At 42.3% G+C, this 115,343-nt stretch carries 114 protein-coding genes, 1 other RNA gene and 3 pseudogenes (1 of these 118 running past the window's edge); 54 read left to right on the top strand and 64 right to left on the bottom strand.

Going from position 1 to position 115,343, the window contains the following annotated elements:
• The 7 genes and pseudogenes from AAC155_RS02230 to AAC155_RS02200 all read left to right on the top strand — a co-directional run.
• Positions 1–200, top strand: the 3' end of a protein-coding gene (locus tag AAC155_RS02230) for a YopR family T3SS polymerization control protein (RefSeq protein WP_113040874.1). 367 nt of this gene lie to the left of the window's left edge; 200 of the gene's 567 nt are visible here — the last part of the coding sequence; its start codon lies off the left edge, out of view; it ends in the stop codon at positions 198–200.
• Between the two features lie 75 nt (positions 201–275).
• Positions 276–614, top strand: coding sequence for a type III secretion system inner rod subunit SctI (gene sctI / locus AAC155_RS02225; protein WP_113040873.1), 339 nt, complete (start codon positions 276–278; stop codon positions 612–614).
• 6 nt (positions 615–620) lie between these two features.
• Positions 621–1,358, top strand: coding sequence for a type III secretion system inner membrane ring lipoprotein SctJ (sctJ, locus tag AAC155_RS02220; RefSeq protein ID WP_271859315.1), 738 nt, complete (start codon positions 621–623; stop codon positions 1,356–1,358).
• Positions 1,359–1,985 (top strand): Yop proteins translocation protein K, encoded by a 627-nt coding sequence (locus tag AAC155_RS02215; protein WP_113040871.1) that lies wholly within the window; start codon positions 1,359–1,361, stop codon positions 1,983–1,985.
• A complete protein-coding gene (locus tag AAC155_RS02210; RefSeq protein WP_113040870.1) occupies positions 1,964–2,581 on the top strand; it encodes an HrpE/YscL family type III secretion apparatus protein in 618 nt (205 codons plus the stop codon). The genes AAC155_RS02215 and AAC155_RS02210 overlap by 22 nt, the downstream gene beginning before the upstream one ends.
• 335 nt (positions 2,582–2,916) lie before the next feature.
• A pseudogene (locus tag AAC155_RS02205) lies at positions 2,917–3,672 on the top strand (YopT-type cysteine protease domain-containing protein).
• On the top strand, positions 3,669–4,061 hold the full coding sequence (locus tag AAC155_RS02200) for a CesT family type III secretion system chaperone (RefSeq protein WP_113040869.1): 393 nt from the start codon (positions 3,669–3,671) through the stop codon (positions 4,059–4,061). The pseudogene AAC155_RS02205 and the gene AAC155_RS02200 overlap by 4 nt, the downstream one beginning before the upstream one ends.
• Positions 4,062–4,294: 233 nt before the next feature.
• Here AAC155_RS02200 and cspE read toward each other — a convergent pair whose 3' ends face one another.
• Positions 4,295–4,510, bottom strand: coding sequence for a transcription antiterminator/RNA stability regulator CspE (gene cspE / locus AAC155_RS02195; protein ID WP_112879015.1), 216 nt, complete (start codon positions 4,508–4,510; stop codon positions 4,295–4,297).
• 1,016 nt (positions 4,511–5,526) lie between these two features.
• Here cspE and atoD point away from each other — a divergent pair.
• A complete protein-coding gene (gene atoD, locus AAC155_RS02190; protein ID WP_113040868.1) occupies positions 5,527–6,186 on the top strand; it encodes an acetate CoA-transferase subunit alpha in 660 nt (219 codons plus the stop codon).
• A gap of 2 nt (positions 6,187–6,188) precedes the next feature.
• On the top strand, positions 6,189–6,839 hold the full coding sequence (locus AAC155_RS02185) for a 3-oxoacid CoA-transferase subunit B (protein ID WP_113040867.1): 651 nt from the start codon (positions 6,189–6,191) through the stop codon (positions 6,837–6,839).
• Between the two features lie 124 nt (positions 6,840–6,963).
• Here the strand turns inward: AAC155_RS02185 and AAC155_RS02180 are convergent, their stop codons facing one another.
• Complete coding sequence (locus AAC155_RS02180) at positions 6,964–7,188, bottom strand: hypothetical protein (protein ID WP_146748038.1); 225 nt, start codon at positions 7,186–7,188, stop codon at positions 6,964–6,966.
• A 491-nt stretch (positions 7,189–7,679) separates the two neighbouring features.
• Between AAC155_RS02180 and AAC155_RS02175 the strand changes: the two genes are divergently transcribed.
• The 3 genes from AAC155_RS02175 to AAC155_RS02165 all read left to right on the top strand — a co-directional run bounded on the left by AAC155_RS02175 (position 7,680) and on the right by AAC155_RS02165 (position 11,896).
• Positions 7,680–8,684 carry a TauD/TfdA family dioxygenase gene (locus tag AAC155_RS02175; RefSeq protein ID WP_011147942.1) on the top strand — a complete coding sequence of 335 codons (1,005 nt, stop codon included), beginning with the start codon at positions 7,680–7,682 and terminating at the stop codon, positions 8,682–8,684.
• Positions 8,685–8,696: 12 nt separating this feature from the next.
• On the top strand, positions 8,697–9,614 hold the full coding sequence (locus AAC155_RS02170; RefSeq protein ID WP_113024599.1) for an AEC family transporter: 918 nt from the start codon (positions 8,697–8,699) through the stop codon (positions 9,612–9,614).
• A gap of 428 nt (positions 9,615–10,042) precedes the next feature.
• Positions 10,043–11,896 (top strand): phage tail protein, encoded by a 1,854-nt coding sequence (locus tag AAC155_RS02165; RefSeq protein WP_113040865.1) that lies wholly within the window; start codon positions 10,043–10,045, stop codon positions 11,894–11,896.
• 86 nt (positions 11,897–11,982) lie between these two features.
• Here the strand turns inward: AAC155_RS02165 and AAC155_RS02160 are convergent, their stop codons facing one another.
• The 4 genes from AAC155_RS02160 to cysS all read right to left on the bottom strand — a co-directional run bounded on the left by AAC155_RS02160 (position 11,983) and on the right by cysS (position 14,433).
• A complete protein-coding gene (locus tag AAC155_RS02160; protein ID WP_158536467.1) occupies positions 11,983–12,144 on the bottom strand; it encodes a hypothetical protein in 162 nt (53 codons plus the stop codon).
• A gap of 80 nt (positions 12,145–12,224) precedes the next feature.
• Positions 12,225–12,572, bottom strand: a complete 348-nt coding sequence (locus tag AAC155_RS02155; RefSeq protein ID WP_113040864.1) for a type II toxin-antitoxin system HicB family antitoxin — start codon at positions 12,570–12,572, stop codon at positions 12,225–12,227.
• Positions 12,569–12,817: a type II toxin-antitoxin system HicA family toxin gene (locus tag AAC155_RS02150; RefSeq protein WP_036777623.1), complete on the bottom strand. Its 249-nt coding sequence runs from the start codon at positions 12,815–12,817 to the stop codon at positions 12,569–12,571. The genes AAC155_RS02155 and AAC155_RS02150 overlap by 4 nt, the downstream gene beginning before the upstream one ends.
• 230 nt (positions 12,818–13,047) lie before the next feature.
• Entirely contained in the window at positions 13,048–14,433 is a 1,386-nt protein-coding gene (gene cysS, locus AAC155_RS02145; protein ID WP_113040863.1) for a cysteine--tRNA ligase, read from the bottom strand.
• Between the two features lie 267 nt (positions 14,434–14,700).
• On the opposite strand from cysS, the gene ppiB reads away from it, so the two are divergent.
• From ppiB to AAC155_RS02120, 5 genes are all read left to right on the top strand, one after another.
• A complete protein-coding gene (gene ppiB, locus AAC155_RS02140; RefSeq protein ID WP_113040862.1) occupies positions 14,701–15,195 on the top strand; it encodes a peptidylprolyl isomerase B in 495 nt (164 codons plus the stop codon).
• A 10-nt stretch (positions 15,196–15,205) separates the two neighbouring features.
• Positions 15,206–15,928, top strand: a complete 723-nt coding sequence (lpxH, locus tag AAC155_RS02135; protein ID WP_113040861.1) for a UDP-2,3-diacylglucosamine diphosphatase — start codon at positions 15,206–15,208, stop codon at positions 15,926–15,928.
• A 148-nt stretch (positions 15,929–16,076) separates the two neighbouring features.
• On the top strand, positions 16,077–16,607 hold the full coding sequence (gene purE, locus AAC155_RS02130; RefSeq protein WP_113040860.1) for a 5-(carboxyamino)imidazole ribonucleotide mutase: 531 nt from the start codon (positions 16,077–16,079) through the stop codon (positions 16,605–16,607).
• Positions 16,604–17,689 carry a 5-(carboxyamino)imidazole ribonucleotide synthase gene (gene purK, locus AAC155_RS02125; RefSeq protein ID WP_113040859.1) on the top strand — a complete coding sequence of 362 codons (1,086 nt, stop codon included), beginning with the start codon at positions 16,604–16,606 and terminating at the stop codon, positions 17,687–17,689. Before purE ends, purK begins: the two co-directional genes overlap by 4 nt.
• Positions 17,690–17,864: 175 nt before the next feature.
• Positions 17,865–18,035 carry a hypothetical protein gene (locus AAC155_RS02120; protein ID WP_158536466.1) on the top strand — a complete coding sequence of 57 codons (171 nt, stop codon included), beginning with the start codon at positions 17,865–17,867 and terminating at the stop codon, positions 18,033–18,035.
• A 108-nt stretch (positions 18,036–18,143) separates the two neighbouring features.
• Here AAC155_RS02120 and AAC155_RS02115 read toward each other — a convergent pair whose 3' ends face one another.
• Entirely contained in the window at positions 18,144–18,764 is a 621-nt protein-coding gene (locus tag AAC155_RS02115; protein ID WP_113040858.1) for a riboflavin synthase subunit alpha, read from the bottom strand.
• A 55-nt stretch (positions 18,765–18,819) separates the two neighbouring features.
• Entirely contained in the window at positions 18,820–18,996 is a 177-nt protein-coding gene (locus tag AAC155_RS02110; protein ID WP_158536465.1) for a hypothetical protein, read from the bottom strand.
• An 807-nt stretch (positions 18,997–19,803) separates the two neighbouring features.
• Here AAC155_RS02110 and AAC155_RS02105 point away from each other — a divergent pair.
• Together AAC155_RS02105 and AAC155_RS02100 are read left to right on the top strand one after the other, a co-directional pair.
• Positions 19,804–20,691: an outer membrane protein OmpK gene (locus AAC155_RS02105; RefSeq protein ID WP_191214703.1), complete on the top strand. Its 888-nt coding sequence runs from the start codon at positions 19,804–19,806 to the stop codon at positions 20,689–20,691.
• 55 nt (positions 20,692–20,746) lie between these two features.
• Positions 20,747–22,021: an MFS transporter gene (locus tag AAC155_RS02100; RefSeq protein WP_113040857.1), complete on the top strand. Its 1,275-nt coding sequence runs from the start codon at positions 20,747–20,749 to the stop codon at positions 22,019–22,021.
• Between the two features lie 94 nt (positions 22,022–22,115).
• Here AAC155_RS02100 and ybbP read toward each other — a convergent pair whose 3' ends face one another.
• Both ybbP and ybbA read right to left on the bottom strand, forming a co-directional pair.
• Positions 22,116–24,548, bottom strand: a complete 2,433-nt coding sequence (ybbP, locus tag AAC155_RS02095; protein WP_113040856.1) for a putative ABC transporter permease subunit YbbP — start codon at positions 24,546–24,548, stop codon at positions 22,116–22,118.
• Positions 24,545–25,231: a putative ABC transporter ATP-binding protein YbbA gene (ybbA, locus tag AAC155_RS02090; protein ID WP_113040855.1), complete on the bottom strand. Its 687-nt coding sequence runs from the start codon at positions 25,229–25,231 to the stop codon at positions 24,545–24,547. Before ybbA ends, ybbP begins: the two co-directional genes overlap by 4 nt.
• On the opposite strand from ybbA, the gene tesA reads away from it, so the two are divergent.
• The 5 genes from tesA to AAC155_RS02065 all read left to right on the top strand — a co-directional run bounded on the left by tesA (position 25,202) and on the right by AAC155_RS02065 (position 29,000).
• The gene (gene tesA / locus AAC155_RS02085; protein ID WP_191214713.1) at positions 25,202–25,834 is read left to right on the top strand and encodes a multifunctional acyl-CoA thioesterase I/protease I/lysophospholipase L1; all 633 of its coding nucleotides are present in this window, start codon (positions 25,202–25,204) and stop codon (positions 25,832–25,834) included. The genes ybbA and tesA overlap by 30 nt on opposite strands.
• 51 nt (positions 25,835–25,885) lie before the next feature.
• Positions 25,886–26,671: an SDR family oxidoreductase gene (locus AAC155_RS02080; RefSeq protein WP_113040853.1), complete on the top strand. Its 786-nt coding sequence runs from the start codon at positions 25,886–25,888 to the stop codon at positions 26,669–26,671.
• 68 nt (positions 26,672–26,739) lie between these two features.
• Complete coding sequence (locus AAC155_RS02075; protein ID WP_113040852.1) at positions 26,740–27,597, top strand: co-chaperone YbbN; 858 nt, start codon at positions 26,740–26,742, stop codon at positions 27,595–27,597.
• Between the two features lie 24 nt (positions 27,598–27,621).
• Positions 27,622–28,542: an SPFH domain-containing protein gene (locus AAC155_RS02070; RefSeq protein ID WP_112894526.1), complete on the top strand. Its 921-nt coding sequence runs from the start codon at positions 27,622–27,624 to the stop codon at positions 28,540–28,542.
• A gap of 2 nt (positions 28,543–28,544) precedes the next feature.
• Positions 28,545–29,000, top strand: a complete 456-nt coding sequence (locus AAC155_RS02065; RefSeq protein WP_113040851.1) for an NfeD family protein — start codon at positions 28,545–28,547, stop codon at positions 28,998–29,000.
• On the opposite strand, the gene cueR is transcribed toward AAC155_RS02065, so the two are convergent.
• Positions 28,994–29,395, bottom strand: coding sequence for a Cu(I)-responsive transcriptional regulator (gene cueR / locus AAC155_RS02060; RefSeq protein ID WP_112877971.1), 402 nt, complete (start codon positions 29,393–29,395; stop codon positions 28,994–28,996). The genes AAC155_RS02065 and cueR overlap by 7 nt on opposite strands.
• A gap of 138 nt (positions 29,396–29,533) precedes the next feature.
• On the opposite strand from cueR, the gene copA reads away from it, so the two are divergent.
• Positions 29,534–32,281 carry a copper-exporting P-type ATPase CopA gene (gene copA / locus AAC155_RS02055; RefSeq protein WP_113040850.1) on the top strand — a complete coding sequence of 916 codons (2,748 nt, stop codon included), beginning with the start codon at positions 29,534–29,536 and terminating at the stop codon, positions 32,279–32,281.
• 100 nt (positions 32,282–32,381) lie between these two features.
• On the opposite strand, the gene AAC155_RS02050 is transcribed toward copA, so the two are convergent.
• Positions 32,382–32,831 (bottom strand): type II toxin-antitoxin system YhaV family toxin, encoded by a 450-nt coding sequence (locus tag AAC155_RS02050; RefSeq protein WP_113040849.1) that lies wholly within the window; start codon positions 32,829–32,831, stop codon positions 32,382–32,384.
• Positions 32,831–33,148 (bottom strand): type II toxin-antitoxin system PrlF family antitoxin, encoded by a 318-nt coding sequence (locus AAC155_RS02045; protein WP_113040848.1) that lies wholly within the window; start codon positions 33,146–33,148, stop codon positions 32,831–32,833. Before AAC155_RS02045 ends, AAC155_RS02050 begins: the two co-directional genes overlap by 1 nt.
• A 408-nt stretch (positions 33,149–33,556) precedes the next feature.
• Here AAC155_RS02045 and AAC155_RS02040 point away from each other — a divergent pair, with 408 nt between their 5' ends.
• Positions 33,557–34,369 (top strand): TraB/GumN family protein, encoded by an 813-nt coding sequence (locus AAC155_RS02040; protein ID WP_113040847.1) that lies wholly within the window; start codon positions 33,557–33,559, stop codon positions 34,367–34,369.
• Between the two features lie 197 nt (positions 34,370–34,566).
• Positions 34,567–35,043 (top strand): Cys-tRNA(Pro)/Cys-tRNA(Cys) deacylase YbaK, encoded by a 477-nt coding sequence (gene ybaK, locus AAC155_RS02035; protein WP_113040846.1) that lies wholly within the window; start codon positions 34,567–34,569, stop codon positions 35,041–35,043.
• A gap of 61 nt (positions 35,044–35,104) precedes the next feature.
• On the opposite strand, the gene ushA is transcribed toward ybaK, so the two are convergent.
• Positions 35,105–36,763, bottom strand: coding sequence for a bifunctional UDP-sugar hydrolase/5'-nucleotidase UshA (gene ushA / locus AAC155_RS02030; RefSeq protein ID WP_113040845.1), 1,659 nt, complete (start codon positions 36,761–36,763; stop codon positions 35,105–35,107).
• A 371-nt stretch (positions 36,764–37,134) separates the two neighbouring features.
• On the opposite strand from ushA, the gene AAC155_RS02025 reads away from it, so the two are divergent.
• Positions 37,135–38,352 carry an MFS transporter gene (locus AAC155_RS02025; RefSeq protein ID WP_113040844.1) on the top strand — a complete coding sequence of 406 codons (1,218 nt, stop codon included), beginning with the start codon at positions 37,135–37,137 and terminating at the stop codon, positions 38,350–38,352.
• Between the two features lie 241 nt (positions 38,353–38,593).
• Entirely contained in the window at positions 38,594–40,300 is a 1,707-nt protein-coding gene (gene ybaL, locus AAC155_RS02020; RefSeq protein WP_113040843.1) for a YbaL family putative K(+) efflux transporter, read from the top strand.
• A 535-nt stretch (positions 40,301–40,835) separates the two neighbouring features.
• Here ybaL and AAC155_RS02015 read toward each other — a convergent pair.
• The 10 genes from AAC155_RS02015 to apt all read right to left on the bottom strand — a co-directional run bounded on the left by AAC155_RS02015 (position 40,836) and on the right by apt (position 52,898).
• Positions 40,836–41,447: a LysE family translocator gene (locus tag AAC155_RS02015; protein WP_113040842.1), complete on the bottom strand. Its 612-nt coding sequence runs from the start codon at positions 41,445–41,447 to the stop codon at positions 40,836–40,838.
• Positions 41,448–42,467: 1,020 nt separating this feature from the next.
• Positions 42,468–43,778 (bottom strand): inosine/guanosine kinase, encoded by a 1,311-nt coding sequence (locus AAC155_RS02010; RefSeq protein WP_113040840.1) that lies wholly within the window; start codon positions 43,776–43,778, stop codon positions 42,468–42,470.
• 98 nt (positions 43,779–43,876) lie between these two features.
• Positions 43,877–44,980: an LPS O-antigen length regulator Wzz(fepE) gene (wzz(fepE), locus tag AAC155_RS02005; RefSeq protein WP_113040839.1), complete on the bottom strand. Its 1,104-nt coding sequence runs from the start codon at positions 44,978–44,980 to the stop codon at positions 43,877–43,879.
• 179 nt (positions 44,981–45,159) lie between these two features.
• The gene (gene hemH, locus AAC155_RS02000) at positions 45,160–46,137 is read right to left on the bottom strand and encodes a ferrochelatase (RefSeq protein ID WP_113040838.1); all 978 of its coding nucleotides are present in this window, start codon (positions 46,135–46,137) and stop codon (positions 45,160–45,162) included.
• A gap of 176 nt (positions 46,138–46,313) precedes the next feature.
• On the bottom strand, positions 46,314–46,958 hold the full coding sequence (gene adk / locus AAC155_RS01995; protein ID WP_113040837.1) for an adenylate kinase: 645 nt from the start codon (positions 46,956–46,958) through the stop codon (positions 46,314–46,316).
• Between the two features lie 175 nt (positions 46,959–47,133).
• Positions 47,134–49,026, bottom strand: coding sequence for a molecular chaperone HtpG (htpG, locus tag AAC155_RS01990; protein ID WP_191214715.1), 1,893 nt, complete (start codon positions 49,024–49,026; stop codon positions 47,134–47,136).
• Positions 49,027–49,282: 256 nt separating this feature from the next.
• Positions 49,283–49,888, bottom strand: a complete 606-nt coding sequence (gene recR, locus AAC155_RS01985) for a recombination mediator RecR (RefSeq protein WP_113040835.1) — start codon at positions 49,886–49,888, stop codon at positions 49,283–49,285.
• The gene (locus tag AAC155_RS01980; protein ID WP_049582543.1) at positions 49,888–50,217 is read right to left on the bottom strand and encodes a YbaB/EbfC family nucleoid-associated protein; all 330 of its coding nucleotides are present in this window, start codon (positions 50,215–50,217) and stop codon (positions 49,888–49,890) included. The genes recR and AAC155_RS01980 overlap by 1 nt, the downstream gene beginning before the upstream one ends.
• A gap of 56 nt (positions 50,218–50,273) precedes the next feature.
• On the bottom strand, positions 50,274–52,250 hold the full coding sequence (dnaX, locus tag AAC155_RS01975; RefSeq protein WP_113040834.1) for a DNA polymerase III subunit gamma/tau: 1,977 nt from the start codon (positions 52,248–52,250) through the stop codon (positions 50,274–50,276).
• Positions 52,251–52,346: 96 nt separating this feature from the next.
• Positions 52,347–52,898, bottom strand: coding sequence for an adenine phosphoribosyltransferase (apt, locus tag AAC155_RS01970; protein WP_113040833.1), 552 nt, complete (start codon positions 52,896–52,898; stop codon positions 52,347–52,349).
• 143 nt (positions 52,899–53,041) lie between these two features.
• On the opposite strand from apt, the gene priC reads away from it, so the two are divergent.
• Entirely contained in the window at positions 53,042–53,584 is a 543-nt protein-coding gene (gene priC / locus AAC155_RS01965) for a primosomal replication protein PriC (RefSeq protein ID WP_113040832.1), read from the top strand.
• A gap of 22 nt (positions 53,585–53,606) precedes the next feature.
• Positions 53,607–53,774, top strand: coding sequence for a pleiotropic regulatory protein RsmS (rsmS, locus tag AAC155_RS01960; protein ID WP_074524823.1), 168 nt, complete (start codon positions 53,607–53,609; stop codon positions 53,772–53,774).
• A 129-nt stretch (positions 53,775–53,903) separates the two neighbouring features.
• Here rsmS and AAC155_RS01955 read toward each other — a convergent pair whose 3' ends face one another.
• Positions 53,904–54,341, bottom strand: coding sequence for a DUF1284 domain-containing protein (locus AAC155_RS01955; RefSeq protein WP_113040831.1), 438 nt, complete (start codon positions 54,339–54,341; stop codon positions 53,904–53,906).
• 123 nt (positions 54,342–54,464) lie between these two features.
• Between AAC155_RS01955 and AAC155_RS01950 the strand changes: the two genes are divergently transcribed.
• Positions 54,465–55,229, top strand: a complete 765-nt coding sequence (locus AAC155_RS01950) for a 2OG-Fe(II)-dependent halogenase WelO5 family protein (protein WP_113040830.1) — start codon at positions 54,465–54,467, stop codon at positions 55,227–55,229.
• A gap of 31 nt (positions 55,230–55,260) precedes the next feature.
• Complete coding sequence (locus tag AAC155_RS01945) at positions 55,261–56,166, top strand: DMT family transporter (protein WP_113040829.1); 906 nt, start codon at positions 55,261–55,263, stop codon at positions 56,164–56,166.
• Here the strand turns inward: AAC155_RS01945 and AAC155_RS01940 are convergent.
• The 4 genes from AAC155_RS01940 to acrR form a co-directional block, all read right to left on the bottom strand.
• Positions 56,163–56,711 carry a biotin transporter BioY gene (locus AAC155_RS01940; protein WP_113040828.1) on the bottom strand — a complete coding sequence of 183 codons (549 nt, stop codon included), beginning with the start codon at positions 56,709–56,711 and terminating at the stop codon, positions 56,163–56,165. The two genes, AAC155_RS01945 and AAC155_RS01940, sit on opposite strands and share 4 nt — an antisense overlap.
• Positions 56,712–56,752: 41 nt before the next feature.
• Positions 56,753–57,382: an energy-coupling factor transporter transmembrane component T family protein gene (locus AAC155_RS01935; RefSeq protein WP_113040827.1), complete on the bottom strand. Its 630-nt coding sequence runs from the start codon at positions 57,380–57,382 to the stop codon at positions 56,753–56,755.
• A complete protein-coding gene (locus tag AAC155_RS01930) occupies positions 57,379–58,053 on the bottom strand; it encodes an energy-coupling factor ABC transporter ATP-binding protein (RefSeq protein WP_113040826.1) in 675 nt (224 codons plus the stop codon). Before AAC155_RS01930 ends, AAC155_RS01935 begins: the two co-directional genes overlap by 4 nt.
• Before the next feature lie 138 nt (positions 58,054–58,191).
• Complete coding sequence (acrR, locus tag AAC155_RS01925) at positions 58,192–58,833, bottom strand: multidrug efflux transporter transcriptional repressor AcrR (protein ID WP_113040825.1); 642 nt, start codon at positions 58,831–58,833, stop codon at positions 58,192–58,194.
• A gap of 129 nt (positions 58,834–58,962) precedes the next feature.
• On the opposite strand from acrR, the gene AAC155_RS01920 reads away from it, so the two are divergent.
• From AAC155_RS01920 to AAC155_RS01910, 3 genes are all read left to right on the top strand, one after another.
• Positions 58,963–60,156 (top strand): efflux RND transporter periplasmic adaptor subunit, encoded by a 1,194-nt coding sequence (locus tag AAC155_RS01920; RefSeq protein ID WP_113040824.1) that lies wholly within the window; start codon positions 58,963–58,965, stop codon positions 60,154–60,156.
• Positions 60,157–60,183: 27 nt separating this feature from the next.
• Positions 60,184–63,333: an efflux RND transporter permease subunit gene (locus AAC155_RS01915; RefSeq protein ID WP_113040823.1), complete on the top strand. Its 3,150-nt coding sequence runs from the start codon at positions 60,184–60,186 to the stop codon at positions 63,331–63,333.
• 1,176 nt (positions 63,334–64,509) lie between these two features.
• Complete coding sequence (locus AAC155_RS01910; RefSeq protein ID WP_011147992.1) at positions 64,510–64,713, top strand: HHA domain-containing protein; 204 nt, start codon at positions 64,510–64,512, stop codon at positions 64,711–64,713.
• Positions 64,714–64,794: 81 nt separating this feature from the next.
• Here the strand turns inward: AAC155_RS01910 and ffs are convergent.
• Together ffs and AAC155_RS01900 are read right to left on the bottom strand one after the other, a co-directional pair.
• An RNA gene (gene ffs / locus AAC155_RS01905) (signal recognition particle sRNA small type) lies at positions 64,795–64,891 on the bottom strand.
• A gap of 133 nt (positions 64,892–65,024) precedes the next feature.
• Positions 65,025–65,471, bottom strand: a complete 447-nt coding sequence (locus tag AAC155_RS01900) for a YbaY family lipoprotein (RefSeq protein WP_113040821.1) — start codon at positions 65,469–65,471, stop codon at positions 65,025–65,027.
• Between the two features lie 250 nt (positions 65,472–65,721).
• On the opposite strand from AAC155_RS01900, the gene tesB reads away from it, so the two are divergent.
• On the top strand, positions 65,722–66,585 hold the full coding sequence (tesB, locus tag AAC155_RS01895) for an acyl-CoA thioesterase II (protein ID WP_113040820.1): 864 nt from the start codon (positions 65,722–65,724) through the stop codon (positions 66,583–66,585).
• A gap of 72 nt (positions 66,586–66,657) precedes the next feature.
• Here tesB and amtB read toward each other — a convergent pair whose 3' ends face one another.
• The 5 genes from amtB to AAC155_RS01870 all read right to left on the bottom strand — a co-directional run bounded on the left by amtB (position 66,658) and on the right by AAC155_RS01870 (position 72,574).
• Positions 66,658–67,941: an ammonium transporter AmtB gene (amtB, locus tag AAC155_RS01890; RefSeq protein WP_113040952.1), complete on the bottom strand. Its 1,284-nt coding sequence runs from the start codon at positions 67,939–67,941 to the stop codon at positions 66,658–66,660.
• A 22-nt stretch (positions 67,942–67,963) separates the two neighbouring features.
• Positions 67,964–68,302: a P-II family nitrogen regulator gene (gene glnK / locus AAC155_RS01885; RefSeq protein WP_113040819.1), complete on the bottom strand. Its 339-nt coding sequence runs from the start codon at positions 68,300–68,302 to the stop codon at positions 67,964–67,966.
• Between the two features lie 177 nt (positions 68,303–68,479).
• The gene (locus tag AAC155_RS01880) at positions 68,480–70,264 is read right to left on the bottom strand and encodes a SmdB family multidrug efflux ABC transporter permease/ATP-binding protein (protein WP_113040818.1); all 1,785 of its coding nucleotides are present in this window, start codon (positions 70,262–70,264) and stop codon (positions 68,480–68,482) included.
• The gene (locus AAC155_RS01875; protein ID WP_113040817.1) at positions 70,257–72,026 is read right to left on the bottom strand and encodes a SmdA family multidrug ABC transporter permease/ATP-binding protein; all 1,770 of its coding nucleotides are present in this window, start codon (positions 72,024–72,026) and stop codon (positions 70,257–70,259) included. The genes AAC155_RS01880 and AAC155_RS01875 overlap by 8 nt, the downstream gene beginning before the upstream one ends.
• 86 nt (positions 72,027–72,112) lie before the next feature.
• Positions 72,113–72,574: an Lrp/AsnC family transcriptional regulator gene (locus AAC155_RS01870; RefSeq protein WP_113024566.1), complete on the bottom strand. Its 462-nt coding sequence runs from the start codon at positions 72,572–72,574 to the stop codon at positions 72,113–72,115.
• A gap of 127 nt (positions 72,575–72,701) precedes the next feature.
• Here AAC155_RS01870 and AAC155_RS01865 point away from each other — a divergent pair, with 127 nt between their 5' ends.
• Both AAC155_RS01865 and queC read left to right on the top strand, forming a co-directional pair.
• On the top strand, positions 72,702–73,754 hold the full coding sequence (locus AAC155_RS01865; RefSeq protein WP_113040816.1) for a PLP-dependent cysteine synthase family protein: 1,053 nt from the start codon (positions 72,702–72,704) through the stop codon (positions 73,752–73,754).
• Between the two features lie 32 nt (positions 73,755–73,786).
• The gene (gene queC, locus AAC155_RS01860) at positions 73,787–74,485 is read left to right on the top strand and encodes a 7-cyano-7-deazaguanine synthase QueC (protein WP_113040815.1); all 699 of its coding nucleotides are present in this window, start codon (positions 73,787–73,789) and stop codon (positions 74,483–74,485) included.
• 28 nt (positions 74,486–74,513) lie between these two features.
• On the opposite strand, the gene AAC155_RS01855 is transcribed toward queC, so the two are convergent.
• From AAC155_RS01855 to bolA, 10 genes are all read right to left on the bottom strand, one after another.
• On the bottom strand, positions 74,514–74,921 hold the full coding sequence (locus tag AAC155_RS01855; protein ID WP_112894567.1) for an acyl-CoA thioesterase: 408 nt from the start codon (positions 74,919–74,921) through the stop codon (positions 74,514–74,516).
• A 156-nt stretch (positions 74,922–75,077) separates the two neighbouring features.
• Positions 75,078–75,452, bottom strand: coding sequence for a ComEA family DNA-binding protein (locus AAC155_RS01850; protein WP_112877935.1), 375 nt, complete (start codon positions 75,450–75,452; stop codon positions 75,078–75,080).
• A gap of 152 nt (positions 75,453–75,604) precedes the next feature.
• Complete coding sequence (gene ppiD, locus AAC155_RS01845; RefSeq protein ID WP_113040814.1) at positions 75,605–77,476, bottom strand: peptidylprolyl isomerase; 1,872 nt, start codon at positions 77,474–77,476, stop codon at positions 75,605–75,607.
• A gap of 177 nt (positions 77,477–77,653) precedes the next feature.
• Complete coding sequence (gene hupB / locus AAC155_RS01840; RefSeq protein ID WP_011148005.1) at positions 77,654–77,929, bottom strand: nucleoid-associated protein HU-beta; 276 nt, start codon at positions 77,927–77,929, stop codon at positions 77,654–77,656.
• A gap of 228 nt (positions 77,930–78,157) precedes the next feature.
• On the bottom strand, positions 78,158–80,512 hold the full coding sequence (lon, locus tag AAC155_RS01835) for an endopeptidase La (RefSeq protein WP_011148006.1): 2,355 nt from the start codon (positions 80,510–80,512) through the stop codon (positions 78,158–78,160).
• A gap of 208 nt (positions 80,513–80,720) precedes the next feature.
• On the bottom strand, positions 80,721–81,992 hold the full coding sequence (gene clpX, locus AAC155_RS01830; RefSeq protein WP_011148007.1) for an ATP-dependent protease ATP-binding subunit ClpX: 1,272 nt from the start codon (positions 81,990–81,992) through the stop codon (positions 80,721–80,723).
• Positions 81,993–82,078: 86 nt separating this feature from the next.
• Positions 82,079–82,210, bottom strand: coding sequence for a hypothetical protein (locus AAC155_RS01825; RefSeq protein WP_262405099.1), 132 nt, complete (start codon positions 82,208–82,210; stop codon positions 82,079–82,081).
• A gap of 43 nt (positions 82,211–82,253) precedes the next feature.
• Positions 82,254–82,877 carry an ATP-dependent Clp endopeptidase proteolytic subunit ClpP gene (clpP, locus tag AAC155_RS01820; protein WP_058588443.1) on the bottom strand — a complete coding sequence of 208 codons (624 nt, stop codon included), beginning with the start codon at positions 82,875–82,877 and terminating at the stop codon, positions 82,254–82,256.
• A 273-nt stretch (positions 82,878–83,150) separates the two neighbouring features.
• A complete protein-coding gene (gene tig / locus AAC155_RS01815; protein WP_113040813.1) occupies positions 83,151–84,455 on the bottom strand; it encodes a trigger factor in 1,305 nt (434 codons plus the stop codon).
• Positions 84,456–84,833: 378 nt separating this feature from the next.
• Positions 84,834–85,148, bottom strand: coding sequence for a transcriptional regulator BolA (gene bolA / locus AAC155_RS01810; protein WP_112877929.1), 315 nt, complete (start codon positions 85,146–85,148; stop codon positions 84,834–84,836).
• A gap of 243 nt (positions 85,149–85,391) precedes the next feature.
• Here bolA and AAC155_RS01805 point away from each other — a divergent pair, with 243 nt between their 5' ends.
• The 9 genes from AAC155_RS01805 to AAC155_RS01765 all read left to right on the top strand — a co-directional run bounded on the left by AAC155_RS01805 (position 85,392) and on the right by AAC155_RS01765 (position 95,161).
• Positions 85,392–85,970: a lipoprotein gene (locus AAC155_RS01805; protein WP_112894573.1), complete on the top strand. Its 579-nt coding sequence runs from the start codon at positions 85,392–85,394 to the stop codon at positions 85,968–85,970.
• Between the two features lie 53 nt (positions 85,971–86,023).
• On the top strand, positions 86,024–87,502 hold the full coding sequence (gene ampG, locus AAC155_RS01800) for a muropeptide MFS transporter AmpG (protein WP_113040812.1): 1,479 nt from the start codon (positions 86,024–86,026) through the stop codon (positions 87,500–87,502).
• A 250-nt stretch (positions 87,503–87,752) separates the two neighbouring features.
• Positions 87,753–88,514, top strand: a complete 762-nt coding sequence (locus AAC155_RS01795) for a nucleoside-specific channel-forming Tsx family protein (protein ID WP_113040811.1) — start codon at positions 87,753–87,755, stop codon at positions 88,512–88,514.
• Positions 88,515–88,863: 349 nt separating this feature from the next.
• Entirely contained in the window at positions 88,864–89,799 is a 936-nt protein-coding gene (gene cyoA / locus AAC155_RS01790) for a cytochrome o ubiquinol oxidase subunit II (RefSeq protein ID WP_113040810.1), read from the top strand.
• Between the two features lie 4 nt (positions 89,800–89,803).
• Entirely contained in the window at positions 89,804–91,795 is a 1,992-nt protein-coding gene (gene cyoB, locus AAC155_RS01785; protein WP_113040809.1) for a cytochrome o ubiquinol oxidase subunit I, read from the top strand.
• Positions 91,785–92,399 carry a cytochrome o ubiquinol oxidase subunit III gene (locus AAC155_RS01780; RefSeq protein ID WP_112877923.1) on the top strand — a complete coding sequence of 205 codons (615 nt, stop codon included), beginning with the start codon at positions 91,785–91,787 and terminating at the stop codon, positions 92,397–92,399. The genes cyoB and AAC155_RS01780 overlap by 11 nt, the downstream gene beginning before the upstream one ends.
• Complete coding sequence (locus AAC155_RS01775) at positions 92,399–92,731, top strand: cytochrome o ubiquinol oxidase subunit IV (protein WP_113040808.1); 333 nt, start codon at positions 92,399–92,401, stop codon at positions 92,729–92,731. Before AAC155_RS01780 ends, AAC155_RS01775 begins: the two co-directional genes overlap by 1 nt.
• A gap of 12 nt (positions 92,732–92,743) precedes the next feature.
• Positions 92,744–93,628 carry a heme o synthase gene (cyoE, locus tag AAC155_RS01770; protein WP_113040807.1) on the top strand — a complete coding sequence of 295 codons (885 nt, stop codon included), beginning with the start codon at positions 92,744–92,746 and terminating at the stop codon, positions 93,626–93,628.
• A 156-nt stretch (positions 93,629–93,784) separates the two neighbouring features.
• Positions 93,785–95,161: an MFS transporter gene (locus AAC155_RS01765; RefSeq protein ID WP_113040806.1), complete on the top strand. Its 1,377-nt coding sequence runs from the start codon at positions 93,785–93,787 to the stop codon at positions 95,159–95,161.
• A 123-nt stretch (positions 95,162–95,284) separates the two neighbouring features.
• On the opposite strand, the gene AAC155_RS01760 is transcribed toward AAC155_RS01765, so the two are convergent.
• Positions 95,285–95,776, bottom strand: a complete 492-nt coding sequence (locus AAC155_RS01760) for a YajQ family cyclic di-GMP-binding protein (protein WP_112879731.1) — start codon at positions 95,774–95,776, stop codon at positions 95,285–95,287.
• A gap of 134 nt (positions 95,777–95,910) precedes the next feature.
• On the opposite strand from AAC155_RS01760, the pseudogene panE reads away from it, so the two are divergent.
• Together panE and yajL are read left to right on the top strand one after the other, a co-directional pair.
• Positions 95,911–96,823, top strand: a pseudogene (gene panE / locus AAC155_RS01755) (2-dehydropantoate 2-reductase).
• Positions 96,786–97,376 carry a protein deglycase YajL gene (gene yajL, locus AAC155_RS01750; RefSeq protein ID WP_113040804.1) on the top strand — a complete coding sequence of 197 codons (591 nt, stop codon included), beginning with the start codon at positions 96,786–96,788 and terminating at the stop codon, positions 97,374–97,376. Before panE ends, yajL begins: the two are co-directional and overlap by 38 nt.
• A gap of 78 nt (positions 97,377–97,454) precedes the next feature.
• Here yajL and thiI read toward each other — a convergent pair whose 3' ends face one another.
• Entirely contained in the window at positions 97,455–98,903 is a 1,449-nt protein-coding gene (gene thiI, locus AAC155_RS01745) for a tRNA uracil 4-sulfurtransferase ThiI (protein WP_113040803.1), read from the bottom strand.
• Between the two features lie 197 nt (positions 98,904–99,100).
• Between thiI and xseB the strand changes: the two genes are divergently transcribed.
• From xseB to dxs, 3 genes are all read left to right on the top strand, one after another.
• Positions 99,101–99,379 carry an exodeoxyribonuclease VII small subunit gene (xseB, locus tag AAC155_RS01740; protein WP_113040802.1) on the top strand — a complete coding sequence of 93 codons (279 nt, stop codon included), beginning with the start codon at positions 99,101–99,103 and terminating at the stop codon, positions 99,377–99,379.
• A gap of 4 nt (positions 99,380–99,383) precedes the next feature.
• Positions 99,384–100,301, top strand: a complete 918-nt coding sequence (gene ispA / locus AAC155_RS01735) for a (2E,6E)-farnesyl diphosphate synthase (protein ID WP_113040801.1) — start codon at positions 99,384–99,386, stop codon at positions 100,299–100,301.
• 62 nt (positions 100,302–100,363) lie between these two features.
• Positions 100,364–102,229 (top strand): 1-deoxy-D-xylulose-5-phosphate synthase, encoded by a 1,866-nt coding sequence (gene dxs, locus AAC155_RS01730; RefSeq protein ID WP_113040800.1) that lies wholly within the window; start codon positions 100,364–100,366, stop codon positions 102,227–102,229.
• A gap of 166 nt (positions 102,230–102,395) precedes the next feature.
• On the opposite strand, the gene AAC155_RS01725 is transcribed toward dxs, so the two are convergent.
• The 14 genes from AAC155_RS01725 to AAC155_RS01660 all read right to left on the bottom strand — a co-directional run bounded on the left by AAC155_RS01725 (position 102,396) and on the right by AAC155_RS01660 (position 113,305).
• On the bottom strand, positions 102,396–102,719 hold the full coding sequence (locus AAC155_RS01725) for a type II toxin-antitoxin system YafQ family toxin (RefSeq protein WP_113040799.1): 324 nt from the start codon (positions 102,717–102,719) through the stop codon (positions 102,396–102,398).
• Positions 102,691–102,963, bottom strand: a complete 273-nt coding sequence (locus AAC155_RS01720; RefSeq protein ID WP_113040798.1) for a type II toxin-antitoxin system RelB/DinJ family antitoxin — start codon at positions 102,961–102,963, stop codon at positions 102,691–102,693. Before AAC155_RS01720 ends, AAC155_RS01725 begins: the two co-directional genes overlap by 29 nt.
• Before the next feature lie 189 nt (positions 102,964–103,152).
• Positions 103,153–103,644, bottom strand: a complete 492-nt coding sequence (pgpA, locus tag AAC155_RS01715) for a phosphatidylglycerophosphatase A (RefSeq protein WP_113040797.1) — start codon at positions 103,642–103,644, stop codon at positions 103,153–103,155.
• Positions 103,637–104,626 carry a thiamine-phosphate kinase gene (gene thiL, locus AAC155_RS01710; RefSeq protein ID WP_113040796.1) on the bottom strand — a complete coding sequence of 330 codons (990 nt, stop codon included), beginning with the start codon at positions 104,624–104,626 and terminating at the stop codon, positions 103,637–103,639. Before thiL ends, pgpA begins: the two co-directional genes overlap by 8 nt.
• Positions 104,627–104,726: 100 nt before the next feature.
• Complete coding sequence (gene nusB, locus AAC155_RS01705) at positions 104,727–105,143, bottom strand: transcription antitermination factor NusB (protein WP_112879366.1); 417 nt, start codon at positions 105,141–105,143, stop codon at positions 104,727–104,729.
• Between the two features lie 26 nt (positions 105,144–105,169).
• Positions 105,170–105,640 carry a 6,7-dimethyl-8-ribityllumazine synthase gene (gene ribH, locus AAC155_RS01700; protein ID WP_113040795.1) on the bottom strand — a complete coding sequence of 157 codons (471 nt, stop codon included), beginning with the start codon at positions 105,638–105,640 and terminating at the stop codon, positions 105,170–105,172.
• 126 nt (positions 105,641–105,766) lie between these two features.
• Entirely contained in the window at positions 105,767–106,876 is a 1,110-nt protein-coding gene (ribD, locus tag AAC155_RS01695; protein ID WP_191214705.1) for a bifunctional diaminohydroxyphosphoribosylaminopyrimidine deaminase/5-amino-6-(5-phosphoribosylamino)uracil reductase RibD, read from the bottom strand.
• Between the two features lie 4 nt (positions 106,877–106,880).
• Positions 106,881–107,330 carry a transcriptional regulator NrdR gene (nrdR, locus tag AAC155_RS01690; protein WP_113040794.1) on the bottom strand — a complete coding sequence of 150 codons (450 nt, stop codon included), beginning with the start codon at positions 107,328–107,330 and terminating at the stop codon, positions 106,881–106,883.
• 115 nt (positions 107,331–107,445) lie between these two features.
• Positions 107,446–108,414 (bottom strand): protein translocase subunit SecF, encoded by a 969-nt coding sequence (gene secF / locus AAC155_RS01685; protein WP_112879368.1) that lies wholly within the window; start codon positions 108,412–108,414, stop codon positions 107,446–107,448.
• A gap of 10 nt (positions 108,415–108,424) precedes the next feature.
• Positions 108,425–110,272 (bottom strand): protein translocase subunit SecD, encoded by a 1,848-nt coding sequence (secD, locus tag AAC155_RS01680; protein WP_112879369.1) that lies wholly within the window; start codon positions 110,270–110,272, stop codon positions 108,425–108,427.
• A gap of 27 nt (positions 110,273–110,299) precedes the next feature.
• A complete protein-coding gene (yajC, locus tag AAC155_RS01675) occupies positions 110,300–110,629 on the bottom strand; it encodes a preprotein translocase subunit YajC (protein ID WP_011148038.1) in 330 nt (109 codons plus the stop codon).
• Between the two features lie 91 nt (positions 110,630–110,720).
• Positions 110,721–111,845 carry a tRNA guanosine(34) transglycosylase Tgt gene (gene tgt, locus AAC155_RS01670; protein WP_113040793.1) on the bottom strand — a complete coding sequence of 375 codons (1,125 nt, stop codon included), beginning with the start codon at positions 111,843–111,845 and terminating at the stop codon, positions 110,721–110,723.
• A gap of 145 nt (positions 111,846–111,990) precedes the next feature.
• Positions 111,991–113,058 (bottom strand): tRNA preQ1(34) S-adenosylmethionine ribosyltransferase-isomerase QueA, encoded by a 1,068-nt coding sequence (queA, locus tag AAC155_RS01665; RefSeq protein WP_113040792.1) that lies wholly within the window; start codon positions 113,056–113,058, stop codon positions 111,991–111,993.
• A 49-nt stretch (positions 113,059–113,107) separates the two neighbouring features.
• Positions 113,108–113,305, bottom strand: coding sequence for a hypothetical protein (locus tag AAC155_RS01660; protein ID WP_191214717.1), 198 nt, complete (start codon positions 113,303–113,305; stop codon positions 113,108–113,110).
• On the opposite strand from AAC155_RS01660, the gene AAC155_RS01655 reads away from it, so the two are divergent.
• Positions 113,288–113,884 carry an acyl carrier protein phosphodiesterase gene (locus tag AAC155_RS01655; RefSeq protein ID WP_113040791.1) on the top strand — a complete coding sequence of 199 codons (597 nt, stop codon included), beginning with the start codon at positions 113,288–113,290 and terminating at the stop codon, positions 113,882–113,884. The two genes, AAC155_RS01660 and AAC155_RS01655, sit on opposite strands and share 18 nt — an antisense overlap.
• A 203-nt stretch (positions 113,885–114,087) precedes the next feature.
• Here the strand turns inward: AAC155_RS01655 and AAC155_RS01650 are convergent, their stop codons facing one another.
• Positions 114,088–115,056 (bottom strand): hypothetical protein, encoded by a 969-nt coding sequence (locus tag AAC155_RS01650; protein WP_113040790.1) that lies wholly within the window; start codon positions 115,054–115,056, stop codon positions 114,088–114,090.
• 178 nt (positions 115,057–115,234) lie between these two features.
• A pseudogene (locus tag AAC155_RS01645) lies at positions 115,235–115,343 on the bottom strand (IS5/IS1182 family transposase); the annotation flags it as partial.

Here is a 115,343-nt window from a genome sequence, read left to right as displayed (position 1 = left end):
GAAAGATTGTTCGTGAATTCGCCCCCACGGGTCGACAACAGGAGACGGTTCTTCTTGAGGTACTCGGCGAAATTAAGCCTATTCCTGGCAATGAGTACCTGAGTGACCTTATCCGACAAGAGTTAAAAACGCTGATCCCCCGTAACGGTATGGTGGATAACCTGATACGAAACTCACACAAACCCGATTTGGAAGAATAATGGAGCAGCCACAACACCATGAAACAGGGATAGACAACCTAAATAAACCGCACATACCTCAAATTTGGAGGAACTATGGATCTACCACAGATAAGCGAGACACTGATCACCAGCCTGGATGAACTTAACACACATCAGGCCAGTGCCGAAAATATTGCGAGTTTTGAACACGCTATGTCCAATCAAGATCAGGGGATTGAAAACAATCTGATCAATGAATTGGGTCAGCTCAGACAGCAACTTACTCAGGCAAAACAAGATTTGGAAACACAGCTAGCAGTCCCTAGTAGTGATCCTAACAGCCTGATGCAAATGCAGTGGTCTCTAATGCGGATCACCCTGCAAGAAGAGCTGATTGCCAAAACGGTAGGACGGCTCAATCAAAACATTGAAACCCTAATGAAAGCCCAGTGAGGAGCTGTGAAGAAACACTATATAATCTGCGTTATGCTCGCTGTCCTGATGCTAACTGGCTGTAAAATCGAACTCTACACCGGAGTTAGCCAAAAAGAAGGCAACGAAATGTTAGCCTTGCTCAGGGAAGCGGGCATTTCCTCTGATAAGCAGCCAGACAAAGATGGCAATATCAAGCTGTTAGTCGAAGAGTCTGATATCGCCCAAGCTGTTGAGGTGCTCAAGCGTAAAGGATATCCACGGGAAAACTTTTCCTCGTTACAAGATGTCTTCCCTAAAGACGGCCTTATCTCTTCACCAATAGAGGAGCGAGCACGGCTTAATTTCGCCAAAGCACAGGAGATTGCTCGAACACTTTCTGAGATCGATGGTGTGCTGGTAGCACGGGTACATGTTGTTTTACCCGAAGAGCAAGACAGACTAGGTAAAAAACTATCGCCAGCCTCTTCCTCAGTGTTTATCAAGCACGCAGCGGACGTGCAACTCGACACTTACATTCCTCAGATCAAGCAACTGGTTAATAACAGCATTGAAGGGTTGAGTTATGATCGGATCAGTGTCGTATTAGTGCCCGCAGCGGGCGTGCGTCAGGTACCGCTGGCACCACGCTACTCCACGCTGTTCTCTATCCAAGTGACTGAAGAGTCACAGGGACGTCTGATTGGGCTGTTGGTACTCTTGTTGGCCTTGTTATTTGTCAGTAATCTGGCGCAATTCCTGTGGCACCGAAGCAGGATGCAATAAATGGTAACCGCATTAACGCCTTATCAATTTCGGTTTTGCCCTGCCAGCTATATTCATTCTGACCATCTATTACCGGAATGGCTTGCAGTCTTATCTTCCCTACCTGAGTGGCGAAACTCTCCCAGGCTAAATGGGCTACTGCTGACCCAATTTGATCTAAATGTGGATTATGAATTACCAACTGGATTGGGAAATATCGCCCTGTTAGAGCAATCGTGCTTAGAACAACTTCTTACCTGGCTAGGAGCTTTACTTCATGGGCAAGCTATCCGCCATTGTCTGATGGCGACAGAACTTCGCCACTTACATGACTCACTAGGAAAAGAGGGACATCGCTTCTGCTTAAAGTATCTCGACATCATTATCGGCAACTGGCCGACTGGCTGGCAGCGCTCATTACCACCAGAAATCAATGCAAACTATTTTCGTACCAGTGCCTTACAGTTCTGGCTAACGGCGATGGAGTCTCCTCCTATTGATTTCGCTAATCGCCTGAGCCTGCGGCTTCCCTCTTATGAAAACCTCGCGGCCTGGCCTGTCAGCCAGGCAGAACGACCGTTGGCACAAGCATTGTGTCTCAAATTGGCTAAGCAAGTGAATACAGAATGTTACCATTTATTAAAATAACGACAGAGCATCTTCAACTGTCTCCTGAGCTCCAGATACTGCGTAAAGCGGACTATCAGACCTGCCTCAGTGCCAAATCTCTGCTTGAGGCTGCCCGGCTCCAGGCACAAGAAATTGAACGTGACGCGCAGGCAGTGTATGAGCAACAAAAAGAGTTAGGTTGGCAAGCAGGCATTGATGCTGCCCGCGCAGAACAAGCTAACCTAATTCATCAAACCCAGTTGCAATGCCAACAATATTACCGGCAGGTGGAGCAACAGATGAGCAATGTAGTATTGCAGGCTGTACGTAAAATCCTAAAGAATTATGACCAAGTTTCCCTCACCTTACAGGTAGTTCGTGAGGCCCTGTCATTAGTCAGTAACCAAAAACAGGTTATCCTGCGCGTTAATCCTGAACAGGCCGCAACAGTTCGCGAACAAATATCACGGGTACACAAAGATTTCCCTGAAATCGGCTACTTAGAGATCACTGCTGATGAGCGTCTCGATCAAGGGGGCTGTATTTTAGAAACAGAAGTCGGGATCATTGATGCCAGTTTGGATAGCCAATTAGAAGCACTGATGTCAGCCATCAATAACCAATGGCAAAGTTGACGACACCATCACGCCTCAAAGAGATAACCGGTTTTCGACGGAAAGTGAAAATTTCTTCTGCCGTTATTAATATTCTCTATTTCGACAAAACATTATGATTCACTTTACCTAATATCCAAGCGTATATCTCAAAAAAACCACTTAAGGAGTGACCATTGTCTCCCATTTCAGGTATTAATCACCAAAGAATATTTCCTACCCAACAGCTCGATACCACAGCCGTTAATCAACCACAGGGTGAACTGTCGGGTAAATCCTTGAAAGTCTCTTCACCCAGACCAGGGTTGTTAGAGCGCCTCTCAGCGGCGATTCAACGCAATCTACCGGGCCACTCTATGCTTGATCGCCAACTGACCACCGATGGCAAAAAGAATCAAGAGAGCCGCTTCTCGTTCAGCATGATAAAGGACCGAATTGTCCACTTTGCGGTGAGCACTAAACTAGGGAGCGTTCGGGATTCTGCGAGTAAGCATGGCGGCGAAGTCACCTTCAAGTTTGCCCAGACCAAAGGTGCCTTTCTGGACCAAATCATGAAACATCAAGACACCTCCGGCGGGGTTTGTGAATCCATATCAGCCCATTGGATAAGTGCCCATGCCAAAGGTGAAAGTGTCTTCGATCAGCTCTACGTAGGCGGCCAGAAAGGTCAATTCCATATCGACTCTCTGGTTTCCATTAAGCAATTACAGATGGATGGCCTGGACCCCTATGCCGAACAAAGTCAAATAACCGAATCCTAGCTTAGTGAGAACGGCGTCCAACCACGAAGCCAACTTGATACAAACGGCGAAACTGGCAGCAAAGGCACAAAAGATCTATTAAACGCTATCCTGGATACAGGTAATAAGGGATCAGGCTACAAGAAGATCAGTTTTGAAGGGCAGATGGCCGGGCACACCGTAGCCGCCTATGTCGATGACCAGAAAGGTGTTACCTTCTTCGATCCTAACTTCGGCGAGTTCAACTTCCCGGATAAAACCTCATTCTCCAACTGGTTCTCTCAAGATTTCTGGTCCAAATCCATGTACAACAAGGAAATTGGGCTGGGACAAAATTTCTACGTTTCCAACTTCGAGTCTAAAACACGATGACACACGACTATCACCAGCTTATAGAAGCGCTGTTTTCTAAACTCGGAGTGCCCGCATCCCCTACCGACGATGGTATCTACACTTTAGAAGTCGATGGACGTTTTCAGGTATTGATTGGTTGTTATCACGACAACTGGCTACAGTTGTTCTGCGAATTAGGGCCCGAAGTCAGTCATGCCAACAATCTTTTTGGGCAACATTGGCCGGCTCACGTCCAAAGTGATTTGGATGGACAAGCCATTTTGTGGTCACAACGCCCCTTGGCCGGAGTAGATGTAGCGGAACTACAAGCTTGGTTAGAGCGCTTTATTGATGATATTGAGCAGCGCCTGACACCTAACACAACCCAACAGCCTAAAAATCTGCCGCCTTCCTTGATGCGGGTTTGATCGCTAAATACAAACCACCACCGGAATATAAGTTCAATGGGAGCTTCAATATTTGCTCCCCTTTAAACTGCCAAGGCGAAATAATCAAACAAAGAGTTAAACAAAATACTGTTACCGCCATGCAAAAAAACCGCAATTAAGCGGTTTTTTACTGATTAACAACTTTAACTACTCAGGATATTACCTTCATCGCTATCGTAAAGTTGCGAATAGATTTAAGCAGTCAAGTTAAATTAAGATAATACGATAACATTTGCTGCGGATGGGCCTTTAGCACCACTCTCAACAGAGAATGAAACTTCCTGACCTTCTTCCAGTGTTTTGAAATTATTACTCTGAATTGCAGAATAATGAACAAAAACATCTTTACTTCCATCTTTTGGGGAAATAAAGCCAAAACCTTTATCGTTGTTAAACCATTTTACTGAACCAGTCATTGCATTAGACATAGAATTTTCCTTTAATTTTATTAAGTTGCCATAAGGCGTTATTAGGTCTGTTTTTCAGTTTTACTTATGGATACTAATTATAAGGAATTCGCAATGAAGTGGTATCGGGGATAACGCTAAATGGTGAACTGCTTTAACTTTCTTTTCATAAATAGGTCTGTACTTCCAAACCAGTGACGCTATTAAATCACATTGATTGGTCATTAGCAACTTTTAATTTCATTTATTTTTTCCTATGTGGTGTTTACCTTTTCCTAAAATTGCTGCTTTGCTCATATTGCATAGCTTTATCATAGCCATAACTAACTGAATTATAAAAATACAATACCCCGTAAAAATTTCATCGCTAATTAATGGAACGGTAGTAGAAACCGGAGATCAGATGAAATATTTTGATTTTAATTATGGAAAAGATACCCGCAACGGTAATCCGATTGGCACTATCACTATCTCTCTCAGAAATCCTAATTTACGCTTATCTTAAAAAATAGATTAAAGGTGCGGTATTAATATACAATGCCGTATCTCTCGGAATTAACCAGATCATCCCTACACCTATAAGGCTAAAGTGAATCAAACCCATTAGAAGCCCCTCACACTTACCCATTTTCCCCCTTGCTCCATTCGGCAACGCTTTCTATACTCCCAATCACCTCCTTTCCTCCTCATCCTGAACGGCGAGGTTTCTCGGAGGCTAATTGATGAAGCAGGAAGTCAATCAACGACACCGTGCCTCATCCGACAATTATTACTGACGAGATTCTCATTCATCGGGTAATCACCTGTTTGTCATTCGAGAAATAGCGAAACAAAACGTGCACACCTGTGCAAGATTTTGCACGCCGCTTATTTATTGTTCGTATAAACCTGAACACACTTTTCTCAACCCGATAAGTAGAATTAATTAAATTTCAGTTAATTATAAAATATTCTTATTTAAATCCTGTGGTTGGCATACTTATTGCTAAACTTAAAGATAAGCGCTTATATCCATATATCATATATAGGGAATTAATATGAAAAATAAACTCATTAGCACACAACAAGCTATGGAGCATTTTTATGACGGCATGACCATTATGGCTGGCGGTTTTATGGGCGTAGGTACACCTCCTCACTTAATCACCGCATTGCTGAACTCCGGTGTCAAAGATCTGACCATCATTGCTAACGATACTGGCCGTCTCGACACCGGCATAGGCCCCCTTGTGGTTAATGGCAGAGTGAAAAAAGTTATCACCTCACATATTGGCACTAACCCGGAAACCGGACGCAAAATGCTTGCTGGAGAAATAGAAGTAGAACTGGTTCCTTTGGGTACGTTGATCGAACGTATTCGCTGCGGCGGAGCCGGTCTGGGCGGATTCCTAACCCCAACCGGGGTAGGTACTGTTGTAGAAGAGGGAAAACAAAAAATCACCGTCAATGGAACAGACTATTTGTTGGAACTCCCGCTACGCGCTGATCTGGCACTAATTCAAGCTCATCTTGCCGATCATCATGGCAACCTCACCTACCAACTCAGTGCCCGAAATTTTAACCCAGTAATCGCCCTGGCAGCGGACATCACGCTTGCCGAACCCGATAGGCTGGTTGAAGTAGGTGAAATCGCACCGGACTGCGTGATAACACCTGGCGCATTGATCGACTACATCGTTTATCCAGGAGAAAATTAATAATGAATGCTCAACAAGTTATTGCCCACCGTGCTGTTCTCAAACTACAAGACGGCGATGTTGTTAATCTTGGCATCGGTATTCCCACGCAAGTCCCGAACTATCTGCCTGATCACATTCATATTACTCTCCAATCAGAAAACGGCATATTGGGCCTTGGACCTATTACAGAAGTAGATCCCAATCTGGTCAATGCTGGCGGAAACCCCTGTGGCATCTTGCCCGGCTCTGCCATATTTGACAGCGCCCTCTCTTTTGCCCTTATTCGAGGCGGTCACGTAAGTACCTGTATTCTGGGAGGTCTGCAAGTTGACCAGCATGCCAACCTAGCCAGTTGGATGATACCGGGGAAAATGGTCCTTGGTATGGGAGGAGCAATGGATCTTGTCACTGGCGCACGTAAAGTCATCATTGCAATGAAACATTGCACCAAAGACGGTTCAGCAAAAATCCTCAAGCAGTGTACTCTGCCACTTACCGCCATCAATAAAGTCAGCATGATTGTCACTGAATTAGGTGTCTTCTGCTTTGAACAGGGTCAGTTAATCCTGAAAGAATATGCCCAAAATGTCACATTAGAGACTCTACGAGAAAAAACTGAAGCAGAATTTAGCATCGCACATGACCTCAAAGTCATGCCTGTACCGGTATAGGAGAAATGAGCATAATTAGCAGAATCATTAGCTGGTTTTATCAATACTATCCTACCGTCCCACCAACCTAGACGGTTCAGATGTGAGGCAATGGCTGCTGGAATCTGCTCATTATTATCACTGCTCATAAACCCGATAACTCATCATCATTATCAATAATCACATCAAGAAATTTGAAGATATTGGAATGACTGTAATTAAAACAAATAACCACTAAAATATTAATAAAATGAAGTAATAATCCTTCAAGAGCGGTCTCTTTATTCCAGATGAAGCATAGAATAATTATAATATATCCGTCATCTTTCAAGTTGCCTCTTTGTTGGCTGCACTCTCTCACCCCGGTCACATCGTTATCTATGCTCCCGGGGATTCGCTCCCTTGCCGTTGCGATGCATCCTGAAATCTATTGGGTATAAATACTTATTGAATTCTCATAAAATTGTATAGGTGTTTTTATAAGAAGAGTCTTAGCATTCTTATTTAATGAAACAATTAACATATAATTGTAGTCATGTCAGCCCATTTAATATAGAGGCATTAATTCAAGCACATGATTTTTATAGTTTTTGTCAATTATAGTTATAGAGATAAATTAATTTATTTTTCCATTAATACATTGCACTTAATCTTTAGACTATCTAGCTACAGTGATCATCACCTATTAAAAAGGTGATTTTTATCACATCTTAAGATTTAAAAAAATCAGATATAATCATTTTATTTTGGGTGATTAAAATCACACTATCCGTTAATTTTGGTTTTAAAGAAGAATAATATATGTAATATACTCCTACTTTTAGGGTTAACTAACATTATTATTTTTCAAAGAGAATATAAATGGATTACCAAAATATATTTAAATTAACCATGCAAGAAAAACAGGATCTCTTTTTAGCATTAAATAAAATTGATTACGATCCTACCGGTAGTGATTTATATATTCATTTAGTTAAATCCGCCATGATGTCTTTTTTACCTACAAGAGTAATATCAGCCCTAAATAAACAACGAACATCTATAAACCCTAGACCATATATTATATTAAAGAATGTTCCAACCGATTGTGAAATCTTTTTCTCTCCATCGCCAAACCAATACACCCCCTCAGCAAAATCAGGGAATATTAGTGAAAATCTTTTAACGGGCATAGCCTCACTCATTGGTGAACCCTATTCAATGCTTTTTGAAGGTAAGGAACTCATCAACAATCTCATTCCAACTCATGAGTCGAAAAATGAATATACCGGTCTAGGATTTGATGTCGAACTTGACTTTCATATTGAAAACGCAGCCCTAAAACATTTAGAACAATATAATATTTCACCATTGGGTTTATTACTTACAGGTGTCAGGCATGATCCTGGCGGCCCTTTAACACGCATCTCTGATTCACGCTTATCTATTGCTCAATTAAAGAAAGATGATATAGAAACATTATCTTCACCATTATACAGCATAAAATTACCTTATCGCTGGCGACAATCCACATTAGTTGGAAAAGAAGAAACGCATCCTGTCCCTCTCATAGCAGAAAACCACATATTACCCAACATCAGTGCTGTATTTTATCCCGGTATGATAACAGCAAGTACAGCTAAAGCTGAAATTGCTCTAGAAAAATTCTACGCTTCAGTTAAAAGAAATGCAGTAGGAATATGTATTATCCCAGGGGATTTAGTCTATATAGACAACCGGCTAACTTTGCATTCAAGAGATAAATTTACCCCAACATTTGATAATATAGGAACACCATTACGGTGGTTACAACGCGTATTTATCTCACCTAACCTTTGGAATCATCGATATTTAAATCAAATAGAGCATAGAGTTTTTTCTATCTAAAAGGACCACCAGATGTTAAATGTTTTCTTTTCAATTCTACCTATATTCTTGCTAATTACTCTTGGCTTCCTATCTAAAATATATATAAAGGACGTTTCTAGTTTCTGGAATTTTTCAGATAAGTTTGTTTACTATCTTTTTTTTCCTTGCTTATTAATATTAGATATTAGTGAGGCTAATTTCTCTGGTTCTGACAACTTCTATCCAATCGTATCAACCATAAGTTCAACAATAATAATCGCTATTATTATTTTCATCGGTAGATTTTTATTTAACACTACACCAGATCTATTTACATCCATTTTCCAAGGAGGAGTTAGATATAATTCATATGTTTTTATAGCACTTTCACAATCACTATTCGGCAGTGAGGGAGTTGCATTATCCGGATTTTTTGTGGCCTATATGATAATTATTACCAATATTATGAGCGTACTCGTAATGAATCATTATGGTCACGGAAGTAAGAAAAATCTGGGTGGTGCTATCCTTGCTTTAGCTAAAAACCCGCTAATTATTGGTGCAATTATTGGAGTATTGCTAAACTACTTTAACATTCATATTACCGGCCCAATCAGACAACTTTTTATTTACTTATCGAACGCAGCTACACCATTAAGCTTAATGTCCGTAGGAGCTGGATTGATCATCAGCATGCATATAAAAAAGATACTTTCGATTTCTTATGCGACTATACTTAAGTTGGTTTTAATGCCACTCATCACCATATTGATAATAAAATATTTAGGTGTATCAGGCGCTCCCGCAAACATCGCTATTCTATATTCCGCAGTGCCTTGTGCCGGCAATGCTTATATATTAGCTAAACAAATGGGTGGTGATCATGAGGCAATGGCATCTATTATTACATGGACAACGTTATTATCCATTATTACTGTAACTTTAATTCTTGGCAATATGAAGTTATAGAAATAGGCATAAAACAGAGCGTCATGATATAGAAAACATATTATTCAGAACAAATGTAATATGTTTTCTATTACTAAATAACCACGTCACATAGTAGGACGCTTAATATAAGTCAATCCGTTTTGAATAATCTGGTCAATCGCTAAAAACAAAAAATATACCGTACGTCTGGCAAACACCGCAGGAAGAAATATAAGTATGAATTTCATATATTAAATACAAATAGCTTTAATATGTTTTTGGTTAAAAAATTTCTAGTTATTTACTGCCATCAACCATACAAAAATAATTAATCTTATAAGATATAAGAATATTCCATTATTCTCATTCCTAACTAGACTATGATCGGCATGAGTTGGCGGGAGTTATTTTTACAATAATTCAATATGTTAATTATAAAATAGTATTATTTAATTTGAGGAAAGTATATGAGTCCCAAGAATGATTTTAAAGCTTTTTCTATTAGTAATAATGCTAACGTAGTCAGCCAAGAAGGGTATGAAACAAGCTCGGCTTTAAAGACTGGATTTCCACCAGAGAATATTACCACTCATTTACTCAATAAGGTATTACGTCAATCTTCAGCAATATCGTCTACAATAGCTAATTTTATCGCGACACAATATGGCGATGATGTTCTGGATGATGGGGATATAGTCAAACTCACTACTCAGTTAAATAAAGCCTTAGAAAAAAAGATCGCGACAGAAATTCCAAGTGCTTCACTAACTCAGAAAGGAATTGTTCAACTCACAGATAAAACAGGCAACAGTAATTCACTTGCGATCACTCAAAAACTTGTTTCTGATGTAAATGATAATGCTAACAACAGATTAGCAAAAAACCAAAATGGCGCAGACATTCCTGATAAAAATGCGTTTGTGAAAAATCTCGGCTTAGCAGAAACCGCCAATTTAGCTAAAAATGCGGTACCGAATAGTAGAAAAATTAATGGGAAAGCGTTAACCGGGGATATCAGTCTGAACGCTGGAGATGTGGGGGCATTTAGGCTTGGATTAACAGGAAACAACACTGTTAGTAATCAAGTCCCCTGGAATGCAAATACCGGGTTATATGATTTGCTGAGACCTGGAATAGATTCTCAGCATATCGCTCATTTCAATAATGGCGTTGGAAGCTGCCCAGCTTTTCAATTGAAAGTGCAGTACAAAAACAGCGGGATTGCTTATCGCTCCGCCCGTGATAATTATGGTTTTGAGGAAGATTGGACTGATATTTATACAACAAAAAATAAACCAACGGCAGCGGATGTTGGGGCATTTAGACTCGGATTAGCAGGCGGATACTCTGTTAATAATCCAATCCCCTGGAACGCAAACACAGGATTATATGATTTGCTGAATCCTGGAATAGATTCTTCGCATATCGCTCATTTCAATAATGGCGCAGGAAGCTGCCCAGCTTTTCAGTTGAAAGTGCTGTACAAAAACCGGGGAATTGCTTATCGCTCTGCCCGTGATAATTATGGTTTTGAGGAAGATTGGACTGATATTTATACAACAAAAAATAAACCGACGCCGGCAGATATAGGAGCATATGCAAAATCCGAGGGATCTGAATTTATCCAAGCAAAACATATTAATCCAGCGAATATAAGTGATTTTACCGCATGGATAAAATCATTGCCGCAGGGCGGTCATGCACTTAGATTTGGAGAGAATCATGGTGGTATTGGATATCCGTGGTCATGCGGCTATGTAACAAGAATGTATGACACATGGGCGGGATTTGTCGCGCATTATGACCATGCAGGTATTAGCTTTATCCATGGAAATGATGGGGGCGGAAATGCAAAAGTTAGCCGACTTTTGACAGATAAAAACGCGCGCTCCGACACTAACGGCATTCTCAGAGTATCCAGCCCAGTTGTCGATATTCATCCAGACGGAACTTACGAGTTAACCAGCGAAGCTGAGGGAGTGACGGTTAAGCGTATAGATACAGGGATATATCGAATCAGCGGTTGCAACGGTTTTGCCAAAGATGGCGCATGGGGAATTCACGGCGGGACTATTATTCCGGCAGACAGCAACGGGTTAAATCTTATTTGGGTGTGTGAATCGGTAGATACATCCAGCGGCGATATAACCATCGAATGTTACCATCGTCAAAATAAAGACGCGCCGGAATTTGCTCAAAATAAGCGTGTCAAAAGCGTAACTGCCACAGGAGAAATCGTTTATTACCATGATGCTGAGCCATGCGATATTCCAGACGGAAGAGTAATTAATATTCGTGTGCAACTACCTGAGAAGTCATAATAATGTAATCAGGATCAGGCTCCCTAAAAGGGAGTCCAAAATTGCTGACGAACCCCATTTAAAAAGTGGGGTTCTGTTGATGTCAATCATATTGTTGTAGTGTGGGGTCTTTTATACCCGTCATCTTTCAAGTTGCCTCTTTGTTGGCTGCACTCACTCACCCCGGTCACATAGTTATCTATGCTCCCGGGGATTCGCTCCCTTGCCGCCTCGATGCATCTTGAAATCCATAGAGTATAGTATATCAAGGTATCGATTTTCCAGCGCCTCTATTAGAAGAAGACCGGACCCCGATGGTTAGACTTTTGTCATTAATCCGATGGGGCTATTAAGGCCCTACATGATGTTTACTGACTTCATTTTCTAACGCTTGATTCACGAAAGCATTAATCGTCACATCTTCTTCAAGTGCTAGTTCTGCAATTTTTCTATGCAATTCTGGATTAACTCTAACATTAAAAACCCCTTTATATGGCACATCAGGATTTTTATTTAATTCCTTGCAGTCTTGCAAATACAAATCAACTGAGATTTTAAATTCATTTTCCAATTCTGCAATTGTTTTTGCTTCATAAGTCACTAAATCGCGGATATATTCCAATTTACCAAAAAGAGTATTATTTTCCAGGTCAAATTCAATTGTACCTAAATAACCTTTATATTTTAAATATTTCATATCAACCCCACTTCTTTTAAAGTCTGTTTCACGGCTTTTAGTGTACCACCTTTAATGTAATTTTCAGGATGAGGGCGGTGCATTAAAATTGTGTGATTCAATGATTCATTGAAGAATCGTACCCTTGAACCTTGCTTTTCTTGTTTCTCATAGTTTAATAAGCTTAACAACACAACAAGTTCAGACCATTCAAAAGTTTTTTGGCTATTAAGAAACTTTTCTATCAGTTTCTCCGCTTTGCTCATGTACTCGTCCTTTCTTTTAAGAAAGTAACTAACAATAGTTACAAACATTAAATAAGTCAAGTTTCTTGTGCAACAAAAAAGGACGTTAGTGCCCTTCAGATTGCTGACGAATCCCACTTAAAAAGTGGGATTCTGTTGATCAAAGGCTTGCGATGGCTAGACCTTTGTCATCAATCTGAAGTTCCCCAAAAGGGAGCCTTAATTATCAAGGCAGTTGTACTCTATCAGGTTTATTTACGACGCCAGCTTGTCCCCTGCGGACCATCTTCCAGTTCAATACCCATCTCATTTAACTGATTACGAGCAGAATCTGCCAGCGGCCAATCTTTATTTTTACGGGCATCATTACGCTGCTTAATCAGTGCTTCAATTTTAGCAATTTCTTCATCGTCAGCCTGAACACCACGGTGCAGGAATTGTTCCGGCTGTTGTTGCAACAAACCTAAGATACCCGCCAACTTGCGTAATTCAGCCGCTAAACCATTCGCTGCGTCCATATCTTCTGATTTCAGGCGGTTGATTTCACGTGCCATATCAAACAGTACCGAATAAGCCTCTGGCGTATTGAAATCATCATTCATTGCGTCAATGAAACGCGCCTCAAATACTTCACCACCAGCCGGCTGTACAGAAGCATCTGTACCTCGCAGAGCTGTATAAAATCGTTCAAGTGCGGTACGGGCCTGCTTTAGGTTATCTTCTGTATAGTTAAGTTGACTGCGGTAATGGCCTGACAACAAGAAATAACGCACTGTCTCTGCATCGTAATATGCCAATACGTCACGGATAGTAAAGAAGTTGTTCAGCGATTTGGACATCTTCTCTTTATCCACCATCACCATCCCTGAATGCATCCAGTAATTCACATACGGACCATCATGGGCACAAGTAGATTGCGCAATTTCATTTTCATGATGCGGAAACATCAGATCAGCACCACCACCATGAATATCAAAATGATTACCTAACTGTTTACTGTTCATGGCAGAACATTCAATATGCCAACCCGGACGACCCGCTCCCCACGGCGATTCCCAACTTGGTTCCCCAGGCTTGGACATTTTCCACAATACGAAATCCATCGGGTTACGCTTAACATCAGCCACTTCCACTCGCGCCCCTGCTTGTAACTGGCTGAGATCTTGGCGGGAAAGCAATCCGTAATCCTGATCACTCTCGACGGAAAACATGACATCGCCATTATCTGCGACATAAGCATGATCACGTTTGATCAACGATTCAGTCAGCGCAATAATCTCCGGGATATGCCGGGTCGCACGAGGTTCCAGATCAGGGCGTAAGATATTCAGCGCATCAAAATCTTTATACATTTCTGCCAACATACGGCCGGTCAGATCATCACAACTTTCACTGTTTTCTGCCGCCCGTTTGATGATTTTGTCATCAACATCGGTCACATTACGGACATAAGTTAAATCGTATCCCAGATAGCGCAGATAACGAGCAACCACATCAAAAGAGACAAAGGTTCTGCCATGACCAATATGGCACAGGTCATAAATCGTGATACCACACACGTACATCCCTACTTTCCCTGGATGAATTGGTTTAAATTCTTCTTTCTGACGGCTGAGGGTATTGAAAATTTTTAGCATCGAGATTTTCCGTAAATTCACTGTACGTGTGTTAAAAATAACGAATTGATAATCCTGGATTTATGTCCTTATCTCATCAATAAATGCTCGATATGGCATAATCCAATAGGATATTGAAACCTGATATTAAGCGCTTTGCAAGGTTAGCGATCAATATAGTCTACTGAAACTAATAGGTACTGACTCATTATGGTAGATGTGATATAAAAGCCGCCTGGTCCAAATGCCCTAACCGGGTTAATCAAAACTATTATTAGGATTTCAATTATGGTGACTTTCCATACCAATTTTGGCGATATTGTAATTAATACTTTCGCTGATAAAGCTCCTGTAACTGTTGAGAATTTCTTGAACTACTGCCGCAATAGCTTCTACGATAATACTATTTTCCACCGTGTTATTAACGGTTTCATGATTCAGGGTGGTGGATTTGAACCTGGCATGAAACAAAAGCCGACTGATGCAGCTATCAAAAACGAAGCCAATAACGGTCTGAAAAATAACCGTGGTACTTTGGCAATGGCCCGTACTAACGATCCACACTCAGCAACTGCGCAGTTCTTCATTAACGTTGTTGATAATGATTTCCTGAACTTCCGCTCTGAGCGCCCTGATGGCTGGGGTTACTGCGTCTTTGCCGAAGTGGTCGAAGGTATGGATGTTGTTGATAAAATCAAAAGCGTTTCTACCGGTCGCAGCGGTATGCACCAAGATGTACCACTCGAAGATGTTATCATCGAAAAAGTGACTGTCAGCGAATAACTCACTGAATATGTGCACACTTTTTATTGCGGATTTACATCTCAACGAACATGAACCGGCAATCACTGCCGGTTTTCTACGTTTCTTGCGTGAGGATGCCATTCAGGCAGATAGCCTCTATATTCTCGGCGATCTGTTCGATTACTGGATTGGCGATGATGATAACAACCCTCTCCACCGTGAAATCGCTAGCGCACTAAAAACTGTGCAACAACAAGGTGTTACCTGTTACTTTATTCATGGCAACCGTGACTTTCTGATCGGTTCACGCTTTGCTAAAGAGAGTGGCATTATCTTGCTCCCACAGGAAAAAGTACTGGAACTGTACGGTAAGCGAGTGCTTATTCTACACGGCGATACCTTGTGTACTGATGACGAAGGTTATCAACGATATCGTAAGCGGGTTCATACCCCGTGGGTCCAACGTCTGTTTCTACTGCTACCTCTGTCTATCCGTCAAAAAATTGCCGTAAAAATGCGAGCAAACAGCCAATCGGTCAACAGCAGAAAATCCGAAGCCATTATGGATGTAAACCAGCAAGCTGTTATTGACACTTTTGAGCGGTACCAAGCTGACTGGATGATTCACGGACACACCCACCGCCCTTTTGTACATGAAGTTTCTCTGCATGATAAAACCCTCTACCGTGGTGTACTTGGCGCATGGCATCATCAGGGATCGATGTTCAAAATAACGGATAAATCAATCGATCTTATCTCTTTCCCATTCTGATTAACCGGGAACACCCGATATACAGGTGTCACAACAAAAGTATAAAGTAACGCAATCGTTTTCCTTAGCTTGTGAGCATGATATGATCCGCGGCCTTAAAGCGTTATTTTCATTCTGGTGGACGTTAAAACACAGGAGCATTTGATTTATGACTGCCCAGCCTGATTTAGCAAGAACAACTCAACACAATGCCAAAATCGCCATTGTCATGGGTTCTAAAAGCGATTGGACGACTATGCAGCACGCGGCTGATATTCTCACTTCTCTTAATGTACCTTTTCATGTTGAAATTGTTTCTGCTCATCGTACACCCGATAAACTATTCAGTTTTGCCGAGCAAGCTGAGCAAAATGGTTTTGATATCATTATCGCTGGTGCCGGTGGCGCTGCTCATTTACCCGGCATGCTGGCAGCCAAAACGCTGGTACCGGTTCTCGGCGTACCCGTACAAAGCGCTACACTGAATGGGGTAGATAGCCTCTACTCTATCGTACAGATGCCAAAAGGGATTCCTGTTGGCACGCTTGCGATTGGAAAAGCTGGCGCGGCAAACGCAGCCCTACTGGCCGCACAGATTCTGGCGCGTCATGATAAAGATTTACTGAAACGCCTTAGCCATTGGCGTGAAACACAAACTCAGGATGTACTCAATAATCCCGATCCGCGGGAGGAAGCATGAAGCCAGTTTGTGTATTAGGCAATGGTCAGCTCGGCCGCATGTTACGCCAAGCTGGTGAGCCTTTAGGTATCACGGTTTATCCTGTTGGCCTCGATGCAGAACCCGAAGCAGTTCCTTATCAGAATAGCGTTATTACCGCTGAAATTGAGCGTTGGCCGGAAACGGCTCTTACTCAGGAACTTGCCCGCCATAAGGCTTTCGCTAATCGAGATATCTTTCCCCGTCTGGCTGACCGTCTGCCGCAAAAACAGTTAATGGATAGCCTTGGTCTGGCAACGGCTCCGTGGCAATTACTCTCTGAGACCAACCAATGGCCGCAATTATTCTCTGAACTCGGTAATTTCGTTATCGTTAAGCGCCGCATGGGTGGTTATGATGGCCGAGGGCAATGGCGTATTCATCCCGGAGATGAAACAGAATTACCCGCCGATATTTATGGTGAATGTATTGCTGAACAAGCCATTCCTTTCTCTGGCGAAGTTTCACTGGTCGGTGCCCGCAATAAAAATGGCGATTGTGTGTTCTATCCCTTAACGCACAATTTGCATCAAGATGGCATTCTCCGTGCCAGTATTGTCTCTCCTCAGGAAAATGACCATTTACAGCATTATCATTTACAACAACAGGCTGAGAGTATGTTGTCAGCTATTATGCACGAGCTGAAATATATCGGCGTGATGGCGATGGAATGTTTTATTGTCGGTGATAATTTATTGATCAACGAACTCGCACCACGCGTTCACAACAGCGGTCATTGGACTCAGAACGGCGCATCTATCAGCCAGTTTGAATTACATCTCCGTGCTATTCTGGATTTGCCCATGCCTCGACCAGCAGTGACTGCGCCGTCAGTTATGATCAATTTGATTGGCACAGATATCAACACCCAATGGCTCAACTTGCCATTGGTACATTTACATTGGTATGAGAAAGAAGTCCGTCCTGCACGTAAAGTCGGTCATCTTAATCTTTCTCACTTTGATAAAAATGAATTAAAAGATACATTGCAGAAACTTGTTCCCATGCTGCCCCCTGAATATCAGAGTGGCCTTGAATGGGCACAGGAAAAATTAATTAACTAACGTCTAACACTAGAATTATTTGTTTATTGAACTTGTTGTCTTGATTCGTGTCCACAATAGTCTTACAGAAAGGATACATAGTAAGAGACAGAGAGGCACATATGAATACGACTATATTGAAAGTTCGTGTTTCTGAAGAACTGAAGCACAAGCCGCCCGGGATAATAGTTTGGATATGTCTAGTTTTGTCCGTCTGGTATTAACTAGAGCAACAAAAAAACACCATGTTCCTAATGCTACAACGCAGGCAGCGATCCATGAACTGGAACATGGTGGTGATACAAGTGTAAATACCGTAGATGAACTTTGGGACAAAATAATAGATGACAAACATCTATCAAAATAATCAAAAATTTGTCATTTAATGGCCTGGGATTAATTGTGGAAGCGGAAGTAAAGTAACTTACCGCTTCACACTTCAACTCATCCTAGCTTATTTATATTACTTCAATTATCATATTGTTCTATTAGCATTCATCGATCTGGATATCGTGTCTACAATCGTTCTCGTTGTTTGATCTATTTCATAATTAAGTAAGTCACCAACTTTAATATTACTAAGATTGGTAGCCCTTAACGTTTCTGGAATTAAATTCAACTCTATGGTTTTGTCTTCTTCATTTATACCATTTATTGTCAAGCTACAACCATGTAACCCAATAAAACCTTTATGGAAAAAATATCTGACATTATCGCCAGGAATATTAATCACTAATCGATAAGTTTCACCAGTTTTAATAAAATCAACGACTTCTGCCACACCTTCAATATGCCCATATAAGCTATGACCACCATTCTCTTTATTCATTTGATGTGATCTTTCAATATTAACTTCATCCCCCACATTTAAAAATTTTAATGTGGTCACATCAGCCGTAAAATCTGATATATCAAACCAGACGATATCGTTCTTAAATTGAGTGACAGTCAGGCAAGTACCATTAATCGCAACACTGGCCCCCACAGAAACATCATCAAAGAAATGGTTATTATTACTGACGGTTAATGTACTAAACCCGTCTTTTTTATCAAGAGATAATACACTTTCTTTTCCTTGTACAATTCCAGTATACATAATCACCCTCTTTTATTTATATTAAGTGGAAATGCCCTTGTTACATTAAGAGAATTTATGGTTTATACCCGTTATCTTTCAAGTTGTCACTTTGTTGGCTGCACTCACTCACCCCGGTCACATAGTTATCTATGCTCCCGGGGATTCGCTCCTTTGCCGTCGCGATGCATCTTGAAATCCATAGGGTATATACGAATATATCTAATAAAATTTTATTAGCTCTATTAACCATATTTTCCTACCCCATATTTACAAAATATCTTTTATGTAATTGATTTAAATCAAAATTTTAATAACACATTTAAAAGCCAATAAACTACTTTACCCTATTGTTTTTAATTATATCAAGCTTTTTGTGGAATGGATGATTTTTTACTATTAAATTGATAATTATCAAACATGAGCAAAAATAGAGTCGAAAATTATTTTTCTAACTTATGGAAACACTTTACCTTGAATATTTATCATTTAATTAAAAGCATATCATAATAAAACCACCAGCCAAAGAATTATAATTCACAATATTTCATTTACAATCTCTTTTTTATTACACAAAAATAAAACCAGCTATCATTTTAAACATTTATTATGTTTTTATTTCATGAAAAATACTTTCATCCATGTTTTAAAACCAAAGCAATAATTATTTAAATTCACAAATTATTTTGATGATAAAAAAACAGACCCAATTTATTATTTTTATTTATCATGGCTATTTCTCATTAAAAACTCAGATTAATTAAGGGAAATAAATTATAGATTTAAGTTAACTAAAATATAATTACACAAATATTTTCATAAAAACATTAATTAACAATACCCCCCAACTATCAACACCAAGTTGAATAAAAAACCTATCGCTAATTAAATAATCAATATATTACTAACACTGAAAAATCACTAATGTTAGAATAATCTTATTTTTCTATACTATTCAACATTCATCAACAAAACCAAATATCCCTTTGACAAAACCTCTCCATTAGATCAATGTTATTACCATTAATGAGTCTGACAACATACGAAAAGGGAAACCCTCGTGTTATTTACCTGGAAAGCCCACGATACTAAAAACCGCCTACAGTTTTTTTCCGCCTTATGGTCCTCGTTTCCATCTTCTTGCGCTATTTATCAAACAACAGCTTGGTATTGGATCAACACCAGATTAAAGAAAAGCGGATTACCTGCAATACTATTATTGCTACCGGCAATCAATCAAGCTCAGGCCAGTCATTTTGTTAATTTTCAATCGATTGATACCAGCCTTTATATGCAATTTGAAAATCGAGTCGATCCTAGAAAAACCATTTCACCGATTTTAGAGGCTTTCGGCGACTACAGTGTCGGCGATATGTATGTCTATAGTATTTGGCAAAATTCACTGCAAGGTGATTACCAAGGTGATAAAAGCACCTACTATTATAAATTTGTCCCCAGAGTGAGCTTGAGTAAAGTCACTGGTAATGACATCTCTTTTGGACCGGTAAAAGATATTCTGTTCGCTCAATGGATTGCCAAAACTAAGGGGATAGATTACGACTATTTCCCCGGTATCAGTATTGACTGGCAAGCTAGCTGGATTAGCTGGCTACGTACAATTTTTTATTTTGAGAATAATGCCAAAGGAAGCTGGAATGATCAGCGAATTCATATCGATTACGGCATTCCCTTCAATAATAGCTTAGGGGATTTTCGTGTTGTCGGGACTTTTGACTATACCTTAGGTTTGCATGGGCAACCTGAAACTATCGATTTCAAACCAGAGTTACATTACGATTTAGGAAAACTCCTTGGTCATCAACCCGGTCATTTATGGACCGGCATTGTTCTGAACCCCATAAAAAATAAATACAAAATAAGAGATACCTCTTATTATCGAACGGATCAATTTAGCTATGGGATCTTTATTCGATATAGTTTTTTCTGATATCGGAATAAAATATTAGAAATTTTCTGATGGCCTTTATCCTGATGGAGTCAAAATGCCCATTCAACATGACCAGTTCGGACGTACTTATCAGTGGCTCCTACTGATACTTTTGGGTTTGATTTACTTTCTGGTCACCGCAACCACATTTACTTCGCTAGGCGTTGTATTACCTAGCATGATCAAAGAATTACACTGGAGTTGGACGGATGCCGGTCTGGGGTTCACCTTACTTGGCCTATCATGTGGGCTGTCCAGTTACCTTCCAGCGATGTTTATTCGTCGTACAGGCGTCCGCGCCACTTTGATGATTGGTACGCTCACCTTTATCACCAGTTTTTACATCCTCTATAACACCCACAGTATCGCGGCCTATTTTACCGGTACAACACTATTAGGGATCGGCTTTAGTCTTATGGCGACGGTTCCCGGCACTTATGTCATTAGCCGACTTTTTAAAAAACAGTCATTAGCTTTCGGTATCTATTTCACCATCGGTGGATTAGGGGGCGTGGTCGGTCCGTGGATCTATTTCCTGGCAACAGTATTTTGGGAAAACTGGCGTATGCACTGGGCAATTTCCGGGATATCACTCACCTTGATCAGCTTATTAACCATTTTATTTATGCGAGAAGGTAAAAAGGAAAACGCCCACGCTGAAAGAATTAGCAAAAATCAACAAGACCAGCTCCCCTCCAATATCTATCGCACCAAGGAAATATGGAATGTCCGGCAAGCACTGCACACCTGGCAATTTTATGCCATTGCTGCCGCTTATACTGCTTTTTTACTGTGTGGGATAACCGTTAATAGTTTTGCGGTCGCCCATATTACTGAAAACGGATTCAGCGAATCTATTGCTGCTTCCTCGCTCAGTATTTTGGCTTTTATCAACGCATTCTCACGATTCGCAGGAGGCGCGGTTGGTGAATGGTTCGATCCCAAAAAAATGCTTATCGGCAGTCTGTCGATAATTATCTGTGGTCTTATCGCACTCAGTGCCACCACCTCATGGACATTTTTAATCCTGTTCACGTTGTGTATTGGCATCGGTTATGGCATGACTTTTCTGGCATCCAGTATATTGCTGTTCAATTATTTTGGGCGCACGCCTTATCTGGAACTGTTCTCGGTGATGAATTTGATCTCTACTACCGCCTGTATCGCCCCTTTTATGGTGGGCGCAATTAAGGATTATTCAGGTAGTTTTACACCGGCATTTCTCATTATCACCATACCGGTACTCACTATTTTGATTGTCACATTCATGATGCAACCACCTTCACAAATCGTGAAGAAATGTTCTGATGACAATACATTGCTCAACTGAATGCAAAAATAAAACCAACCAATAAGCCAGGGAATAGGTTCTCCACATCTCAACGAGCTTACCCATTCCCTGAATGTCTGCAAATATCGCTCTTTTACCCCTGAACCCGCCGGTATAATCCCGTACCCTGTAATAACCGAAGCCCTAACCCACTCCCACACAATGAAAGTAACAAGCTGCTGATTATTGGTAATAACAGCCACATTTGCCATTCTGGTTGCCACGGAAAATCAAATACCTTGGTCTGCAATAACCAAAGCGCAACTTCAGCGCCAAGTGCCGCAGTAAAACCCGCCATTAATCCAAGCAAAGCAAATTCATACCAAAGCGTACGACGCAGTAACTGTTTACTGGCTCCCAAGGTGCGGTAAACCACGAGTTCAAGTTGCCGTTGACGCATCCCTACCTGAACCTGTGCCAATAGCAATAATGCGCCACAAACCATGACCAACCCAACCATGACCTCTAATGCCTTACTGACCTGCTGCAAAATACCCTGAATTTGCTTAATCATCACGCCGGTATCAAGTAGGCTCAAGGTTGGAAACTGACGATTAAGATCCGTCAGAAGGCGACCTTCTCCATCATAATGGAAACTGGTCAACCAGGTTTGCTGCTGATTCTCTAATGCTTGTTTCGGGAAAATAAACAAGAAATTTGGCCGTAAACTTTCCCAATCCACCAGTCGAATACTGCTAACTATGACACTGAATTGCTGCGTATCACCACTAAATGTTAGCTTATCGCCGATTTTGATTGCCAAACGCTCAGCAAGACCCTGCTCAATGGAAACCTCATCCGCTTTTGGCGGCCAGTAGCCTGCAACCAAGGTATTAAACGGAGGTAACTCCTCTTTCCATGTCAGATTCAATTCCCGCTGCACCGTGTTGCTATCCGATTCCTTGGCCTCTGCCCACGCGATGGCTGACTGACCATTGATTTCCGTCAAGCGAGCCAATACCACTGGATAGAATGCCGTAGGTTTAACCTGATACTGAGCCAGCAAATGTTCTACTTGTGGAATTTGCTGTCCAGTCATATTAATCAGAAAATAGTTTGGACTGTCCGATGGCAATTGGTGCTGCCAACGGTCAAGCAAGTCTCCTCGGACCACCAGCAACAAAGCAAATAACATAAATGATAAAGAGAAAGCCGCCAATTGAGCTACTGTTTGAAACGGCTGCCGCAGTAGTCGATTAACCGCCAGACGAAAACTGAGTTGGCGGAGTTTCAAATGACGTAGTAACCACAATCCTCCCCAACCAAACACGGCTAGTAATAGCGCAACCATCATCATGCCTGCAAGTAACGCCCATAACATGGGCTTGGTGCCAACTAACAGACTCAGCCCACTAATGACCACCAATACCGCCAACGGCAAATAATAACGCAACGGCCAGATAGGCGCGATAATATCATCACGCAGCACCCGTGATGGTTGGGTTGCCATTAACTGCTTGTACGGACGTATTCCCACCAGTAAGGCGATAACAGATAACGCGCCTAACGCCCATATCCACGGCCAGAATCCTGCTACAGGTAAGGTCTTCGGCAACATAGGCGCCAAAATCTGCACGAGCAGATATTCAAACATCAATCCCAGAAGCGTCCCCACCAGCGCCGCCGCAATCAATATCACCAACCATTGACCAATCACCCATTTACGCAACGCCCAACGCCCCGCACCCAGTGTTTTAAGCACCGCAATCAAATCATGGCGGCTACGGCAATAGTGAGTCATTGATACTGCTACCGCGGCGACAGCGAGTAATAACGTTAGCAAAGCCGATAACAACAAGAATTGCTGTGCCCTTTCAATAGATTTTGCGAGCGCTCCACTATCTTGTTTCAAGGTATACCAGCGCTGATCAGCTTTAAGTTGGGGATCAATGAGCTGCTGATACTGATAAACCGCTTCTTTATCACCCGAAAACATATAACGATAAGTCAGACGGCTACCCGGCTGAATCGCCCCGGTAGATTGCGCATCATCAAGATTGATCAAAATCCTGGGTGCAATCTGAAAGGGATTGAAACCACTGTCCGGTTCCTGAATTAATTCTCCGCTCACCTTAAGCGTGGTATCACCCACATCGAGATTATCGCCAACTTTGATTTTCAATAGTTCAAGCAAACGAGGCGCAACCAGCACCGTGCCTTTTTCCGCTTTCAAACTCGGTGGGTGGGTTTCCAGTTCACCATATAACGGGTAATGACTGTCCGCGGCTTTTACATTCGCAAGTTGAGGAATGTCCCCGGCATAAGTCATTGTGGTGAAAGAGAGCTGGCGACTTAATTTTAATCCCCGTTTTTTCGCCTGCTGTAACCATTCTTCATCTACCGGATAAGCAGCACGCAGGACTAAATCACCCGCCAGAAAATCCCGACTCTGGTAATGAACACTTTGATCAATGCGATCACTGATCCTGCCCAAGGCCAATACACAAGCTACCGCCAAGGTAAGAGATAACCAGACAATCAATAAAGAAGGTGTGCGCCACTCGCGCCAAAACCAACGCCAAATCATCTCTCTTCCCTCAATTTTCCATCAACCAACCGCAAGCAACGTTGACAGCGGGCCGCAAGCTGGCTGTCATGAGTGACCAAAATTAATGTTGTGGCATAATCACGATTCAGAGAAAACAGTAAATCAGCAATACGATCACCCGTTTGCCGATCCAGATTACCTGTTGGCTCATCAGCAAACAGAATTTTGGGTTGGCTGCTGAATGCCCGTGCCAATGCCACCCTCTGTTGTTCACCGCCAGAAAGTTGTGCCGGCATATGTTTCAAACGCTTCCCCAATCCCAGTTGTTCAAGCAATTCAGCCGCCTGTTTCCTGCTACTATTTTCAGACTCACCACGTAATAAAGCAGGAAGCTGGACATTCTCCAATGCGTTTAACGTCGGAATTAACATAAATGACTGAAAGACAAAACCAACACTTTCAGCCCGGAGTTGCGCCCGCTGCTCCTCATTCATCTGGCTTAAATTATGCCCTAGCAGCCGAACCTCACCGTCACTGCCATCATCTAACCCGGCAATAATGCCAAGCAATGTGGATTTACCCGAACCCGATTCTCCCACCAAAGCGATAGTCTGTGCCGACTCGACAACCAACCCAACTCCCTGCAATATAGTGATCTTATGTTCCCCCTGACCAACGTGCTTACTGAGATGCTGAACTTCAAGAATATTCCCCGTTACCATTTACTTTTCCTTTTACTGATGGTGCTATTTAGCGCCAGAGCGACTGCGGCTGATACCCTTCTGATTCTCGGTGATAGCCTTAGTGCCGGTTACCATTTGCCTATTGAACAGTCATGGCCTGTTTTAATGGAAAAAAAGTGGCAGAAATCTGGCAATAAAATCACGGTCATCAACGGCAGCATCAGCGGTAATACCGCCGCTCAGGGCCTTGAGCGGCTACCTGAATTACTTAAACAACATAAACCCCGTTGGGTACTGATAGAACTGGGTGCCAACGATGGACTACGCGGTTTTCCCCCACAACAAACAGAACAAGATCTGCAACAGATCATTACTTTAGTGAAACAAGCCAATATTCAGCCTTTATTGATGCAGATCCGTCTGCCACCAAATTATGGGCGCCGTTATACCGAATCTTTTGCCAAGATTTACCCCAAACTGGCAGAACACAATCAAATCCCTCTGCTCCCGTTTTATATGGAACAAGTCGCTATTAAACCAGAGTGGGTGCAACAAGACGGATTACATCCCAATCTGGCAGCTCAACCATTTATCGCCGACTGGATGTCTGACACACTATCAGCACATCTTAATTATTCTTGAATAGTAAACTATTAGTTTCAACAAATTGATGTCTATAAACAGGTTAAAGTTATGCAAAAGTCAGTTCTTATCACAGGCTGTTCCAGTGGAATTGGTCTGGTGGCGGCCAAAACACTACATCAACGGGGCTACAGAGTATTAGCAGCTTGCCGGAAACCCGCAGATTTACAGCATATGCGCGAATTAGGACTGGAACCTATCGAATTGGATCTTGATGATAAAATGAGTGTGGAACGCGCCGCCGCCGAGGTCATCAGGCTAACCAATGGCCGTCTTTACGGACTGTTTAATAACGGCGGCTTTGGTATTTATGGCCCGCTTAATACTATCAGTCGTGAACAACTGGAACGGCAATTCTCCACCAATCTATTTGGTGCACATCAACTTACCTGCTTATTACTTCCAGCAATGCAACTTCATGGTGAGGGCCGTATTATCCAAACCAGTTCAGTTATGGGACTGATTTCAACCCCAGGCCGCGGTGCTTATTCTGCCAGTAAATATGCCTTGGAAGCATGGTCAGATGCCTTAAGAATGGAATTAGCCGGAACAGGAATTAAAGCTTGTCTAATTGTCCCTGGTCCGATAAAAACACGTTTTACAGAAAACGTGAATCAAACGCAAAGCGATAAGCCGGTCAGAAACCCCAGGATCGCCCGCCATTTTGCCCTAACCCCCGAAGCTGTTGTGCGCAAACTGATTCATGCTTTGGAAAGTCCTAACCCTAAATTACGTTATCCAGTGACTTGGATAACCCACGCAGTTACTATTATGCGCCGGATTTTGCCAGGAAGAGTAATGGATAAAATACTGAGTAAACAGAGTGGTACAACTTGAAAGTTAATAAAATAACCTCAATCTATTTAATTATACCCTGCAATAATCAAATTTAAGAGACTAATTATATGTTACCAACCTCTACTGGAATTAATGTTAACGAAAGCAACCTACATCAAACCGTTGAACAGTCTATGACTGTGCCTGTTTTATTTTATTTTTGGTCTGAACGTAGCTCACATTGCCAAGAATTAGGCGTAACACTGGATAAACTGGCAGCCGAATACGCAAATCAATTCATATTGGCAAAAGTAGATTGTGATAAAGAGCAAATGGTCGCTGCACAGTTTGGCTTACGCTCCATTCCTACAGTTTATATTATGCAACAAGGTCAACCCGTAGACGGTTTTCAAGGGCCACAACCTGAAAACGTGATTAGAGAGATGCTTGCTCGTGTATTACCGAAACCGGAAGAGTTGAAAGCCGCCCAAGCTGAGGAACTTATCGCCGAAGGAAAACATCAGGAAGCACTATCGTTATTGAAAGAAGCCTGGCAATTAGCGCCCAAAAACAGTGCAATTGCACTTATGTTGACCAAAGTGCAAATTATGCTCAATAATATAGAAGAAGCCCAGGAAATTCTGAGTCTTATTCCATTACAGGATCAAGACACTCATTATCACAGTTTACTGGCTCAAATTGAGTTACAAAAGCAAGCGGCGGATACACCAGAGATCCAACAATTGCAGCAAGAATTCGCCATTCAACCGGAAAATGCAGAGCTGGCTGTTAAGCTCGCGCTGAAACTGCACGAAGTCAGCCGTAATGAAGAAGCTCTGGAATTATTACTCAGCTTCCTGAAAAAGGACCTTTCTGCTGCCAACGGTGCGGTACGGAAAACAATGATGGATATTATGTCTGCAATGGGGACCGGTAATACCTTGGCTTCGAAATATCGTCGCCAGGTTTACTCGCTGCTTTACTGATTTATTTAATTGTAAGGAATTGCTATGGATTTATTCGCTTTTGGTGCCGTACCCATTTTGATATTTATTGCGGTGGTTATTGTCTTTACTTGCGTAAAAACAGTGCCACAAGGTTATCAATGGACGGTAGAACGTTTCGGCCGTTATACCCGAACTTTATTACCGGGTTTGCATATTATCGTCCCTTTTATCGATCGCATTGGCCGTAAAATTAACATGATGGAACAAGTGTTGGATATTCCTTCACAGGAAGTGATTTCCCGCGATAACGCCAATGTTACTATTGATGCAGTTTGCTTTATTCAGGTTGTCGATCCTGTTCGGGCTGCTTATGAAGTCAGCAACCTTGAACTATCCATTATCAATCTGACGATGACCAACTTCCGTACCGTTTTGGGTTCAATGGAATTGGATGAAATGCTGTCGCAGCGTGATTCTATCAACAGTCGTCTATTACATATTGTTGATGAAGCCACTAACCCATGGGGAGTGAAAATTACCCGTATTGAAATCCGTGATGTGCGTCCACCAAAAGAGTTGATCTCTGCCATGAACGCCCAGATGAAAGCAGAACGTACAAAACGTGCTGATATTCTGGAAGCAGAAGGTATCCGTCAGGCGGCTATTCTGAAAGCAGAAGGAGAAAAACAGTCTCAAATTCTGAAAGCAGAAGGGGAACGTCAATCGGCATTTCTCCAGGCAGAAGCACGTGAACGTGCCGCCGAAGCGGAAGCTCGCGCAACTAAAATGGTGTCCGATGCGATCTCTGACGGTAACATGCAGGCAATTAACTACTTTGTTGCCCAGAAATATACGGATGCACTGACCAGTATTGGCGCTTCCAGTAACAGCAAAGTCATTATGATGCCTCTGGAAGCGAGCAATCTAATGGGTGCGATTGGCGGTATTACTGAACTGATTGGCGAAAGCAAAAAAGGTAAATAACCATGATTGCACAGATTGCGGCGCAAACCCCTTGGCTCTGGTTCTCTTTTGGCGGCTTACTGTTAATTGCAGAGCTTCTGGGAACTGGCGGCTATCTATTATGGACGGGTATAGCCGCTATCGTTGTTGCGTTTGTCACCTGGCTGCTACCAGGAATAGATTGGGAATGGCAAGGCATTTTGTTTGCCACTCTGACGCTGCTTTCTGCAATGCTCTGGCGCTACTGGTTACGTCGCCGCCCATCAAAAGGCGGCGATACCCTGAACCAGAAAGACCACCAGCTCATCGGTATCCGAGCCAAACTGACTTCAGATACTGAAAATGGTTACAGCCGGGTCAAACTGGCGGATGGAAGCTGGCGAGTTCACTGTGATAGTGAACTACCAGCCCATACCGAAGTAGAAGTGATCGCTGTTGATGGCATTACCCTGAAAGTCAAACCGGTCAGTTCTCAGTGATGAGAGCAACAACCCGATAAATGATCTATGATGGGGCATGCAGCCCCGTCATCTCCAGGGCACTCTTCCGCCAAAGATAACAATTTACTTCTTATTTTCTGCAACTCTTCAATCGCTTTTTCTATTTCAGCCACTTTATGCAATGTTGCCGCTTTTACATCAGCACTATGACGATTGGGGTTGCGAAATAACACTAAAAACTCACGGCATTCATCAAGTGTAAAACCTACCTGTTTTGCCTGACGCAACAGCGTTAGTTCATCAATATGTTTCTGCTGATAATAACGGTAGCCGTTATCCCCCCTTTCCGGCGGCGTGATCAGATCCTTTTCTTCATAAAACCGGATCGCTTTGCTGGTAAGACCGGTTTTTTGAGCAATCTCACTAATGTTCATTTTTTCCCCTTGACCTTACCCTTGAGGGAAGGTTTAACCTTCGCAACAAGTCAGAAATTCACTTGAACTGTGTAGATATCATCAATTATCACACAGGTGTGAAGAATAATTACATCACTATGTGTTAGGAGTTTTTTTATGTCACACACAACTATTTTAACCTTGCAGGGACTCTCCTGTATGCACTGTGTTAACAATGTGAAAAAGGCACTAGCAAATCGTACAGATGTGGAACAGGCGGATATCACGATTGATTATGCCAAAATCATCGGTACAGCCTCTGCTGAATCATTAATCGAAACAATTCAAGCAGCAGGTTACGATGCGATAATCGCCAGCCAACCTGATGTTGAATTGACACTCTCTGGACTGAGTTGCATGCATTGTGCCGGTACGACTCGTAAAGCGCTGGAAGCCGTAGATGGCGTTATTGCCGCAGAGGTGAATACCGAAACAGCTAAAGTTTACGGTAAAGCCGATGCCGATACCTTAATTGCCGCTGTTGAGCAGGCGGGTTATCAAGCAAAACTCGCTTCTGGTCAAAACTCCCCAAAATCTGAGCCGCTGACATTACCTGCTTCAAACAGACCGGAACCTTTGGCAGCGGCAACCTCCTCTGTTCCGGTCGAAAAAACTGACGTATCCGTTGTGAATGATAACGATGACAGCATCCAGTTGCTGTTGGATGGCATGACTTGCGCTAGCTGTGTGAATAAAGTTCAGAAAGCATTACAAGGCGTTGATGGCGTGGAAAATGCCAGAGTGAATCTTGCTGAACGCAGCGCTTTAATTACCGGTAGTGCCTCAGCGGAGGCACTGATTAAAGCAGTAGAAAAAGCCGGGTATGGCGCAGAACTGATTCAGGACGAAACTGAACGGCGTGAACGCCAGCAACAAGTTTCTGATGCTAATATGCGCCGTTTTCGTTGGCAGTCAGCATTAGCCTTAGTCGTCGGTATTCCCGTGATGGTATGGGGCATGATGGGCGATAATATGATGCTCACACCTGAAAACCATCATATCTGGCTGACTATCGGCGTTATCACGCTTGCCGTGATGATTTTTGCCGGTGGTCACTTCTATCGCAATGCGTGGCAAAGCCTGAAAAACGGCAGTGCGACAATGGATACATTAGTGGCATTGGGAACTGGCGCAGCCTGGCTTTACTCCATCAGTGTCAACCTATGGCCAGATATTTTTCCACCACAAGCTCGTCATCTCTATTATGAAGCCAGCGCGATGATTATCGGTCTGATAAACTTGGGGCATGCTCTGGAACAACGTGCCCGTCAGCGTTCTTCAAAAGCACTGGAGCGTCTGCTGGATCTGACACCACCGACTGCCCGTGTGGTGACAGGAGATGGCGAAAAAGAGATGCGATTGGCTGACGTCAAACCCGGCATGACGTTACGTCTGACAACCGGTGATCGCGTTCCCGTTGATGGTGAAATCATTCAAGGTGAGGTTTGGATAGATGAGGCAATGCTCACCGGTGAGCCGATTCCACAGCAAAAAACCAAAGGCGATAACATTCATGCCGGTACGACGGTGCAAGACGGTACAGTACTGTTTACTGCCGCCGCGGTTGGCAGCCAGACAACATTAGCTCGAATTATTAAACTGGTCCGTCAGGCACAAAGCAGTAAGCCAGAAATTGGTCAGTTAGCAGATAAAATTTCCTCCGTGTTTGTTCCCGTTGTTGTCGCAATTGCCCTGATTGCCGGTGCTATTTGGTATTTCGTTGGGCCAGCACCACAGATGATGTATTCATTGGTCATTATTACCACTGTGTTGATTATTGCCTGCCCCTGTGCCCTTGGGCTGGCGACCCCGATGTCAATTATCTCTGGTGTCGGCCGAGCAGCAGAATTCGGGGTACTGGTTCGGGATGCCGATGCACTGCAACAAGCTAGCACATTGGATACCATTGTTTTCGATAAAACCGGTACGCTGACGGAAGGTATGCCTCAATTGACTGATATACATACCTTTAATGGGTACAGTGAACAAGAGGTATTGCGTTGGGCGGGTGCACTGGAAAAAGGTTCTAACCATCCATTAGCCAAAGCCATTCTTGCTAAAGCCGAAGGGCTGGAATTACCGCAAGTTGAACAATTCCGCACTCTGGCTGGGCTGGGTATCAGTGGTGAAGTCAATGGCACAACCTTGTTGCTAGGTAATCAAGCCTGGCTAGAACAAAATCAAGTCGATACGCAAGAATTAAAACCGCTGATTGCTCAACAGGCAGAACAAAGCATCACACCGGTTCTTCTGGCAGCAGGAGGTAAAGCGGCGGCAGTGCTATCAATTCGCGATCCACTGCGTGAAGATACCATGACTGCATTGCAACGATTACATCACCAAGGCTACCGTTTAGTGATGCTAACCGGTGATAATCCGGTGACTGCCAATGCGATTGCAAAAGAAGCGGGTATTGATCAAGTGATTGCGGGTGTATTACCTGATGGCAAAGCTGAAGCTATCCAGAAATTGCAAGCAGCAGGTCGCAAGGTTGCTATGGTGGGGGATGGCATTAACGATGCTCCTGCCCTAGCGCAGGCTGATGTGGGGATTGCAATGGGAGGTGGTAGCGATATCGCCATTGAAACTGCCGCAATAACGCTAATGCGTCATAGTCTACATGGTGTGGCTGATGCGGTTGAGCTATCCAAAGGCACTCTGCGCAATATGAAACAAAACCTATTAGGCGCATTTATCTACAACACATTGGGGATTCCCATTGCCGCTGGTGTGCTCTATCCCTTTACTGGAACCCTGTTAGATCCGGTAGTCGCAGGTGCGGCAATGGCGCTGTCTTCAATTACGGTGGTGAGTAATGCTAACCGCTTATTGAGGTTTAAACCTAAAACCACGAAAATGAGTTAGATTTAGTGATATTGGGGTAAATTGTAAAAATTTGTCATCCCTGCACTCTTTACACTTTTACCCTATCACCCCTCGCCAATTTGTGGACAAATTACTTCAGTTATAACCACCTCTGCTGACTGGCTGCGATTAATGCAGCCCAGCCATCGGGCGGATTTCCTCGTCCCAACATCTTCTCAAAGACTGTATAGGGATCGGACTTACTACCTTCCGAACGCAAGGTCTCCTCATCGTTGATCCAGGCATACACAATGATCCTAGCTCTGGAATCATAACGGAAGAACAAGCGGAACCTTCGACCAATTTTAGCTCGCCGCCAGTGGCGATAGGCGGCCCCTAAGGTATTACCTTGCCGATACTCGTTCCGGGAAGGATCACTTGGCACCACATCTAGAATCAATTTGCTCAACGCCCGAAACAGCTTGACATTCGGATTGCTCTCAAACCCGTGAAGATCACTCTTCTCGGCCCTTTTTACTGCATCATGCAGCTTCCGAAGCTGTTGTATCACACATGAGTGATACAACAGTGTCCATCCATGTCGCTGCATCAAATCACCACATCTCCGTCAATATTCTCATTCAGATCGATAGCGTGACCAGCATTGTACTGCATAGCCTCTTCCAGTTCCTTAGGTAAACCACTCACATGATGCCCAGCCTGAATATCCGCAGACAATAGCTCAAGGAATGCCCCAATGACAGGATCTTCATGCTCAATCCCTACACGAGTCACGACTACCTCACCATCACGCAACTCAAAGGCCAGCTTACTACCTGTATCAACACCTAATGCCTGACGGATAGACCTAGGTATCGTTATCTGGCCTTTGGAAGTCAATGTTGCAAGTTCATAGATAGATGTCATAACAAATCTCCAATTATTACTTCAATCAAAGTGTAAGGAATATTCCTTACATCGTCAAGATAACCTAGTAACGGTGAATATCAATCTACTGACTCTCTATACCCGTCATCTTTCAAGTTGCCTCTTTGTTGGCTGCACTCACTCACCCCGGTCACATAGTTATCTATGCTCCCGGGGATTCGCTCCCTTGCCGCCGCGATGCATCTTGAAATCCATAGGGTATATACCCAAGAGACTGTGATAGGTGCTAAAAGGCTAGTAAGATAAATGGAAGGAACAGGAAAAATCTCCTTGTATACTGATACTAATAAAAAGAAACATTCAATGGAAATAAATAAAGATACAGCGGAAGTACAGCTATAATATTGATAATCACCTTAAAAATATAAATGCTAAACCGGAACACAAATGGGACGACTGATTAAACACCTTACCAATATATTGGGAATAAAGTCTTCCCACCGTTATCCCTATCCCGCTCACGATATTACACTGGCAGGTGATAGACATTTGCACCTGGTAGGCAGTATTCACATGGGTACGAAAAATATGTTCCCACTTTCGGAAATATTGATAGAACAACTTAATCTATCCGATACATTAATCGTGGAAGCAGATATTACTCAGGCAGACTCCCCATTTCATGATGAATTTCAATCATATCACCGCATCGAACAACGTTTATCTTCTGAGATGTACCAGAATTTTCAAGACTGCTGCAATGAAATCCAACAGCAGGAAGAATTCCTCAATTTATTACCCTCATGGCAAATCGCTTTAATTTTACAAGCAGGACAAGCACAAAACCTTGGATTGCATCCCCACTACGGTATCGATTATCAGCTACTGAATTCAGCCAAAGCGCAAGGGAAAACGGTTATTGAACTAGAAGGTACTGAATCACAAATTAATTTACTTAATCAAATTCCCAATAACGGCCTGCCACTACTGGAAGATACATTAACCCATTGGCACGCAAATGCCCGCGCTTTACAAACCATGATCAGTTGGTGGATGGACTATCAACCTGAACAGCAAGAGCATGCTTTACCAACAACTTTTAGTAAAGAGATATACCAACTATTGATGACTGAACGTAATAAACGATGGAATAAGCGTTTACGGAAATTACCTACCGGTCGATATCTTGTCGCTGTTGGTGCTTTGCATCTGTATGGTGAAGGGAATTTGCCTCAGATGCTGACAGAAGAACAGGATTAAAAAAAGGCCAATATTACATACATTGCTATAATATTGGCCAATCATATGAGGAATAATCTGTCATTTTCGTTGTTCTTATTAAGTTCGGGATATTACCTGTTTGTATACAAGCAACAGAGCCATAGTCAGATTATCAATTCCATCATTCCATTTCATCCGTTATCCTTAATTATAAAATTACCCTATGTAATGAAATTATGACACCTGCGATCATTTTGTTAGAAAAACAGAAAGTTAGCTTCTCTCTTCATACCTATGAGCACGACAAAAATGAGCATAACTTTGGTGATGAAGCAGTGAGGAAATTAAGACTCAATGCCAAGCAAGTATTCAAGACCTTGCTGGTTGCACTTAATGGTGAGGCTAAAAATTTGGTGGTAGCCGTCACCCCCGTTTCAAGTGAGCTGGACTTAAAAAAGGTCGCCAAAGTTTTTAAAGTCAAAAAAGCAGAAATGGCTGATCCCCAAATCGCCCAGAAAGTGACAGGGTATCTCGTCGGCGGGATCAGTCCGTTAGGACAGAAAAAACACTTGCCAACAGTTATTGATAACCAAGCGCAACAGTTCCCAACTATATTTGTCTCGGGTGGTAAACGAGGGTTAGATATTGAATTGGCGTCGTCTGATCTCTGTAGGTTAGTGAGAGGCAATTTCGCTGATATTGCAAAAACTTAAATTATTGCCCCAAAAGGGCGGCCAAAATTGCAGCCCTTTCGATTTATCATTCTGTCAGGGATTATTGATAAATAATTTCACCCTTTGGCTCATAATCAGCCGCTTTCAGTGGTGAATGCTTCTCGATATAGTCTTTCAAAACTTCTGCATCAATAAAACCGGTGTTGACATAGGTTGGATAATTATCAACACGTGGATAGCCATCACCACCAATAGCATTAAAGTCAAGCATTGCCATGCGGTAAGTTTTATTCGGCTCTAGTGGCTTTCCACCGATTTTTACCTCTTTAACACTTTTACCATCAGCAATCAGGCTAACATTCAAAAACTGTGCATAAGCACCAGAGTCAACTTTCATATTAGCAATCGCCGCCAGATATTGTTTGACTTCATTGCCTTTCATATCAACGTAAACCAATGTGTTGGCAAATGGATGCACTTTCAACACATCTTTATAAGTGATATCACCTGATTCAATCGAATCGCGAATACCACCACCACTCATAATCGCAAAATCAGCACCCGCGCGTTCCATCATGGCAGAAAGAACAACATGAGCCATATTAGTCTGAACAAAACGAACTTTGCTGCGATCCCCTTCCAATTTACCCTCAATAGAACCCACTTTCACACCAAGTTGTTTATCACCTTTATCTTGATAAGGCATCAGCAACTTTAACATATCCGGGTTTTGTGCAATTTCATGAGTGTAGTAAGCACGTTCAGTAGAACCATCTTCCTTCTGCACTTTCTTTTTGAGGTTAATAGGGATCAACTGATAGTGAGTCAGCTTTAATTCACCATTACGGAACTGGAAGTCAGCACGACCAACATATTTACCCCACTCATGAGCCTGAACAATCCAGGTACCGTTCTGACGATCCGGCGAACATGGGGTTCCTGGCACATAATCGATCTGCTTATAATTTTTATTTTCCGCAGACATACAGACCGGATCTTGTGAGTGACCACCGACAATCATATCCAGATAGCCCGCAGGCAAACTGCGAGCCATTTCAACATCACCCGGCGCATTAGAACCATGATTACCGTTGTCATAGTGCCCCATATGGGTTGCGGCAATAATCACATCTGGCTTTTCATCTCTCTTTAGTTCTTCAACAACCATTTTGGCTTCTGTCGCAGGAACACGAAATTCAACATCAGGAAAATTAGCCGGGTTACCGATTTTCGCCGTATCATCAGTCGTCAGGCCAATAACTGCAATTTTCACACCCTGTTTATCGAAAATGGTATAAGGTTTGAACAAACGTTTGCCAGTGCTTGTTTGGTAAATATTGGCAGCCAGAAATGGAAAAGTTGCCCATTTTTCCTGTTGACGCAGTATTGACAGAGGATTATCAAACTCATGGTTACCCAACGCCATTGCATCATAGCCCACCAAGTTCATGCCTTTAAAATCAGGTTCGGCATTTTGCAGATCAGATTCTGGTACACCGGTATTAATATCTCCGCCGGAAAGCAGTAACACACTACCCCCTTTTTTCACGACCTCCTGACGGATTTCATCAACTACCGTTTTTTGAGCGGCTAAACCATACTCACCATAATCGTTACGCCAAAAATGACCATGATGGTCATTGGTGTGCAAAATAGTAATGTTATAGGTTTTATCCTTCTCCCATGCATTTGCGATTGCTGGAAGTAGTGCTATAGATACAACCAAAGCACAAGCTGAGGTCTTGAACGAGAATTTCATGGTATATCTCCATGTTTTTTTAGTGAATAGCCATGCAAAAACAGCTTTTAAAGCTAACAAGGCGGGATAAATTGATCATTTCTTGAGACAGGTTATGTTATGCAGTTATTAACACATGTTTTGTTTCGTCTTTGCGAGAATACTATATACCCGTCATCTTTCAAGTTGCCTCTTTGTTGGCTGCACTCGCTCACCCCGGTCACATCGTTATCTATGTTCCCGGGGATTCACTCCCTTGCCGCCGCGATGCATCTTGAAATCCATAGGGTATAAAACTATATCCAAGATAGTAAAAAATCAACTCTCTACCTAATATGTATTAAAATTCAACAAATATACTGACTATTGATTAAGACAGGTTGGCAGCTAATATGAGCGAACAAAGCAATACCACCATAGTTCCATCTCACCCCAAAAAAACCAGGAATACCGTTTTTACTATTCTTGGAGCAATCAGTGTTTCACACTTATTGAACGATATGATCCAATCGCTAATTCTAGCAATTTATCCTTTACTACAATTAGAATTCAACCTGAGTTTTGTGCAAATCGGTATGATCACCCTGACTTATCAGATTACCGCCTCTTTATTACAACCACTGATAGGTCTCTATACCGATAAACATCCACAGCCCTATTCATTACCTGTTGGAATGAGTTTCACCTTATCCGGTCTATTATTGCTGGCCTATGCCAACAATTTCCCGTTAATTCTATTAGCATCTGCATTAATCGGAACAGGTTCTTCGGTATTCCACCCGGAATCGTCGCGCGTAGCACGTATGGCATCCGGGGGTCGCCACGGACTAGCTCAATCTCTTTTTCAAGTCGGCGGTAATTTTGGCAGCTCCCTTGGACCATTGCTGGCCGCTCTGTTTATTGCTCCCTATGGCAGAGGCAACGTTGGCTGGTTTTCTTTGGCAGCATTACTGGGTATCATCGTGCTGCTACAGATCAGTAAATGGTATAACACTCAGAATTATATCAAGAAAAACCAAGCCAAAACTGGCCCTGCCATTAAAGTTTTATCAAGAAAAACCGTGATAGGTTCCTTAGTTATTTTGCTAATCTTAATCTTTTCCAAATATTTTTATCTCACCAGTATCAGTAGCTATTATACTTTTTACTTAATACACAAATTTGGCATTTCTGTACAAAGCGCCCAGTTTCATCTGTTTATTTTTTTATTCGCAGTTGCAGCAGGAACCATTATTGGTGGACCGCTTGGTGACAGGATCGGCAGAAAGTATGTTATCTGGATATCTATCCTTGGAGTTGCACCTTTTACCTTAGTTCTGCCTTACGCTTCTCTGTACTGGACAAGTATTCTATCAGTGATTATTGGTGTGATTCTGGCATCTGCGTTCTCTGCAATCCTGGTATACGCTCAGGAACTTATTCCAGGTAAAACCGGGATGGTATCCGGCCTGTTTTTCGGGCTGGCTTTTGGTATGGGAGGTATTGGCGCAGCGGTACTTGGTGATATTGCGGACAGAACAAGTATTGAACTGGTTTATCAGATTTGTGCTTTTCTGCCGTTACTTGGCATATTTACCGCTTTATTACCTAATATAGAAGATAAGAATTAGAAAAATCACCATGCAACCCCACATAAAAGTTAATTTTTATGTGGGAATAGTGCTTGTTTACCTCATAAATATTCAAATAGAGCAACACAAATACCTGTTACGGGTAGTTTAATCCTTTCAATCTATATTTTTTGATGTTTTATTCATTTTTTTAGCGAATTTACCTCGAATTATCTATAAAATACAGTTACACCTACCTCTTCACTATGCTATTTACTAGCCTCAGCAAGAAGGAGTCTTAATGGAGCACTCGACACCACTTATCACCACTATCGTTGGCGCGTTCTTTATCGCTTATCTGCTTGGTATGCTGGCACAACGCCTGAAAATCTCACCGCTGGTTGGTTACCTTACTGCGGGAGTACTCGCTGGTCCTTTCACTCCTGGTTTTGTCGCTGATGCATCACTGGCCCCCGAGCTGGCAGAAATTGGTGTCATCTTATTGATGTTTGGTGTCGGACTGCATTTTTCACTCAAAGATCTGTTAGCAGTAAAATCTATTGCTATCCCTGGTGCTATTGCACAAATACTGGTCGCGACACTACTCGGAGTAGGGCTATCAGCAATACTGGGTTGGGAATTATTTAGCGGTATCGTCTTTGGTCTCTGTCTATCAACCGCCAGTACCGTTGTTCTGTTACGAGCGCTAGAAGAGCGCCAACTAATCGATAGCCAACGAGGTCAAATAGCTATTGGCTGGCTGATTGTCGAAGATCTAGCGATGGTGCTGACTCTGGTATTACTGCCCGCGGCTGCCGGTATTCTTGGTAATAAGGAAGCCAATATTGGGCAATTAATTATAGAGCTCGCCATGACAATCGGTAAAGTTATCGCTTTTATCTTGCTGATGATTGTTGTTGGCCGCCGTCTAATCCCGTGGGTACTGGCAAAAACCGCGAGTACCGGCTCCAGGGAACTATTTACCCTTGCTGTACTGGTTATCGCCTTAGGTATCGCTTACGGTGCCGTTGCTCTGTTTGATGCCTCATTCGCACTAGGCGCGTTCTTCGCCGGTATGGTATTAAACGAATCAGAACTAAGCCACCGTGCCGCCCAGGATACGCTGCCACTCAGAGATGCTTTCGCCGTATTATTCTTCGTTTCTGTTGGCATGCTGTTCGACCCAATGGTCCTCATTCAACAGCCCCTATCGATATTGGCAACGTTGGCAATCATTATTATTGGTAAGTCCGCCGCGGCAATGTTACTTGTAAAGATGTTCGGCCACTCACGCCGGACCGCGTTAACGATTTCAGTCAGCCTGGCGCAAATCGGTGAATTTGCCTTTATTCTGGCTGGTCTTGGGGTTGCACTCGGCCTGCTTGATGGAAATGCCCGTAACCTTGTTCTGGCTGGCGCGATTGTTTCTATCATGCTAAATCCAGTTCTATTTAGTCTGTTGGATCGCTATCTGGAAAAAACAGAAACTATTGAGGAACAGTTACTGGAAGAAACGTTGGAAGAAGAGACGCAAATTCCTGTCGATATCTGCGGCCACACTATCGTTGTCGGCTACGGGCGTGTCGGCAGCTTACTATGCCAACGCTTGCAGGAAAAAGAGATCCCTCTGGTTGTTATTGAAAACACCAGAGCCAAATTTGAGGAACTCGGTGAACAAGGTATTAGTGCAATCATGGGCAACGCTGCCAGCAAAGATATTATGTCACTGGCACGCTTAGATTGCGCCTGCTCCCTCCTACTGACTATTCCTAATGGCTATGAAGCGGGTGAGATTGTCGCCTGTGCAAGGGAAGCTCGCCCGGATATTAATATTATCGTCCGAGCCGACTATGACGATGAAGTTACCTATATCACAGAGCGTGGAGCTAGCCACGTCATTATTGGTGAGCATGAAATTGCTAAAACAATGGCAACTGTATTCGCCAACAGTGAGCAAAGCTATTCGATTGAACCACCTCCAGCATCGCCTTTTTCGCCATTACTTTGAGGAAAGTGACTGCTGATGGAATCATTCCCTATTCCTTACCGAGTAGGGATCATGAGCCGTTCTTATCACTTAAGTATCAGTGATAAGGACAGCTCAGAGGGAACAAAACTTTCAGTTGAAGTATCGCTCTACTCAATTCTATACAACAAAAATCAATCGGATTATCAATTAATCCTTAGCCCATTTAAAACAAAATTCAGCAACCCATTGAGGTAAATATTTTTTATTAATAGCGGGTAAATACCATGTATTGAATTTTTTGCGTTGCTTAACATGATCATGGTATTTACCCAGCTACAACAAGGAAACTCTATACCCGTTATCTTTCAAGTTGCCTCTTTGTTGGCTGCACTCGCTCACCCCGGTCACATAGTTATCTATGCTCCCGGGGATTCACTCCCTTGCCGCCGCGATGCATCTTGAAATCCATAGGGTATATACAATCCAAGCTACCTTCAACCACTATTAGCTTAATGAGACTATTAATGAAAAAGCCAATCAGTCGGGAGGGCACAATATCAAATATCCGATTACGTCAAAGATATAAAACACCTTTCATTGACGTGTAAAACATTGAAACAGAGAAAACACATAGCACTAAAGAAGCAAGACGATAAAACAAATCGGGTTTTAAAATTCCTTTTCCCAGCTTTCCTACATATAGCATTTTCCCAACCCCCACCCAAATCAGGGAAACGGGTAATAATGCACAAACAAAAACCGTCATGCATGGGATGTATTCTGACCACAAAGTAAATGCAGTAAGAGGAAATATATATGTAGCAAACACAAAAGCCTTAGGATTAAGCAACGTGGCAAATAATACCGTGATAAAATGGATTTTTACTACGTTCTTGTCTAATGAGAAATGCCAAACTTTAAAAGCTAGATAAGCAATGTATGTCGAAGCACACATCTTTAAGATAACCAGTAACCATATGAAAGCATGAGAGACTGTAGATAAAAATAACCCCCACAAACTAATTGCTATTATATAACCCAATGCCTCAGCTAATATCAGCCTGAGTGTACTAATAAAACCATGTGAATATCCAGATGATACCAAAAGAGTATTTGTTGGTCCCGGCATAATTAAGACCATACTCACCATGCTGGCAATTCTTATATAATCGTAGTAACTATTCATAGTATCCTCAGTGGCTGTTATACATAATAATTAATTATTTGAAATATAATAGGAAATTTTCAGTAAAAAATTTCATCACGCCCCCCATCTCTTTAAATTAACAATAATAAGTTACGGTCATTAAATACCATTACTTTCACTTAATAGCTATTAGGTTCGTCTTTTCTCTCAATGTTAGTAATCTCAATAACTCCAATTCAGTAATAAAATATACAAAAAATATGAAATTCCGTATTAACTTCGGGAATACTCCTAAAATATAGCAGCTCCAATCCATATATAACTAATATCATTTCTATATATGGTCGATATCATTTCAATATATAAAGAATATCATTTCAATACACAGCGAGTATCATTTCAGTATATTATTAATAAAGGAGTATTCTTTAGCCAATCATCTTGATTATAATTAGTAGAATCAACAATTGAAAAATCAGTTTCAATATTTTTAAAAATTGTGATTTTAGTCCAAATTCTTCCTTTAGCTAAGCCCTACTAGAATAAACAGAAAATGAGGTAAATAATCAAATCAGCATGAACCGGATTGGTGATTTTAGCGGGATCTAACTATATTATCAATGCGCCTCCATGTGGAATTTTCATATATAAAACAAAATGATAATTAAAAGAGAAAAAACAAACAGAGAATTCAATTTGCATATTATTGTTATCTTAGTCATATAAATATTCTATTCTAGGACATTTTTAAATATTATTTGAATTTATTTAAACAGATATATATACCCTATGGATTTCAAGATGGATCGCGGCGGCAAGGGAGCGAATCCCCGGGAGCATAGATAACTATGTGACCGGGGTGAGTGAGTGCAGCCAACAAAGAGGCAGCTTGAAAGATGACGGGTATAAATAAGAATAAGATACTTTGCCTTTTATAAATTCGACAAAAATCATTGCTATTAATAAAATAAACTCTAACTACCATTTACAATCTTAATAAATGATTTTATAGCTAAATTTCGGCACCTCATTAATTTATACGGTGCCGAAATTTTAAAATTATCGTTCCCAGTAAGATTCTTCCAAACTATCTTCTTTTTCGGGCAAACCACGGCTTAATCGTGGGGAATGCTGACTCAATACCTGATAGCTAACTCTGTTGGCATATTTACATACCTGAGCAAGTGATGAATATGTTAGATAAGTACGGATATGTTTACTGGAATTAGGCACATTCATTCTGTGGTGATTGTTGGCCGTTATATCATGCAGCAAAGCAGATAAAGCACCATCACCTGCCCCATTGGTATTCATGATTTTTTCTGGTCCCCCCATATAAGGTTCAATATGGGAATAAACTTTCATCGGGATTTGACAATCAGATTTACGCATAGCACGACTGAACTCATAACGGTTAAATTCAGCAATAGCACCCGGTAACAATGGATGGGTTGTCTGACGCATATAATCTTTTTCCGTATAACCTGCCATATATAATCCAGCCGGACCTGCGGTACACAAAACTAAATCGACCCAATCTAGTGCTATATCCGAAGCCAATAGTGGATCACTGAAACCAGTAAGCTCATAAGCTTCATCTTCATTCATTGCCAGAACCGAAATATTCTCAACCAGAAAATCACGCCACCATTGTGGATCATCAGCAATAACATATTTCGTCCCTAGCGTCAGAACCACAGGTACACTATGCTTTTTAGCATATTCGATAGCTTTCATGGTTGCTTCTGGCATTGGTTCTCCCGGTTTACAACGAATCAAGTAAGCAGTTAATACCAAAGCAGAAGCTTCAGCAATAATCTTCTCAGGAATACTTTCCGGTTTAAGTTGATTCATTTGCCCAGGACTGATGGCAAAAGTCCGCTCACCATTTTCCGTTACTAACGTAAAACAGCGACCAATTGCTCCGCTCACTCCCTGTAAATAGTTCAGATCAGTACGGCTAGACGTGTTACATAAGTAGCGGTAAGCATAACCGCCAATCTGAATATTACTACACATAGTACCCAGTAAGACGGAACGATCATCGGCAAGAACTGAGTAATTATGTAAAGTATTACCAATAGTGCCACCAGCAAATTCGTGGCTAATAAGATTATTATCAGTAAGTTCTTTATACAAGGTTTCAGCTACATCATCTTCAATAACTAATGAATGCCCTTGGCTAAGGTTATAGCGCTGGATAAAATCTTCATCTACTTTCGCCTCAATATCCACTAATGTCTGATCGATACCAACGATATAAGCTCGGTTATTCTCACCATCCATCATCTCTTTAATTGGCTGGAGTAAAGGATCACGCAGACTGACGGGAAAATAGTGTTTTGATTTACGTTTACCAGGGAATTTCATTTTTGATTGATGCTATAACGCCAAAAGGTGCAGCATATTAGCACAATAAAAACTGACAGGCAGCAAATGTCACTACGACATTTACTGCCAAGGAAAACTTAAGCCGCTTGCTGACGACTACGTACCATATGACGAATTAGAACAGACACCACAGCCAAGATCAGCCCAAGAAAAGCACTGCCCATTAAGATAAGTAGACGCTTCGGTGAATCTTTCGCTGTCGGCTCATAAGGAGCCTGCATATATCTAAATGGTTGGAAGTTAACTTTATCTACTTTAAGTGCTTTCAGCTCTTCTATATAGAACAAACGGTTACGTAAGTCAGCATCAATCAAGGTGGGATCTTTTATCTCCTCTGTAATTTGCAACTTACGTTGTAATGCATCAGCCCCCAAAGCAATGGAATAATCTGGATCGTCTTTGATCATTGCTCCTTCACTGGAAATAGGCTTTTTAATTCCTGCCGAATTAGCGATAGATAATGCATGTTTCAATCGCTCAATATTAGCTTCCTGTATATTATTCACACGGTTTAAATCAACGTTATACAAACCTTCAGAGTAATTAAGCTTTTGTTTTACTATATCACTTAATTCACTCTTCACCTGTTCATGGACAACAGACGACGCATAGTCAATATAGCCATTTAACAGATTATATGCATCTTCTGCGGTTTCGGCACTGAAGGTCAATTTAGTTTCACCGTTTTCATCATCTTTTTCCGCTTTTGAAGAAGATGAAATATTATCATTCACAATCTTTTCAATAAGTTTTCTTTTTGCAAATGGTGAATGATCACCTGATTCAGCCACCAGATTTTTAAAATATTCTGTATTAACCAGATATTCTTCACGCAAAACCCGTGAATTAAAATTATTTAAAAAATTATTATACAGTGACGATGAAGTTACTGATGGTTGTAAACTTAAAACCTCTAACTTAGTCAGGAGATCTCTAAGTGGTTGTATCTCTTCAAGTTGAGGCTTAACAATAGAAGCAGAACTGCTCCACTTTTGTGGCATCAAAGATGCTGCTACAAAGCCGATAACAGCAAAAAGGATAGTAATAGTGATAATCAATAACTTTGATTGAAATAAAACAGAGAATAACTCAAACAAATCAATTTCATCATCTTGTTTTGAATTGTGATAATTAAAATATTCTTCACTGAAATTAGTGCTTTTAATCGGTTTATTACTCATTATTTATATCCAAATTCAAATATGCTGTTACTAATTGATATACAAAACATCATCCCACTGGGCCTATAGGTTAATTCCCATTTACTCTGAAACAAGTATGGCAGTTCCACTAGGCTGGCATCCGTGTAGCAATATACCTTAAAAAGCCAATGAACCCTAATGATAGATTAATCCTATCACTATTCATTCCTGTTTCTGACAAACCCGTTGACCAACTCTTCAAGTAGTAAAATATGACTAGCGTTGTCGTTAAGCGCCGGAATATATTCAAATTTTTCCCCACCTGCATTAAGAAACATCTCTTTATTTAGCTGTTTTATCTCTTCCAGCGTTTCCAGACAATCAGACGAAAAACCAGGGCAAAGTACCTGAATATGTTTTATTCCCTGATTAGGTAGAGTTTGCATCGTTTGATCTACGTATGGTGTCAACCATTGCTCACGACCGAAACGTGATTGATAAGCCATCATTACCTGCTCTGCCGGATAATTAATTGCTTGCTTTAGCAATCGTGTTGTTAACTTACACTGCTCAGCATAAATATCGCCCGTATCAACAAAACGCTGCGGAATGCCATGATAGGAAAGCAATAATCTGTCTGGTTGACCATGCTTATCGAAACTCTGCTCAATAGTTTCTTTCAGTGCAGAAATATAAGCCGGATGATCAGCATAACTACGAATAAAGTGAATTCCAGGAATAGTTCGGTATTTTTGCAATACCAGACTGACACCATCAAATACAGCCGCAGATGAGGAACCAGAATATTGGGGATAAAGTGGTAAAACAATCAGCTGCTCAACATTCTGCTTAAGTAAGTTGTCAATCGCTTGTTCAAGAGATGGAGAACCGTAATTCATTCCCAGTTCAACAGGTATGTCAGCAAGTCTTTCTGCCAGTAATTTCTGTTGCCGACGGCCATGTACTAATAGAGGAGAACCTTCATCAGTCCAAATTTTCTGGTATAACTTTGCTACACGTGAGGAACGGAAAGGCAAAACAAAACCATATAATATTGGCTTCCAGATAAATCGAGATAAATCTATGACTCTTTTATCGCTAAGAAACTCAGCTAAATAACGTCTTATAGCCGCAGTTGTCGGTTTATCAGGAGTGCCAAGATTAACTAATAAAACACCAAATTTACCGTTGTTCATTATGTCGATCCTTCATTGTTTCGCTAGTGAAAACCCTAGCATAATAAAATACAGATGAAAATCATGTTTATCTACGAAAACAATGAGGAAAAATCGACTAATTTACCTGATACAGTAAATAAATAATATAGGATAAGGCGACTTATTAGTCGCCCTCTAAGAATCATTCAGGTTGATTAATCCAAAATTTTAGATAATTCTTCACTAATCTCAGATACCTTACGAGTACCATCAATTCTAAAATATTTGGTATAATCTGCCTCTGCTTCTTTTTGATAGTAGGATACTAAAGGTGCTGTCTGCTGATGGTATTCAACTAAACGTTTACACACGATATCTTCGTGATCGTCTTTACGAACAGTCAACTCTTCACCCGTAACATCATCCTTGTTTTCCACTGCTGGCGGATTAAATTTAATGTGATAAACACGGCCAGATGGCGCATGTATACGGCGTCCAATGATACGTTCAATAATGAGTTCATCGGGAACATCGAATTCCAAGACATAATCAACATTAATACCCGCTTCTTTCATTGCATCAGCCTGGGGGATAGTACGGGGGAACCCATCCAGCAAGAAACCATTGCGGCAATCATCTTGTTTGATGCGCTCTTTGACCAAAGCAATAACCAGTTCATCAGTAACCAGCTTACCATGATCCATCAGCGCTTTTGCTTTTAAACCCAATTCTGTGCCAGCCTTAACCGCAGTACGCAACATATCACCAGTAGAAATTTGAGGTACCCCATATTTCTCCACGATAAATTGCGCCTGAGTCCCTTTACCGGCGCCCGGAGCGCCCAGCAGAATGATACGCATTGCGTAAATCCCCTTGCTAGTTAGTTTTTATATTTTGAGAAAACGAGCCACCATACCATTTAGCATGGGGTTCGCTCAAGGAAACAGGTAAACGATTTCGTGATATTTTTCTGTAAAAATAAACCACGCCCATCTCATAGGCGTGGTTTCCAATCGTCACCAAAAAATGATTAAATCAAGCTTTCTCAGACAACAATAGCTGATTCATACGGCGAATAAACTGATTTGGGTCTTCCAACGTGCCACGCTCAGCAAACAATGCCTGATCAAGCAACAGTTCAATCCAATCCGAGAATTGAACTTCATCACTGATATCAGAAGCCAGTTTTACCAACTGATGATCAGGATTCAGCTCAAAATTGTACTTAACGTCCGGCACCTGTTGACCAGCCGCAGCAAACAATTTCGCCATCTGCGTGCTCATTTCATCCACATTTGTTGTGACAATTGCTGGAGTATCAGTCAGACGGTGAGTCAATTTAACCTCTTTTACTCGATCACCAAGCAATGTTTTTACACGCTCAACAAACGGCTCCAGCTGCTTTTCAATTTCTTCCTGTTCGGCTTTGTTTTCATCTGCCAGTTTATCCAGGGATTCATCGGCTTTACTGACTGACTGGAATTTTTTACCATCAAAATCAGTGAGGTATCCCATCATCCATTCATCAATGCGATCTGACAGTAACAGAACTTCAATACCTTTCTTACGGAACAACTCCAGATGAGGACTGTTTTTCGCCGCAGCATAACTGTCTGCGGTGATGTAGTAAATCTTATCCTGACCTTCCGTCATCCTACTAACATACTCTTCCAGAGAAACTGTTTGTGCCGAGCTGTCATTATGAGTAGAAGCAAAACGTAGCAATTTAGCGATAGCTTCTTTGTTGGTACTATCCTCTGCCGGGCCTTCTTTCATTACCAGACCAAACTGTTGCCAGAATTGCTGGTACTTTTCTGCATCATCTTTCGCCAGTTTATCCAGCATCTGTAATGCACGTTTGGTCAATGCATTACGTAAATTACGGGTAATAGAATTATCTTGTAAAATTTCACGGGAAACGTTTAGCGGTAAGTCGTTGGAGTCAATCAAACCACGGACAAAGCGTAAATAGTTCGGCATAAACTGTTCCGCATCATCCATAATAAACACACGCTGGACATACAATTTCAGCCCGTGCTTATGCTCACGGTTCCACATATCCCACGGAGCCTGAGATGGAATATAGAGCATGCTAGTATATTCCTGTTTACCTTCTACGCGGTTATGGCTCCAGATCAGCGGATCAGTAAAATCATGAGAAATATGTTTGTAGAACTCTTTATACTCTTCATCTGTAATTTCAGATTTACCACGAGTCCATAAAGCTTGAGCTTTATTAATCTTCTCCCAAGTTACTGTATCCTCTTCACCCTCTTCTTCGCTCTTATTTTTGGTTTCAATTTCAACCGGCAAGGCAATATGGTCAGAGTATTTACTGATAACAGAACGCAAACGCCAGTCATTCAGGAATTCATCTTCTCCTTCACGTAAATGAAGGGTGATCTCTGTACCACGGGTTTCTTTTTCAATATCGGCAATCGTGTAATCACCTTCACCAGCAGATTCCCAGAATACGCCCTGATCAATTGAAGCGCCAGCAGCACGAGTACGTACAGTGACTTTATCAGACACAATAAATGCAGAGTAAAACCCAACACCAAACTGACCAATTAACTGGCTGTCTTTAGCCTGATCTGAACCAATAGATTCCAGAAAAGCTTTTGTTCCTGATTTAGCGATTGTTCCAAGATTATCGATAACTTCATCACGAGTCATACCAATGCCATTATCACTAATCGTAATGCTTCTCTTTTCTTTATCAAAAGAAAGACGAACGCGTAGTTCACCATCATTTTCATAAAGTTTTGGAACAGATAATGCGCGGAAACGTAATTTGTCAGCAGCATCGGAAGCGTTTGAGATTAGTTCACGAAGGAAAATCTCTTTATTGGAATAGAGTGAATGGATCATTAATTGCAGAAGTTGTTTTACTTCAGACTGAAATCCACGGGTTTCCTGACCTTTCATACTCATTTATTACCTCAATCTAAATCCAGTTCAGACAGACAAAATCAGACGATAATATGCAGATGGGGATAAATAAGTTGAATTTCAAGTTTGATTATCCAAAAGAATTATGAAGTAACTTTTGATCATAGCAGAATGAACTAAAAGGCATGCGCCACATAGAATGTAGCGCCTCAAAACCTTTACGACTTGCCCTAACCAGACTACAACACTATTCGGTCACAACTCGACAAAACCGTAAGGCATTAACAGAAGATTAATAAGTAATCTTCTGCCGCCCAGCAAGTGAATGGGACAATGTTGTACCATCTACCATCTCAAGTTCACCACCAACCGGCACACCATGAGCAATACGGCTTGCTGTTACACCATACTGAAAGCATATCTCTGCGATATAATTGGCAGTGGCCTCTCCCTCCACTGTCGGATTAGTCGCCAGAATCACCTCTGAAATCTCCTCAGTGGAGAGACGGTCCTCAAGACGATCTAAACCAATATCCATTGGACCAATGCCATCTAATGGGGATAAATGCCCCATCAATACAAAGTAACTTCCGGCAAACTGCCCAGTTTGTTCAATAGCATGAATATCCGCTGGACTTTCAACCACACAGATTTGACCATTTTGTTGACGGCGTGGATTAGCACAAATTGTGCACTGTTCCTGTTCGGTAAAAGTCCGGCAATATTTGCAGTGTCCAATTTCTGACATTGATCTGGTCAATGCCTGAGCCAAACGCATTCCACCACTGCGATCACGCTGTAGCAGATGAAAAGCCATCCGCTGTGCAGACTTAGGGCCAACCCCTGGCAAACAGCGTAATGCTTCCATCAAGGATTCAAGGAGAGGACTGGTTTGCATCAGAATGGCATCTTAAAGCCTGGTGGCAATTGCATCCCACTGGAAATGCCTGCCATTTTCTCTTTCTGTGTTTCTTCAATACGACGGGCTGCGTCATTGAATGCGGCAGCAATCAGGTCTTCCAACATCTCTTTGTCATCTTCCATCAGGCTTGGATCGATCTCAACACGACGGCAATTATGAGCGCCATTGATAGTCACTTTAACCAGACCTGCTCCCGATTCCCCCGTCACTTCTAGATTGGCGATCTCTTCTTGCATTTTCTGCATTTTGTCCTGCATTTGCTGGGCCTGTTTCATCAAATTGCCCAAACCACCTTTACCAAACATAGATTTCTCTCTTCGCTATGGCTACATCGTACAACAAGGTACAGATTGCAGCATGGTTAAATCGGTCGGATACTGTCTTCGTCCAATTCAGCATCAAATACCTGCCGCAATGTTTGAATAGTTTTATCCGCAATAATTGATTGGCGAGCTTGTGCCAATTTCTCTTCATAAATGGCTTGTCGCCACTCCAGCGGAGTTTTCTCCGCAGGATTATCATCTTCAATAATACTGCATTCAACTGTTACGCCGTACAATTCGCTTAAAGCCCCCGCTAATGACTTTTGTGCGAAAGCGGAATTAAGGTGACGCTGGCTCGAACGCAAATGTAAACGGATATTATTTTCACTAACCTGCTCTTTGAATGCATTTAATGCCAATTGCTGCACCAGTTTAGGAATTTTAAGTTTACCAACTTCTGCGGCCCATGCATCTCTCTGTTTAGATTCTTCCGTTAATTTCTCTGCCAGTTCTGGTGTTTTCTCATGTTCCAAAGCTGTTCTTAAAGCCTTTGGTGTGGCCACATGAGTTTCTGTTTTCTCCTCAATATTCTTGGCACGCCAACGGTAAGCTTCTTTTTTCTCAGGCTTGTTTTCCTGTTTTTTATCTATTGATGATTGAGGTCGCTGTCCTGACACTGCGGCAAACCGTTCCAATGCTGACGTTGCTGACTTCATCTTAACAGGCGTAGCTGATTCAGGCTTTTTTGTTGACGTTTGCTCTTGCTGTCGGGATAACACATTCCTTGCTTTCAGCAACTGCGCTGTTGGGCTTGATGCAAGCGCCTGAGGTATCTGGGGTTCCGACTGAGAAGTTCTATCCAATTGTGCCAATTCATTAATATAATTAGCAGGTGGCACATCTCCCTGATCACTATGTTTCGGCTGTGCTGTAACTGATGGTATAACCGCAGGATGTACCACCGGTGCCGCAACCTCTTCAATAACTGTTTTCGGATGAAATGCCAAGGCTCTGAACAGCGTCATTTCAACACCCATCCTGCGCTCCGGTGCATACGGTAAGTCCCTACGACCAATCAGCAAAGTTTGATAATAAAGTTGCAAATCTTCCGGTGAAACAGCTTTTGCCAATATCCGCAAACGGCCTTCAATTGATGAAGAAGCGATTTCTGGCTGAGAAGGTAACAGCTGGAGCATTGCAATACGATGCAGCAATGCAAGAATTTCTACTAGCAAATCCTCCCAATCAGCCCCCCGTGAAGCAACTTGTTCCACCAATGCCATAACCTGCTGACCGTCAGCTCGAATCAATGCTTCAATAATTGATAACGGCTGTTCATCATCTAAAGTTCCTAGCATCAAGCTGACTATTTCAGTTGTCACCAAGCCTTGTCCGATAGCAATAGCCTGATCTGTCAGACTCAATGCATCACGCATGCTGCCATCAGCAGCACGAGCCAATAGCTGACGAGCGCGGTTATCACTCTCTATATGTTCAGCTTTAAGAATACGCTCAAGCTGATCGCTTATTTGACCAATATCCAGCGATTTGAGATGGAATTGCAAGCAACGGGAAAGAATAGTCACTGGCAATTTTTGCGGATCAGTCGTTGCCAGTAAAAACTTCACATGCTCAGGCGGCTCTTCCAACGTTTTCAATAATGCATTGAAACTGTGGCGGGAAAGCATATGTACTTCATCAATCAGGTAGACTTTAAAACGCCCACGAGCCGGAGCATATTGCACGTTATCTAGCAATTCACGCGTATCTTCAACTTTAGTACGGGAAGCCGCATCAATTTCAATTAAATCGACAAATCGCCCCTGTTCAATTTCAAGGCAATTAACACATTTACCGCAAGGCTTATCAGTAATACCTGTTTCACAATTTAGCCCCTTAGCAAACAAACGGGCGATCGTTGTTTTCCCAACACCTCTAGTGCCAGAAAATAAATAGGCGTGATGAAGCCGGCCATGGGCAAGACCATTAGCTAACGCAGTCAGGACATATTCCTGACCAATTACATCAGAAAATATTTGTGGGCGCCACTTACGGGCAAGTACCTGATAGCTCATTGATACCGGAAAAATCGAATACAGTTGGGTATCATGCTAACACAGCCTCACTACAGACAGCGAGGCCGATATGTTAGTAATACAAAAATAAGCAGATTAATGATCTGGGAATTCAAGTAGAGTAAAACTACTTACACCTTGTCTTTGCAGGCGCTCAACACCATCTAAGCCAAGCAAACCAATAACAAAAGCCGCTTCAGAAACCTCACCACCTAAACGACGGATTAAACGAACAGTGGCTTCAACTGTACCACCCGTAGCCAGCAAATCATCAATAACCAGCACCTTATCGTTTTCTCTTACGCTATCCTTATGCATTTCCAACGTATCAGTGCCATACTCCAGATCGTACGTTTCACTCAATGTTTCCCGAGGTAGTTTGCCCGCTTTACGAACAGGAATAAAACCAACACCAAGGCGTAACGCAACCGGGGCTCCAAACAGAAAACCGCGAGCTTCAGTGCCAACTATTTTTGTGATGCCTTTGTCCTGATATCGCTCCACCAGAAGATCAATTGTTGCCTGGTAGGCAAGAGGGTTATCCAATAAAGTGGTAATATCACGAAAAAGAACCCCTGGTTTTGGATAATCAGGAATAGTTTCAATACTGTCTTTAATAAATTGCAGTTGCTGCGCATTTGCGGTCATAATCGGTGCCAATGAGTAGAACACGAAGGTGCTAAAATCTATTCAAACTGATAGAAAAAAGCAACTAATGAACACGCACCAGCCTACTTTTTGTCGTCCCAGATTAATTTTGCTTCGCAAGGCATAACCATTTTAAGGTATAAATGAATACGCAGCCATTATTAAATTTACTCGAAAAACAGGTCGATATACTGGCGGAAGAGATAGCACCATTAGCAGACACACCATTCTCTACTGCCCGGTTTGATCAAGCTTTATTTAACCGACACAGCGATAAACTCCGTGGTTATCTACAAGAAGTTAGGCACAACATGGAACAACTCAAAGAGTGTGTGCAGGATCACCGAACCGAACAGGTCGCATTTCTGACTGAACGCTTAGTTGCCCAAATAGAAGCATTAAGGCGTGAATTGTCTACCCAGTCATTGAGAAAAAAAGAGAGCCGATTTGAACATAAACAACAAGCTACTGACCTGTACCACAAACTGGCTGAACATCAGGATTATGAACGCCGTCTGCTCGCAATGATCAATGATAGAGAGCTAAAATTGAATCAACAAACTACACTTAGTCATCAACAAAAAATACAGAAAGAAATCGCGGCATTAGCCGGAAGACTAGCACGTTGCCGTCAATCTCTGACGCGAATTGAAAAATCAATCGAATACAAAGAGAACATGGATTAACGATTCAGATGAGGAATACTTTATGTCAGTCGAACACGCACCACCCGAAGTTCAACTTGCTGTTGATCTGATCTATTTACTGGAATGCAATGAAATCGCTCCTGAAATCGCACTCGCCGCACTGGAAATAGTCAAACACGACTATCAAGCAAAATTAGCGAAGCAATCACAGTCGACGAAGGAATATTGAACGATTTACTTCAAACACCTTAATAGATATCTTGATCGATACTATAAAAGATTCACGTTTGTCTTAAGTATGTGATCATACATTCATATCAATATCAGCCTTTGCTAAATTTCAAACGGCTTTATATCGTCACTCGCTCTTTCCACTATTTCGTTTAAGAAACGTTGAAGAATAATCATCCGCAGCAATTCGAGTGCAAAGCGGTTTCCATTCACAGCCTATACAAGCAGATCTTATGATCCCACGATTGAAAGCCCATCGCGCCTGTTTTAAATAGGTTTCATCAAGCCTCAGCGTATGACCTACCTCAACTGATCGGCCCATAAGAGCGCTAACTGCTTCCAAAGCTCGACTATCCCGGACAATAACACTCTCGCCAAAGCAATGAGGTTTGTCTTCTCCAAGCAAGGGAATACATATGTCATCCGGTCCTGCCACAATCAAGATATCTTCGTCCAGAATTCGAGGAATAATCCTATTGTAGTTTTCAACAAAACTAGGGGAATATCCGTTACCCGCGTAGGTAAGAATACACAAGAGGTGGTGACCTCTCAGGGATATTGTCATGAGTTACGCTCCTGAATGTGATCAAGTGTTGCATTTTTATACAATCAATGCTATATGATTGATACTGACCATCAATAGATCAATTTTTCTAATATAAAGAAAATCGGCTAGGAATCGACTATTATGTCGTCACGGTGGGTATCAAACGAGCTTGTCAAATTATCATCAGAAAGCTTGCAGGCAATCATAGATAACAAGATTCCAGCAGCGATGATAGATGATTTTGCAACGCCAAAAGAAACAGAACAACTTTCGTCTGCAATACTGAGCATGAAGGCAAAACCCTATGAATTCGGAAGGCCGGGGTTTTATTTGGGAAATACACTCGCTCATTATCGTGATCAACCAAAAGAGCAATATTTTGCTCAAGTTAGCGTAGCTGAGCAAGATCGCATCCAAATTATCAATCAAGCTTTTGATCCCGTTGATCGGTTCATGCAATACATCAATCATGATACAAATTTTAGCATTTCAGTCGCAGAAGAACCGGGGTTCGGTCCCTATTTTACCGGTATCGTTCGAATTATCTCCGGTGGCTCGGATCTACATGTAGATTACGCACCCACTTTTGCGAAAGGAAATTTAGTCGTCGGAGATATATCAACTCAGCTTGCTTGGAACCTCTATATTTTATCTCCCTCTCAGGGAGGAGAAACCGTGATCTATAACCAACCATTCAAGAATACTACCATTGATAAAATATACAAACCGTATGATAGTGCTCTATTGGTTAATTGCGAATCTTTCACTTTTCGACCTCAAGTCGGTTCAGTCGTCATTTTCAACACAACTAACCCTCATATTGTCCTGCCTGCAAGTGGCAATCGCATTGCAACAGGCTCCTTCATCGGTGTATTAAATGAGAAGAAGTTGATTTTATGGTCGTAATACATCTCAGCGAAACACTTGGGACCTGAATATGAAGAGTTCCTCTTCTTGCTCCACTGCTGCTCTATATGTCGTGACGATCATCACCGGGGGAACATCGTGGTATGCAGCAAAACTGCAATTAACTGATGTTTCACCTGTAATATCCCTGATTTATCGTTTTGGGTGTGCGTCGATACTGCTACTTCTGATTGCTGTGATTTCACGGGAAAGACTTACACACACCTGGCGCGAGCACCTCTCTTTTGCCGCACTTGGAGCATTCGGATTCGCTGTCACATTCTTGATGATTTACAAGGCTACGGCCTTGATTACTACCGGTTTAATCGCCCTTACCTACTCTTCAGTCATATTATTCAACTCCATAAATACAATTCTCTTCCTACGGCAATCGATTTCATGGTCAGTGCTGGTAGGCGCTGTAGTTGGGCTAACTGGGATAATTTTAGTCTTTAGCCCAGAATTTTTAAATAATGAATGGAATTGGACAGGATTCGGTTACGCAATCGCAGCAACCCTGACATTCTCATTTGCTAACATTTCCGCAGTTCAGTTACAGCGAAAAGGTGTCACTGTTCTGCCAATGACCGGGATTTCTATGGGATATGGCACCATATTCTTGCTCAGCTACGCCTTTTTGACCAAGCAAACGTTTGATTTTGATCTATCACCAGCCTATGCAACATCTCTATTCTATTTGATCCTGTTTCCTTCGGTAATTGGGTATACAACTTACTTTGCCGTTGTTGGTCGCTTGGGGGCTGAACGAGGAGCTTATACCATGCTTCTCGTTCCACTCGTAGCCTTAACGATCTCCAGCGTTACAGAAGGCTATCGTCCAACCATTTGGGCCATAATTGGCACAATGATGACACTCAGCGGTAACTATTGGGTAATCACCAACAAACATCAACCCACGACAAAAACTGACACTTAAGAACGCGGTTCAAGAGTGGGGTAAGCCCGACGAACCGTTTTCACAATCAAAATAACCAGTACGATTTTAATAATATCTCCCGGTATGAACCCAATTGAACCTACGGCTGCTTGCCAGGTGCTGATATTAGCAAATACGGCAATCCACGGGATACCGATTACATAAACAACCATAATTCCACCAAAGACAAGAAATACAGCTTCTTTAAAGATATTCAGTTTTACAAGATTTTTCTCATACAAATAGCCGATAACAAAAGCGGCAATCGGCCATGCCAAAATAAAGCCACCACTTGGACTGAGAAATACACTTAATCCTCCCCGCCCTCCAGACATTACCGGTAATCCAACGGAAACAAACACACAAAAGAGCAACAATGCTAATCCACCCCGTTTCGCACCAATAATGGCACCAGCAAGCATTGCTCCCATTGACTGCGCTGTTATCGGAACGCCCACAACGGGAAGTGTCAGTGGCGGAAATAAACCCAGTGCTACGGTTAAAGAGGCAAATAGTGCTATATAAACAATATCTTTGGTAGACATTTAATCCCCCCTTTCTTTTCGATAAAGCCACAACCTCTGTTTTACTTGCTGCCTGATTTATTTCTGTCAAATTCTGGATCATAGGACCTAGCTTCAATAGCAGCAGAAATATCGTCTGCCATTTTGAGCATCCGCACAATAACAGGAACTGCAATTGCAATGACACTCTTATCAAGGCCTCTTGCTTTCTGCGCCTCCCGTACTTCTTCTGTAATTGACGCCAGAACAGGGATAAACCGCAAAGCAAGCGATAGAGCCAAACTCACTTTTCCAGGATTGATGCCAAGATAGTACAACCACCCAAGACCCTTTTCCAATGCGTCGATCATATCAGAAGAGCGAGTAGTAAGAGTGACCAGCGAGGCCAGCAATAAAAGTGAGACAAGACGAACTACCACAAGTACACCTGCGGTCCAGTGGTGTAGAAGCAATTGGACTATAAAAATAAGTGCGATGATCCATAGCGCTGGCCGTAATTGCATCCAAGCAGTTTTTAATGAGATTTTAGCTAACAAGTATAAAAGTACGATGCCCGCCAATGCCGCAACAGAAAGATCGATACGTGGAATAACGAAAAGCAATGTTCCCAAAATGACCAAAGAAATAATTTTGAGCCCAGGGCTAACTCGATGCACAAATGATGAACCAGGGTTATACCCAGATAGGCTCATAACATCATCCTTACGTATTCAGGGATAGCAATAGAGGGGATGTCATCAACAACGACACGACCCTCATCAAAAACCAGAACACGATCAAATCCCACCAGAAAATCAAGGTCATGAGAAACTACAATCACAGTTTGAGATAAGTTATCGATTGCTTCGGCAACACGGCGCTTGTTTCGTAAATCCAGCAAGGTTGTAGGCTCATCGAAAATAATGTAATCGGGCTCCATCACAAGAACACCAGAAATCGCAAGGAGTTGTTTCTGACCACCACTTAAAAGATGGGCAGGATGCTCCCTAAATTGGAGTAAATCATAGCGTGAAAGGGCCTCCTGCGTTCTTTGTCGAATCTTATCCTTGGTAAACCCGAGATTTTTCATGCCAAAAGCTAAATCTTCCTCAACGACTGGAAAAACGATCTGATTGTCAGGATTTTGAAATACGAAACCAACCTTACGTCGGATCGCTTTACCTTCCGTTCTGGTATTCAGACCATCTACCAAAACATCACCACTTTTCGGTACCAACAATCCATTAAGAAGGCGTGCGAATGTACTTTTGCCGCAACCATTACTACCTACGATGGCAATGCGTTTTTCCTTAAGCTGCAAATTTAATTCTTTCAATATTACTCGCTCGCCATAGGCATGCGTCACATTTCGTATTTCCAACATAGATGGTTATCCGTTCTCTTTCCGAATTTAATCAGCAGATAAACAAAGAGCATAAGATAATGACTTTTTGCCATTAGCCACATTGTTAGCAATTACCAAAATAGAATTCACCTTAATTTTCCTCTATATTCTGGTTCTTCATTTTTCAGTGACTTTCATATGCTCACTATATTTAAGCATATCGATAAAACTATCCACTAACGACTCGGCTTCCTTCTGAATATCAAAACTATCTGGTGCAAATAGCCAATTTTCCAACAAGCCCGTTATCAATCCTCTTAACATGATAGCCGCTCGCCGTAAATGAAGATTATAAGGAAGCTGACCTGACGCAATACAGCCGGAAAGAGATGCTTCAATACGAACATAATCTGCAACACACAGCTCCTGACGGACTTCCACCAAGGCAGACATTTCACCAACAAACTCACATTTGTGGAAAAAAATCTCCATTAATAGCCGGTTTTTCGGATCATCAGTGACCGACGTCAGGATATGGATGATTAAAGTTCTTAAAATCAGGAGTGGATTATTAGGATATTTTGCTTGATACTCTTTCTCTAATTCGTCAATCTTAGAATCTGTTATTCTACAAGCTTCGGAAAACAGGTCTACTTTATTTTTAAAGTGCCAGTAAATTGCCCCTCGGGTTACTCCAGCCGTTGTGGCAATATCTGTCAGTGAAGTAGCCGAGACACCGCGCTCAGAAAACTCTTTTATAGCTGCGTCTATAATCTGTTGCCGGGTCTCCTCAGCCTGTTGTTTAGTTTTTCGTGCCATACACTCTAATTTTAACCTAAAATGGATTTACATACATTCACGTATGTTTGTATTATAGCATGCTGTTATTAATGGAGTAATGGTTTTACGGATTGAAGGGTCAACATCTAAAAATATTGAGGTTTACTTATGCGAATAAACAGGGGAGTTTTGCCTCTGGCTACAGTACTGGTACTCTCAGGCAGCTTAGCTCTTTCAGGATGTAACGACAAAGACTCTCAGCAAGTTGCTGGGAACCAACAGGCTCCTGAAGTCGGTATCGTGACGCTGAAAACTGAACCTCTGATGGTCACGACGGAACTTCCAGGCCGAACATCAGCCTTCCGCATTGCAGAAGTTCGTCCACAAGTAAGTGGTATAATTCTGAAACGAAATTATAAAGAAGGTAGCGATGTAAAAGCAGGCACTTCTTTATATCAGATAGATCCAGCAACTTACCAAGCTGACTATGACAAAGCTAAAGCTGATTTGGCAAAAGCTCAGGCTAATGCAGAGATCGAACGCTTGACAGTGAACCGATATAAATCACTGTTAGGTACAAACTATGTTAGTCAACAGGAATTTGATAAAGCCAGTGCCGACTATGCACAAGCGAATGCTATAGTACAGGCAGCAAAAGCGGCCGTAGAGACCACCCGTATCAATTTGGCATATACCAAAGTTACAGCACCGATTAGTGGTCGTTCCGGTAAATCTACTATAACTGAAGGTGCTCTAGTTTCTGTTGGTCAACCAACAGCACTGACAACTGTTCAACAACTGGATCCGATTTATGTGGATGTCACTCAGTCAAGTGATGATTATCTGCGTCTTAAAAATGAAATCGCCAAAGGTATTGTACAGAAAGGGGACAATAAGGCTAAAGTTCACCTGATCATGGAAAATGGTAAAAACTACAGTGAAACAGGTTATTTGGAATTCTCTGATATTACTGTAGATGAAACAACGGGCTCTATCACTATCCGTGCAATATTCCCTAACCCGAATGAAGAGCTGCTTCCAGGTATGTTTGTTCGTGCAAAACTGGAAGAAGGTATTCGCCAGGATTCAATACTGGTTCCTCAGCAAGGAGTTACCCGTACACCTCGTGGTGAAGCTACTGTCATGGTGGTTGGTGCAGACGAAAAAGTCGAACCGCGCATTATCACTGCCAACCAAACTATTGGTGATAAATGGCTAGTAGCTTCCGGTCTAAAAGCAGGTGATCGGGTTATCGTTACTGGTTTGCAAAAAATTAAACCCGGCATCCCGGTTAAAGCAGAAGAAGTGGACTTAAATGCAAAATCTGCTGCGAACCAAGCTGAACCTGCGAAAAAGTCTTAATTTAGGAGTCATAGGAGTCAGTGATTCATGCCTAAATTTTTTATAGATCGGCCAATCTTTGCATGGGTAATCGCAATTATCACCATGCTGGCTGGCCTGCTGGCAATTATGAAATTACCCGTAGCGCAATACCCTACTATTGCACCACCGGCGATTTCTATCTCTGCAACTTATCCCGGCGCAGATGCCACTACTGTGCAAAACACAGTGACACAGGTTATCGAACAGAACATGAATGGTATCGATAACCTAGTTTATATGTCTTCCGACAGTGATTCTGCTGGAAACATGAATATTACACTAACCTTTGAGGCCGGTACTGATCCCGATATTGCACAGGTACAAGTACAAAACAAGCTACAACTCGCTATGCCTCTGTTACCACAAGAAGTGCAACAGCAAGGTATACGTGTAGATAAGTCCACGTCCTCTTTCTTGATGGTTGCCGGATTCATCTCTGAAGATGGCTCTATGTCACAAGACGATATCTCTGACTATGTTGGTGCAACCGTCAAAGACCCTCTGAGCCGTGTAACTGGTGTGGGTGATACAATGCTTTTTGGTAACCAGTATGCTATGCGTATCTGGTTAAATCCTGACAAGCTCATTAACTACAAAATGACGACTCTGGATATAATAAATGCCATCAAAGCACAAAATAACCAAATAGCTGCTGGTCAATTAGGGGGAACCCCTCCGGTTCCAGGTCAACGCTTGAATGCGTCGATCATTGCTCAAACACGTCTAACCTCACCGGAAGAGTTCAGCAATATTCTTCTGCGTGTCAATACTGACGGTTCTCAGGTCCGTCTGAAAGATGTAGCAAAGGTGGAACTAGGTGCAGAAAGCTACAACATCATTGCCCGCTATAATGGAAAACCTGCTGCGGGTATCGGTGTCAAACTAGCGACAGGCGCTAACGCTTTGGATACATCCAAAGCAGTAAAAGAAGCGCTAAAAAATATGGAACCTTTCTTCCCTCACGGGCTGAAAATCGTCTATCCATATGACACCACACCATTCGTTAAAATCTCTATAAACGAAGTGGTAAAAACACTGGTTGAAGCCATCATGCTGGTGTTCGTGGTAATGTATCTATTTCTCCAAAATTTCCGTGCAACACTCATTCCAACCATTGCGGTTCCAGTCGTACTCTTAGGAACATTTGCAATACTCGCTACATTTGGCTATTCAATAAATACATTAACCATGTTTGCTATGGTTCTCGCCATTGGCTTATTGGTAGATGATGCCATTGTTGTTGTAGAAAACGTTGAACGTGTTATGCAGGAAGAAGGTCTATCGCCGAAAGAAGCAACCAAGAAATCTATGGGACAAATCCAAAGCGCCCTAGTTGGTATTGCAATGGTGCTGTCTGCTGTATTTATCCCAATGGCCTTCTTCGGTGGTTCAACCGGTGCTATTTATCGTCAATTCTCGATCACTATCGTATCTGCAATGGTATTATCTGTGCTGGTAGCACTAATCCTGACACCAGCTCTATGTGCCACCATGTTGAAACCTATTGCCAAAGGTAGCCACGGTAAGCAGACCGGCTTCTTTGGCTGGTTCAACCGCATATTTGACAAAAGTACCCACCACTATACTGACAGCATTGGTCGTATTCTACGCAATACAGGCCGTTATCTGGTAATTTATGTATTCCTGGTGGCGGGTATGGCCGTCATGTTCACACGTTTACCATCCTCTTTTCTTCCCGAAGAAGATCAGGGAGTATTGCTGACAATGGTTCAATTACCTGCGGGGGCGACACAGGAACAAACAGAAAAAGTTCTAGATAAAATAAGCGATTACTTCAATACAGAAGAAAAAGATCGTGTGGTTTCTGTATTTACCGTCAGTGGCTTTGGTTTTAGTGGGCAAGGTCAAAACACGGGGTTGGGATTTATAAGCCTGAAAGACTGGGGTGAACGTCCAGGTGCTGAAAACAAAGTACCTGCTATTGTTGCCAGGGCTAGTGCTCACTTCCAGAAAATCAAAGAAGGTATGGTTTTTGCGTTTAACATCCCGGCAATTGTAGAGTTAGGTTCAGCAACTGGCTTTGATTTTGAATTAATTGATAAAGCAAACCTTGGACATGACAAACTGACAGAAGCCCGTAACCAATTACTTGGCATGATACAACAGCATCCAGATATGTTAGTAGGTGTTCGTCCTAATGGTCAGGAAGATACCCCTCAATATCGGATCAGAATCGATCAGGAAAAAGCTGAAGCTCTCGGTGTTTCCATCGTGGATATCAACTCTACACTCAGCACGATGTTTGGCAGTAATTACGTAAACGACTTTATCGATCGCGGTCGAGTCAAAAAAGTTTACGTTCAGTCGGAAGCTCCTTATCGTATGCTACCAAGTGATATTTACAAGCTGTATGTCCGTAATAAACAGGGTGAAATGGTTCCATTCTCTGCCTTTACAGATACGTCCAAAGAACCCTGGACCTACGGTTCACCACGTCTGGAACGCTATAACGGTTTACCATCAATGGAAATATTGGGTGAAGCAGCCCCTGGTAAAAGTACCGGTGATGCAATGGCTTTGATGGAAGAATTAGCATCGCAGTTACCAAATGGAATCGGTTTCGACTGGACAGGTATGTCCTATCAGGAACGCCTGTCTGGTAATCAAGCTCCAGCTCTATATGCATTATCATTGATAGTAGTATTCCTCTGTCTGGCTGCACTGTATGAAAGCTGGTCAATTCCATTCTCAGTTATGCTAGTAGTACCATTAGGTATCGTTGGAGCCTTGTTAGCAACAACATTCCGCGGTTTAGATAACGATGTTTACTTTAAAGTTGGCTTGTTGACCACTATCGGTTTGTCGGCTAAGAACGCGATACTCATCGTTGAATTCGCCAAGGACTTGATGGAAAAAGAGGGCAAGGGGTTGATAGAAGCTACGCTAGATGCGGTAAGAATGCGTCTTCGCCCAATCCTAATGACATCATTAGCATTTATGTTAGGTGTTATCCCCCTAGTACTGAGTAATGGTGCGGGATCTGGCTCTCAAAACGCAGTGGGTACTGGGGTATTAGGCGGAATGATTGCAGCAACCTCGCTAGCCATCTTTTTCGTGCCGGTATTCTTTGTGGTTATAAGACGACGTTTCAGTAAGAAAGCGGAGGAGATTGAACTCGCATCAGAATCTCATTAAATGCTACCAACAATAACCAGAAGGCCGTCAAATCGGCCTTCTTAAATATAATCGTTGCTTACATTTGACAAGATTCTGATCATTAATCTATCCGCTTAATATTTAAGTAATTTCGTTTAAATTTAATTATAATCACCACTTATGAGTATGAAATAGCTTTAAAAATCCAAGCATTAGTAACTTTAATAAAATTAATATGAAAGTTGTCGGACAAAAATTACTTTATCTTTTTTTACACTAAATGACAAAAAACAATACCAGCACATAGTGACTTATGTAATAATGATGTTATATTCATTGATTATTGTAGCCATCAGGCTATAATCTGCCATTACTGGTATCTGAGGGAAATACTGTTTTATATAAACCTACATATTAACTCACACATACTAGCCGCTATTTATAGTTTATTGAGTTAAGGTATGAATTTTGTTAAGAGCTGATTCTGATTTACTAGAAGCAAATCAGAGCCATCTGTAGAAAAGATAAATAATCCCAAAGAACGATTATAGATACATAATAATAATCTCTCGAAAAAAATTTATAATACGTGTATATGCTTAGTGTTTAACTCGAAAAATTAAGTAATGGCATATACAGCAAGATCAACATAGCATGGATGAATATTCACTCAAGATGACATAATATTGATGAATTAGAATGCTTATGTGAAAATCTAAGGCAAGAAGCACTTCTAGTGCAGAGTACACAGAGATGAGACTGGTTGTGGAAATAGCTTCTACATCTCAGAAGATTTTAAAGCTAAACAAATAGATTGAATACATATCAACTTTCGTTTGGTACTTTAAAATAAAATATTCTGATGATTTCAGTCTTCTCACTTGAATTGATAAATGTATTGATAATACATAGAGTTATGCTTTGTTTGGAAACAAATTAAGATTAGCGTTTCTATACCCAATGGATTTCAAGATGCATCGCGGCAGCAAGGGCACGAATCCCCGGGAGCATAGATAACTATGTGACCGGGGTGAGTGAGTGCAGCCAACAAAGAGGCAACTTGAAAGATGACGGGTATAAACTTATGGAATGGTAAAAAAACTAATGAACGCTTAACCAGCGTCCTGTTACAGGATTTAAATTGCTCCTTGAGCAAAATTTGATTGGATATTTCCCTCAATAATTTTTTATATATGTTAAATAAGAAAGGCGATTATGACTAAAACTGATTATCTGATGCGTTTAAGAAAATGCACCACGATTGATACACTGGAACGTGTGATTGAAAAGAACAAATATGAACTTTCAGGAGATGAACTTGAACTATTCTACTCTGCTGCGGATCACCGCCTGGCTGAGCTGACCATGAATAAACTGTATGACAGAATTCCACCTTCAGTATGGAAATATGTTCGCTAAAATAGTCTTTATCAGATAGAAAGTGATCCGAGCCGGTAAAGTGCTATCGGCTTATTAGGTTACCGATGAAATTGGCGAGGGCTCTGCCAGCGGCATCCCGGCACACACATCCCCTGCTATAGCTGCTTCCTTCCGGACCTGACCAAGTTAACAAGTTAGCGTTGCGGGAGAACCAACAGAGCCCCCATTGTGACGTGTTGCTTTAACTCTAAAGCGGTGCCATTATCATTCATACCTACTTAAATAGCAAGACAGGCAGACCCGAATGCTGATTTATTGCACATTGCAAATCAATACAATAAGGAAATGTATTATTTAACGGCTTTCAACGTAATTTCGACATCTTTAGTCTTCCCATTATTAATCACTTCATATGCGGTATCTGTAACAAACATCAAGCGGCTATGCAGCGAAACAGAAGCTCTGACAACAATGCGTGCATTCGGCTTAATTTTGTTTGGCTGATAAGGCAAAACAAAATGGAAAGGTGATTGTTTCCCACCTAAACGCTCTACCTTCTGAGACAGAGTAACTGAAGGTGCATCAGCTAAAGATACATCAGATAATGCCACTGTCAGAACAGCATCTGCTGGCAATGCTATACGCTGTAGTATATTAATATTACCTTCAACAAAAGACCGTTTCATTGGATTTTCAATCTTTCCCACCTGAGTATCTACTACCTCAGCACCTTTGGCATTACACCCAACCAAAGCAACCGCTAGTAATACGCCAGCGGGGAACTGCCATAATTTCATACACATTCCTCCATTATTAACTAATCTATATAAATATTAAAATAAATTGAAATATCAAATCATTAAATCTAACTCATTTGAATTATAGATTAAAAATTTGAACATAAGACACCAATAAATCTCACATTCTTTATTGCACTGCTGTTAGGACTTAAAACATTTACAATTTAGTTATTTATTAATCATCTATTAATGAGACAATAATCATCCCTTGTACTCTCGATAACCTAATAGAAAACAAAGGCATATTATGAGCAAGTCATTACAGAATCTGATAAATTTGATGAAATTGGAAAAAATTGAGGAAGGTATTTACCGAGGGCAAAGCGAAGATCTCGGTTTTCCTCAGGTTTTCGGAGGACAAGTGATTGGTCAGGCACTGTATGCTGCCAAACAAACCGTTGTCGATGACAGAATGGGCAACTCTTTCCATAGCTATTTCTTACGTCCCGGTGACAGTCACAAACCTATCGTCTATGATGTTGAGGTTTTGCGTGATGGAGGAAGTTTTAGTGCCCGGCGAGTTAGTGCAATTCAGAATGGTAAGCCTATCTTTTATATGACTGCCTCATTTCAAAGTCACGAAGAAAGTTTTGAACACCAAAATATAATGCCGGATGTACCCTATCCAGAAGAACTTATCCCTCAGGATGAAATCGTGAAAAAAATGTCGCATCTACTGCCACAAAAGATGCAGAATAATCTTCTTTTTCCCTGCCCGTTAGAAATGAGACCCGTAAAATATCACAGTCCATTCAATTGTCCACCAGAAGAGCCTATACGCTATGTTTGGTTCCGCAGTAACGGCAATATGCCTGATAATCCTTTTATTCATCAATATCTACTTGGCTATGCCTCCGATTTTAACTTTCTGCCAACAGCATTACAGCCACATGGTGTCGGGTTCCTTGAGAAAAATATTCAGATAGCAACAATTGACCATTCTATGTGGTTCCACCGCCCGTTTAGACTAGACGACTGGCTGCTATATGCTGTAGATAGTCCGTCAGCTTCCGGTGCCCGTGGTTTTGTTCGGGGACAGATTTATAATCGTGAAGGGATACTTGTTGCTTCCACTGTACAGGAAGGTCTGATTAGGAAACGCAATAGATAAATGAATAAGGCAGCAAATTAAGAAACCAGCATTACATTTCATGGCTTTATTGCTGCCCTTTTATATTACAACTTAATTATAAGCACTCTCTCCATGAGAATTAATATCCAACCCTTCCCTTTCAATTTCAACCGTAACCCTCAGCCCTACCAACAGATCTGCTATTTTAAAAGCAATAAAGGCAACAACGGCTGACCAAATCACACAAACCAGTATACTAAGAGCCTGAATACCAACTTGTTCCAACATGGTTATACCCTCTGCATGGCCGGTCCCTCCCAAAGATTTAGCCGTAAAAAACCCTGTTAGGAGGCAACCTACGATCCCACATACGCCGTGTATGCCGAATACATCACACACATCGTCAACACGTAACCACCGTTTTAAGGCCACCACCCCCCAAAGTCCGGTAAAACCCGCGATCAGACCAATGATTAATGCACCACCAACACCAACCATTCCCGCCGCAGGTGTAATACCAACCAGCCCAGCAATACAGCCTGAACATGCCCCTAAAAGAGACGGTTTATTACGGAAAAACCATTCTGCAAAAACCCATGACAGGATAGCGGCGGCAGTCGCCACAATGGTATTTAAAAATGCCAGAGCAGCTATCTCATTAGCAGCACTAGCAGAACCAGCATTAAAACCAAACCAACCAATATAGAGCACAGCAGTACCAGTGAAGACCATCGGCAAGTTATGTGGTTTAAATGCTTCTTTCCCAAAACCAGTACGTTTTCCCAGTAAGTAAGCACCAACCAATCCAGCTACAGCAGCATTAATATGAACAACCGTACCACCAGCAAAATCCAATGCTCCATCTTGTGAAAGCACACCCCCACCCCAAACCATATGCGCCATAGGCAGGTAAGAAAATGTCAACCACAGCACACTAAAAACTAACAAAGCCGGAAAGCGAATACGCTCCCCTAACGCACCAATAATCAAAGCAACTGTGATACAAGCGAAAGAGCCCTGAAATGCCACATGAATTAGCTGATAAAAATTGCCACTTAAGTCAGTGAATGCCAAATTCTTTAGCATCACTTGACTAACACCACCGAAAAAACCATTCCCTGGCTCAAAAGCCAAGCTGTAACCGTAAATCACCCATAATACACATACTAAAGCAAAGCTCACCATGACCTGAGCCATTAACGATAAAACATTTTTATTCCGTAGCAATCCACCATAAAACAGAGCAATTCCTGGAATCGTCATAAACAGAACAAGGACTGTACAAATCATCATAAAAGCATTATCAGCTTTATCAACAACACCTTCCGCTGCCTGAGATAATGATGGTAAGCAACTGGCTACAATACCGGCAGCCACAGAGAATTTTCTTTTCATATCTATCTTCTCTATCAGTGAGTTACAGTGCCTCATCGTTAGTTTCTCCTGTTCTAATACGAATAGCCTGTTGCAATTCGATGACAAAGATTTTACCGTCGCCAACTTTTCCAGTGAAAGCTGATTGCTGAATAGCATGAATTACCTCCTCAACCAATTCATCTGCTACAGCAATATCTATCTTTATTTTAGGTAAAAAATTGACACTATATTCCGCTCCACGATAAAGCTCCGCATGTCCTTTCTGACGCCCAAATCCTTTTACCTCTGTTATGGTCAACCCCTGAACACCAAGACCAGAGAGAACTTCCCGAATATCCTCCAATTTGAATGGCTTTATAATTGTCGTAATGAGCTTCATACATCCCCCTTCCATCCGGCTATTATGTTTTCAATAAGGAAATAGCAAGGGGCGTGCCAGAAATTAAAAACATATAAAAATCAAATAATAAAGAGAGTAAAAATTATGGAGAATTAAGAAGGGAGGAGAGCAGCGAATATACTCTCCCATAAGTGCACCGAATTAGTGCAAGCTTGATTAAATTAGCACCTCTTTCTCAGAGATTGTGCCACATTCATTTAATGTCTCACCTACTTGTTGCAACTGATACATCTGATAGTAACGTCCACGACTCACAAATAATTGTTGATGGCATCCCTGTTCAACAACTGCACCACGATGCAGCACCAGAATAGTATCAGCCTCCACAATGGTAGATAAACGATGAGCAATCACGATCAATGTTGTTTGTTGACGAATCAATCTCAAAGCCTGTTGTACCGCCTGTTCCGTACCAGAATCAATATTTGCAGTCGCTTCATCAAGGATCAAAATTTGTGGCGTTTGCACTAACACTCTCGCCATAGCAAGCAATTGTTTTTGACCGGCTGACAACGTATTACCCTGCTCTCCCAAGATAGTATGAAGTCCATCAGGCAATGTACGTACTAACTCAGCTAATTGAACCGTTTCCAGTACTTGCCAAACCTTCTCTTCTGAAATATTCCGACCAAGCGTAATATTGTCAAAGAAAGAGCCCACAAGAACAACCGGGTCCTGCTGAACTATTGCCACACCATTGCGTAATACCGAATGAGACAGAGATGATACAGGCCGGCCATCAAGATAAATTTCCCCTTTCTGCCACGGATAATACCCCATCAGCAAATTTGCCAGCGTACTTTTACCGCTACCGGTATGACCAACCAAAGCAACAAAACCATGAGCCGAAATCTGTAAGTTAATATCTTGCAAAACTATTTTTCCATGTCGGTAGGAAAAACTGACATTTTCTATATCAATTCGACCACTGGACAGTGGCTGACTATCCATCCCATAACCTTGTTGAGGACTATCCATTAATTCAAATATTCTCTCGCCAGAAACGACAGCTTGTTGCAAAATCGATTGTTGAGATGTCAGCTCAATAAGAGGTTCATTCAACCGCCCCAAATAATTAATAAAAGCATACAATACCCCGACACCAATCGCCCCTGGCCCACTAATTCCAAACAACACGATAAAACCGCACAATACCATAGCAGATAGCAAACTCAGCAATGGGCGTAACAAAAGCCCATCTAATCTCAACGCTTGCATTCTCGCCTGATAATGAGCCCGATTGGTTAACAACATACGTTCACCAAAACGCGCCTGCTGCCGGAACTGCTGAACAACACTCATTCCATTAATGACTTCATTAAACTCATCATTAATATCAGCCAAATAACTACGTACCCGACGGACAATTGGTGTACTAAAATGCTGATATATTGCCATAACAATCAATACGACAGGAAAAATAAGAATTGCAATCAATGCCATGCACCATTCCAACATAAACATGGCAATCAGCATCGCACCAATCAATGCCATGCTGCGAAATACCGCTGGAACTACATTAACATAAAGATCTTTAATGACTTCGGTGTCATTCGTTACACGGGAAATCAACTGCCCTACCGGCTGATTATCAAAAGCACTCAGAGGTTGGCGCAATGCTGCATTCATCACATCAGTACGAAGCTGCTGAACCACATCGACTGACACTTGATTGAACAATAAAGCCTGAAAATAGTGTAACGCAGCCGTAATCAGTTGCAGAATAATAAAGGTTATAGCTAGCCCGATAACCACTCTAGTAGGCATATTACCCGTTGCAACCATATTATCGATAAAGTAACTAATGAGAACCGGACCACTGACTTCCGCAATTGCAGCCCCCCATAACATGAGCACAGCCAGCCCCAACGGCTTACGATAATTTTTTCCATAAACCAGCAGGCGCTTCAGAGACGGCCACAATTGACGAACTTTAGTCATCTTTATCCCCTTCTACTGTTTCCTCGTCATCCAATTCTGCTTCGAGTTGCTGATAATAATACATATCACGATACCATCCCGGCTGCTCTGCCAGTTGCAGATGCCGTCCCTGATGTATAACAGAACCTTGCTGCATCACCAGGATATTATCCGCATCAGTTAATGCAGACAGGCGATGGGCACTAATAATAATCGTCCGTTGTTGCCTCCACTGACTGAGGTTTTGTAGGATATTGTATTCAGTTTGCCCATCAACCGCAGATAAAGCGTCATCCAGAATCAGAATCTCGGCATCTAAAAGTAATGCTCTTGCAATGGAAATACGCTGCTTCTGCCCACCAGAAAGCATTACCCCACGCTCGCCTACTTCTGTCTGATACCCCTCAGGTAAACGAAGAATATCTTCATGGACATTGGCAAGGCGGGCAACTTCTTCAATCTGTTCCTGTGTTGCATCAGGACGTCCCAAAGCGATATTCCTGGCAACGGTGTCTGAAAATAAAAAGGGAATTTGATTGACAACAGCAAATCGTGCTCGCCATTCATCTAATCTAATATCCGCAATTTTGAGCGACTGGAAAAGAATTTCACCCTCAGTCACATCAAACTGCCTCTGTATCAACGCAAGTAGTGTGCTTTTACCTGAACCAGTTGGACCACAGATCCCTAATAACTGCCCAGGTAATAACTGGACATGAATTTGACTGAGAACAGTTTTGTTACTTTGCGGATAATTAAACGCTTTGATATTCACATCCAAAATACCGCGCTCAGGCAATAAATTGCCAATACCATCCTTAATGACCGGAGGCTCCTGCAACAAGCTACGGATACGGCTATAAGCAGCACTTCCTCGTTCAACAATATTAAACATCCATGCCAACGCCAACATTGGCCAAATCATCAGGCCAAGATACATCACGAAACTAGTAAGCTCACCAAGTGTTAAAACACCATTTAGCACCATCCAGCTACCACCACCGATAGCCAAAAAGTTTGACATACCGATGGCAATAAAAATTGTCGGATCAAACCGAGCATCCACCCTAGCCACATACATATTCTTACGGCCGGCTTCCACTGCAACTTGTTCAAACTGACTTGATTGCAGATCTTCAAGGCCAAACGCTTTAATCATGCGAATACTGGTCAAACTCTCTTGAGCCTGATTATTTAAAGCAGAAAATGCGCCTTGTGCAGATTTGAAGCGACGATGAAGTTGATCACCATATCGTTTAATAATGATTGCCATAATCGGCATAGGTAACAGAGACAGTAAAGTTAATTGCCAACTAATTTGTATACTCATCATAATTAGCACTGCACAGCCCATAACTAGCGAATCAACTAACGTAAGTACACCTTCACCCGCAGCAAACACCACACGATCCACATCATTAGTAGCACGAGCCATTAAATCTCCCGTACGGTGACGCAAATAAAATTCAGGGTTTTGTCGGCTAAGTTGCTGGTAAAAATTATTCCGTAATTTAACGGCTAATTGATATGACGCCCCAAACAACCATAAACGCCATATATAACGCAAGATATAGACAATCAATGCAATAACCAGCATAACACCAATCCACACCATCAATTGGTAAAATGACATAGATGCAGTACTGATCCCATCAACGATTACACCCACCAGATATGGCGGAATGAGTAGTAGAATAGAGATAATAATAAGCAGAGTCACTGCCCCAAGATAGCGACGCCACTCGCTACGGAAGTACCAACTTAATTGAGAAAACAATCTCACGCGTGTATATCCCGAAATGAAATAGATAGTAGAAATGTTGAACGATACTCAGAATAATTGAATTAACGCAATAAATTAATAATTGGTTAATCTGGTATCGGTAATGCTGTAGTGTATTTGATTTTTTCCATTGCAAAACTCGATGTCACATCAATCAACCCCGGAACACCATTAACCATACGCTTGTAAAAAAGATCATAACTTTTCATATCCACAACTTCTACGTGCATTAAATAATCACACTCACCAGCCATACGATAAAAAGCTAGGACTTCTGGCATTTGCTTTATAAATGCAACAAATTGCTCATACCAACCACTGCTATGCTGCTGAGTTCTGATCATAACAATCACTGTCAGCCCTAATCCTAATTTTTCGCTATCAAGCAAAGCAACTTTGCCAACGATATAGCCTTCATCTTCAAGTCGTTTTAGCCGTTTCCAACAAGGAGTAGAGGTAAGATTAACAGCTTCCGCCAATGCATTCAGAGACAGACTACAATCTTTCTGTAGTAACTTAAGCAACTTGCGGTCTGTTTTATCCAACATAGCTACCTCTTATAGAAAAATTTTCCATAAAGAAACCACATACTAAGAAAAATAACAATCTATTTCTCCCAGTATCAAGTTAATCTATCCGCTGCCAATTATTTTTAAATTATAGAGTTAATAATTAATGTCACACAGTTGGACCACCAAGGCAATCAGAGAGATTCAAGCAGACCATCAACGCAGCTCTGACACTCATCTTATCCTCCTTAATTTGCCAGTTTTTCCAGGTATCCATTTATATCTAAAAGATGAAAGCACCCATCCAACCGGCAGTCTGAAACATAGGCTTGCTCGTTCTTTATTCCTTTACGCACTTAGTAATGGTTGGATAAAGGAAGGTACCCCGGTTATTGAATCCTCATCGGGTAGCACTGCTGTATCCGAAGCCTATTTTGCCCGCCTGCTTGGGCTACCTTTTATTGCTGTTATGCCCTCATACACTGCGAAACGTAAAATTCAGGAAATTGAATTTTATGGTGGTAAATGCCATTTTGTTAACCATTCAGCACAAATATATGACGAGTCAGAACGACTAGCGAAAGAACTAAATGGTCATTATATGGATCAATTTACCTACGCCGAACGAGCAACAGACTGGCGAGGTAACAACAATATTGCTGAAAGTATTTTTCGCCAGATGCAAATGGAACCATTTCCTGAACCAGATTATATTGTTATGAGCGCTGGTACTGGGGGAACTTCTGCAACTTTAGGACGCTATATCCGTTACCAAGGGCATAACACTAAACTAATTGTTGTCGATCCAGAAAACTCTATATTTTATGACTATTACCGTCAAAATTGCTGTGATATTCGTGGCAATTATAGCAGCAAGATTGAGGGTATTGGCCGCCCTAGAGCAGAGCCTTCTTTTATTCCCTCAGTCATTGATGACATGATCCAAATACCCGATTGCGCCAGCATTGCAACAATTTACTGGTTGGAAAAATTACTAGGCAGAAAAGTTGGCGCATCTACGGGGACTAATGTCTGGGGAGCGCTTCTGCTTGCTAACCAAATGCATGACCGTGGAGAACAAGGTGCAATAGTAACTTTACTGTGCGACAGTGGTGAACGTTATCTCGATACTTACTACAATCCAGATTGGGTAAAAAATAACATCGGCGATATCTCACCTTATCTCAAACAACTACCCAATTTCTGTAGTTATAAGTAACATGACCATTTTATTCCAATGAGGATGTTACAATGAGACGAGCTGTTGTTGTATTCAGTGGGGGGCAAGATTCCACTACCTGCCTGATTCAGGCAATTAATCAATATGATGAAGTACATTGTGTCACTTTTGATTATGGTCAGCGCCATCGTGCCGAAATTGATGTTGCACGTAATATCAGTCATTCTCTTGGTGCTGTCGCACATAAAGTATTGGATGTCACATTACTTAACGAATTGGCTCTCAGCAGTCTGACTCGTGATAATATTCCTGTTCCCGATTACAATGAAAGTGAAAAAAGTGCCATACCCAGTACATTTGTCCCTGGCCGTAATATCTTATTCCTGACGCTGTCTGCTATATATGCTTACCAAGTTGAAGCCAAAGCAGTCATTACCGGCGTATGCGAAACTGATTTTTCCGGCTACCCTGATTGCCGTGATGAATTTGTCAAGGCACTGAATAAAGCAGTAAGCCTTGGCATTGCCCGTGATATCCGCTTTGAGACGCCATTGATGTGGCTCAACAAAGCTGAAACTTGGGCATTGTCCGACTACTACCAGCACTTAGACTTTGTTCGTAGTCAGACATTGACTTGCTACAACGGTATTCAAGGTAATGGGTGTGGTACATGTGCAGCTTGTCATCTCAGAGCTAACGGATTAGAACAATATCTCAATGCGCCTGAGAAAATTATGACTGAAATGAAAGCAAAAACACATTTAGTTTAATCCAAATGGCAATGAGAGCTTTTTCCTCTCATTGTCCTGTTTTCACCAAAACTCCCATTATTTCACGTAATTCACCTTCAATAGACAAAGCTCTTTGTGTTTTTCTATCAATCCAGACAAACGTAGTTTTAGCATCTGCAATGAGTTGATTATTCCTCTTGCGTATAATTTCCTGAGAAAATACGCCACTTCTGTTTCTCAGCTCCGTCAACCGACAATCCACCTCTAATTCATCACCAAGAACCGCTGAACTGCGATAATTAATATTAATATTAACCACTGCAAACCCAACATTGTTTTTCTGTATCCATTCCACTACAGAGTGTTTATGCAGCCACTCCCATCGAGCACTTTCTAGAAATTCCAAGTAGCGAGCATTGTTCACATGTTGAAATAAATCTATATGATAACCATGAACTTTTATAACTGAACTCATAATATTGCCTTAATGTTAACGTCACTCGTCTGATCAAGTTGATTTCACAATAGCAAAACAAAAAATTCATACTAATTAAAGTGATTTATTTGCAACCTTGATCACAACATCCTCATTCACAAAATAAATCATGAATAAGGATGAGGGAGATATATACTAGTAGCTTAACTTATTTCTGTTTCGTTCAACGAAAACTGGCCCTATTCCCTGAACCTCTTGTAATTGTTCCACCGTAGTAAATGCACCATGTTTTTCCCGATATTCAACAATCCCCTGTGCTTTTTTTACTCCAATACCATTCAGTGCTTTTGCTAACTCTTCTGCACTTGCAGTATTAATATTCACCTTTCCTTTTTCCTCTACTTTCAAAGCTTCCTGCTGCTGTAGCTGCTTTTCTGATGAAGAATGGCTGGTAGTACTGACTGTTTTAGCTACTTTGTCTTTTACTTGTTCGGCGGCAATCGCAAATTGTCCGCCACACGCATAAAGCAAGCCAGCAACCAGAACAGATAAAATTCCCGATTTTTTCATATATGAATTCCTCCATGTTTTATTAGCGAGAAAAAGATTGCCACAGATAAATTTGAGCACAATGGACGAAGATCAGATATGCGAAAGGCCGCGAAAGCGGCCTTTATTGACAAGATAATTACAAAGATATTTGCGATACTCTCCGCAAATTTTTATTCGATATGACCTAACTTAATTTTGGCTTTTTCACGCAGACTTATCAGCAAAGATTCCAGCATAGCGTTACCCATTTCACTCTGGTAAACACCCGTCATGCTTTTAATTTGTTCCTCCGATACAACACCTGGAGTCACTTTATCCAGTTGAATCAGCACAACGTCATCCAAACTATTTTTCGTCAAACCATATTCTGCCTGACCTTCTTTTGGCTGTGGTAACGCGAACACTGCATTAACTAACATATTATCTTGAGATGTACGCTGAATAACCTGGGACTCACCAAACTGAATACCTGCATTTTTCAAAGCTTGCTCACCTTTACCTTCTTTTAAGGCGGCCAGTAACTTATCGCTTTCGACTTGAAGTTGTTTTTCAGCTTTCTGACGTTTAACCAGTTCAGTAACCTGTTCTTTAACTTTTTCGAAGGGTTGTACTGTTTCTGGTTTATAATTGTCTACACGCAGAACAAATGCACGATCACCTTCAACGGAGATAACATCAGAGTTAGTTCCTGTTGGCCCCTGCCCATCAACAAGATTGCCTTCAAAAATGGCATGAATGACAGAACTAAAGTTAATCTCTGCCGGCACATGATTACGATCAAACCAATCAGTCGTCACAACCTTAATACCTGAAATTTCCTCAGCAGCAGCTAAAGATTCATTATCGCTGGTAGCAGCATCACTGACTTTCTGTTGCAGAGCATAGAAAGCATCTACTGCTTTTTCTTGCTTAACCGTTTTTTCAATTTCAGAGCGAACTTCAGATAAGGGTTTAATTATTTGAGGTTTAATATCATCCAAATGGAAAATAGCGAAACCATTAGGAACCTTAACCAAAGAAGAAATTTGGCCTTTCTCTTTTAAATTAGCTTGTCTCAACTCTTCAGGAAGAGCATCTTCTTCCATCCAGCCGATATCACCGTGATTTTTCGCTGAAAATTTATCGGTGGACTTTTCAGCCGCCAATTTACCAAAATCAGCCCCTTTATTTAACTCATCAACTACTGTTTTAGCCTCAGCTTCAGTTGCAAGCTGAATTAAACTGTACTTTTTCTGCTCTGGTTGTGTATAGCGTTTTAAGTTGTGCTCATAGTAAGCATCAATGTCAGCAGACGTAGCCGAAACCTTATTCATTTCATCTACAGCATCCATTTTGATATAGCTGACTTTCACTTCCTCAGGAGCAATAAAGCTGCTCTTATTCAGATTATAGTAATCTTGCAAATCTTTATCTGTTACTTCCTGCTGCGCCTGAATTTTCTTCAGCTCCAGTGTAGCCAAACGGGCAGTTCTCTGTTGCAAAAACAATTCAGCATTGAGTTTCACTTCACTCGGCAAGGCTATTTCACTACCAGAAAAAGCCATAATTAATTGTTGATTAACTAAATTCTGGCGTGTTTGTTCAGCAAAAAGATCCGGACTCATATTGGAACGGTTGAGCAACTCCAGATATTTGTTGTTATCAAATTTACCATTTATCTGAAAGTAAGAAGTATTTCGGATAAAATCCTTAACTTGCTCATCACTGGCAGATAAACCTAATTCACGGGAATATTGTTCAATTAATACATTATTAATTAGACGCTCCAAAGCCTGATTACGAATCTGCTTCATGCTTTGTTCGTCACTTGCCAACACAGAGAATTTATCTCCCAATTGATCTTTCAAGGTGTCTCTCTCTTGCTGAAACACCCTCTCCAATTCAACACGACTGATAGTCTGACCATTCACTTCGGCAGCATAACTACCAGCTCCACTTGTCAGGTAGCCCCCAACTCCCGTCAAAACAAAAGACAGGATAATGAGAGCCAGCACGATTTTAAGCACAGGACTGTTTGCCGCCGTGCGTAGGTTGTCCATCATAAAGAGGCAAAACTCCGCTTTGGTGAAATTGAAAATACCATATTACGCTAATTCAAGCGCTAAGAGAAAAAAAGCGCACCAATCAATTGATGCGCTTCTATTTTAACTTACCAAACCTATCTCGTCAGTCTATGTTTGCCAATATAACAAGGACTGATAAACAATATTTGGTTCGTGTCACCCATTAACAGCGTCTTTCAAACCTTTACCTGGACGGAAAGCAGGTACTTTAGCCGCAGCAATTTTGAGCTCTTTTCCTGTTTGAGGGTTACGGCCTGTACGTGCAGAACGTTCACGAACAGCAAAAGTACCGAATCCCACCAGAGCAACATCATCACCATCCTTCAATGCACCCGTTACAGAAGAAATGAATGCATCTACTACACGCCCCGCAGCTGCTTTAGAAATATTAGAGTCAGCAGCAATTTTGTCGATCAGTTGTGATTTATTCACTCTTATCATCCCCATATAGTTTTTACTACCGCATCAGAATCCCAACGGATAACCCGATAGCAGTGCCGTTATATCAATCCTTTCCGATATTGGCAAGAAATCATAAGACAACAAAATATTTATTAAGCAGTTTATCCAAGTTAATAATATAAAAAGGCTGGTAAGCCTGAATTCACTTACCAGCCTATATTTCATTCATACTTATTGAAAAAGTTCACTATTTTTGTACTATTTGACTGACACTAATTCTGCGCCAAACACAGGGTCCTGCAATGTAATAGCCAAAACATCTTCAATACGTTTAACTGGATGGATCTGTAGATCTGCAACAATGTTCTGGGGAATTTCTTCCAGATCACGTTTATTCTCTTCCGGAATTAAGACTGTTTTAATTCCACCTCGATGGGCAGCTAATAGTTTCTCTTTCAAGCCACCGATTGGCAGAACTAAACCACGCAACGTGATTTCGCCCGTCATAGCAACATCCGCCCGAACTGGATTACCGGTCAGGCAGGAGACCAATGCTGTACACATGGCGATACCCGCACTTGGGCCATCTTTTGGCGTCGCACCTTCCGGAACGTGGACATGAATATCCCGTTTCTCATAGAAATCAGAGTTGATACCCAACTTATCAGCACGAGCACGAACAACTGTTAATGCTGCCTGAATGGATTCCTGCATAACCTCACCGAGTGAGCCGGTATAGGTTAGTTTACCTTTCCCCGGAACACACGCGGTTTCAATGGTCAGTAAATCACCACCAACCTCAGTCCATGCAAGCCCTGTGACCTGACCAATACGGTTTTCTGTATCTGCACGACCATAATCCACACGTTGAACACCCAGATAATCTTTCAAGTTATCTGAATTGATTTCAATATGTTTTAAATTTTTATCCATTAACAATGTCTTCACCGTCTTACGGCACAGCTTAGAAATTTCTCGCTCTAAACTACGCACTCCGGCTTCACGAGTGTAGTAACGGATAATGCCAATAATAGCACTGTCATCAACAGTTAATTCATTTTTTTTCAGAGCATTACGTTCAATCTGCTTAGGCAGCAAATGACGCTTGGCAATATTTAACTTTTCATCTTCGGTATAACCGGAAAGACGAATAATCTCCATGCGATCCAACAATGGTGCCGGAATCTTCATAGAGTTGGATGTTGCAACAAACATGACATCTGACAGATCATAATCGACCTCCAGATAATGGTCGTTAAATGCCACGTTCTGTTCTGGGTCCAAAACTTCCAATAAGGCAGAAGCTGGATCACCACGCATATCGGACGACATCTTATCAATCTCGTCCAGTAGGAATAGGGGATTTTTCACTCCAACCTTGGACATTTTTTGAATCAATTTGCCCGGCATAGAGCCAATATAAGTACGGCGATGACCACGAATTTCCGCTTCATCACGGACCCCACCCAATGCCATACGCACATATTTCCGCCCGGTCGCTCGTGCAATAGACTGACCTAAAGAGGTTTTACCCACCCCAGGAGGACCAACCAGACATAAAATCGGTCCTTTAATTTTGCTAATTCGGCTTTGTACCGCTAGATACTCAAGGATACGCTCTTTCACACGCTCTAAACCATAATGGTCGGTATCCAGAGTTTCCTGAGCTTTAACCAAATCTTTTTTAACTTTACTGCGAGCAACCCACGGAACCTGCACCATCCAATCGATATAGCTACGGACAACTGTCGCTTCCGCCGACATAGGAGACATCATTTTCAGTTTTTGCAATTCAGCTTCGGCTTTTTCACGAGCTTCTTTGGGCATTTTTGCCGCTTCAATTTTGCGCTTCAGAGTTTCATACTCATCAGGCGCATCATCCATTTCACCCAGTTCTTTTTGAATTGCTTTCATCTGCTCATTCAGGTAGTACTCGCGCTGACTTTTTTCCATTTGTTTTTTCACGCGGTTACGGATGCGCTTTTCTACCTGTAACAAATCAATTTCTGATTCCATCATTGCCATCAGATATTCAAGACGCTCAACGACATCAGACATTTCCAAAACAGTCTGTTTATCACTGAGTTTCAATGGCATATGCGCAGCAATTGTATCAGCTAATTTAGCTGCATCTTCAACACTGTGTAGCGAAGTCAAAACCTCTGGCGGGATTTTTTTATTTAGCTTAATGTAGCCTTCAAACTGATTAATAGCTGTCCTGATCATCACTTCCTGCTCACGTTCATCAACGATCGGTGAGTCAAGATACTCAGCATGAGCAGAAAAATGTTCGCCATTGTCAGTCAGAGTTGTAATGCGGGCACGTTTCAACCCTTCGACAAGCACTTTTACGGTGCCGTCAGGCAATTTTAACATCTGTAAAATAGAAGCTACTGTACCAACGGAGAAAAGGTCATTAACCCCTGGCTCATCAGTTGAAGCTTCTTTTTGCGCAACCAACATGATCTGTTTGTCATGATCCATTGCTGCTTCTAGGCAGTGAATAGACTTCTCACGCCCTACAAACAATGGGATCACCATATGCGGGTAAACCACCACATCGCGCAGAGGCAATACAGGGATTTCTATGCGTTCGGAACGCTCAAGATTCATAGAGCTCTCTCTTCGTTTAGCTTTCGCCAGTTTTTAGGGAATCTCGTGAAACGCGGTTCTCACGAGTTTCACTCCATAGAATATAAAATATATGGGGACAGGAATTTGACATTCAATAGTATGATACTTTAATAAAAATAAAATGAGGGTAGTCCCCTCATTTTATTTAATAATATCTCGTTTAGCGAATTCCCTATCCTAGACTCAATTATTCACCAGAAACCTGGGCATCCGGTTTGCTGTAAATCAGTAAAGGCGCAGATTGACCATTGACAACCGATTCATCTACAACAACTTTCCCAACGTTTTCCATTGATGGCAGATCATACATAGTGTCCAGCAATGCGCCTTCAACGATAGAACGCAGGCCGCGGGCACCTGTCTTACGAACCATTGCTTTCTTAGCAATAGCCGTCAGGGCTTCACTTCTGAATTCCAGATCAACACCTTCAAGGTTAAACAGTGCTTGATACTGCTTAGTCAACGCATTTTTAGGCTCTTTCAAAATCTGGATCAACGCTTCCTCACTCAATTCACTGAGCGTGGCAACAACAGGTAACCGCCCAATAAATTCAGGGATAAGACCAAATTTGATGAGATCTTCTGGCTCAGCCTGTGCAAGCAATTCGCCTTCAGTCGCTTTTTCTGACTCACCTTTGACTTTCGCACTAAATCCAATACCTGTACTGGTATTTAGACGCTGACCAATCACTTTATCCAGACCTGCAAACGCACCACCACAAATAAACAGGATCTTAGAGGTATCTACCTGTAAAAACTCCTGTTGTGGATGTTTACGCCCCCCCTGAGGAGGAACCGCAGCAATTGTACCTTCAATCAATTTCAGCAGCGCTTGCTGTACACCCTCACCTGAAACATCCCGAGTAATTGACGGGTTATCAGATTTACGTGAAATCTTGTCAATTTCATCAATGTAAACAATACCGCGCTGAGCTTTTTGCACATCGTAGTCACATTTTTGCAGTAATTTCTGAATAATGTTTTCTACGTCTTCTCCCACATATCCCGCTTCAGTCAGCGTAGTCGCATCTGCCATAGTAAAAGGAACATCAAGATAACGGGCCAATGTTTCAGCCAATAGTGTTTTACCACTCCCTGTCGGCCCAATCAGCAGGATATTACTTTTACCTAATTCAACACCGTTACTGGTATCACCATTACGTAACCGCTTGTAATGGTTATAAACAGCAACCGCCAACACTTTTTTCGCCGTTTCCTGACCAATCACATAGTCATCCAAATGCTGACGAATTTCATGAGGCGTTGGTAATGCATTACGCTCACGATGTGGTACAAGCTCTTTAATTTCTTCGCGAATGATGTCGTTACATAAATCCACACATTCATCGCAGATATACACTGACGGGCCAGCAATCAATTTTCGCACTTCATGTTGGCTTTTCCCGCAGAAAGAGCAATACAGCAGCTTTCCTGAACCGTCTTTGCGCTTATCTGTCATCAGTCACAACCTCACTTTATCAACTGCTCACCCAGATTCGTCTGGCAAAGCAGGAAACTTCTGCTATTACCCCGAACGTCATAGCCTTACCAAGTGGTAAGCCGAATGTTTATATACCCGTTATCTTTCAAGTCGCCTCTTTGTTGGCTGCACTCACTCACCCCGGTCACATAATTACCTATGCTCCCGGGGATTCGCTCTCTGCCATCTCGATGCATCTTGAAATCCATAGGGTATATTATAGCTTCTGGGAATAATAAATTAATCGCGATGGGTGAAAATCTTATCAACCAATCCATATTCTACGGCTTCGTCTGCTGACAAGAAACGATCACGTTCTGTATCTTTCGCGATCTCTTCAATAGGTCTTCCCGTATGTTTTGCCATCAATTCATTCATACGCGATTTTACTTTCAGTATTTCCTGAGCATGAATTTCAATATCTGTAGCTTGCCCCTGGAAACCGCCTAATGGCTGATGAATCATAACCCGGGAATTTGGCAAACAGATACGTTTTCCCTTTGCCCCAGCAGTCAACAAGAATGCTCCCATTGAACATGCCTGCCCCATACAAATAGTACTGACATCCGGTTTAATAAACTGCATCGTATCATAGATGGACATTCCCGCAGTAATCACACCACCTGGTGAATTGATATATAAGAAAATATCTTTTTCCGGATTCTCTGCTTCAAGAAACAACATCTGAGCTGCAACCAGATTTGCCATGTGATCTTCAACCTGACCGGTCAGGAAAATAATACGCTCCTTTAATAAGCGAGAATAGATATCGTATGAACGTTCTCCACGAGCAGTCTGTTCAACTACCATCGGCACCAAAGCCATGTGAGGCGCATATTGATCCCGCTTGTCGCTATATGACATTTTCGTCTCCTAATAGAATTCATGTTGGTGCCATTCATAACCAATTCTACTTGAGATAAGCGATGATGACCATGATTCAAAGTTAGCCAATCAAGGGGGAATCCCCCCTGAAAAATTTTGCAATCATATACATAATATTAAAAAGGATCTGAGGGTAAACCCACTTTTTTCAAGAAAAATCTTGCCTCTTAATTTATAAAAAAACCCGCAGGTTAATCTGCGGGTTCATTTCACTGAGATGATAAATTCATTATCTCATGACAAAACTAAAGCTTATGCCATTTGATTCTGATTCATTAACTCATTGAAAGTTGTTTCTTTTTCAGAAACTTTTGCTTTACCCAGAAGAACTTCAACAGCTTGTTCTTCTAAAGCAACATTACGAACATTATTCATCAATTCTTGGTTTTTACCATAGAATTCGATCACTTCTTGAGGTGCTTCATAGGCAGAAGCCATTTCCTCAATTAATGCTTTAACACGTTCTTCATCAGCTTTCAGTTCATTACTACTGATAACTTCGCCTAATAACAAACCAACAACAACGCGACGCTTAGCCTGTTCTTCAAACAGTTCACGAGGCAGTTCCAAAGCTTGTTTTTCATTGCCACCGAAACGCTGAGCAGATTGACGGCGCAGAACATCAATTTCGCTATCAACAGCAGCAGCAGGAACTTCGATTTCGTTAACTTTAACTAATCCCTCGATAACCTGAGATTTAATACGGTTACGAACTGCATTTTTCAGTTCACGTTCCATATTTTTACGTACTTCTGCACGCAGACCATCAACAGTGCCATCAGCAATACCGAAACGTTTGATGAATTCTTCATTAAACTCTGGCAGCTCACGCTGTTCCACTTTTTTCAACGTGATTGCAAACTTAGCAGCTTTGCCTTTCAGATTTTCAGCGTGATAATCTTCTGGGAAATTCACATCAATGGTAAATTCTTCCCCAGCTTTATGGCCAATAATGCCCTCTTCAAAACCTGGGATCATACGACCCTGCCCCATAGCCAGAACAAAATCAGAAGCCTTACCACCTTCAAACTCTTCACCATCGATAGAACCATTGAAGTCAACAGTCACACGATCTTCTGCACCAACAGCTTCTTCAGTTTCTTTCCAATTAGCCTGCTGCTTACGCAATGTTTCCAGCATTGCATCAACATCTTCGCCTTTTACTTCAACAACGGGCTTTTCAACTTCAATAGATTCCAGATCTTTCAATTCAATTTCTGGATAAACTTCAAACTCTACAGAGTAAGTGAAATCTTCACCATTTTTGAATTGTTCTGGTGCATAACTTGGCGCACCTACTGGATTAATTTTTTGTTCGATGATTGCATTAATAAAGTTACGTTGCATCAGATCACTCAGAACGTCCTGAATGACAGAAGCACCGTAACGTTGTTTAACAACGTTCATAGGCACTTTGCCTTTACGGAAACCATCGATACGAACTTTTTTTGCTACATTGACCAACTCACTACTAACTGCTTTCTCAACATCGGCAGCAGGAACGGTGATTGTCACACGACGCCCAAGGCCTTGAGTGGTTTCAACAGAAACTTGCATTTTTTTACCTCAAAAAAATCATAGTGCTCGGTCAACTCCAGAGACCACACAACCAGCACATATTTTATGTACCAATCGCAACACTCTCTACGAACCGGGGCGGTCGCATTTAAAAACCGAGAATCCCTGATGTCAGAAGCGTCCCGAAACCATTCTAAAAATTAGACGCGACATTATAGCGATGCAGAGGGTGTGAGTCGAGAATTGCTGAAAAAAGCCCGAACTATTCATCAACTTCACAGGATAACGATTATTCAGCGGCTAAATTTGCATCCAAAATGTATCATATATAAAACGTAAAAACGGCCCGAAGACCGTTCACTGGATTTATTCAGTTGTGTAAGAAAACGCCCCAAATTAAGCATCAATCAGCGGATTTCAGGCAACAATATTACCCCCACGACATGCCGGTGACGCCAAAACAGTATCCTGCAATTCATTCCACTCTTTTTCTGTATAGGTATGCAACGCCAAAGCATGAACACCTGCGGACAATTCTGCCGATAATACGCTGTAAACAGAACGATGGCGGTTTAGCATACGTTCACCAGCAAATTTATTGCTGATGATTACGACCTTAAAATGGCTTTCAGAACCTATGGGTACATTGTGACGATAACTTTCATCAATGACCTCAAGATATGAGGGATTAAATGCAACCTGTAATTTCTCTTCTATATCCTGATACACCATATCATTCCCCTTAACCGCACAGTAGTCGTACTACCAACCATACTAATAATTTTAGTCTATTCTCCATAAGTTATAGCATCAACGCATTAAAATATCTTTCAATCGAATCCTACATCATAAGGTTTTTATATGCGTTTACCCCATCAGAGATATGCCATGATCAAAAGGCAGTGCTATTATTGACGTAATTTATGCTATTGATAAGTATTACTGGATATCCTTATCACTGATGAGAAAATTAACATGTTGAAAAGAATTTTATTCCCACTCATTGCACTTTTTCTTCTTGCAGGCTGTGCAGCTCCCAGCAATACCCTGACCATCGAACCTAAAATTACATTGCCAACAGCAGACCCAACGATGGGTGCGATTACCATCAGTATTAGCGGTGCCGACAATCGTCAGTCTCAAACACTTGCTCAAGTTAACCGCAATGCAAAGCTGGAAATACTGAAACCATCCCGTGATCTGCGCTTTCTACTCCAGGAAATCCTGGAAAAACAGATGACCGCTCGTGGTTATATGATTGGCTCTCCAGCCAATGCCAATCTGCAAATTATTGTGAACAATTTATATGCAGACGTTAAAGAAGGTAGCCTGCGCCATAATATTTCAACAAAAGCCGATATTTCCATCATTAGTACAGCGCAAAATGGCAGTAAACAAGTTAAGAATTACCGCACTAGTTACAATGTACAAGGTCCTTTAGGCGCAACTAATGAGAAAATTGCTGATGCAGTCAATACTGTATTATCAGAAGTCATAGCAGATATGGCTCAAGATCCTTCCGTCAGTAATTTCATCAAACAAAATGCTCGCTAATTAAAGGATTAATTATTTACTCTGCCCGCAAAGGGCAGGGTTTTGGGAGGCACATGTCTTATCGTTATCTCACCGTTTTTACCCAACATAATTCACGAATTCTGCTTTTACTCGGCTTTGTTTCTGGTTTACCGCTCGCATTGACCGCCAGCACCCTGCAAGCATGGATGACCGTTGAAGACGTTGATCTGAAAACAATTGGCTTTTTTTCTCTTGTCGGCCAAGCGTATGTTTTCAAATTTCTTTGGTCCCCTTTTATGGACCGCTTTATCCCCCCTTTTCTTGGACGTCGCCGTGGTTGGCTACTTGTTACACAGTTATTACTTATAGCCAGTATCGCGGCAATGGGCTTTCTCCAGCCATCTCAACATTTATGGTGGCTAGCCACACTGGCAGTAACCGTCGCTTTCTGTTCTGCATCACAGGATATCGTCTTTGATGCTTATAAAACCGATTTATTGAGTAGCGAAGAGCGGGGTGTAGGTGCTGCCGTTTCGGTATTTGGTTATCGATTAGCCATGTTAGTTTCAGGCGGGTTAGCATTATGGATCGCAGACCGCTATATTGGCTGGCAACACACCTACTGGTTGATGGCTGGACTGATGCTGATTGGCGTCTATGCGACGTTAAAAGCTAGAGAGCCTGAAATTGACGCTCCGTCACCAAAAACACTCCAGCAAGCCGCAATAGAGCCATTAGTCGATTTTTTTAATCGCAATAATGCATGGCTGATACTACTGTTAATTGTCATGTATAAAATGGGAGATGCCTTTGCTGCCAGCCTAAGTACCCCATTTCTTATCCGAGGTATTGGCTTTGATGCTGGTGAAGTTGGAATGATCAACAAAACGCTGGGATTAGCAGCAACTATCGTTGGTGCATTATATGGTGGTTATTTAATGCAACGATGGAGTTTATTCCGCTCACTCATGATCTTTGGCATCCTGCAAGCGATTTCCAATATTGGATACTGGCTGTTATCCATTACTGACAAAAATATCTACACTATGGGCAGCGCCATTTTTCTGGAAAATATCTGTGGCGGAATGGGAACCGCTGCATTTGTTGCCTTACTTATGGCGTTATGTCATAAATCGTTCTCTGCAACACAATTTGCTTTATTATCTGCTTTATCTGCTGTTGGACGAGTCTATGTCGGCCCAATTGCGGGTTGGTTCGTTGAATTACATGGCTGGCCAAACTTCTATCTATTCTCTATAGCGGCCTCTGTTCCAGGCTTATTACTGTTATTTATCTGCCGCCAGACTCTGGTTTATACCCAGCGAACTAACGATTTTATGCCACGTACTGAATTCAAAAATTCCTATCGTCTAGCGCTTGGCTTACTATCATTAGCAAGCATCTTGCTCACATTCTGGTTATTTACCATCACCACCAATGCTCTTAACTGGACTCATGCACCTTATCTGGCCGAAACATTGCTATTATGGGCAGCACAGATTGGTATCACAGGCATCATTCTCGGTAGCTTTCTAGATTATCTCGCATTAAGAAGGAACAAATTGGCTTAAAAGGCGAAAACATTAAGTTAATTTATTAAAGGTTGACGACGGTCAGCCTTTGATATCTCTGCCCTCTTTTTAAATAGTTAAGTGATAGCGATCACACTTCAAATAGTCATTTGCCCAAAAGTGCTATTTTCGAGTAATTATTTGATTGTTCAATATTCATATCCGCGTAGAATCAGACTACCATTTTAAGGGTTATTTAATATAGCTTTGAAACCCAAAACCTCTTTTCATGGATGCGTTAGAGAAATTTATGAGAACAACCATTCTGGCTACTGCTTTATTCACCACCGTCTCAGTTCCAGCTTATGCTGAATATCAAGGGGGCTTTGCTAATATCAGCATGAACTACCTCGACTGGACTAGCCATACCACACACAAGTCAGGGCAAACCTCTCATAAAGACGACTTTGCCTACTTAGAACTGGAAGGCGGAGCCGGATTTAACTGGGGTGAACTATACGGGTTCTTTGATCTGGAAAATGCTTTCAACAATCAGCATGCTGAACCAGGGGATAACCAAAGATACACTTTTAAAACAACCGGTCGCTTTTATCTGGCTGATACAGGTTTCAATCTCTATGGTCATGTTTATGGTACTTATTCGCTCCCAGGTACAGCACATGGCGGGAACTTCCATGAGGTAAATACCCTCTATGGTATTGGCTACAACACTGATTTCGCTGGTGTCTGGTTCAAACCGTTTGTGGCGCTGCACTATGTTGACCAAACTTTCTACTCCGGTAATAACGGCTATGTCGTTGGTTGGGTTGCGGGTTACGACTTTCAACTCTGGGAAGAAAAATTCAGCATAACTAACTGGAATGAAATAGAACTTAATCGAAATGAACGCTACGGCAACGGTGGACGGAATGGTACCAATGGTGCAATAGCGTTATGGTGGACACCTCACAAATCCTTCACAACTGGCATTCAATATCGATATGCCGATCATAAACTGGGTGAAGACTTCTGGCAGGATGGGATTGTTTACACTATCAAATATAATTTCTAATTATTGATTTTAATTGTGAGCTACCAAAAGTGGCTCACAATTAATTTAATTCTTAAATAAAATGGCCGCGGCGGAAATTTTTAAAGCAAATTTTTATATTTTTTTCCTCTTCTCTAAAAAATATAAAATAACTTTAGTATAAATTCGTATTTCCGCCCTATTTCGTTACAATTAAATAACCTTTTCAAGCTAACTTCTGATTAATCCTCCACTTGCATGTGATCCCATCGACATAAAGGGTAACAACCCCTCAACTAACTATTACAAATGTTTACACTCCAGTAGCCTTACCGTAGAATGCCCGCACTGATGAAACGACAATAGAGCTTTTGTTATTTGGAGTCGTTAGATGAGACTTATGAAATACAATAAAAGTATTGGGATATTGTCAATACTAGCGGCTACTCTTGTGCTGAGTGGCTGCGATATGGTATTGATGAACCCTAAAGGCGCCATCGGCGCTGAACAAAAAACGCTGATACTCACGGCTATTGGCCTGATGCTGATCATCGTTATTCCGGTAATCATCATGGCATTCACTTTTGCCCTGCGTTACCGCGAAGCCAACAGAAGTGCTACCTATCGCCCTAACTGGGCGCACTCAAATAAAATTGAGCTGGTAGTATGGACCGTTCCTATCATTATCATTATTATTTTAGCAACCATTACTTGGAAAACAACCCACGAGCTTGACCCATATAAACCACTGGTTAGCGATGAAAAACCCGTAACTATTGAAGTCATCTCTCTTGATTGGAAATGGCTATTCGTTTACCCGGAGCAAGGTATTGCTACAGTTAACGAAATTGCTTTTCCTACCGGAGTGCCTATTAACTTCAAAATCACCTCTGATTCCGTGATGAACTCATTCTTCATCCCGCAATTAGGTGGTCAAATCTATGCAATGGCTGGTATGCAGACTAAACTTCACTTAATTGCCGATGAACCTGGCGTTTATAAAGGTTTGTCCAGTAGCTATAGTGGTCACGGCTTCTCTGGCATGAAATTTACTGCTACCGCTACCGCAGATCGGGAAGGTTTTGAACAATGGGTTCAAAAAGTGAAAGCCTCTCCCAAAACCTTGGATACCATGCAAGCATTTGATGAGTTAGCCAAACAAAGCCAGAATCATCCGGTTGAATACTTCTCAAGCGTTAAACCTAACCTGTATCAAGACATTATTGCCAAATTTATGGGCAACATGAATATGCATGGCGGCCACGGTGCAACGACAGGTCATAACATGAATATGAGCGAAACTGCTCATGCCGGAGTTGAGGAATAAAGTAATGTTGGGAAAATTAACACTTGATGCAATCCCACTGCATGAGCCCATTGTCATGGTTACTCTTGCAGGGATTCTCTTAGCAGGGCTCGCAATTGTCGGAGCCCTGACCTATTTCCGTAAATGGAAATGGCTATGGAGCGAGTGGTTAACCAGCGTTGACCACAAGAAAATCGGTATTATGTACATTATCGTGGCGCTGGTCATGATGCTCCGTGGCTTTGCCGATGCCATCATGATGCGTGGTCAGCAGGCTGTCGCCTCTGCGAGTGAAGCAGGTTTCCTGCCACCGCATCACTATGACCAGATTTTTACCGCCCACGGCGTCATCATGATTTTCTTCATGGCGACACCTTTTGTTGTCGGTCTGATGAACGTCGTGGTTCCACTACAGATCGGCGCTCGTGACGTGGCATTCCCATTCCTGAACTCACTGAGCTTCTGGTTTTTCGTCGTCGGCGTTGCACTGATTAACATCTCTCTGGGTGTAGGTGAATTCGCTCAGACCGGCTGGTTAGCTTATCCTCCGCTCTCAGGTATAGAATATAGCCCAGGCGTTGGGGTCGATTATTGGATATGGAGTCTTCAGATATCCGGCATTGGTACCTTGCTGACAGGCGTTAACTTCTTTGCGACGATCCTGCGTATGCGTGCTCCTGGCATGTCCATGATGAAAATGCCTGTATTCTCTTGGGCAGCACTCTGTACTAACGTATTGATCATCGCCGCATTCCCGATTCTGACAGTGACCATTGCCCTGCTAACTTTTGACCGCTACATGGGCACCCATTTCTTCACCAATGATATGGGTGGCAACATGATGATGTACATCAACCTGATATGGGCTTGGGGTCACCCTGAAGTTTACATTCTGGTGTTGCCGGTCTTTGGTGTTTTCTCTGAAGTGACTGCGACGTTCTCGAAAAAACGACTGTTCGGCTATACTTCTCTGGTATGGGCAACCATTGCCATTACCGTACTGTCGTTCATTGTATGGCTGCACCACTTCTTTACGATGGGCTCGGGTGCGAACGTTAACGCCTTCTTTGGCATAGCCACCATGATTATCTCGATTCCGACAGGCGTTAAGATCTTCAACTGGCTGTTCACAATGTATCGAGGCCGTATTGAGTATAAAACACCGATGCTGTGGACCGTTGGCTTCATCGTCACCTTCTCTATCGGTGGTATGACTGGCGTTCTGCTGGCAGTTCCAGGCGCAAACTTCGTTCTGCATAACAGCTTGTTCCTGATCGCACACTTCCATAACGTTATTATCGGTGGTGTTGTCTTCGGTTGTTTTGCTGGTACTGCTTACTGGTTCCCGAAAGCTTTCGGTTTCACACTGAACGAAAAATGGGGTATCCGCGCATTCTGGTTCTGGATTATCGGCTTCTTTATCGCCTTTATGCCAGTTTACGCGCTCGGCTTTATGGGGATGACTCGTCGTATTAGCCAAGATATCAACCCTGAATTCCATACTCTGCTGGTCGTCTCCGCGATTGGTGTTGCACTGATTGCCGTTGGTATCCTGTGTCAGGTCATTCAATTCTACGTTAGTATCCGTGACCGTGACCAAAACCGTGACCTGACCGGCGACCCTTGGGGCGGGCGTACTCTGGAGTGGGCAACATCTTCTCCACCACCGTTTTATAACTTTGCTGACGTTCCACATGTGCAAGCGCGTGATGCATGGTGGGATATGAAAGAAAAAGGCACAGCTTATAAACGTCCTGCTAAGTATGAAGAAATTCATATGCCTAAAAATGCCGGTGCGGGTGTAATTATTGCTGGCTTCAGCTTGCTGTTTGGTTTCGCCATGATTTGGCATATCTGGTGGCTAGCTATCGCAGGCTTTGCGGGCATGATTATCACTTGGATTGCAAAAAGCTTTGATGAAGATGTTGATTACTACGTACCCGTTGCTGAAGTTGAGCAAATTGAGAATCAACACCATGAACAAATTAGCAAGGCAGGTCTGAACCATGTCAACTGAAACTATGACTAACCACAATCATGCCCACGAGCATCACGGGCACCACGATGCGGGAGCCACTAAAGTATTCGGTTTCTGGGTCTACTTGATGAGTGACTGTATTTTGTTCGCATGTCTATTTGCGACTTATGCAGTACTCGTTAACGGAACCGCAGGCGGCAAATCGGGTAAAGAGATTTTCGACCTCTCTTTCGTATTGGTCGAAACTTTCCTACTGTTATTCAGTAGTATCACTTATGGCTTTGCCATGTTAGGCATGAACAAAGGAAAAGTCGGCCAAGTTAACGCCTGGCTCGGTATGACTTTCCTGTTCGGCCTTGGCTTCGTGGCGATGGAATTGTACGAATTCCATCACCTGATTGTTGACGGCCACGGCCCTGACCGCAGTGCATTCTTGTCCGGATTCTTCGCACTGGTTGCTACTCACGGTATCCACGTTACCTGTGGTCTGGTCTGGATTATCATCATGATAATCCAAGTAACCCGCCGCGGTTTAACTGATGTAAATAAAACCCGTCTGAACTGCCTGAGCTTGTTCTGGCACTTCCTGGATGTGGTATGGATCTGTGTATTTACCGTTGTTTATCTGTTAGGAGCTATGTAATGAGTCATTCCAATACCGCTCATACTGGAGCTAGCCACGGTAGCCTAAAGTCTTATCTGATCGGCTTTGTTCTTTCGGTCATCCTGACAGTGATTCCGTTCTGGATAGTAATGGATGGTTCCGCCTCCCATACGACTATCCTGACAACAGTAGTCGCTCTGGCTGTGGTGCAGATTATTGTTCATTTTATTTACTTCCTGCACATGAACACTTCGTCAGAAGAGCGCTGGAACTTAGTCGCATTGCTGTTCACTATCTTGATTATCGGTATTGTTGTTGTTGGCTCACTATGGATTATGTACAACCTCAACATTAATATGATGGTTGATTAAAGAGCTGCATATATGATTAAGCAATACCTGCAAGTAACTAAACCAGGAATTATTTTCGGCAATTTAATTTCTGTGATCGGTGGTTTTCTACTCGCCTCGAAAGGGGTGATTGATTACCCTTTGTTCATCTCGACTCTGCTCGGCGTTTCATTAGTCGTGGCTTCTGGTTGTGTATTTAACAACTACATTGACCGTGACATCGATCGGATCATGGAAAGAACAAAAAACCGCGTCCTTGTAAAAGGGCTTATTGATCCGAAAATCAGCCTGATTTATGCATCAATACTGGGTATTGCTGGCATAGTGCTGCTCTATGCAGCAGCCAATGCTTTAGCAATGCAATTAGCGATTATCGGTTTTGTCATCTATGTAGGGGTTTACAGCCTCTATATGAAAAGGAAATCTGTTTATGGCACGTTGATCGGCAGTTTGTCCGGTGCTGCACCTCCGGTTATTGGTTATTGTGCAGTAACTGGTCAGTTTGATACGGGCGCGTTGATCCTGTTACTGATTTTCAGCCTGTGGCAAATGCCGCACTCCTACGCCATTGCTATTTTTCGTTTCAAAGATTACCAGGCAGCCAATATTCCTGTACTGCCCGTCATTAAAGGCATATCTGTGGCGAAAAACCACATTATCCTTTATATCCTGGCATTTATGATTGCAACCCTTATGTTAGCCATCAGCGGTTACGCTGGTTACAAATATCTGGTTGTTGCAGCAGCAGTGAGCGTCTGGTGGCTAGGAATGGCGTTATCCGGTTACAAAACTGATAATGACCGCATTTGGGCTCGTAAATTATTTATATTTTCCATTGTGGCAATCACTTCCCTGAGTGTCATGATGTCTATTGACCCACATGTGCCCTCAGAAGCCTTCCTAACTTACGTCCGGTAATTTTCCCTGATGGCAGTCGCTACCCCCTCTGCCATCAGTTTCCTTCCAGCCTGTTATCCCCTCTCCTTAATACTTCAATATTATTAATTCAATTAACTATTTACCCCTTATTGAAAACCTATCTACAATGACGCATCAAAATATTTCGAGGTAATCATGAACGATAATAAAATGACGCCACTTGAGCTTCGGGCGACATGGGGCCTAGGTTCAGTTTTTTCTCTGCGAATGCTAGGCATGTTCATGGTTCTTCCTGTATTAACAACCTATGGACTTCATCTAAAAGATGCCACCGAAACACTTATTGGCATCGCCATTGGCATTTATGGTCTAACCCAAGCAATTTTCCAGATCCCTGTTGGCCTGTTTTCTGACAAAATTGGCCGTAAGCCCTTAATTGTTGGTGGATTATTGCTATTCGTCCTTGGCAGTATTATTGCTGCTCTCAGTGACTCCATCTGGGGCATAATAATTGGACGAGCGTTACAAGGCGCTGGAGCGATATCTGCTGCAATTATGGCGCTACTTTCTGATTTAACCCGTGAACAAAATCGAACTAAAGCAATGGCTTTTATTGGCATTAGTTTCGGAATAACTTTCGCCATCGCCATTGTACTTGGCCCAATCCTTACGAATGCCATTGGATTAAATGGCCTATTTTGGGGAATTACCATTCTGGCCGGTAGTGGCATTCTGATAACATTATTTGCTGTTCCTTCCACCGATAAACACATTATTAACCGTGAATCAGGCATTGTTCGTCACAGTTTCAGTAAGGTTCTGGCTGATAGCCAGTTGCTGAAACTTAACTTTGGCATTCTCAGTTTGCACACTTTGTTAATGGCAAGTTTTGTCGCCCTTCCTTTGGTGATGCAACAAGCGGGGCTCCCTACCCAACAACACTGGAAGGTTTATCTGATCACTATGCTAGTTTCATTCTTATCTGTTTTACCTTTCATTATTTACGCAGAAAAAAAGCGCCGCATGAAACAAGTGTTTTCACTGTGTATCACGATGCTACTGATTGCTGAAATTGTATTGTGGGCGGCGGGACATCACTTATGGGTGATTTTTATCGGCATACAAATTTTCTTTATTGCTTTCAATGTAATGGAAGCTATCCTGCCATCACTTATCAGTAAAGAAGCACCAGCGGGTTATAAAGGTACAGCAATGGGTATCTACTCCACCAGCCAATTTTTAGGTGTCGCTTTAGGGGGTGGCCTCGGTGGTTGGTTATATGAATTAAAAGGAGCACCGCTGGTATTTGCGGCAGGTATCGTTCTGACAATCATTTGGCTCATTATTAGCATAACAATGAAACAACCTGCATATGTCAGCAGCATCAGAATTTCTCTACCAGAGAATATAGTCAATAAGGCATTGCTGGAACAAAAAATTCTTGTTCAGCCAGGCGTTTGCGAGGTCGTTATTGTTCCGGAGGAGCATAGTGCTTACATAAAAGTAGATACTAAGCTGACAAGCAGAGCACAACTTGAGCAATTGATAGCTAATAATAACACGATAGATTAAGTATCAAACCAGATAACCCCTACTCACTCCGATTCGATATTAAGGGAGATTGGGAGTGGGATTCCTTGTCAGGAATACCCCACTCCACATTAGGCTAGATATATCAATCCATTAGTCGGAAAATCAATCCCGAAAATTAGTAAACTGGAATGGCTGTCCCAGCTCTGCGCCACGAACTAATGCCATAACACTTTGCAAATCATCACGAGCTTTACCTGTCACTCGCACTTGCTCACCCTGAATCTGTGCCTGTACTTTCAGCTTACTATCCTTAATCAGCTTCACGATCTTTTTCGCCGTAGGGGTATCAATCCCCTGCTTCAGAGTCGCTTCAACGCTGTAAGTTTTACCACTGTGCAACATATCATCAGGGATATTCAATGCAGCACCATCGATACCACGTTTAGCCAACTTTTCACGCATGATATCAACCAACTGATTTACCTGAAAATCTGACTCACTGGCAATCTTGATAGATTCATTTTTTTCATTTAACTCGAAATTGGCGCTGACATTACGGAAATCCCAACGGCTAGCAAGCTCGCGCTGCGCATTTTCTACCGCGTTGCGAACTTCATGCATATCAATTTCTGAAACAATATCGAAAGATGGCATTATCCATGACCTCCTGATAATCAATAAGTTGGCATGATAACCGCTTTCCATTGTCAGCAAAAGCGCTATACTCGGATTAGCGGGATCTTATTATTTCCATCCAATATTATGGCAGCGTCTTTCAAAAGGTGTATATGAAGATAACCGTTCTTGGCTGTGGCGCTATAGGAAAACTGTGGCTAGCAGCATTATCACAACAAAAACATCAAGTACAGGGTTGGCTAAAAAGTTCTCGGTCTTATTTATCTGTTCATATTGACGAAATGAATGGGCAAGTCTTCAACCAACCAATCCCAACTAATAACAACGACCATCTTGCCAACAGCGAATTACTGATTGTCTGTTTGAAAGCATGGCAAGTCGCTGATGCAGTGAATAATTTACTCCCCAAACTTTCACCTAATTGCCCAATCTTATTACTACACAATGGTATGGGTACCCAAGAAGAACTATTATCAGCGCCTAATCCAATACTGCTTGGCGTCACAACGCATGGTGCATATCAGGATGACCAACGGGTTTATCATACCGCTTCCGGGCTAACCCATATTGGCCCAGCAACGTCAAATGCAACTGGGCTTAGCTCTCTGGCTAATGTATTACATCAATCTTTGCCAGATGTTGCATGGCATAATGAAATTCTCTCGATTAGTTGGCTGAAACTTGCCGCTAACTGTGTCGTAAACCCGCTGACTGCGCTTTATGAATGCCAAAATGAAGATCTGCTTCGCTACCCGGAACAATTGAATATTTTGTGCGAAGAAATTATTCAGGTTATGCAACGAGAAAACATCCATACCACTATCGACAAGCTGATTGCCTATGTCTACGATGTGATTAAGCTTACAGCAAAAAACTACTCATCCATGTTGCAGGATGTCCGCGCAAAGCGTCGCACTGAAATTGACTATATCACTGGTTATTTATTACGCCGGGCCCGTGCACATGGTCTTTCTACCCCTGAAAATACCCGTATCTATAACCTAGTAAAACATAAGGAAAGATGATTATGAATCCTTCAGCACTCATCTGCCTAACTCACGGTAGTGAAGAAATAGAAGCCGTTGCAACCATTGATTTACTGGTACGCGCTGGCATCAGTGTTACGATCGCCAGCACCGCCAGCGATGGAGAATTAGTTTTAACTTGCTCCAGAGGTGTGAAATTGGTTGCTGATGTCCCTCTGGAAAAAGTTATTGATGAATCTTTCGATGCCATCATCTTACCCGGCGGTATGCAGGGTGCCGAGTGTTTCCGTAATAATCCACTAGTTATCGAAAAAATCCGCAAGGCACATTATCAAGGAAAAATTATCGCTGCAATTTGTGCCGTGCCTGCTATCGTGCTTGAACACCATAATTTATTCCCTACTGGCAAAATGACCGGCTACCCCGGTTTGCAAGACAAAATTTCATCCGATAAATGGATTGATTGCCGAGTCTGTTTTGATGATCGTGTCAATCTATTGACCAGCCAAGGGCCAGCGACAGCTTTTGATTTCGCATTAAAACTCATTGAATTATTAAAAGGACGAGCAACAGCAGCCGAGGTGGCAGCTCAACTCATATTACCACTAGGTGTATATTCTTATCAGGACTGAAAAAATAGACAAAAACACCTTACTTTATACGATTCGGGGTTCACGTAATAGGAACCCCGAAACATAGAATTGAAGCAATTAAGGCCGATAAACTTTCACGTTATCAAAACCCTGCTCAGATAAATAGAGTGCCTGCAAACGACTCATTACCCCACGTTCACAATAGAGCAAATAAGTCTTATCCTTTGGCAAATCACCAAACTGACTGCTCAACTTATAGAATGGCAATGATTTAATTTCCACACCATTTAACTGCAATGGCCGATCATCTTGTTCATCAGGCGAACGAATATCCAATAACACATCCGTCGGAGCGAACGCTGTCACCGTTTCAATTTCAACCACTTGCTGATTGCTTTGTTCTGCGATCTGGCGAATATCAATATTCTGAGCTTCACTGACAACTTTTTCCAAAATATTAAAATCGAAATTCGCCTCTTCTGCTTCAATTTTAGCTTTAACAGCTTTTACTGTCGGGCTTTTTGAAATAACACCACAGAATTCAGGCATTGTACGGGCAAAATCCTCAGTGCCTATTTCACGTGCCAACCTGATAATGTGCTCTTTATCATGAGAAATCAGCGGCCGCAGAATCAACGTATCCGATGCATTATCAATCAAACGCAAATTAGTGAGTGTCTGGCTGGAAACCTGTCCCAAAGCCTCACCGGTAACAATCGCCTGCACGCCATAACGCTCTGCAACTTTAGATGCCGCTCTTACCATCATCCGTTTAAGCACCACCCCCATTTGACCGTCATCAACTTTTTCCAAAATTTCAGCGACAACAGGTTCAAAATCCACGGCAACGAAACGGACTTTATGGGAACTGCCAAAACGATTCCAAAGATAATGAGCAACCTGTTTCACACCAACTTCATGAGCAGAACCGCCAAGATTGAAGAAGCAATAGTGAACACGACAGCCACGGCGCATTAGCATATAGCTGGAAACACCAGAATCAAAGCCTCCAGAAATTAGAGATAATACATCTTCCTGCGTTCCGATAGGAAAACCACCAATTCCTTCATAACGGGCTTTTACCAGAATCAGTACATCTTGATCAATTTCCAGATTAACAGTCACATCAGGATGATTGAGTTTTACTTTTGCAGATTCAATATGCTGGTTTAAACCACCACCGACATAACGTTCTACTTCATTGGAAGTAAATTGATGTTTACCGCGACGTTTAACCCGCACGCAAAATGTCTTATTGTGGAGCGATTCGCCATAAGCCTCATAAGCTTGTTCAAAGATATGATGCATGTCACGAAACTCACGCTCCTCTACTTGCAGAATATGGTGAATACCGGGGATACGTGTCAGCGCATCACAAATTTGAGCGCCAAGGTTTTCATCTTTAGTACGAACTTCGATATTATCCCAATGGCGAACCACTGCAATATTATCTCCTAACGTTTTAAGCACATTGCGAATATTACTAGCGAGAATTTTAATAAAGCGCAAACGAACAGTTTGGCTCTTGATCGTGATTTCAGGGAATAATTTAATAATAAACTTCATAGTGAGTTATAGTAGTAGTTAGGCATTTTGATAAAAAAAACTGATGGTATGTCTTGGTTGTCAAATCAGGCCGCGAAGTATAACACTATCTCGTGATATAGCCCGGAAAAAACACAAAATCAGTTAAGGATTTGTTTGCACCAGCATAATAAGATAGTCTGCAACCCTTAGGCGAACTCTGTAAATAGTAAAAAATTATGCCAAAGAAAAATGCAATATCAGAAAGTACAAACAGTACGCCAGAAACTGCGGCGGCAATGACATTTGAAAGCTCATTAAAAGAGCTGGAACAGATTGTCGCCCGGCTAGAATCAGGTGAACTGGCACTGGAAGAAGCCCTAAGCGAGTTTGAGCGTGGTATTCAATTAGCCCGTCGAGGGCAACAAACGTTGCAACAAGCAGAACAGCGAGTGCAGATTCTGCTTAACGATGATGTCCAATCTCCACTGAGTCATTTCTCCCCGGATACTGAATAAGCCTATGTCTGAACAAAATTCAACCCAATTTAAAGAACAGCTTAAAATCTGTCAACAACGAGTCAATAACGTTCTGATAAGCACACTATCTTCACTGGCATTTGCAGACAATCCACTCGTTCACACAATGCAACATGGCACTTTACTCGGTGGTAAACGTCTGCGCCCATTTTTAGTTTATGCCGTCGGTGAACTGTTTGGATTATCTGCAAATAATCTGGATGCTCCAGCAGCAGCCGTTGAATGTATCCACGCCTTTTCATTAATTCATGACGATTTACCGGCGATGGATAACGATGATTTACGCCGTGGACAACCGACCTGCCACATAAAATTTGGTGAAGCTCACGCGATTTTGGCAGGAGATGCATTACAGGCGCTGGCGTTTGAAATCCTATCTAAAAGAGAAATGCCGGATGTAACAACGGCAGATCGCCTTGAAATGCTTGCCGAACTAGCAACCGCCAGCGGTATCGCTGGTATGTGCGGCGGTCAAGCGTTGGATTTAGCTGCGGAAGGTAAACACATTGATCTCCATATGCTGGAACACATTCATCGCCATAAAACGGGCGCACTTATTCGTTGCGCCGTCAGAATGGGCGCATATGGCGCAGGCCAAAGTGGGCATGATGCCTTACCTGAATTAGATCAGTATGCTCAGGCCATTGGCCTCGCATTCCAAGTTCAAGACGATATTCTTGATGTCATTGGCGATACCGAAATGATAGGAAAACGCCAAGGCAGTGACCAACAGTTAGAAAAAAGCACTTACCCCGCATTATTGGGGTTAGAACAAGCACAGAAAAAAGCATACGAACTGTATCAAGAAGCATTACAAGCTTTGAATAAACTGGAAGATAAATCTTATAACACAGCAATGCTGCGCACACTTGCCAGCTTTATCATTGAACGTAACAACTAAGGTCTGCCGGTAAATTTACCCACTGGCAGCGCTATTAATAAACACTTCTTAACGAGCATCAAATGAGCATTGATATAGCCAAATACCCCACATTGGCATTAGCGGAAAATCCTGAAGAGCTTCGTATGTTACCAAAAGAGAGCCTGCCGAAATTATGTGATGAACTTCGGCAATTCCTGCTAAACAGTGTCAGTCGCTCCAGTGGTCATTTTGCCTCCGGTCTTGGCACCGTTGAGCTGACTGTGGCGTTGCATTATGTCTATAAAACACCTTTCGATAAATTGGTATGGGACGTCGGCCATCAGGCTTATCCTCATAAAATCCTGACAGGGCGCCGAGATCGTATTGATACGATTCGTCAAAAAAATGGGCTTCATCCTTTCCCTTGGCGAGATGAAAGTGAATACGACACCTTATGTGTTGGTCACTCATCAACCTCTATCAGCGCCGGATTAGGTATGGCAATTGCGGCTCAACGCGAAGGCAAAGGCCGCCGTACAGTTTGTGTTATCGGTGATGGTGCGATAACCGCGGGGATGGCTTTCGAAGCGATGAACCATGCCGGGGATATCGACCCAGATATGTTAGTCATTCTTAACGACAACGAAATGTCCATCTCAGAGAACGTCGGAGCGTTAAACAACCATCTAGCTCAACTTCTATCCGGTAAACTCTACACCACGTTGCGGGAAGGCGGGAAAAAAGTCTTTTCCAATCTACCACCGATTAAAGAGCTACTGAAAAAAACTGAAGAACATATCAAAGGCATGGTTGTTCCTGGCACTCTGTTTGAAGAATTAGGCTTTAATTACATTGGCCCCATCGACGGACATGATGTACTGACATTGACCCAAACGCTGAAAAATATGCGTGAATTGAAAGGGCCACAGCTTCTGCACATCATGACCAAAAAGGGTCGTGGCTATGCCCCCGCCGAAAAAGATCCTATCAGTTGGCATGCGGTGCCTAAATTTGATCCGACCACTGGCGCATTACCTAAAAGCTCAGACAACCGCCCTACTTTCTCCAAAATCTTTGGAGACTGGTTATGCGAAGAGGCCGCTAACGACAAAAAGCTGATGGCGATCACACCTGCCATGCGTGAAGGCTCTGGTATGGTACGTTTTTCCCGCGAATATCCTGATCAATACTTCGATGTCGCCATTGCAGAACAACATGCCGTGACTTTTGCCGCAGGTTTGGCAATTGGTGGTTACAGGCCAATTGTTGCAATCTATTCGACATTCCTCCAACGTGCTTATGACCAAGTTATCCATGATGTCGCCATCCAGAATCTACCTGTTCTATTTGCAATAGATCGCGGCGGTATCGTAGGTGCTGATGGTCAGACACATCAAGGTGCCTTTGATCTTTCATTCCTTCGTTGTATCCCCAACATGGTAATTATGGCGCCAAGTGATGAGAACGAATGCCGACAGATGCTGCATACTGGCTATCATTATCAGCAAGGTCCTGTAGCCGTGCGTTATCCACGAGGAACCGGAACGGGGGCAGAACCCCAACCATTTGAACAATTACCAATTGGTAAAGGTATTATTCGCCGTCAGGGTAAGAAGGTAGCGATCCTGAACTTTGGTACTCTGTTACCTGATGCAATAACAGCAGCAGAATCACTGGATGCGACTGTTGTTGATATGCGTTTTGTCAAACCACTGGATAAAGAATTGATATTAGAAATGGCTGATAACCATGATTTATTGGTCACGCTGGAAGAAAATGCCATTATGGGCGGCGCCGGAAGTGGCGTTAATGAACTACTAATGCAGGAAGGTCGCCTAGTGCAAATTCTGAATATTGGCTTGCCTGACCAATTTGTGCCACAAGGTAGTCAGGAAGAAATTAGAGCGGAGTTAGGGCTTGATGCCGCAGGTATTCAAAATAGCATCAATAAAAGGCTATTTTCCTGAGTATATACCCTATGGATTTCAAGATGGATCGCGACGGCAAGGGAGCGAATCCCCGGGAGCATAGGTAACTATGTGACCGGGGTGAGTGAGTGCAGCCAACAAAGAGGCAACTTGAAAGATATAGAAATTCGTTATCAATGAAATAATAGCCTATTAAATTCCTTTCTCACTCGAACAATTCCGCATGTGTACCGGTTCTGACAAACTCTATTGCATTTTTCTGTTCGTCCAGAAGATAAATTAAAAGAAAATCCCCCCCAATATGACACTCTCTAAATCCAGCCCAATCTCCGACTAACTCATGATCTTTATATTCAGCTCCTAGAGGTGAATCATTAGCAATGAGGAGCATTACAACAGATTTTAATCGGTTCATGTCATAGCGCCCAGAACGGCTCAATCGTTGCCAATCTTTACCGAACTGTTTTGTATAGTCTGAGCGACGCGGAAAGCTAGCGCGCTTACTTGCCGCAGTCTTTTTCAATGTCATGAATTAAATCATCCGCATCGTTAAAACGTGCATTCATTGAGCTTCTCGCCTCATTCATAGCCTCAACAGTAACTCTGTTAGGGATTTTCTTGATCTCGAAAGGTAGCACCTTTTCTTTGGCCACCATCGTTACAGCAATGCGTAGAAAGTCAGACATTTTAATCCCAATAGCAGCTAAAACATCGGTTGCCTCTTGCTTAATTGCAGGATCTATACGTGTGCGAACATAAGTTTCAGTACCCATTTAATACCTCGTACATGCTGATTTTTGTAGTGCTATCGTAGTCCTAATTTTGATATTAAGCAATCTTAGCCCAGAGAAGAAAATGCTGAAGTATAAAGCAAAAAGCAACGATATTACCTTTCAGTGGCAACCTGTTCAGGGGTTCGGGAATTGTAGTAATTTCATTAGACTTTCCATCTACACCACACCTCAGAAAATAAAAATCTGATAAAACGCTAGTAACCAAACAATCACGAAAGAAAATACACCCGCAATAATATCATCCAACATGATGCCTAAACCGCCATGAACATAGCGATCAAACCAGCGAATGGGCCACGGTTTCCACATATCGAGAATACGAAACACCATAAAACCGGTCAAAATCCACTGCCAATTAACCACAGGGATTGCCATCAATGTGATCCACATACCGATAAATTCATCCCAGACAATACTACCGTGGTCATGAACTTTCATATCATCAGAAGTACGCTGACAAATCATTATGCCGAAAAACATCCCGACAATAATAACCAACCAGCAAATCCATTCCGGAAACTGGACCAGCAATAACCAGAATGGAATAGCCGCCGCCGATCCCATTGTTCCCGGCACAACCGGCGACAGCCCACTACCAAAACCTGTCGCTAATAGATGCCAGGGATTACTCATCCGTAAACGACACTTTGCCTTATCCATGTGCCTCCTCAGTAATAAAGTGATCGAACCCTTTTAGATCTAATTTAATCTCTTTATTATTGCTGTAATAACGAACGCCCTCCGATTCCGCCATAATCTGTCCAACACAGCTAAAACCAGCTCCGGTATGCGCCAACGCAATTTCCAACGCACCACGATTCCTCTCCGGGACGGTAAAACACAATTCATAGTCCTCCCCACCACTCAAAGCCCACATCAAAGCTTGTTGCGGTTCAACGTACTGTTTCATTGCATCAGAGTAAGGAAGCGCATCCAGATTTATTCTGGCTCCACATCGGCTGGCTTTCAGAATGTGACCTAAATCGGAAATCAAACCATCAGACAAATCAATTGCTGATGTTGCCAAGCCACGTAGTGCTTGCCCTTGTAAAATACGAGGTTGCGGCCTGAGATGACGCTGAACCAACCAGTTGCGGGATACCGGATCAGAAATTTGTAGACGGTTTTGTAACAGAGCCAAACCCGCCGCACTATCACCCAACGATCCACTCACATAAATCCAATCACCATTTTTTGCGCTAGTACGCCGTAACGCCCTGCCTGCGGGAACCAAACCATGAATCGTCAACGTCAGACTCATCGGACCGCGGGTAGTGTCACCACCAATAAGCTGCATACCATAATAACGCAACTGCTCAAACAGACTGTCACTGAAACCACCCAGCCAGCGTTCATCCACTTCCGGTAATGTTAACGCCAATGAAAGCCAAGCAGGATCAGCGCCGACTGCGGCCAGATCACTCAGATTCACAGCAAGAGATTTGTAAGCTAAATCTTCAGGGGAAATATCAGGTAAAAAATGTACGCCTGAAACCAAGGTATCCGTACTAACCGCCAATTGTTGTTTATCGGCTAGTGTCATCAGTGCACAATCATCACCAATACCTAGATTTACATCACGCCGGCTAATCTCCCGACGATCAAAATAACGCGCAATGAGGTCAAATTCGCCACATACCATAATAGAATCCCAAAAAGTTACTGATGATCATGAACATAAGGCCGGTATCCCGGCCTTACAAATCATCGTCTACGGTGGGAAAAACCCGACAAGCAGTAGCTTATCTTTTTCTGCGTACTGCCGGGCCAGATTTATCCAGTACCCCGTTTACGAACTTATGGCTATCTTCAGCACCGAAGACTTTTGCCAATTCGATAGCTTCGTTAATAGCCACTTTATAAGGGACATCATCACGATAACTTAGTTCAAACATAGCAACACGCAAAATGGCTTTTTCTACCTGACCTAACTCTTCGAGCTGACGGGAAAGATAAGGGGCCATCAAAGCATCCAGCTTAGCCGCATTTACAGCTACTCCTGACAGCAATTCACGAAAATAGGTTACGTCAACACCAGTGACGTCCTGCTCCGACAGAAACTGTAATTCAACATCAGCAATGCTATTGCCAGATAATTGCCATGAATATATAGCCTGAACAGCGCACTCACGAGCACGACGACGAGCAGCAGGTTTCACAAGATTCCCCTTAATTAAAACTAAAATCAGCCTTTAATGGCATTAATTACATTGATCATTTCCAGTGCGGTTAATGCAGCTTCTGCACCTTTATTACCCGCTTTGGTTCCAGCGCGCTCAATCGCCTGTTCAATGCTTTCTGTGGTCAGAACACCAAACGCTACTGGAATTTCACTAGCCATCGCCACACTAGACAGACCAGAACTGCATTCACCAGCAACGTATTCAAAATGAGCGGTACCACCACGGATAACTGTTCCTAGCGCGACAACAGCGTCATATTTTTGAGTTTCGACCAATGTCTTCACTGCCAATGGCAACTCGTAAGCACCAGGAACCCAGACAACAGTGATATTCTCTGAAGCAACCTGACCGATACGCTCAAGCGCATCCACCGCTCCGCCTAACAGACTGTCATTAATGAAGTTGTTAAAACGTGCAATGGCAATCGCCACACGAGCTTGTGGAGCTGCAACACCACCTTTGATTACGTTCATAGCCTTCCTTCCATCTGTTCATATCCGCAGGGGGGCGGATTCTATCATATTCTTTCGTTAGCTGCGCCTGCCGATTTAGCAACAGAGCATAAATACAGGCAAACTAACCCACACTCACATATTCAGTCAGTATACAGGCCGCAGACGCAGACGAAGATCAGGTCCCACCTGCTGTACATCAAAAATGTCAAATTCCGGCGCCTCTGCCAAATTTTTGAGTTCAGGAATAGTGAACAAACCACAAGCCGTATCACCTAGCACTTTTGGCGCAACATAAAGAACCAATTCATCCACCAACCCTAAAGTTAGCAATGCCCCCGCCAGCAATGCCCCACACTCAGTCCAGACTGTGTTGATCTGGCGCTTACCCAACTGCATCATCAATGACACCAAATCTACCCCAATACCATGAGCAGGTAACAGTATCTGTTCTACATTTTCGGATAAGTCATGTTCATCTGCTTTAGTGCGAGCCAGCCAACAATAACCGGGCTGCTGTATGACCTGATGCTGAGGGCCAACACGATTCTGACTGTCAACAATAACACGTACCGGTTGACAAAGATTTTCCTCGGGATAAACCGCCTGGGTTTCTGCGTCTAATTCACGCCAACGAACTGTCAAGTGAGGATCATCAGCTAAAACAGTGCTACTGGAACTCAGAATCGCGCTACATTGAGCACGGAATTTTTGTACATCATCGCGAGCTTGAGGTGATGTAATCCATTTACTTTCGCCAGAAGCTAATGCCGTTCGGCCATCAAGAGAAGAAGCCATCTTCAACTGAATATATGGAAACCCGGTACGCATCCGCTTCAAAAACCCCCGGTTGAGAGATTCAGCTTCTTCCATCATCAGTCCATGTTCTACTGCAATACCAGCTTGTTGCAGCTTATAAAGCCCCCTTCCTGCTACCTGTGGATTGGGATCCTGCATCGCCGCAACCACACGGCTAACGCCAGCCGCAATCAACGCATCGGCACAAGGCGGTGTTTTACCGTGATGGCTGCACGGTTCAAGCGTGACATAAACAGTTGCGCCTTTAGCTTTATCTCCGGCTATCCGTAAAGCGTGAACCTCAGCATGTGGCTCACCAGAACGTAAATGAAAACCTTCCCCAACAATTTGTCCATCACGCACAATTACACAACCAACGTTAGGATTAGGTGGCGTAGTAAAGCGCCCTTGATGCGCCAATTCCAAAGTGCGCGCCATATATTTTTTATCGTTATTCACTGGCTCAACCTTGTAATTTAGCAATCTCTTCGCCAAATTCACGAATATCTTCAAAGCTGCGATAGACAGAAGCAAAACGGATATAGGCGACTTTATCCAACTTCTTCAATTCATCCATGACCAGATTACCAATCATTTTGGATGGAATTTCCCGCTCACCGGTAGCACGTAACTGAGATTTAATATAGCTCATCGCCATTTCTACATCATCAGAACTGACCGGGCGCTTTTCCAGTGCTTTTTGCATACCACGACGCAATTTTTCTTCATCGAACGGCTCTCGGATATCGTCACTTTTTATTACTCTAGGCATAACCAGCTCAGCCATTTCAAAAGTGGTGAATCGTTCATGACACTCAAGACACTGACGCCGCCGGCGCACCTGCGAGCCATCCCCGACCAAACGAGAGTCAATCACTTTAGTATCAACAGCAGCACAAAATGGGCAATGCATATCGTTTCCTGATGGTTAATCCGAACTAAATTTACAGTTTATCCTTAATCTGAATAAAAAACACCCTGTCAGCCGGATACTCACAGGGTGTTTGAACAGCATCAAGGCAGAATAATTAAGGCAATAAAGATGGCTGATCAGCCCCTTCCTTCTCAACCTTTTGCTGGATCATGTGTTCACGCTTCATACCCAGTTTCAACGCTAAAGCGGAAGCAACATAGATAGAAGATACCGTACCGATAGAAACACCAATTAACATCGCTAGTGAGAAACCTTTCAACATTGCACCACCGAAAATATACAACATCAGCACCACCAGTAAAGTTGTTGCAGATGTCATGATTGTACGGCTCAATGTTTGCGTCAGAGAGACGTTCATAATTTCATACGACGTACCACGACGGATCTTACGGAAATTCTCACGGATACGGTCAGAAACCACGATACTGTCATTCAATGAGTAACCGATAACCGACATCAGCGATGCCACAATGGTCAGATCAATCTCGATATGGAACAATGACAGAACCCCTAGCGTGATGATGACATCATGGGCAAGCGCAAGAACCGCACCCAATGCTAAACGCCATTCAAAACGGAATCCAACATAAATCAAGATACAGATAAGCGCCGCCAGCAACGCCATTGCACCATCTTGGGCGAGCTCAGCACCGACACTCGGCCCAACAATTTCAATACGATTGACACTCGCATCTTTATCAATGGTGTCATTAATGACTTTAATAACCTTTTTACCCAGCTCCTCATTAGCCGCACCCGTAACTGGTGGCATACGCACCATTACATCACGGCTACTACCGAAATTTTGCAACAGAGGATCTTCAAAGCCCGCTTTTGCCAGGTTATCACGCATCTTATCCAAATCAGCAGATTGACTGAGCTTGATTTCGATTACCGTACCACCGGTAAAATCGAGTCCCCAGTTAAACCCGCGGGTTGCCATCACAAAAACAGAAGCTACCAACAGTAGCAACGAAATTCCGAAAGCAACGTTGTCCCAGCGCATAAAGTCATAGACTCTGCGACCGTAGTTCAATTGTTCAACAGTATAATCCTGTGCCACAACGTGCTCCTTAAATTGACAGCTTCTTAATACGCTTACCGCCGTATAGCAGGTTGACGATCCCTCTAGTACCTACAATAGCGGTGAACATAGAAGTCGCGACACCAATTGACGTTGTTATCGCAAAGCCTTTAATTGACCCGGTACCAACAGCATAAAGAATGACCGCGGTAATCAACGTGGTCAAATTAGCATCAATAATACTGGAGAAAGCCCCTTTATAACCTTCATGTATCGCTTGTTGTACTGTCCGGCCATTACTCAACTCTTCTTTAATACGTTCGTTGATCAGCACGTTCGCATCAACCGCCACAGCCAGCGTTAGCACAATACCCGCGATCCCCGGCATGGTTAACGTCGCCCCTGGTAACAGAGACATGATACCAACAATCAGCACTAGGTTAGCCAACAACGCACTGCTCGCAATCACACCGAATTTGCGATAGTAAATCACCATAAACAGAATTGATGCAATTAAGCCCCACAGACAAGCTTCTAAACCTTGTTCAATGTTTTGCAGACCAAGGGTTGGCCCAATGGTACGCTCTTCTACAATCTGAATCGGTGCAATCAGAGCACCCGCACGCAACAATAAGGATAACTGACGCGCTTCGGTTGCGTTGGAAAGGCCCGTGATACGGAAATTGTTCCCCAGACGAGTCTGAATATTAGCAATGTTAATCACTTCTTCATGTTTAACTAACACCGCCCGACCATTAGCATCTTTCTTACCGCTGTCTTTATATTCCACAAACAATGTCGCCATTGGCTTACCAACATTGTCCTTGGTGAAATTAGACATCGCGGAGCCACCAGCACTGTCCAGTGAAATACTCACCTCTGGACTACCGTATTCATCGGTACCAGGGGTTGAATCTGTAATATGATCACCGGTCAGAATAACACGTTTATATAACACAACCGGATTACCATCACGGGTGCTCTTCACCTCAGAATCACCTGGCACACGGCCTGATGTAGCTGCGGTAGAGTCAATACCGGTATTGACCAAACGGAATTCCAACGTCGCTGTCGCACCAAGAATCTCTTTTGCACGAGCAGTATCCTGAATACCCGGTAATTCAACCACGATACGGTCAGCGCCCTGACGCTGAACCAATGGTTCAGCCACACCCAGTTGATTAACACGGTTACGTAGAATGGTAATGTTCTGCTGCACCGCATAAGATCGGGCTTCGCGCTGACGTTCATCACTCATCACCGCTTTCAGAGTATTATTGCTTCCAATACTGAAAACTAAATCACGGTGGCGACCAGTAAGATAGTTTTCCGCCTCAGACCGCGCTTTTTCATCACGGAAGCGGATTTCTACACCGTAATTATCAATTTTACGGGCAGTGGAATAAGGAATGCCTTTTTCACGCAAATCAGTGCGCAGGCCATCAATATTCTGCTCTTGCAGTTTGCCTAATGCGGTTTCCATATCCACTTCCATCAGGAAGTGCACCCCACCTCGCAGATCAAGGCCCAGTTTCATTGGTTCGGCACCAACCTTACTTAACCAAGTTGGTGTTGCTGGTGCCAGGTTCAATGCCACCACGTACTGATCGCCTAATGTGGACATCAATACTTCACGGGCACGAAGCTGAATATCGGAATTATTGAAACGAGCAAGAATCGCACCATTTTCCAGCGCAATAGATTTACTCGCGATTTGATTTTTTTCTAAAACATTATGGACTTGGACCAGCGTTTGCTCACTGGCGGCAATGCCTCGCGCGCCAGTGATTTGTACAGCCGGATCCTCACCATAAAGGTTGGGAAGTGCATAAAGCAAACCGATGAGGATCGCAGCGATCAGCATCAGATACTTCCACAAAGGATAACGGTTTAGCACGGCAGTTCCCTTCGGGAAAATCAGAAATTACAGAGCCTTCATTGTACCTTTCGGTAAAACGGCAGCGACGAAATCACGTTTAATGGTTACTTCAGTAGTGTCATTCAGTGCTACAACGATATAACCGGTGTCAGAAACTTTAGTGACACGACCAATCAAACCACCATTGGTCATCACCTCATCACCTTTGGAAATAGAATCCATCAGCTTTCTATGTTCTTTGGTACGTTTCTGTTGTGGACGCAGGATCATGAAATAGAAAATCAAGCCGAAAACAACCAGCATGATGATCAAAGAATATGGGCTTCCCTGAGCCGGTGCGCCAGCAGATGCTGCTGCTTCAGAAATAATACTCATTAAACTTCCCTCAATGTTATCAAATTCAATAGTAATCAAAAACCAGCCGCAATATGCTATACACACTGAAACCAGTCAATCACTACTTAAGTCAAATACTTAATGCCGGAACGGGTTTACCAATCCGTTGATAAAAATCTTCAACAAACTGTTCAAGATTACCTTCCTCGATGGCTTGACGGATCTTAGCCATCAGGCGCTGATAATACCGCAAATTATGGATAGTATTCAGCCTTGCACCGAGAATTTCGTTACAACGGTCAAGATGATGCAAATATGCCCGACTATAATTTCGGCAAGTATAGCAGTCACACTGCTCATCCAGTGGCGAAGTATCCTCTTTATGTTTGGCATTACGGATTTTAATCACACCATCGGTCACAAAAAGATGACCATTACGGGCATTACGGGTTGGCATCACACAATCGAACATATCAATGCCGCGACGAACCCCTTCCACCAAATCCTCTGGTTTTCCTACTCCCATCAGATAACGTGGTTTGTCTTGCGGGATTTGCGGACAGACATGTTCAAGAATGCGGTGCATATCCTCTTTAGGCTCCCCTACCGCCAGACCACCTACAGCGTATCCATCAAAACCAATCTCTACCAGACCTTTTACTGAGATATCACGTAAATCTTCATAAATGCTTCCCTGAATAATACCAAACAAAGCGTTTTTATTCTGTAGCTCATCAAAACGCTGACGACTACGCGCCGCCCAACGTAAGGACATCTCCATCGAACGTTTCGCATAATCCCAATCAGCAGGATATGGCGTACATTCATCAAAAATCATGACAATATCAGAACCCAAGTCATACTGGATTTCCATCGATTTTTCTGGGCTGAGGAAAACCGGCGTACCATTAATTGGGTTACGGAAATGTACACCTTCCTCTTTGATTTTACGCATTGCGCCAAGGCTGAATACCTGAAAACCACCTGAATCCGTCAAGATTGGACCATGCCACTGCATAAATCCATGCAAATCACCATGAAGTTTCATGATTTCCTGCCCTGGGCGTAGCCACAGATGGAAAGTATTGCCAAGCAGGATCTGCGCACCGGTTTCTTTCACTTCTTCCGGTGTCATTCCTTTTACTGTGCCATAAGTTCCAACTGGCATAAATGCTGGCGTTTCTACCACGCCACGCTCAAAAATCAGACGACCACGACGGGCTTGACCGTCGGTAGTTTGTAATTCAAATTTCACTTAACCTCCAGGCATCAGATAAACAGTCCGATGCTGTTATTTAAAACCAGACAAAGTTGAAATTTACCGTTGAGCTGAGATATTCACATAACCCTATTTTCAACAAATTCAACAATATATTCCAGTCAATGCCATAATTATTACATTAAGAAATCTTTTCCTTGCAAGCGAAGGGATTACGACGAATAAACATAGCATCACCGTAACTAAAGAAACGATATTTTTCTGCAACCGCTTCTTGATAGGCATTCATCGTATTTTTATAACCCGCAAACGCAGAAACCAGCATAATAAGTGTCGATTCCGGTAAATGGAAATTAGTAATCAACGCGTCCACAACCTGATATTCAAAACCCGGATAGATAAAAATTTGCGTGTCATTAAAAAATGGCGCAATTAACCCATCCTGACAGGCTTTTGCGGCACTTTCCAGCGATCGAACTGACGTTGTGCCAACGGCAACAACTTTATTACCTCGCGCCTTACATGCCAGCACAGCATCAACCACATCCTGTGGCACTTCTGCATACTCAGCATGCATAATATGGTCTTCAATGGTTTCCACCCGCACAGGCTGGAAAGTACCCGCACCAACATGCAATGTCACAAAAACCATTTCCACGCCTTTTTTACACAGCGCTTCCAATAATGGCTCATCAAAATGAAGACCGGCCGTTGGTGCAGCTACCGCCCCGGGCCGTTCGCTGTATACAGTTTGGTACAACTCACGGTCTGCCTCTTCATCAGGACGATTAATATAAGGCGGCAAAGGCATATGACCTATGTCATCCAAAATGGACAACACATCACGTTCATCATCAAAACGTATTTCGAACAGGGTATCATGGCGGGCCAACATGATTGCTTTAAGACTTTCATTATCACCCAATAACAATTCAGTCCCCACTTTTGGCGCTTTGGAAGCACGCACATGTGCAAGTACCCGCTTATCATCCAGCACCCTTTCAACTAACACTTCCAACTTACCGCCCGTGGCTTTTCGGCCGAAAATACGCGCAGGTATGACACGGGTATTATTGAAAACCAGCAAATCTCCGGCATTCAGCTTATCGAGAACATCCGTAAAAATACCATGCGTTAATTTTCCCGTTTCACCATCAAGCGAGAGCAAACGGCAGCCACTGCGTTGCGGTTGAGGGTAATGAGCAATCATTTCGTCAGGAAGTTCAAAAGTAAAATCGGAGACACGCATTATATTTAATCATTCAGAAAAACAGGCGGACTAGTCTAGTGCCGCGGCTCTAAGGGTGCAACAAATAAGCACATAACTTCGCGGATTTATACCCGTCATCTTTCAAGTTGCCTCTTTGTTGGCTGCACTCACTCACCCCAGTCACATAGTTATCTATGCTCCCGGGGATTCGCTCCTTTGCCGCCGCGATGCATCTTGAAATCAATAGGGTATATATTATAATCACCAAATGAATTTTCTCGCTCACCTTCATTTAGCTACTCTGGCTGACAGCTCCCTACTAGGAAATCTGATGGCAGATTTTGTGCGCGGTAATCCAGAAGGACAATACAGCGCTGATGTAGTTGCAGGTATTCGTATGCATCGGCGTGTTGACGTATTAACAGATACCCATCCACGGGTTATTCAAGCCCGTCATTTATTCAGTAATTCATATCGACGGGTTGCGCCGATTACTTTGGATATTATCTGGGATCACTTCCTCTCCTTGAATTGGGATAAACTGGTTCCCACCTACTCATTACCGACATTTATTCACCATGCTCGCAATCAGATTGAACCTCATCTTTATTACACTCCCGAAAAATTTCAGGAACTGAATGAGTTTTTATGGCCGCAAAACTGGCTGATCCGTTATGCAGATCTTGCATTTATCGCAGATGTATTAAAAGGCATGGCCCGAAGACATCCCAGATTATCGGCTTTATCTGGATCATTTCAGGATATAGAGCAACATTACGCTGATTTCGAAGCACTATTCTGGCAATTTTATCCCTATATGATGGAAAAGGCAGAAAATAAGGATTTTTACTGTTCGCCTCAATAAACGTTATTATTACAACTATGCTTGTGAATAAATCGTAAATGCGGATAGAAAGAAATCATTCAGGCAATATGGCACTTTCGCATGTTTAACGATTTTTTCATCCTTAATATCCGGTGGTGCTGCCAGAAGTTCTTTTTCCCAGCGGGCCAGCCATTTGGCTGGCATAAGATGAATAGTAGGAAATTATTTTTTGACGCTAGCTTTCATTCGGAAAGATCTTCATCAGGGGGACCTAGGCGATCCAATTCGGCCAGAATCAACGGAATTTGTGCCTCTAAATCAGCGGGTCTTTTATCTTTACTCCACCAAATAAGCGGCTCACGGCGTTTATAGTCCACTTTACTGACTGCTTCTTTGCCGTTTAATAAGAATTTCACCATAAAGGCGACTGCCAGAGCTTTATCATTGCCACTACTTAAGAAAGCAAAAGTATAACTGCTGACATTAGGGATAAAGACACGTTCGATAAGGTTATTATTTTCATCCAATCCGTAGACTTTGAGATACAGAATATTGGTTTTTTCCATCATACCTAATTGTGGATAACGGGCGGCATAGGCTTTACCTTTATACCAGGTGTAAAAAATTTGCTGCTCGCGATCGATAATTAATGGCGCTTGGCTCTGCCAGAAAAATATACAATAGACAAAGGGTGGAATAATCAGTAGATAAAGTAGCAGGAAACTTATATCAATTATGAGTAGTTGAGAGCTACTTGGGAAAAAGGTATAACGATAATATAAATATTTCCTTAATGAAATTTCTTTATCGTTACCGATATAACGCACATCTTCCATATCTACAGGTAGATCATTACGCAGATAGAATTCTTCACCATATTTTTTTTTTGCGTAACCAACCCATCGATGAATAGCTTCCTCGTTTTTTTTTCTTGACTCTATAAAATCGTTAATGTTTAACACCAAACTACTAATAATACCCAGTGTTACTGGGATTAATGTGATACTCCGGAAACGGCGCTGAGGGTTTCTAACCCAACACTCCTTATCGTTAAGGTAATCCAGTATTTCTACATGCTTAATGGTTTCTTCATCTTTAATATCCGGCGGTACAGACAAGATTTCTTTTTCCCAGCGTACCAGCCGTTTGGCTGGTAGAGGATGAATCGTAGGAAACCATTTTTTGAGTAGATCTTTTAATCGTTGTTTCATATAAATTCTCCGTCAAAGCTGCCTTTAAGCGTATTTTCCTCTGTTGGTTTCTCTCCCCAGAAATAGCGCAGAGGGGCAATAACATTGTCTGACTGTTGGTAATACCAATATAACTTGCTGCGATAAGGATTTGTTTCGCGCCCTTCTGTAGTGACTATTTCTAGGTTGTGTCCCTCAATTAAATAATGACCTTAAGAAATAAGCGGATACAACCTAATTTCACCATAGCGATATAATTTCTTGCTGTCTTTTCATAACGGGTGGCGATGCGACGATGCTCTTTGAGT

It is taken from the genome of Photorhabdus sp. HUG-39, from assembly GCF_963878365.1.
In the GTDB taxonomy this organism is placed as follows: domain Bacteria; phylum Pseudomonadota; class Gammaproteobacteria; order Enterobacterales; family Enterobacteriaceae; genus Photorhabdus; species Photorhabdus kayaii.
Note: the sequence above shows the minus strand (reverse complement) of the source record. Positions and strands in the feature narration are given on the sequence as shown.

Coding starts and splice junctions, on each gene's coding strand:
- ppiB (WP_113040862.1), top strand. CDS start 14,701: ATGGTGACTTTCCATACCAATTTTGGCGATATTGTAATTAATACTTTC.
- AAC155_RS01825 (WP_262405099.1), bottom strand. CDS start 82,210: ATGCATCGAGATGGCAGAGAGCGAATCCCCGGGAGCATAGGTAATTAT.
- ppiD (WP_113040814.1), bottom strand. CDS start 77,476: ATGATGGACAACCTACGCACGGCGGCAAACAGTCCTGTGCTTAAAATC.
- AAC155_RS01910 (WP_011147992.1), top strand. CDS start 64,510: ATGACTAAAACTGATTATCTGATGCGTTTAAGAAAATGCACCACGATT.
- ribH (WP_113040795.1), bottom strand. CDS start 105,640: ATGAACGTAATCAAAGGTGGTGTTGCAGCTCCACAAGCTCGTGTGGCG.
- dxs (WP_113040800.1), top strand. CDS start 100,364: ATGAGCATTGATATAGCCAAATACCCCACATTGGCATTAGCGGAAAAT.
- adk (WP_113040837.1), bottom strand. CDS start 46,958: ATGCGTATCATTCTGCTGGGCGCTCCGGGCGCCGGTAAAGGGACTCAG.
- cueR (WP_112877971.1), bottom strand. CDS start 29,395: ATGAACATTAGTGAGATTGCTCAAAAAACCGGTCTTACCAGCAAAGCG.
- AAC155_RS02025 (WP_113040844.1), top strand. CDS start 37,135: ATGAGCGAACAAAGCAATACCACCATAGTTCCATCTCACCCCAAAAAA.
- AAC155_RS01850 (WP_112877935.1), bottom strand. CDS start 75,452: ATGAAAAAATCGGGAATTTTATCTGTTCTGGTTGCTGGCTTGCTTTAT.
- AAC155_RS02150 (WP_036777623.1), bottom strand. CDS start 12,817: ATGAGCAAAGCGGAGAAACTGATAGAAAAGTTTCTTAATAGCCAAAAA.
- ybaK (WP_113040846.1), top strand. CDS start 34,567: ATGACACCTGCGATCATTTTGTTAGAAAAACAGAAAGTTAGCTTCTCT.
- dnaX (WP_113040834.1), bottom strand. CDS start 52,250: ATGAGCTATCAGGTACTTGCCCGTAAGTGGCGCCCACAAATATTTTCT.
- priC (WP_113040832.1), top strand. CDS start 53,042: ATGAATACGCAGCCATTATTAAATTTACTCGAAAAACAGGTCGATATA.
- AAC155_RS02215 (WP_113040871.1), top strand. CDS start 1,359: ATGGTAACCGCATTAACGCCTTATCAATTTCGGTTTTGCCCTGCCAGC.
- clpP (WP_058588443.1), bottom strand. CDS start 82,877: ATGTCATATAGCGACAAGCGGGATCAATATGCGCCTCACATGGCTTTG.
- AAC155_RS01955 (WP_113040831.1), bottom strand. CDS start 54,341: ATGACAATATCCCTGAGAGGTCACCACCTCTTGTGTATTCTTACCTAC.
- apt (WP_113040833.1), bottom strand. CDS start 52,898: ATGACCGCAAATGCGCAGCAACTGCAATTTATTAAAGACAGTATTGAA.
- AAC155_RS01940 (WP_113040828.1), bottom strand. CDS start 56,711: ATGTCTACCAAAGATATTGTTTATATAGCACTATTTGCCTCTTTAACC.
- purE (WP_113040860.1), top strand. CDS start 16,077: ATGACTGCCCAGCCTGATTTAGCAAGAACAACTCAACACAATGCCAAA.
- atoD (WP_113040868.1), top strand. CDS start 5,527: ATGAAAAATAAACTCATTAGCACACAACAAGCTATGGAGCATTTTTAT.
- tig (WP_113040813.1), bottom strand. CDS start 84,455: ATGCAAGTTTCTGTTGAAACCACTCAAGGCCTTGGGCGTCGTGTGACA.
- AAC155_RS01865 (WP_113040816.1), top strand. CDS start 72,702: ATGTCACACAGTTGGACCACCAAGGCAATCAGAGAGATTCAAGCAGAC.
- hemH (WP_113040838.1), bottom strand. CDS start 46,137: ATGAACAACGGTAAATTTGGTGTTTTATTAGTTAATCTTGGCACTCCT.
- cspE (WP_112879015.1), bottom strand. CDS start 4,510: ATGTCTAATGCAATGACTGGTTCAGTAAAATGGTTTAACAACGATAAA.
- ybbP (WP_113040856.1), bottom strand. CDS start 24,548: ATGATTTGGCGTTGGTTTTGGCGCGAGTGGCGCACACCTTCTTTATTG.
- yajL (WP_113040804.1), top strand. CDS start 96,786: ATGAATCCTTCAGCACTCATCTGCCTAACTCACGGTAGTGAAGAAATA.
- AAC155_RS02185 (WP_113040867.1), top strand. CDS start 6,189: ATGAATGCTCAACAAGTTATTGCCCACCGTGCTGTTCTCAAACTACAA.
- AAC155_RS02075 (WP_113040852.1), top strand. CDS start 26,740: ATGTTACCAACCTCTACTGGAATTAATGTTAACGAAAGCAACCTACAT.
- AAC155_RS01915 (WP_113040823.1), top strand. CDS start 60,184: ATGCCTAAATTTTTTATAGATCGGCCAATCTTTGCATGGGTAATCGCA.
- AAC155_RS02175 (WP_011147942.1), top strand. CDS start 7,680: ATGGATTACCAAAATATATTTAAATTAACCATGCAAGAAAAACAGGAT.
- AAC155_RS01765 (WP_113040806.1), top strand. CDS start 93,785: ATGAACGATAATAAAATGACGCCACTTGAGCTTCGGGCGACATGGGGC.
- AAC155_RS01655 (WP_113040791.1), top strand. CDS start 113,288: ATGAATTTTCTCGCTCACCTTCATTTAGCTACTCTGGCTGACAGCTCC.
- recR (WP_113040835.1), bottom strand. CDS start 49,888: ATGCAAACCAGTCCTCTCCTTGAATCCTTGATGGAAGCATTACGCTGT.
- cyoE (WP_113040807.1), top strand. CDS start 92,744: ATGATTAAGCAATACCTGCAAGTAACTAAACCAGGAATTATTTTCGGC.
- AAC155_RS01945 (WP_113040829.1), top strand. CDS start 55,261: ATGAAGAGTTCCTCTTCTTGCTCCACTGCTGCTCTATATGTCGTGACG.
- rsmS (WP_074524823.1), top strand. CDS start 53,607: ATGTCAGTCGAACACGCACCACCCGAAGTTCAACTTGCTGTTGATCTG.
- AAC155_RS02210 (WP_113040870.1), top strand. CDS start 1,964: ATGTTACCATTTATTAAAATAACGACAGAGCATCTTCAACTGTCTCCT.
- tesB (WP_113040820.1), top strand. CDS start 65,722: ATGAGCAAGTCATTACAGAATCTGATAAATTTGATGAAATTGGAAAAA.
- AAC155_RS02065 (WP_113040851.1), top strand. CDS start 28,545: ATGATTGCACAGATTGCGGCGCAAACCCCTTGGCTCTGGTTCTCTTTT.
- htpG (WP_191214715.1), bottom strand. CDS start 49,026: ATGAAAGGTCAGGAAACCCGTGGATTTCAGTCTGAAGTAAAACAACTT.
- AAC155_RS02045 (WP_113040848.1), bottom strand. CDS start 33,148: ATGACATCTATCTATGAACTTGCAACATTGACTTCCAAAGGCCAGATA.
- cyoB (WP_113040809.1), top strand. CDS start 89,804: ATGTTGGGAAAATTAACACTTGATGCAATCCCACTGCATGAGCCCATT.
- ushA (WP_113040845.1), bottom strand. CDS start 36,763: ATGAAATTCTCGTTCAAGACCTCAGCTTGTGCTTTGGTTGTATCTATA.
- AAC155_RS01870 (WP_113024566.1), bottom strand. CDS start 72,574: ATGTTGGATAAAACAGACCGCAAGTTGCTTAAGTTACTACAGAAAGAT.
- AAC155_RS02040 (WP_113040847.1), top strand. CDS start 33,557: ATGGGACGACTGATTAAACACCTTACCAATATATTGGGAATAAAGTCT.
- AAC155_RS02080 (WP_113040853.1), top strand. CDS start 25,886: ATGCAAAAGTCAGTTCTTATCACAGGCTGTTCCAGTGGAATTGGTCTG.
- ybbA (WP_113040855.1), bottom strand. CDS start 25,231: ATGGTAACGGGGAATATTCTTGAAGTTCAGCATCTCAGTAAGCACGTT.
- AAC155_RS02050 (WP_113040849.1), bottom strand. CDS start 32,831: ATGCAGCGACATGGATGGACACTGTTGTATCACTCATGTGTGATACAA.
- queA (WP_113040792.1), bottom strand. CDS start 113,058: ATGCGTGTCTCCGATTTTACTTTTGAACTTCCTGACGAAATGATTGCT.
- AAC155_RS01775 (WP_113040808.1), top strand. CDS start 92,399: ATGAGTCATTCCAATACCGCTCATACTGGAGCTAGCCACGGTAGCCTA.
- AAC155_RS02100 (WP_113040857.1), top strand. CDS start 20,747: ATGCCCATTCAACATGACCAGTTCGGACGTACTTATCAGTGGCTCCTA.
- lon (WP_011148006.1), bottom strand. CDS start 80,512: ATGAATCTTGAGCGTTCCGAACGCATAGAAATCCCTGTATTGCCTCTG.
- AAC155_RS02010 (WP_113040840.1), bottom strand. CDS start 43,778: ATGAAATTCCCTGGTAAACGTAAATCAAAACACTATTTTCCCGTCAGT.
- AAC155_RS01950 (WP_113040830.1), top strand. CDS start 54,465: ATGTCGTCACGGTGGGTATCAAACGAGCTTGTCAAATTATCATCAGAA.
- acrR (WP_113040825.1), bottom strand. CDS start 58,833: ATGGCACGAAAAACTAAACAACAGGCTGAGGAGACCCGGCAACAGATT.
- AAC155_RS01880 (WP_113040818.1), bottom strand. CDS start 70,264: ATGACTAAAGTTCGTCAATTGTGGCCGTCTCTGAAGCGCCTGCTGGTT.
- purK (WP_113040859.1), top strand. CDS start 16,604: ATGAAGCCAGTTTGTGTATTAGGCAATGGTCAGCTCGGCCGCATGTTA.
- cysS (WP_113040863.1), bottom strand. CDS start 14,433: ATGCTAAAAATTTTCAATACCCTCAGCCGTCAGAAAGAAGAATTTAAA.
- AAC155_RS01855 (WP_112894567.1), bottom strand. CDS start 74,921: ATGAGTTCAGTTATAAAAGTTCATGGTTATCATATAGATTTATTTCAA.
- AAC155_RS02170 (WP_113024599.1), top strand. CDS start 8,697: ATGTTAAATGTTTTCTTTTCAATTCTACCTATATTCTTGCTAATTACT.
- AAC155_RS02200 (WP_113040869.1), top strand. CDS start 3,669: ATGACACACGACTATCACCAGCTTATAGAAGCGCTGTTTTCTAAACTC.
- ampG (WP_113040812.1), top strand. CDS start 86,024: ATGTCTTATCGTTATCTCACCGTTTTTACCCAACATAATTCACGAATT.
- AAC155_RS01920 (WP_113040824.1), top strand. CDS start 58,963: ATGCGAATAAACAGGGGAGTTTTGCCTCTGGCTACAGTACTGGTACTC.
- thiI (WP_113040803.1), bottom strand. CDS start 98,903: ATGAAGTTTATTATTAAATTATTCCCTGAAATCACGATCAAGAGCCAA.
- pgpA (WP_113040797.1), bottom strand. CDS start 103,644: ATGGATAAGGCAAAGTGTCGTTTACGGATGAGTAATCCCTGGCATCTA.
- cyoA (WP_113040810.1), top strand. CDS start 88,864: ATGAGACTTATGAAATACAATAAAAGTATTGGGATATTGTCAATACTA.
- xseB (WP_113040802.1), top strand. CDS start 99,101: ATGCCAAAGAAAAATGCAATATCAGAAAGTACAAACAGTACGCCAGAA.
- AAC155_RS01935 (WP_113040827.1), bottom strand. CDS start 57,382: ATGAGCCTATCTGGGTATAACCCTGGTTCATCATTTGTGCATCGAGTT.
- AAC155_RS01650 (WP_113040790.1), bottom strand. CDS start 115,056: ATGAAACAACGATTAAAAGATCTACTCAAAAAATGGTTTCCTACGATT.
- thiL (WP_113040796.1), bottom strand. CDS start 104,626: ATGGTATGTGGCGAATTTGACCTCATTGCGCGTTATTTTGATCGTCGG.
- AAC155_RS01725 (WP_113040799.1), bottom strand. CDS start 102,719: ATGACATTGAAAAAGACTGCGGCAAGTAAGCGCGCTAGCTTTCCGCGT.
- glnK (WP_113040819.1), bottom strand. CDS start 68,302: ATGAAGCTCATTACGACAATTATAAAGCCATTCAAATTGGAGGATATT.
- AAC155_RS02070 (WP_112894526.1), top strand. CDS start 27,622: ATGGATTTATTCGCTTTTGGTGCCGTACCCATTTTGATATTTATTGCG.
- AAC155_RS01980 (WP_049582543.1), bottom strand. CDS start 50,217: ATGTTTGGTAAAGGTGGTTTGGGCAATTTGATGAAACAGGCCCAGCAA.
- bolA (WP_112877929.1), bottom strand. CDS start 85,148: ATGGTGTATCAGGATATAGAAGAGAAATTACAGGTTGCATTTAATCCC.
- nrdR (WP_113040794.1), bottom strand. CDS start 107,330: ATGCATTGCCCATTTTGTGCTGCTGTTGATACTAAAGTGATTGACTCT.
- yajC (WP_011148038.1), bottom strand. CDS start 110,629: ATGAGTATTATTTCTGAAGCAGCAGCATCTGCTGGCGCACCGGCTCAG.
- sctI (WP_113040873.1), top strand. CDS start 276: ATGGATCTACCACAGATAAGCGAGACACTGATCACCAGCCTGGATGAA.
- AAC155_RS02120 (WP_158536466.1), top strand. CDS start 17,865: ATGTCTAGTTTTGTCCGTCTGGTATTAACTAGAGCAACAAAAAAACAC.
- AAC155_RS02015 (WP_113040842.1), bottom strand. CDS start 41,447: ATGAATAGTTACTACGATTATATAAGAATTGCCAGCATGGTGAGTATG.
- AAC155_RS01720 (WP_113040798.1), bottom strand. CDS start 102,963: ATGGGTACTGAAACTTATGTTCGCACACGTATAGATCCTGCAATTAAG.
- copA (WP_113040850.1), top strand. CDS start 29,534: ATGTCACACACAACTATTTTAACCTTGCAGGGACTCTCCTGTATGCAC.
- ybaL (WP_113040843.1), top strand. CDS start 38,594: ATGGAGCACTCGACACCACTTATCACCACTATCGTTGGCGCGTTCTTT.
- AAC155_RS02165 (WP_113040865.1), top strand. CDS start 10,043: ATGAGTCCCAAGAATGATTTTAAAGCTTTTTCTATTAGTAATAATGCT.
- AAC155_RS02155 (WP_113040864.1), bottom strand. CDS start 12,572: ATGAAATATTTAAAATATAAAGGTTATTTAGGTACAATTGAATTTGAC.
- ispA (WP_113040801.1), top strand. CDS start 99,384: ATGTCTGAACAAAATTCAACCCAATTTAAAGAACAGCTTAAAATCTGT.
- lpxH (WP_113040861.1), top strand. CDS start 15,206: ATGTGCACACTTTTTATTGCGGATTTACATCTCAACGAACATGAACCG.
- clpX (WP_011148007.1), bottom strand. CDS start 81,992: ATGACAGATAAGCGCAAAGACGGTTCAGGAAAGCTGCTGTATTGCTCT.
- AAC155_RS01780 (WP_112877923.1), top strand. CDS start 91,785: ATGTCAACTGAAACTATGACTAACCACAATCATGCCCACGAGCATCAC.
- AAC155_RS01930 (WP_113040826.1), bottom strand. CDS start 58,053: ATGTTGGAAATACGAAATGTGACGCATGCCTATGGCGAGCGAGTAATA.
- AAC155_RS02115 (WP_113040858.1), bottom strand. CDS start 18,764: ATGTATACTGGAATTGTACAAGGAAAAGAAAGTGTATTATCTCTTGAT.
- amtB (WP_113040952.1), bottom strand. CDS start 67,941: ATGAAAAGAAAATTCTCTGTGGCTGCCGGTATTGTAGCCAGTTGCTTA.
- AAC155_RS01795 (WP_113040811.1), top strand. CDS start 87,753: ATGAGAACAACCATTCTGGCTACTGCTTTATTCACCACCGTCTCAGTT.
- AAC155_RS01900 (WP_113040821.1), bottom strand. CDS start 65,471: ATGAAATTATGGCAGTTCCCCGCTGGCGTATTACTAGCGGTTGCTTTG.
- AAC155_RS02110 (WP_158536465.1), bottom strand. CDS start 18,996: ATGGTTAATAGAGCTAATAAAATTTTATTAGATATATTCGTATATACC.
- AAC155_RS01805 (WP_112894573.1), top strand. CDS start 85,392: ATGTTGAAAAGAATTTTATTCCCACTCATTGCACTTTTTCTTCTTGCA.
- AAC155_RS01760 (WP_112879731.1), bottom strand. CDS start 95,776: ATGCCATCTTTCGATATTGTTTCAGAAATTGATATGCATGAAGTTCGC.
- queC (WP_113040815.1), top strand. CDS start 73,787: ATGAGACGAGCTGTTGTTGTATTCAGTGGGGGGCAAGATTCCACTACC.